We start from the raw sequence: 107214 nt of genomic DNA on the forward strand, positions 1-107214 counted from the left end.
TACATTTGATTGTTGATGCACATGGCAATCCTATTGATTTCATGATTACCGATGGAACCACACATGATGTTAAAGTTGCGCCTGATTTAATATCAACATTAGATTTAAAAGAGACAAAAGTGGTATGCGCAGATAAAGGCTATGATTCAGAACCACTGCGTGAACAGATCAGGAAAACAGGGACTAAAGCGAATATACCAAAGAAAACGAATAGCCAATCGAACAATGACCATATGGACTGGTATTTATATAAAATCAGGCATTTAGTTGAAAATATGTTTTGTAGATTAAAGCAATTTAGAGGAATAGCTACTCGATATGACAAGCTCAAAAGAAATTATCAAAGTTCTGTTGCCTTAGCCTGTATATTTTTATGTCTACCTTTATAGGGTTAATTATGAACAGTAAGTGTCAACAGACCCTAATAAAAATGATAAATATTCCCTCTCCTTTTAGGAGATGAGCAGCACTGCTGCGCAAGGGAGAGGTGATTTTAAAAAAAACCTCCTCCTAACCTCCTCCCAGAGGGAGGAGGAACTTCCAAATTTATAAATCAGTCTTATTCATCAACTCTAAATAATCCTGAAAACAATCCTGATGCTCTAACTCAAAGCCTATCTTTTCCATTCTTGTGGCATACAGCTTTTTACCCGTCACCCTGTCACTTTCCACTTTCAATATAAATAAACCCATCTGCTGCTGGAACCATTGCAGGACTTCATGCAAAAGTTGTGGCTCATTATTGGTCAAAATATATGAAGAATCAGGATGTTCCACGTGAATCATCTGAACTAGAAAACGTGATAAATCTTCAATATGAATCCGATTTGACCAGTGCAGATTTGGATAGCTGGTCATCGATGCTGCCATTTTCTGCATACGTGCCACAGAAGTCCCATAAATCCCACTTGGGCGGATAATGGTGCATTGTTCAGGATAAGCGGCGAGATACGCCTGTTCCATGTGATGCAGAATTTCACCTTGAGCATCATTCGGATGAATTTCAGTTTCATCATCCACGCTTTCACCTGCATTCTGTCCATAAACCCGGGTTGATGAAACCACCACAATTCTTTTTACCGGATGGGATTTCAAGGCAGTAATGATTGGCTGAACCGAATCCAGATAAATGTGCTGATAGGCTTCGACACCACTCTGTTTGGGACTGAGTAACACATAGACCCAATCAATCGAAGCGACTGCACTTAAATCTAGAGTATGCACATCCTGAATCAGATGAGTTGCGAATAAATCTGTTTTGGGACTTTGGCTAATTGTGCTAATTTGATGACCTTGCTCAAATAATTGTTTAGCTACCCGCTCGGATGTTTTACCATAACCAATAAATAAAATATGCATTCGACACCGAATCACAGACCTGGTTGAGGGGACATGGCTGCAGTCCATCAGTTACAAGGCGTTGGCAATGCCGCCGCTGCTTTACTCGAAAAACTAAATATCTTTAATACTGATGATTTGCTTTTTCATCTACCACGTGACTATGAAGACCGTAGCACGATCATTCCCATGAATCAATTAACGGTGGGACGCAGCTATTTGCTGGAAGGTATCGTGAAAGGGGTCGATTTCCCACCCGGTAAACGCAAGTCCATGGCGGTGTTACTGGATGATGATTCTGGCAAAGTCACTTTGCGTTTTTATCATATTTATAAAGGCATTACCGATCGCTGCAAGCTCGGTAACCGTTTAAGAGTCTTTGGTGAAGTGCGAGTCGGTGCCCGTGGTCTGGAAATGTATCATCCAGAGCTGCAAGTGATTACTGAACATACGCCTCTGCCTCATACCCAACTCACCTCGATCTATCCGGCAACCGAAGGACTGACTCAGCCCAAGCTGCGGGAATATATTAAACAGGCACTAGAACTGCACAGTGATGATTTGCCTGAACTGTTGCCACAAAAATTTAGCAATGGTTATGGCCTGAAGCAGGCACTGGAATATATTCATCATCCGCCATTGGACGCCAATATGTTGCAGCTCACTCAAGGCTCACATCCGGCACAGCAGCGTCTGATTTTTGAGGAACTGGTGGCACATCAAATCAGTTTGCTGACCCGGCGTGCTTTTATTCAGCAGATTGAAGCCCCTTCATTTTCCCCGAGTAAAACCTATGCCAAACAGCTTCTGGCTGGTTTGCCTTTTGAAATGACCGGTGCGCAAAAACGCGTATCCAAGGAAATTGCCAAAGACCTGAAACAGAATAAACCGATGCTACGTCTGGTGCAGGGTGATGTGGGTGCAGGAAAAACCTTGGTTGCCGGCGTAGCAGCCTGTCATGCCCTAGAAGAAGGCTGGCAAGTCGCGCTGATGGCGCCAACTGAAATTCTGGCCGAACAGCATTACCTCAACTTCAAGCGCTGGTTCGAACCACTCGGTTTAAATGTCGCCTGGCTTTCCGGCAAGCAGAAAGGTAAAGCGCGTACTACAGCAGAGCAAGTGATCCGTGATGGTAGCGCGCATCTGGTGGTGGGCACACATGCCCTGTTTCAGGAAAATGTCGAGTTTGCCAAACTGGGCTTAGTGATTATTGATGAGCAGCATCGTTTTGGGGTCGATCAACGCTTAGCCTTGAGAAATAAAGGCTTGGATGGTATGTCACCGCATCAACTGGTCATGACCGCGACCCCGATTCCACGCACGCTTGCTATGTCGGCGTATGGCGATCTGGATACGTCAATTATTGATGAATTGCCACCGGGTCGTACTCCGATCCAGACTGTGACCATTCCGCTGGATCGTCGCGAAGAGGTTCTGCAACGGATTGCCACGAATTGTGCTGAAGGTAAACAGGCTTATTGGGTCTGTACTTTGGTAGAACAGTCTGAAACGCTGGATGCCCAAGCTGCAGAAGCAACCTTTGCCGAGATCAAGGAACGCTTCCCTGAACTGAATATCGGTCTGGTACATGGCAAAATGAAAGCCGATGAAAAACAGGCAGTCATGCAGGAATTCAAAGACAATAAACTGCAGCTACTCATTGCTACAACTGTGATCGAAGTCGGTGTTGATGTCCCGAATGCTTCGATTATGGTGATTGAAAATGCCGAACGGCTTGGCCTGTCACAACTACATCAGCTGCGTGGTCGGGTGGGTCGTGGTGCCAAAGCCAGTTTCTGTGCCCTGCTCTATAAAAATCCATTGTCACAAAATGGTCAGGAACGTCTGCGTATCATGCGCGAAACCAATGATGGCTTTATCATTGCCGAGAAAGACCTGGAATTACGTGGTCCGGGTGAATTGTTAGGAACCAAACAGACCGGTGATATGGGTTTCCGTGTAGCCAAACTGGCACGTGATGATCACTTGCTGAATCAGGCGCATTATGTCGCCCAGCAGATGTTAAAAGATTATCCGAAACAGGCGGATGCATTATTAAAACGCTGGCTACCTGAGGCTCCACGCTATGCCTATGTTTAAGCTGTTACAACAGGGTAAACTCTGGCTGAATCGTTTACACCCTTGTCAGCTGTGCCAGACAGATTATCAAAACCTGCATTCTGTCTGTCAGGATTGCTGGCAACAGTTACCTTGGGCACATCAGACTATTCAGCGTCAGGAAATGCAGTTTCAGGTGGCTTGTGACTATGCCTACCCGATGGATCGCCTGATTCAATTATTTAAATATGAGCAGAAGCTGCATCTGGAACCATTATTGGCAGGTGCATTACTAACCTTAAAATTTCCTAAAGTCAGTGCAGTGGTTCCTATGCCGATTTCAACCGAACGACTGGTTGAACGTGGCTATAATCAATCTTTGTTGCTGGCCAAGCATGTAGCTAAACACTTGCAAGTTCCCGTCTGGCAACCAGTTGAACGACTCAAGCAACATTCACAAAAAGGCTTAAGCCGTCTGGAACGTATCGAAGATATTGAAGCCCAGTTCAGGGTCACTATCTCTTCAAAAGTCCGTTATCGTAAGGTTTTAATTATCGATGATGTGGTTACAACTGGCAGCTCGATTCGAGCTTTGAGCCAGCAACTGGAAAAACTGGGCTGTCAGCAGATTTATGCCGCCTGTCTGGCGGGAGCCAAACTTTAAATCAGGCTTGGGCCAGTAAGTTCTTTTTAACCCAAGGTATGACAATTTCTGTAGTTAAAGGTGCAAGTTTCACATCTTTCTGATCCAGATCCACCCATTTCATCTCGGCAATCTCAGCTTCAATATGTGGTTCGCCATCTAACTGCACCAGATAAACATAACTAACCAGTTGATGATCCGGTTCATTGGCAGTTTGAGTTTCAAAACACCCGATAAATTGCTGAATCTCAGCCTGACAACCAATTTCTTCCTTAATTTCACGTAGCAGGGTGCGTTCAGGTGCTTCATCCGGTTCCAGCTTGCCACCCACTTGCATAAAACAGTCAGTATTTTTCTTACGAACCACCAGCAGCTGCTGATCTGAATTCAAAATAATGGCAGCTGCGACGGTAATAATTTTCATGAATTCGGAACGATCAAGTGGAAAACACTTATTTTACGAGATCTTCCTGATCGACCATACCCCATTTTGCTTCAGGCGGCTGGTAGTCTTGAAATTTCTGTAAAATTTCTTCGAAGTCATCACTCACGATCAGGGATTCAGTAAAACGTGGCTTGGTAAAACCCTTGTCCGTGGTCATCTGAATAAATTTCAGCAAATCATCATAAAAGCCATCGACATTGAGAAAAGCACAAGGTTTTTTATGAATCCCGAGCTGAGCCCAAGTCCATTGCTCAAAAATTTCCTCGAGCGTTCCCGCCCCACCCGGAATGGCAATAAAACCATCGGAGAGTTCTGACATTTTGGTCTTACGCTCATGCATATTATCGACCACATACAGCTTGGTAATATGTGGATGTGCCAGTTCGCGATTCACTAGGGGTCTTGGAATGACACCAATGACCTCGCCCCCTGCAGCTAAGGCACTATCCGCTACAATGCCCATCAATCCGGAACGACCACCACCATAAATCAGTGTTTGCTGTCTTTTTGCCAGGGTTTGGCCTACCTTTTCGGCAATTTGTTTATAACCAGGTTCAGAACCTAGCGCTGAGCCACAGAAAATTGCGATAGAATTCATCATTTTCACCATTGCATTGCCGGTATATAGTACGCAGGCAGCGCCTGAGAGTTTTTTTTCAAAAATAACTGCACAATCAGTGTTTTTATTCAATTCCTTGTCTAAAATACACGCATTTAGATTAACATACTGCGCAAGGGAGAAAAGACAGCATGCTTGAAGCCTTTTACGCCACAGAGCGCGGTAGCCTAGAAGATGCCACCATCAATGGTGATTTCGACCTGCATCCGGAACTGGTTTGGATAGATTTAATTGCGCCTTCACAGGAAGAACAGCAATGGATTCTGGATGCCTATGAGCAAAACCTGCCCACCTTAAAATCTCTGGAAGATATTTCTTCGAGTGCCCGATTTTACCGTGATGATGACGGTATTTTGCACATCAGTACCTATTTCTTAACGAAAAATAAAAATTATCAAGTCGAAAGTGAACATGAGGATGATGCCAGCATCCTCGCAACGGTTCAGACAGTCGCTTTCATTTTGCATAAAGACCGGCTCTTTACCCTGCGTGGTGAAAAGCTGGTAGCTTTCCGGGCCTTTCGTGCCCGTGCGCGTCGCAATGATTATGATATTGACTATAAAGATCCAACCTGGATTCTGCTGGGTTTGCTCGAGGCCAAACTGGATGAGTTGGCCGATATTCTGGAAGACGTACATAAGGATCTGGAAAAATACTCAACCGAAGTGCTGAATAACCGGCATCGTGAACAGATCCTGGATCTGGACGACATGATTACCCGTCTGGCTCAACTGGAAGATATGCTCGGAAAAGCTCAGCTGTGTCTGATCGATTTACGACGGGTACTTACCTTCCTGTCACGTCCACGAGCCTTAGGCAGTCATATTTATGATGCAGATATTCGAGAACTCAGTGAAGACGTCCGCTCACTGGTCGAGCATGATGCCTTCCTGTTCCAAAAAGTCCGATTCTTGCTGGATACCACGTCCGGATTCATTAACACTGAACAGAATGATACGATCCGTCGCTTCTCGATTTTACCGAGTATGCTCGCGCCCCCCATGCTGATTGCCAGTATTTACGGGATGAACACTGATGTCTTGCCCTTCGCTCAAGGTTCGATGAGCTTTGTGATGGTGAACATTATTATTATGGGCTTCCTGATAGGGCCTCTTATTTACTTTAGATGGAAGAAGTGGATTTGAGCGAGCTTTAAAGCACTGCTTTTAAAGCGAAGTGCAAGAAACGCTCCTCATCTGATTCATGCTTATTTGAAAAACAATAAAAAAGCACCTTTCGGTGCTTTTTATTTACTGAATGATCTGTAAATCATCCTGCAAATGACAGGCCTGAATGATCTTCATCATTTTCTCAGGAACCGCTTTAAACTGTAGCCCTCGTGCTTGCGGAGTTTGGCGCAACCAGCGCACCAGAACGGCCAAAGCCAAAGTACTACCCTGCTCAAGTCCAGCCAAATTAACTACCACAGGAAACTTGCCCTGTGAGTGAATAACACGCAGACCATCTAGGTAATAGTTCTGCGCATTGTCAGCGTCAATCTTGCCTGAAACCTGCAGTTCCTGATTATTGAATTGAATCACAGCTCACCTATCTTATTTTTTCTTGTCAATCGCCGCTTCTGCATCTGGCTTGAAGTTAGCAATGGCTTTATCCAAGTTACCACCATTACGTTTTACTGTAGCCGCAAACTGGTTACGGAACTGCAGGCCTAGGTTAATACCAGAAACATTGATGTTACGGATTTTCCATTGTGAACCTTTATCAACCAGCTGGAAGGCAACCGGAATTTTCTCGCCTTTGTTATTAAAGTCGATGGTCACTACAGGATTTTTGCTGTTAGTCGCCTTATAAGGACGAACGCTGTAAGTCTGGTTACTGAACTTAGAGAAAGCCGTACCATAATTTTCAATCAGGGTTTCACGGAAGTTCTTTTCAAACTGTGCACGCTGCGCCGCAGTACTATACTGATTGGTCGCATAAGTCCCCATCACAATCCGGGTAAACGATTGTGAATCGATATACGGGTCAAGATTCTGACGAACAATCGTTTTCACAAGCGCAGGATTATTTTGCAATTTGGCATGATCGGTTTTAAGACGATCAATCAAATTGTCTGCAACTCTTTTAATAAAAGCAGGTGGGGCTTCAGACGGTGCAGCAAACACTGTACAAGCAACCATTGTTGAAAGAATGCTTGCAGCAAGCGTTTGTTTTACTAAAGTCTTCACTCAAATCTCCTCAATCTGTTATTCAACAAATGCAGGTTCTGCATCTGTTGTTTCTGAAAATGCAGCTTCTTCTGAGGCACTTTCCTGACTATCTGACGATTTTCCGGCACCACCGGTAATAAATTTCGTCACTAAATCTTCAATTTCCATGGTGCCTTGAGTGTTCGCAATCTGCTCACCACGTTTCAAGTAAGTCAGACCGCCACCTGGAATAATTTTCAGATACTTTTCACCCAATAAACCATTTGTTGCTACCATAATGTAAGCATCTTCATCAATATTGGTGATGGATTTCATGTTATCTAATAGTTGTTTTTCCATTGTTTTTTGTTGCGCAGGATCGGCTGCGGTATAGTCTGAACTATAACGTAACTCTTCCAATGCTTCCTGCTGAACCTGCTTGAGCTGCTCGGCATTAAAAGAAGTCAGAGAGCCATCCAGCGTCATATGGACAGTGGCTAAACGGGTCACCGGATCCAGCGTAATTTTATCAACCTGACCGACTTTCACCCCACTTAAAGCAACTTTAGCGCGTGGCTTGATGCCATTTACATTTTCAAAAGTCGCTGTCATCTGATAGCTATCAGAAATATTGGTGCCTACCAAACCGCTGACACGCATCGCCAAAAAAAACAGGGCGATACCGAAAAGAATGACAAAAACACCAACGGCCAGCTCACTAGTACGTGATTTCATTAAATACCTCCGAACATGACCGCAGTCAACACGAAATCAAAACCTAATACGCACAGCGAAGAATAGACAACCGTACGTGTTGTAGAAGTTGCGATACCTTCTGATGTTGGTTCACAGGCATAACCCTGATAAACCGCGATCCAGGTACAAATTAATGCGAAAACAAAACTCTTGATAATGGTGCCATTCAGGACATCTTTATAGAATCGCACGGTACTTTCCATGCCACTCCAATATGCGCCTTCATCTGCACCTAGAAAATCAACACCCACCATTTTTCCGCCCATAATCCCGACCGCAGCAAAGATCACAGAGAGCATGGGCAAGCTAAAAATACCGGCCCAAAGGCGTGGTGAAATCACCCGTTTTAAGGGATCAACCCCGATCATTTCCATACTGGACAATTGCTCGGTCGCTTTCATCAGACCAATTTCGGCAGTTAAGGCAGAACCGGCACGACCCGCAAACAGTAATGCAGCAACCACAGGTGCCAATTCACGCAACAGGGTTAAAGCCACTGCAGTACCAAGCATCGCTTCACTACCGAATGTCGACAGAATGGTATACATCTGCAAACCGAGTACCGAACCAATAAACAGGCCAGATACCGCAATGATCAAGAGGGACAGCACCCCGACCCGATACATCTGATAAACAAACAGCTTTACTCCAAGCCAGGTCGGCATGGAAAAGAGAATCTGCAACAGCATCAGTGTTGCAACACCAATCCCCTGAACACGTTCAATAACGCGTCTACCTAAGGCAGCAATGGCATTCATGAACGTACCTCATCACTTAAATAAGCCTGATGACTAAACTGATAATCTACCGGGCCTTCAACCGAACCGGTTAGGAACTGCTGCACAAAAGCTGAAGGATGATTTTTCAATTCATCTGCTGTGCCCTCACCCTGAATTTTGCCTTCTGCGACCACATAGATGTAATCAGCAATCGATAAAGTCTCTGCCACATCATGTGAAACAATAATGGTCGTTAAATCCAATGCTTCACGTAGAGAGCGGATCAGTCGGGTCAAAACCCCCATCACAATCGGATCCTGCCCGGCAAAAGGCTCATCGTACATGATCAGCTCCGGGTCCAGTGCAATCGCCCGAGCCAAAGCCACCCGGCGATTCATCCCGCCAGACAGCTCTGAAGGCATCATTTGCTCTGCCCCACGTAGTCCTACTGACTCGAGTTTCAAAGCCACAATTTCAGCAATCAGATGTTCAGGCAATTTGGTATGCGCACGAATCGGAAAGGCAACATTTTCATAGACGCTCATGTCGGTAAACAGAGCGCCACTTTGGAACAGCATCCCCATACGTGCACGTGCGGAAAAAAGCTCGGAACGGGACATCTTGGCAATATCTTTACCGTCCAGTAAAACCTGACCCTGTTCAGGCGTCAGTTGCCCACCGATCAATCTTAATAAAGTGGTTTTACCAGTTCCGGAAGGTCCCATAATGGCGGTAATCTGCCCACGACGAATGTTTAAACTGACATCGTCATAAATTACACGCTCACCCCGCTTGAAACTCAAATTCTTGACTTCAATCAAAGACTGAGGATCCTGCGCTGTTTGATTTTTCATAGCTGAGTTTATTCCTGCATTTTTTCAGCATGCATATGACAAAAGAACGAAGTTCAACATGTTAGCATTTGAAAATGAAGGGTCAAGTTCATGGAAAACATAATGCTCCATGCCTGGCCATATATTTCTAGTAATCAAAAATTTTATTTCGACGCGATTTTAACAGACTATGATCCATTTAAAAAACGATATACATAATAAATCAGATTGCACAAAAGCAAAGTTACCGCAATGTAGGACATGTACCCCTCAATAATATGAAAGGCTATAAAAAGACACCTTCAGATTACGGATCATCATAAACCTAGAAAAAGTTAATGAATTAGGCATTTTATGCTGAAAAAACAAAAAATCAATGCATAAAAAAAACCAGCACTCAGGCTGGTTTTTTTTCAGACGTTATTCAATTAGTCATTGAATTTACGACGTGGACGATCTTCACCGAATGAGCGCTCGCCACGTGGCTTGTCATCAAAGTTGCGACGCGCTGGACGGTCACCAAAGTCACGTTTTGGACGGTCATCACCGAATGAACGTGCTGGACGATCACCGAAATCACGTTTAGGACGGTCACCGAAACCACCTTCACGACGTGGAGCAGGACGATCACCAAAATCACGTTTAGGACGGTCACCGAAAGAACCTTCACGACGTGGTTTGTAATCTACACGGTTACCGCGGTTGTCATCATTACCTTCGAAACGAGGACGGTCACCAAAGTCACGACGTGGACGATCATTGTTAAACTCGCGACGTGGACGGTCTTCATTGAAGTCACGACGTGGACGATCACCGAAACCGCCTTCACGACGTGGACGATCGCTGTTGAAGTCACGACGTGGACGATCTTCGCCACCGAACGCAGGACGTTCGCCACGAGGTTTGTCATCGAAGCTACGACGTGGACGGTCATCACCACCTTCACGACGTTTGAAATTGCTCTCGCCTTCGAAACGACGACCACCACCGAAGCCACGACCGCCATCACGACGACCGCCACGACCACGACCAGCGCCATCACGGCTACCGCGTGCAGGAGGTGGAGATGGCTCAAGACCTTCAATTTCAGATACATTTAGACGAGCTTCAAGGAAGTCTTCTAGTGCACGGATTTTACCGCGTTCACGATAAGTCGCTAAAGTAATTGCTTTACCGGTACGGCCCGCACGACCTGTACGACCGATACGGTGTACATAGTCTTCGTTCTTCATAGGAAGACCAAAGTTGATCACGTGAGAAATTGTCGGTACGTCTAGACCACGTGCTGCAACGTCAGTTGCAACCAGGATTTTTGCACGACCTTCACGGATGCTGCGCAGACGACGGTTACGAACGGTTTGTGGCATCGCACCATGTAGAGCAACAACGGACAAACCTGCTTCAGCAAGTTCTTCAGCCAGCATATCTGTATCTTCTTGAGTAGAAGCAAAGACCACTGCCTGATCAACGTCTTCTTCGTTTAACCAGTGAGTAAGAAGTTTTTTCTTGTGCTCAAAGCCATCAGTCCAGTGTAAAGTCTGGGTAATGTCAGTATTGGTAGAATGACCAGTTTCAATTGCAATACGCTCTGGCTCATTCATCATGCGTTCAGCAAGGGTAATGATACGTGGAGCGAAAGTTGCAGAGAACATCAGTGTTTGTTTACGGTTTGCAGCCAAGTCACCGATTGCTTCCAGGTCTTCAGAGAAGCCAAGATCCAGCATACGATCAGCTTCGTCGACGATCAGCGAGTCAACTTTGTCAAGTTTGATTTGACGACGGTTAACAAGGTCAAGTAAACGGCCTGGAGTTGCTACCACAACCTGTGCACCTTTTAACTGCTGGATTTGTTTACCAAATGGCATACCACCCATAATTGCAGCAATACGAACACCTTTCATGTGACGTACGAATGCGATCGCGTCTTGGCATACTTGTTGTGCCAATTCACGAGTTGGTGAAATCACCAGAATAGTTGGTTGAGTCACCGCTTTCATACGTTCTTTAAATGGTACGAAAGTATCTTGGTTAGCAAGTGCGTTCAAAGTTGGGAGAAGGAACGCAGCGGTTTTACCCGAACCTGTCTGGCTAGAGACTAAAAGGTCTTTACCTTCTAGTGCAGCAGGGATAGATTGTTCTTGTACAGGAGTCGGAGTAGTAAAACCTAAGCCTTGAAGGGCTTGTTGTAACGATTCATGCAAAGAAAATTCAGCAAAAGTTTTGCTCATAGAGTATTCCACCCGGAAACTGGGTGCTCCATTAAAAATAAAGTCAAATGGACATCGACAAAAAGCGGTACAGCAATTAAACGCTGAAAAGAGATGATTCAGCGGCGATCCGAGTAACGACGATGTGATATAACGCACGCATGATTACGGCATAACCTGAAGGAATCGCTTTAGCGATTGGGGCGCGAGATATCGTCCTCTCTTTGGACCGCACGCGCATACACAATGATAAGAAGAGAAATGTTCAGGTAACGAACAGAAATTAAGTGCGTGCGCAGATTATAGCAGGATTATTTATAAAGTCATCCGCTTTTCAGATTATTTTGTTTAACTGCTAATTTCTTCATCAATTTCTAAGACTTAAACAAGAAAAGAAATGTAATTAATTATCCGCCCGGTCAATTTTCTTTTTATCAAAGTTGTGAATCATCTAAATATTAGGATATTTATCTCGTAATTATTTTAAAAAATAAAAAAGGCATCCCGAGAGATACCTTTTTGATATTCGATTTACGGCGTTAAACCCGATTATTTCACTGCGTCACCCCAAGCAGGAACAACTGCTTGCATAAGAGGTTTCAGCATTTTCATTGAACAAGCCAAAACTTGACCATTTTCCATAGAATCGCTACCACCACGCGCATCAACCACAGTACCGCCCGCTTCTTTCACGATTAACTCGCCTGCTGCAATATCCCAAGGTTTCAAGCCAAGCTCGAAGTAACCATCAAGACGACCAGCAGCTATATAAGCCAGATCCAAGGCAGCTGAACCACCACGACGGAATTGTGCACCTGCTTCAGTCACATTGAGCAATGCATCAAAATGATTCTTGGCATAAGAGACTACTTCACCATTACGTTTAGTACGGTAAGCATGACCAACTGCCAGGAAAGTATTGTTCAGACTGTCTTTAACATTTACACGGATACGGCGCTGGTTCAGCATCGCACCACGACCACGGCTCGCAGAGAATAGCTCATCTTTCACAGGGTCATAAATAACACCGTGCTGAGTTACACCTTTGTGCTGAACTGCGATAGAGATACAGAAATGCGGAAAACCGTTGATAAAGTTTAGTGTGCCATCAAGCGGATCGATCACCCAACACCAATCAGCGTCGTGACCTTTACCTTCTTGCAGACCAAATTCTTCACCAAGGAAACTGTGATTTTTATAGCTTTTACGTAGAGTATCGATGGTCAACTGTTCCAGATAACGATCTACACGCGTTACCGGACCATCAATGCCTTTTTCTTCGACTTGCAGATCGAGTTTATGACGATTTTGATGCGCTTTTAAAAGCTCTTGACCAACTAATTGAGCCGCACGCGCAGCCATCACCACCATAGGTTCCATTGAACACCCACTACAAATTTGAAGATACTGATAAAGAATAATGCATAAAAGCCCGCATATTTTAGCAAATATCCGGGCTTTTTGGGAAAAAATGTGTCGAAACTTTTTAAGAGTTTATAACAGGACGCTTTGACCTAGCTTTGACCAGGCTTCATTGATTGATTTTTCAATGCCTTGGCTATCAAGTCCTGCCTGTTGCAACATTTGACTATGTGTTGCTTGTGCCATAAAGCTATCCGCTAAACCTAGATTCAGGATTGGTTTAACAATTTGAGCTTCAGCCAGATACTCATTCACTGCACTTCCTGCGCCGCCCATGACTGCATGTTCTTCAACAGTAACAAACAGGCTGGTTGAATGGGCCAGCTGGTTTAACATTTTGGTATCCAGTGGTTTGATGAAACGCATATTTACCACGCGTACACCCACATCATGCTTGCTGGCAAATACTTGAGCAGCTTCAACTGCAGCTTGAACTCGACTACCGAATGCTAGAATCGAAACATATTCATCATATTGTTCGTTCAGACTGAGCAACAATTCTGCCTGACCGATCTGCATCTCGGTCATGGTTTTCTGGATTTCCACACCCAGTCCATTCCCGCGCGGATAACGCACTGCTGCCGGACCATGATACAGATAAGCCGTATGCAACATCTGACGGCATTCATTCTCATCTTTTGGTGCCATGATCACCAGATTCGGAATGGTACGCATATAGGCATAATCATAGGCGCCGGCATGCGTTGGACCATCTTCACCAACCAGACCGGCACGATCGATCCCAAACGTCACATCCAGATTTTGCAGCGCTACATCATGCACCAACTGGTCATATCCCCGTTGCAGGAAAGTTGAATAAATTGCGACGACCGGTTTTAAACCTTCACAAGCCATACCAGCGGCAAGCGTCACTGCATGTTGTTCTGCAATGGCCACATCAAAGAAACGTTCAGGGTATTCTTTGGCAAACTGCACCATGCCTGAACCTTCACACATCGCCGGAGTAATCGCCAATAGGCGTTTATCCTGTGCTGCTTCATCACATAACCATTGTCCAAATACATCGGAATATTTGGGTGCTGGATTAGGGGCTGCAACTGCATTGAGTTTGCTAATCGCGTGGTATTTAATCTGGTCACATTCTGCTGGCGCAAAGCCCTTACCTTTTTTGGTATAGATATGGATCAGGCGTGGACCGGTACGTTTTTTCAAGGCTTTAAAAACGTGTACCAGCTGTTTAACATCATGGCCATCATAAGGACCAAAATAATCAAAACCAATGGCTTTAAAGAGGTTATCAGCAGCATCAGTTGCAGCCTGATGTAAACGCGAGTTATATAGCCATTCCGGATGCGGCTGTACATAAGCCTCACCATCTTCAGTCACATTGACGAATTCGCCACGCTCCCAGATTGCAGCGAGATGCTTGGCAAAACCACCAGTACTACATGAAATCGACATATCATTGTCGTTCAGGACCACCATCAAGTCAGCCTGATGTGCCACAGCATCGTTCATAGCTTCAAAGGCCATACCTGCTGTCATGGCACCATCACCAATGATTGATACAACTTCGCACGGATTGTTCTGATAACGGCGTGCCAGAGCCATGCCGAGGCCAGCAGAAATTGCGGTAGATGAATGCCCTACCCCAAAAGTATCAAATTCGGATTCTTCACGCGCCGGAAATGCGGCCAGACCATCTTTTGCACGGATTGTAGTGAGCTGCTCACGACGTCCGGTCAACGCCTTATGCGGATAAGCCTGATGACCCACATCCCAGATCAGGCGATCATGTGGCGTATTAAAGCAGTAATGTAAAGCGACAGTAAGCTCAATCACACCCAGATTGGCCCCAAAGTGTCCACCACTCTGACCCGCAGCATACAAAATGAATTGACGTAACTCATCCGCCACTTGTGTGAGCTGGCTTTGCTCGAGTGCACGCAGTTGCTCAGGATGATCGATCGCATCAAGCAACGGTGTTACAGGGCGTTGAGTTGGTATTTCTGTATACAGCATATATGGCAAAGCCTTCTAAAGCCTGGCAAAATCTTAAGCTAGGTCAATGGGGAATAACCGATCATATAGTTGAATTGTAGCAGCTTCAATTCAGCTACGCTTCTAGCGATGCAATATTAAACAGCGATCTCGTCGGGGTGAAAAATTTGCAGGCTACGATTATCCTGAATAATCTTACTATTTATCAACTATTATCGTTCGCTTTCTACAAAAAAGAAAATGTTCTTCATAAATTCAGCTGAGCAATTCTACTAATGTTTAAGCATTACGCTATACTTTAGCTACTTTATTAGGATTTTACGGGTTCAGCTGTGCCTATCGAATTTGTCGCAACTTCAAGATTACCGACCGCTCATGGTGAATTTAAAATTACTGTTTTTCAAGACCCTAAGACTGGCGAAGAACATGTCGCGCTTTCCAAAGACCTCGAAGAACCAAGTGATGAACCTGTGCTGGTCCGTGTACATTCTGAATGTTTAACCGGTGATGCCTTTGCTTCATTAAAATGCGACTGTGGCCCTCAACTCCAGGCAACACAAAAACTGATTAATGAAGTGGGTCGCGGTGTCATTCTTTATTTACGTCAGGAAGGACGCGGAATTGGCCTGACCAATAAAATCCGTGCATATGCCTTGCAAGACCAAGGCCATGATACGGTCGATGCCAATCTGATGCTGAATTTACCGGCAGATGCACGTCAATATGATATGTGCAGCATCATGCTGGATCACTTAGGTGTAAAAGCCGTCCGCCTGATCACCAATAATCCTTTAAAAATTGATGCATTGAAAGAGCAAGGCATTAATGTAGTGGACCGTGTACCACTCACTGTGGGTCTGAATCCATTCAATGAGCAATACCTCAAAACCAAGCATGAGCGTATGGCGCATATGTATCAGAAGGAAGATTTTTAAAAGAATCTCCCCCTGCCCCTCTTTTTCAAAGAGGGGAAATTTCCTTTTATATAAGTATAGGGAAGCCTCCCTTTTTTAAAGGGAGGTTTGGAGGGATTTATAAGATCCTAAGAGGGATTCTTAAATCGTCATCGAGAAAATCCGGTTCTCTGGCATACGACGCTTTAAACGTAAATCAAAAGCCATGCAAATATTGCGTACAAATGGTTTCCCTTTCTCCAAAATCGTGACTGAAGAGTCTTCAATTTTGATTAGCTGATCCTGCTGCATTTCCTCAAGCTGCTTTAGCACTTCATCAATTTCAGCAAACTGTATGTCTCCACTTTCCCATGAAGTAGTAAAACTACACATCAGATTCAGGATATGTTTACGAATGATCAGGTCTTCCTGAGTCAGGATATGCCCTTTTACCACTGGAATCTGATTCCGCTCTAGCAGTTCATAATATTCTTCAATGGTTTTCACATTCTGTGCGAAGCTATACCAGCTATCACTAATCGAAGAGATTCCGAGTCCGATCATCACCTGAGTTTTAGACGCGGTATAACCCATAAAATTGCGGTGCAAAGTTCCGGATTGAAAGGATTGGTACATGCTGTCTTTCTCTAACGCAAAATGATCCATACCAATTTCATGATAACCATGCGCCAAGAGCTTTTTCTTACCCTCTTCATAGCACTGACGCTTGATTTCATCTTTCGGTACATCCGCATCTTTAAAACCGCGCTGGCCATTCCCTTTAACCCAAGGCACATGCGCATAGCTATATAAAGCCAGACGGTCTGGTAATAATGAATTGGTCTGATCGATGGTATTCAAGACATCCTCCAAACTTTGAAATGGCAGACCAAAAACCAGATCATGCGAAATCGATTCATAACCAATTTCTCGCGCCCATTCGGTGACCTGTTTGACATTGTCATAAGGCTGAATCCGGTGAATGGCTTTTTGTACGGTTTCATTATAATCCTGCACGCCATAACTGACCCGACGAAAACCCAGGTCATGCAAGCCTTGCAAATGCTCACGCGTGGTATTGTTTGGATGACCTTCGAAGCTGAATTCATGCTCTGCTGCAATCTTGGCTTTGGACAAAATACCTTGAATCAGCTGGGTTAAATGTTCAATGGAAAAGAACGTCGGTGTCCCACCACCAAGATGAATTTCTTTGATGATGGGTTTTTCTTCTAATAACTCACAATACAGCTCCCATTCTTTCAGCACAGCTTGTATATAAGGCTGCTCGACTTCATGACGTTTGGTCACCCGTTTATGACAGCCACAAAAGGTACATAAACTTTCACAAAATGGCAGATGGATATACAGGCTGATGCCTTCAGTCGCATTCGACTCCTGAAAAGAACGTTTTAGTGTCTGCTTCCAAAGCTCTAGTGAAAATCCTGACTCTTCCCAATAAGGGACGGTTGGATAACTGGTGTAGCGAGGACCGGGGACATTATATTTTTGAATGAGAGAATTTGCCTGCACAGTCATGAATGCCTACCACCTTATCAGTCAGGTTAATGCGCTGCATAGAGCGCTGTTAAGGTTATTGTGCGGAGCTCAAAAAAAGAATTCAACCTAGTAGCCTGGTCGGATTTAATGCACTACACATCCTTCTAAAACATTAGGTTGAATGTTGTTACAAATGGTGAGCATCTAGAAAAACACCTTAATTTTTAGGCCATTTTATGCTTTGATGTCATCAGTCTTTTTATTTCCCTATGAGGGTTCTGATGCAGCATCCTACCTCTGCAGATATTCAACGCGTTCGCGATTTTCTCCTCGACCTGCAAGCCCGGATTTGTGCCGCGCTGGAACAGCAGGAACGTGCCGGTGGCGGCACGGCTGAATTCGTGATTGATGACTGGGAACGTCCTGAAGGTGGCGGTGGCCGCTCACGCGTGCTGCAAAATGGTACGGTAATTGAAAAAGGCGGTGTGATGTTCTCTCACATCAATATTTCCAAACTGCCCGCTTCCGCCACTGAACGTCATCCGAATATAGCCGGAGCTAAAGCCCAAGCCATGGGTGTATCTTTAGTCATCCATCCCAAAAATCCGAACGTCCCGACCTCACATGCCAATGTACGTTTATTTGTAGCGGAAAAAGAAGGTCAGGATCCGGTCTGGTGGTTTGGTGGCGGTTTTGACCTCACCCCTTTCTATCCAAATGATGAAGATGTGCTTTCATGGCACCAGACCGCATATGACCTGTGTGCACCTTTTGGCGAAGAGGTTTATCCGGAACATAAAAAATGGTGTGATGATTATTTCTATCTAAAACATCGTGATGAGCAGCGCGGTGTCGGCGGCCTATTCTTTGATGACCTGAATCAATGGGATTTTGAAACCTGTTTCCAATATATGCAGGCCGTAGGCAATGGCTATTTAGAGGCCATTCTGCCAATTTTCCAGCGCAATCAGAACAAGCCATATACTGAAGCACAACGTGATTTCCAGCTGTATCGTCGTGGCCGTTATGTGGAATACAATCTGGTATATGACCGTGGCACACTGTTTGGTCTGCAGACGGGTGGCCGGATTGAATCAATTCTAGTCAGCCTGCCACCTCTTACCGGTTGGTTATACCGCCCGGAATGGGCTGAAGGATCGCCAGAAAAACGTTTAACCGATTACTACCTTAAACCACATGACTGGTTAACAGAATTAAAAACAAAATAAAGCAATCAAAATATTTAAATACAAATTGCCCTCAGATGAAGGGCTTTTTTAATGGATAAATCCTCTATACTGCAACTCAGAAAGATATTTCAGGATCTACTCCTTGATCTTAACTCTGATAAAGATAAATTCTGCTAGGTAAAAATAACAATGTTTAAGCTTCACCTTAATCCTGCTACGTTGGCCTTTTGGCTATTTCTGGCGCTTGGTATTAGTGCGATTAGTACCGCTGTCATCAGTCATAACCTGATTCTAGATGTAGTTGCCATTTCTGTGAGTGTCCTCACGATTGCCGGAACCTTATTTAGTATGGTCTTGCTCTTTGTCGAACATATTATTGAGATCTGTAGTTCCTAAACCTTTAATCTTTAGCCTGCTTTTCACTGCTGACAGGCTTTAGCCCTCCTGCATTTTCACGTATATTAATGGCCATTTCCGCACATGGACATGGTGAAATGAGCAAGCAATTTGCCGTCATTGGCAACCCCATCGAACAATCACGCTCTCCTGAACTGCATCAGGCTTTCGCTGCCAAAACCGGGGTCGATCTGACCTATACCAAACGCCTTGCCCCACTGGATGGTTTCACAGCCAATATCCAGGAATTTTTTGCTCAAGGCGGTATTGGCATGAATGTGACTGTGCCCTTCAAGGAACAGGCCTTTGCCCAGTGCCAGGTCCTTACCGAACATGCCAAAATCGCCAAAGCCGTGAATACCCTATGGATGAAAGATGGCATTCTGCATGGCGACAATACTGATGGACAAGGCTTAGTCGAGGCTATTCGTGCTCTTGACTGGACTCTGGAAAATACCGATATCCTAATTATTGGTGCTGGTGGCGCGACCCGCGGCGTGATCTATCCATTGGTACAGGCTGGTGTGAAGAAGATTATCATTGCTAACCGTACTTTGTCACGTGCAGAACAACTGGTTGCCGATCTAAAAGACGCTGTGCCTCAAGCAGAGTTACAAGCCATTGCCTTAACTGATTTAGCTGGTGAGTTTGATATCGTGATTAATGCGACTTCTGCCAGTCTTAGCGGTGATGCGCTGGTACTACCTGAAGCCCTACAGTTTAAACATGCCTATGAAATGGCCTATGGCAAACCGTCCACGTTCTTAGATCAAGCCAAAGCCCGTGGCGTCCCTACTTCTGAAGGTTTCGGCATGCTAGTCGGTCAGGCCATTGAATCTTTTTATATCTGGAACGGAGTAAAACCTGAGCTGAAAGATTTTCTTTAATTCTGAATATTTTTGAGATGAACGGGTTAGCCATTAATCCGTTCGCTCTTTTCCTTTCATTAAAAATAATAAAATTAAATTGGATTTAATGACATGATTTATCCAATGATTAGACCCTAACATTCGTGTACAATTCATACAAAAATACCCCTAGACAATCTCCCTAAATATTGATTAAAGTCCAGACAGATAAGCATTTTTCAATATAAGTGCCTTATTTAAAGATGGAGAGTTCCGTTATTTAATCTTTAAACTTGTCTGATCTTCTCGATTCGCTTTTCTGACATTTTTATTTGTTGTCTTTATCAATGTTTTTTTATCCTCAATGTGAATAATCATAGAATCGATAAAGATAATCCAAAACTATTTTAATCAGGATTAAACGCATGCCAGCATATAAAGCTCCTTTACGTGATATTCGCTTCTTAATGAATGAAGTGCTTGATTACCCTGCACATTACCAAAAACTGTCAAATGGCGAATATGCCGATGCAGATACGGTAGACATGATTCTAGAAGGTGCGGCAGATTTCTGTGAAAATGTACTTTCTCCACTGAACCAGACCGGCGATGCAGAAGGCTGTCATTTTGAAAATGGCGAAGTACGCACACCTAAAGGCTTCAAGGAAGCTTATGATCAGTTCGTACAAGGTGGCTGGCAAGGTCTGTCTTATCCTGAAGAATTTGGCGGTCAAAACCTGCCGATGTCTTTAAACCTGATCAAATCAGAAATGATGGGTACGGCAAACTGGTCTTTCCAGATGTATCCAGGTTTGAGCGTGGGCTGTATCAATACCATCATCCAGTATGGTACTGACGAGCAGAAAAACACCTATCTACCGCATCTGGTTGCAGGTACCTGGTCAGGAACCATGTGTCTGACTGAGCCACAATGTGGTACCGACCTGGGTCAGGTAAAAACTAAAGCAGAACCGCAAGCTGATGGTACTTATGCGATTTCTGGTACCAAAATCTTCATTTCTGCGGGTGAACACGATTTAACTGAAAATATCGTGCACATCGTTTTGGCACGCCTTCCAGATGCGCCACAAGGCACCAAAGGCATTTCCCTGTTCATCGTACCGAAATTTATTGCCACTGAAGATGGCGGTATTGGTGAACGCAATGCGGTGAACTGTGGTTCGATTGAACACAAAATGGGGATCCGTGCCTCTGCAACAGCGGTACTAAACTTTGACAATGCAGTAGGTTATTTAATTGGCGAGCCAAACAAAGGCTTGCATGCCATGTTTACCTTCATGAATACCGCGCGTATTGGTACCGCAATCCAAGGTATCTGTCATGCAGAACTATCGTTCCAGGGTGCATTGCCATATGCCAAAGAACGTATGTCGATGCGTGCCCTGTCTGGTAAAAAAGATCCAGAAAAAGTGGCGGATGCGATTATCCACCATGCTGATGTACGCCGTATGCTGTTGACCCAGAAAGCGATTGCTGAAGGTGGTCGTGCCATGATCTATCATGCTGCACAAATCGCAGATAACATGAATGATGCTCTGCTGCGTGGTGATACTGCTGAATTTGAACAGCAGGATGATCACTTAGGTTTCTATACCCCTATTCTGAAAGGCTTCCTGACTGAAATGGGTTATGAAGCAGCGAACCACGGTATGCAAGTATTTGGTGGTCATGGTTACATCAAAGAATGGGGCATGGAGCAAATCGTTCGTGATTCACGTATCTCTACCCTGTACGAAGGAACGACTGGCGTTCAGGCGCTTGACCTGATTGGTCGTAAAGTTCTGCTGACCTCTAAAGGTAAAGTGATCCGTGATTATACCGCTGAAATTCTGAAATTCTGTGGTCAGCATGCACGTAATAAATACATGCGCCGTTTTGCCTGGGACCTGACCAAGCTATGTGCACAGTGGAATGCACTCACTGTACGCATCATGTTGGCAGCACGTAAAGACCGTGACATCGTATCCTCTGCTTCTGTGGACTTCCTGATGTTCTCAGGCTATGTAATGATGGCTTACTTCTGGGCACAACAAGCTGCAGTGGCTTCAGCGAAACTGGTTGCTGGTGATGGTGCAGAAGTTCCAGAGTTCTACAAAGCGAAAATTAAAACTGCTGATTTCTACTTTGAGCGTTTATTGCCACGTGCCCAAGGCCATGCTGAAGCAATGGTGAATCCATCCAAAACCATGACTTCACTGGCAGCAGAACACTTCAGCTTTGATTACTAAGTCAAAAGTTTAGGTTTTAGCTTTAAAAAGAGCGCTACGGCGCTCTTTTTCATATGTCAAAATGATGAGTTGATACAAAGAAAAATCTGCTGCGTACACAAACTACACAAATTTATATCTATAATTTTCAGACGTCTATTAAATAATCCATATAATTTACTTGAATATCTATAAATACAGGGTATGATGGCGATAACTAGAAAAATTCTTGTTTTGGTTAGTCTTCTTTTAAGTATCGCAGTTTTAGTCATAAACCTTCGTTTTAAAGATCAATAAGCTCCATCCTTTTTATTTTTCAAAGTTACAGCTAGTCATCTGAAATTTTGACTATAAATCCATAAGATTCAATAGGTTATATTATGTCTAACACAGTTACCGGTACAGTAAAGTGGTTCAACGAAACTAAAGGTTTTGGCTTCATTCAACAAGACAATGGTCCAGACGTTTTCGCTCACTTCAGCGAAATCCAAGGTTCAGGTTTCAAAACTTTAGCTGAAGGCCAAAAGGTTTCTTTCAGCGTAGCTCAAGGCCAAAAAGGTCCTACAGCGACTAACATCACTGCAATCTAATATTGCGAAGATGAAAAAAAGCACTCATTAGAGTGCTTTTTTGTACCTTAAATTGGCTAATTTTAGTTTCTAGATCAATTAATTAAATTTTAAAGATAATTAAAAATATTCGCTTTTCATTCATCATCTTGTCCCAAATCTCTTCATCTGATTTTAGTCATGTTAAAACATGAAGAAACTGAGAAGAATTTTGATGATTTTAAAATCAAAAATTGCACATAAAAATATAGAAGTTTTAATAGAAATTGTTATTTATTAATTACTTAAATACAAAATTAAAAAAATCCTGAAATTTACAAAAGTGTTGTCTATGGCTCCATCTTCCCTACATCACTGACTCCTATGATGAAATCATTGAATAAATATGAGTATGATCATGAAAAAATTAGTTTTTTCTTTAATGATTGGCTTGATTGCAACAACAGCTACCATGTCTGCAATGGCGGCGCCTGGACCGGATCATCGTCATCCAACGCCATCAGCGCATCATTTTGATAAGAAACCAATGCCGCATTAGAGGTGGTTTCCATAAAGCACCTCCTAAAGCGCATTTTAACCAGCATGATCGTCATGATAAATTTGGCAAGAAAGACCATAAAGGCTTCTTCAACAAAAACCATCACAATGGCCCGCATCACAAGTTACCGCCTAAGTATCGTTAATCCGAATGGCTTAAATGCATAGTGGACAGAGAAGAAAAAGCCCGATGTAACTCATCGGGCTTTTTCTTTTTAAACTTGATTAATTATTCGGATAGATTAGGCAATTAAAGAAATTCTTCCAGCACAGAGTTTAAAAAGATGTGACCTTGCTCAGTACATGCCAGACGTTCTGTATCTTCTACCATTAATTGACGTTGGCGCAATGAAGTCAGCAATTCATCCAGTGTATCCAGACTATAGCCTGTTCGTTCAAGATAAAGCTTCGCTTCCACACCCTCATTTAAACGTAAGGCATTCATCATAAATTCAAACGGCATATCTGCCGCTTCGATGCGCTTAAACTGCAAATGTTCTGCTGGCACTTTGGCTAAATAGTCTTTGGGCAAACGGGTTTTCTGGAAACGGTAAACACCATCCGGTTGAGTCACTTTGCCATGCGCCCCTGCTCCAATGGCCAGATAATCACCAAATTGCCAGTAATTCAGGTTATGTGCCGAGGGTAATTCTTTACGCCAGGCAGAGACTTCATAATTGATAAAGCCATTGGCTTTTAAATAGGCCTCGCCCTGTTCCTGAATCTCTTCCAGTACTTCATCGACCGGTAAAATCGGCTGAGTACGGAAAAACACAGTATTCGGCTCAATAGTTAACTGATACCAGGAAATATGCGTAGCACCATTCTCGACTGCCAGTTTCAGGTCATTGAGTGCCTGCTCTAGTGTCTGTTCAGGTAAGCCATGCATCAAATCCACATTAATCCGTTGAAAACCAGCATCACGCGCCAGGCCAATCGCCGAGATCGCATCTTCATTGCTATGGATTCGTCCCAGCTTTTTTAAGTGTTCGGTATTAAAACTTTGCACGCCAATCGACAGACGATTAATACCAGCTGCTAAATAGCCAGCAAATGGATCATGCTCCACCGTACCTGGATTGGCTTCCAGTGTGATTTCACAATTCTCTTCAAAAGGAATCAGTGCTTTCAGTTCGGTAAACAGCCACTGATAACCTGCAGCAGAGATCAGTGATGGCGTTCCCCCACCGATAAATACACTATGAATCGAACGGCCTTGGGCAAAATCAACCTGAGTTTTAAAGTCCTCTACCAGCGCATGCAGATATTCCCGCTCCAGCTCGAGAGACAATTCCCCATCAGGCACGGCATGCGAGTTAAAGTCACAATACGGACATTTACGTACGCACCACGGCATATGGATATACAGGGATAAGGGAATAAGTGCAAGATTCAATTCAGCCAAAGAACTACTCAAAAACAACTACAAGATCTAGCGTAATTTTAACATGACTCGGCAACAACACTGCTAAAATTAAAATCGCCATCACCTAATGCTTAAAAATTTAAATAGAATTAGATAGTTAAAATTATGAAAATATCCTCCCAGCTCCTTATTTTATTGCCTTTGGTCTTTGCAATCGGGGTCTTGCTGACCTTACAGACGGCTATTAATACCCAATTAAAAGAATATTTATATTCTCCTATTCAAGCTGCATTTTTTTCCTTTTTGATTGGTACAATAGTACTTGCCGGCATCGTGCTGTTTCAGTCACATCCCAAACCAGGCTTACAGGAGCTGATGGCAATTCCCTGGTATCTCTGGTTAGGTGGTTTTTTGGGTGTTTATGCGATCAGCATGAGCATTTATGCTGCACCTAAAATGGGCTTCCTGACACTGACCGGAATGATTATTTTTGGTCAGATGGTGATGTCCATGATCGTCGATCAGTTTGGTCTGCTGGGCAATGAAAAAATGCCGGTGAACTGGCAACGTCTTTTAGGTGGCGTGGTGATTTTTATTGGTGTGCTTCTCACTTTACAACGCTAAACCTTATCTCTAAGCACATGATCACTAATGAGTAATTTTTGTGTCGAATGTTTTGACAGCCACAACCCGTCGTTATGAATTAAAACAGCTGTTCCATCTGATGTTGCCCATTCTGGTCACACAATTCTCCCAGGCAGGTTTGGGCCTGATTGATACCATTATGGCCGGGCGTCTCTCACCAACTGATCTGGCAGCGATTGCGGTCGGTGTCGGTCTTTGGATTCCAGTCATGCTACTCTTCAGTGGCATCATGATCGCCACCACGCCTCTAGTCGCTGAAGCTAAAGGTGCACGTACACCTGAGAAAATTGCCACAATTGCGCGACAATCATTATGGGTCGCATTCATCCTTGGGGTGATTGCGGGTCTGGTTTTACAAGTTTTGCCCCTCTCTTTACCTTTACTAGGTGTCCCAGAAAGCTTGCAACCTAAGGCTGGTCTGTTCCTACATGCCATCGGCTTTGGTATGCCTGCTGTGACCATGTATGCGGCTTTACGTGGTTATTCTGAAGCCATTGGTTATCCACGTCCGGTCACTGCTATTAGCCTCATGGCACTACTGCTTTTGGTTCCATTAAACTTCATTTTTATGTATGGAGTTGGCCCTATTCCGGCACTGGGCAGTGCCGGTTGTGGTTTTGCCACAGCAATTCTGCAATGGTTAATGTTACTCAGCTTGGCGCTGTATATTTTTAAAAATCGGGTTTATCAAAGTAGTCAGCCATTTAGTCACTGGGAAAAGCTGAACGGATATTGGCTGAAACGGATTTTAAAGCTGGGCTTTCCGATCGGACTGGCAATTTTCTTTGAAGTGAGTATTTTTAGTACCGCAGCGATAGTCTTGAGCCCATTGGGTGAAACCATTGTGGCCGCTCACCAGATTGCTATTTCTGTTACCTCACAGCTGTTCATGATTCCGATGTCTCTCGCCATTGCACTAACCATTCGGGTGGGAACTTATTATGGTGAACAGAACTGGGATGCCATGCGTAGAGTACAAGGCTTAGGTCTGATGACCGCGACGATTTTGGCTCTGCTCATCATGTTATTACTCTGGGTGTTCCGTAGTGAAATCGTAGCGCTCTATACCTCTGACCCGATGGTGACCCAGATTGCGCTTTATCTGGTGCTCTTTGCTGTGGCTTATCAGCTGATGGATGCCTGGCAGATCAGTGCTGCAGGTTGCCTGCGCGGCATGCAGGATACCAAAGGCCCGATGTGGATCACCATGATTGCCTATTGGGTGATTGCCTTCCCGGTGGGGGTTTATTTGTCCCGGTTTGGAGATATGGGGGCGGCAGGCGTCTGGGTCGGACTGATTGTCGGTCTCAGTGTGGCTTGTGTCCTGCTGCTGGCACGGCTTTATGGTAATAATAAACGTTTAAGCCAGCATGCCTAATCCTCTTATTATTTAAAAAGATGCATTGAATTAATGATTTAACGCATCTTTTAATCCCTGTGGAATTTCCGACTCATCCGCCACTTCCTTAATCACCACTTGCCCGACAATGACATCTGTTCCATTAAAGGTCATGGTCGGTGCACCATAAAGTTCATAGCCTTCATTGAGTGCCTTGGTCACACGGGCACAAAAATTCACATCATCTTTACCAGTAAAATATCGATAGACTTTCATTGAAATTTCTTGATCTTGAGATGCCATTATTTTAAGCCTTTCATCATGGAAAGGAACTCAAAAATCATGCTTTGCTCTCTCCAGAATAATTAAATAATTGATTCAAAAACTGCCGTACAGACACCAAGATGGTTTAAAAATTGCATAAATCAAGTGAACAATATCAAGTAAATATGAATACTTTGAGAAGCTTTGCAACATAACATCTACAATTAAATATAGGCAATTTATAGTTTGTCACCTATGATCAAATACACCCATAAAAATGGTGATTTTGAGGAATCTCGCATGGCAAAAACGGCTCGAACGCCTGGTCGCCGCTTTATGAAATTGGCTGGAATGACCGCAAGTATTGCAAGTAAAACCCTATCCAATTCGATTAAAAATTTAACTGCGGATGAAGAGCAGAAAAATACTGCACGCAGTAAATTATTTCAGGATATTGGAGTACAGATTGCTGATACCTTGGGGGAAATGAAAGGTGCGGTGATGAAAGTCGGCCAGATTGCCTCACAATATAAAGATATTTTCCCGCCTGAAGTTGCTCGAGCCATCTCCAAATTGCAGCGTCAGGCTCCACCGATGCCATTTAAAGAGATTCAGTCTCAGGTCGAAAAAGAATTGGGAAAATCTTTGCAGGACCTATTCCAGCAGTTTGATGAGCAGCCTTTTGCTGCAGCCTCAATCGGACAGGTACATAAAGCGACGCTACCCGATGGCCAGCAGGTTGTGGTCAAGGTGCAATATCCGGGAGTGGAAGAAGCCTGTGAAAGTGACCTGAAACAGGTTCGTCTGGCCTTGCGTTTGATGGGTGTACTAAAAATTGACCGCAAATTGCAGGATCAGCTATTCAAGGAAATCCAGCATAGTCTGGACAATGAACTCAATTATGAAATTGAAGCTCAGAATCTGGAAGTGGCACGTGCCTTTCATGAATCGCTCGATCACCAAATTGTGATTCCGAAAGTATTTAGTGAATATTCTTCCCGCCATATTCTGACCCTAAGCTTGGAACAGGGTGAAAGTATGGAAACAGCCAGCCAATGGCCGCTAGAAACCCGTAATGCCCTAGGCCGCCGTTTATTCCGTGCGATTGGTCAGGAAATTTTCTATCTGAAACGTTTCCATTGTGATCCGCATCCAGGGAACTTTGCCTTCCGTGAAGATGGCTCGGTGATTATTTACGATTACGGCGGTGTTAAAACGCTTTCTACCGAGATCATTACTCATTTCAAAGAGTTGATCCATGCAGCCCGTGACAAGGATATTTCGACCATTGAACAGCAACTGGATGCCTTGCATACCCTGACAGAAACCGGAAAATTCCCGGCCGATCTGTATGAACAATGGCTAGAAGTGCTGATGCGTCCTTTAACCACTAATTATGATTTTGCTAAAAACTCAGCACATCATGATGGAATGGAATTGCTCAAACCTTCTCTGAAATATTGGGATGTATTCAAACCGTCGCCAGATACCCTGATGGTGAACCGTACTATTTCCGGACAATACTGGAACTTGATTCATTTGAAAGTACATGATGATTTGAGTGATGTATTTGAAGAAATCGTGCCAAGTCGCAGTTAAGTTGAAGTAATAAGCTTACAAGCTGTAACCCTACTTCACTTGAAATATCAAATGTTACATTATAACATTACTCTTAAATTACAAGAGGAATATTACGATGCGTCCAGACATTCATCCCGAATATCGAGAAGTTTTATTTCATGACACCAATGCTGATGCCTACTTCGTGATTGGCAGCACCATGACTTCTAGCCAGACCAAGGAATATGAAGGTAAGACCTATCCTTATGTCACCCTGGATATTTCGAGTGCTTCACATCCGTTTTATACCGGTGAGCAACGTCAAACCAGTAATGAAGGTCGCGTAGCGAGCTTTAACAAACGTTTTGCCCGTTTTAAACGTGGTTAAACTTAAAACCTCCGATTTTTACTCTCAATTTAAATCGCGGTTTATGTCAGGAAATTACCTCCAATTTCCTGACTTTTTTATGCCTGCGCTAAAGCCAGCTGAGTTAAATAGAAGCCCACACCCAGCATCAATACTCCGACAATCACACTAGAGATCACATAACTGAGGGCAATCGTGACTGCACCCTGCTTAAGCAGCTGAAAGGTTTCTAGTCCAAAACTGGAAAAAGTCGTAAAGCCGCCCAAGATGCCTACCATCAAAAATAGCCGTGCTTCAGTTTGCAGGAAACTATATTTCTGGCTAAAGGCAAAGAAAATTCCGGCACACAGACAGCCTATAATATTGATCCACCAAGTCGGCCACGGAAATAGCATCTGTGGCTTGGCAATCAACATTCCTGCTCCATAACGCAGTGTTGCCCCGATTGCCCCGCCCATTGCCACCAAAAGCCAGTTCATGTCTACTCCGTCTTTATTCGATCTTAAACCTTTTCTCAGCCACCATGTGGGACGAGAATAATGAATAACATCATGCACCTAAAATTGCAGAATGAACATGGACCTTTGCCAAAAAATTGGTATATTCGACGCCATTCAAATTGATTTAAGTTAGAGGGAATCCACATGGCTCAGGAATTACTGGCTCAATTGGCTGCGGGCGAAGCTAAATTTGCAGATGTGATTGCATATATCGATGCGCACTATGCTCATACACCTACTGCTTTTAAAAATGGCCAACAGGCTAATGCTGCCACTGAAAACCAAGGCAGTGCCAAAGTATTTTCATTTGCCAAACTGAATGGTCTGGATCAGGCACAAACCTTGAGCCTGTTTGCAGAACACTATGCGGCTGTACTGGCCACACCAGAAGCAACGGATCATCAGAATATCCGCCAGTTCATGCAAAATGGCTGGGATGGCATTGCCTTTGAAGGTGAAGCACTGGTTGCCAAATAAGCATGTCTTTAAAATAAAAAACCGCCTATTTCTGGCGGTTTTTTATATCAAAATAACAGAACAAGATGACATTCATATTTAAGATTAAAATTATTTTTTGGAAGAAGTAGTTCACTTTAAAAATGAAAAACTATAAGGCTAAAAATAAATTAAATATCAATAAAGCCTGGTCACCCTGAAGCACTCCAAGCGACCCTTTCAGAAAGCCATAAGTTTTCCAGTGTTAACCTTTACCCACTTTCTCAATCCACTTGATTGAGCTGACCCGAAACACTTCACAAGCGCCATCACCGGTATCGGTTGGAGTTAAAGAGGATTTCCAGACGAGGTCTTTATCACGTACTTCCACCAGTTCCCCTTGCAAACGCACCAAGTCACCCCGTTTTACCTGTTTAATTGCTTTGGCAATTTGTGGATTGGCAGGGATGATGTGCATATTGGATACCATCTGTTTAGCCTGTTCAATAGGCACTGGCACGCGATCCATTTTCCAGTTCAGGTAACGGTTATACTGGTTGACTGTAATGTGCCGGGCAATTTCAGGTTGTGCAAACAGCCCCCAACTCACCGCATAATCGATCGGAGAGAACTTGGCCTGCTCATCGTCGGTATAAATTTTTGATCCCAGAATGCGGAAATCACCTTTAAACGGCTGCAAGACTGAAATAGATTGGTCTTTAGCCATCGGTGGCAGTCCTTTGGCAACATTATGGTCTACAGAAGTGTGACCATAAAGCGGTAGTAAAAGACTGGCCGCCAAAGCATAGTATCGAAGATGTTTGAACATAATTCTGTCTTTATTCCATCAAATCTTTTCAAGAATATCTTGCTTGATAGTACGATTTTTTTAATGAATAAATAGTTGAAATTAGTAACAAGTTGATCAATTTTGGTGAGCGGAGGGCTTTAGCTAATCTGATTATTTTCGGTTAATCTAAGCCTGTCTAAAAATAATTTGAATTCGACCATGCTGTATAAATTCTATCAACAACATATTTTTCCACATTTGCTAAATCAGGTCATGCAGACCCCATCCCTGATGGATTTACGCCGCGAATTATTATTGCCTATTACAGGTGAAGTCCTGGAAATTGGCTTCGGTACAGGATTAAATCTGCCTTTTTATCAGGCCGTCGATAAAGTCTATGCGCTGGAACCTAACCCGGACATTTTTAAACTAGCTCAGCAGCGTATCAGTCAAAGCCCTTTTGCGGTCGAACAGATTCAGGCCCGTGCAGAAGCCCTGCCTTTTGCAGAGAATAGTTTGGAAAATATCGTATCAACCTGGACCTTATGCAGTATTCCGGATCTGCATCAAAGTCTGCATGAAATTTATCGGGTTTTGATGCCGGGTGGTCAATTTCATCTGGTTGAGCATGTATTAAACCGAGAGCATCTCAACATTCAGCGCTTACAGCATTTACTCACCCCGATCCAGAAAAAAGTAGCAGATGGCTGTCATCTTAACCGGGATATTGAAACCGCTCTTTTAGAGGTTGGGTTTGAACTGGATGAAGTTCATTATATCGATGCAGAAGGTATTCCAAAGATTGGCCAGCGTATGCTGTTAGCTAGAGCGCATAAACCGCTTTAATCCAGCACTTTTAAATCAGTTATTCTAAACAGGCGGCATTGGGCTGATTTTGGATTGCTTTTTCCAACCTGAAATTCTTGCTGGCTGGTCGCTAATTTGACCTGTACCCAGTCACCTTGCAGCCAGATCCGCTGATCTGCTTTTAAACGGCGAACCTTATTGGCAACAGCTTCGCTGGCGGCAATCACACTCAGGTTCAGCAAATGAGGTTGAATGTTCGCAGGATTGGCTTGTGCGTCTGTAGCGGTCATATTAAAACAACGCCTGTCCTGCTCAAGCTTGAATGGTTTAAATACAGCACTGGATATTTCCGGTACTGCTAGTAACAGATCAATATTACTGACATAGGCCAGATCATTAAAACTTCCCACCACCGGACTGGCTGGATGAATGGTACGGCGCTCAGGCCCATAATACTGTTTAGCCAGTACGCGATATTCAGCCTGATGCGGCTCAATCGATTCTACCTGAAAATTTTTGAGTACCCCGGCCTGCTCCAGATTCGGGATCGCCCGAAAGTATTCCGACCAGATCCATAGTCCAAGCGCAAACAGTGCTGCGGCAATAATCAGTTTATCCATAGTGTAGCGTTGAAGCTCGCTGTCCTTCAGTCTTCAAAATCAATCCGGATGGTCTCAAAACGTACCCGCCCTTCCTGAATGGCTTGAGCAATTGCCATCTGGCCTTTGGTCAGACGTGCACCACCACTTTTAATATCAATCAAAACCACTTCAATATCTTCAGCCAGTCCCTCACCGTCACGAAAATCGGTATAACCATCAAAGACTACATAATCCACCGGATCGCCTAAAAATTTGGCATCACTAGGTAGATATTGAAACTCTGGCATGATCGGTGCCAACTGCTCGGCCATTTTGCCTTTGAGTACCGCGCGACTGGTATTTACACTGCGTTTTTGTGCAGCGACTAAAGCTTGCTGATGTTCCAGCTCCAGCTCGGCAATATATTGTTCATATTCTGCTTTAATTCGACCATTTCGCGTCTGGCCCAGAATCAGGGTAGTTAAAACCACTCCAATACAGGCACCAATCAGCATAGCCATTCCAATGGACATTCAATCTTCCTAATCTGCTTTATTTTGCTGCCTACCTTCGACTGAAGTTGAAAGGGTCTGCCATCCAGTAAGCCTGCAAAGAATGATATGCTAGGCGGGAGCAGAATTAAATCATCCCGGGTCATGAAAACTATTTTAATTGCAAATCAGAAAGGTGGCTGTGGTAAAACCATTACTGCGATTAGCCTGACAGCTGCCCTGGCACAAAAGGGTTATAAAGTTGCTCTGGCCGATGCGGACAGCCAGAAATCGACCTTGCAATGGTTGAAACATCGCCCAAAAGATGCCGCACCGATTCAGAGTCTGGACTGGCGAAATGCCAAATCGATTGGGGATGCGCCTAAAAATCTGGAATATCTGATTATCGATGCACCCGGAGCGCTGACTGAAGATCATGCCGAACAGCTAATTAGTGAAGCGGATGCCATCATTATCCCGCTGCAGCCTTCTTTTTTTGATATTGATTCTACGCGCCGTTTTCTCAAACATTTGCAGGATATTAAACGTATCCGTAAAGGCAAGGTTGAAATTCTGCTCCTCGCTAACCGCACCAAACCTAATGCAGCCAGTAATCAGGACATTCAGCAATTCTTTAATAAAATTGATCAGCAACCGGTTACCTGGATTTCTGAACGGGCACCCTATAGCCGACTGGCGATGCAAGGCCTGTCTATTTTTGATAAACAGCAGAAGATGTACCGGGAATTACAGGATCAATGGCAACCTTTATTGAATGCCATTATTGACGATCCAAGCCAATGGTTCTAGTTCTGTTATTTTTAGCCTCTTCTTTTTATTCTTGGGAAAATAATCGTACTACTTCCTGCACTATCGTTTTCGATCGCTTTTTTTTCAGTTAATATGCCTGACACGACCTAAAAAAATGAGCTTCTAAATTCAGTGCAACAGTACGCGCCTACACTACAAAAAGTCTTATTATTTGGACTATTTTTCATTCTGATTTTTTTGAGTTTTCACATACTCAAGTATTTCATCATTCCTGTAGTTTGGGCAGCCATTATTGCGTACATGACTTGGCCGCTGTATCAGTCGATCTTAAGAATGAGTGGCAATCGGCCGACGCTGAGCGCGACTATAATGATTCTGGGTGTAATTCTGGTATTTGGTCTGCCTTTTATCTTTGCCATTTTTATGCTGCAACACGAAGGCCGGAATCTGTATTTTGAATTACAAAAACAGGTATTCTCAGGTCATCTTAGTGTTCCTGATTTTATTCGCGGCCTGCCACTTGTGGGTAAGGAAATTACCCGTACCCTGAATGAGATTAATGCCGATCCAAATAGCATTGCACAAACCATTTCAGTCTGGATTCAGGGTCATCTGAATTACGGTAAAGTTGTGCTGAATGAAATCAGTAAAAACGTCTTCAAGCTGTGTTTTGCCGTGCTGTCGTTATTCTTCTTTTATCGTGATGGCCATACCATTCTGAATCAGGTGCGTAAAGCCTTTGAAATGGTAGTCGGTCCACGTATTCATCATTATCTGGCTACAATTTCGGATACTACACGTGCGGTGGTCTATGGCGTAGGTTTAACGGCGATTGCCCAGTCTTTACTGGCAGGTATCAGCTACTTTGTGGCTGGCGTACCGAACCCGATGGTACTGACCATTATCACCTTTATCTTTGCTTTAATTCCTTTTGGCCCTCCTGTTGCTTATGGTGCAGTTTCGCTATGGCTGTTCTCGCAAGGTCAAACCATTGAAGCCGTAGGAGTCATGATCTGGGGTGTCTGTATTGTGAGTACGGCAGATAATGTGATTCGTCCACTGGTCATTTCAGGTGCAACACAAATTCCATTCCTGCTGATCATGTTTGGTGTCTTAGGTGGCATTGCCAGTTTCGGTCTGGTCGGTGTCTTTATTGGACCGGTGATTCTGGCCGTACTACTGGCCATCTGGCGTGAATGGTTGCATGAAAGCAACTTGAATGAACCTTTGATGATGCCTAAAGCCACTATGGCGCATGAGGTTGAACCGAAGAAAAAATTCCGTCTGCGCCGCAACAAGACACCGAAATCACAAGACTGACTGGCTTAAACAAATTAAAACATTTAAGTACCGATTTTCCATAGTGCTTTTGGTCTTGCTCTGTTTCAATAGATTCCGAAAAGCAGAATAAAGATCAAGGTGTGATAATTATGTCTTCATTGTTTAAACTTACAGCTTTGTGCGCAGTCAGTGCCGCACTTTTTACCGGTTGCGCTTCAACCTCTACTTCGACTGAAAATGTTAAAACCGTGACCCTGAATGCAGTCTCTGCACAGGGCGTCGGTGAATCGATTGGTACCGTATTATTGAGTGACAGCCCGGCGGGCCTGGTGATTCGTACTAACCTGAAACAGCTTCCTGCGGGTGAGCGTGGTTTCCACATTCATGAAAATGGTTCATGTGCACCGGGTGAAAAAGATGGCAAACCAGGTGCTGCACTTGCTGCCGGCAGTCACTACAACCCGAATCAGGCACCTCATCATGGCACACCCATGACGGGTCATCTGGGTGACTTACCAGCCCTTAAAGTAAACACTGATGGTACAGCACGTGTGACTCTGCTTGCGCCACGCCTGAAACTGGCAGATGTTCAGGGTCGTGCCATCATGGTCCATGCAGGCGGTGATAACTATTCAGATGAACCGCAGCCATTAGGCGGTGGCGGTGAACGTATTGCATGTGGCGTAATCTGATTTATTACAGATTATTAGCATTCAAAAACGGGCTTCTTGCCCGTTTTTTAGTAGATATTTCTTTTGAAATTGGCGCTTAAATTGCATTCAAAACCGGCAGTCAAATACCACGGATCATATTCTTGTGAATAGCTCAGATTCCATGTTGCATCCTCTTCATCACATACTTAAAAAAGCCCTGTTACCTTTTCAGTCCAGTGCCTTGATGACTTACTGTTTGCAGATGTTTATTGTGCTTTCAGGAACGACTTTTGGTCTAAAACTTCTCGGCTATGAGACTTTGATTGTTCCGGTTACTTTAGGGGCAATTGCTACTGCCCTGACCGATTTTGATGACCGTTTAAGTTTAAGGCTACGCAATCTGGGGCTGGTCATGCTGCTGTTTTTTGCAGTCAGTAGCATGCTGGAATTTCTGCATCCCTATAAAATCTGGTTTGCACTCTGGCTATCACTTTCTAGTGCCGTATTTATCTTGATGGGGGCTTTAGGACAGCGTTATGCCACCATTTCTTTTGGCACTGTATTGCTGTCCATTTACACCATGTTTGGCTTGGGAGAATATGCGCACTGGTACGAACAGCCGCTGTATTTTGTAGTTGGTGTGCTGTGGTATGGCCTGACTTCTATCCTATTTTATCTGATTCGTCCAACTTTACAGGTTCAGGAAAATCTGTCCATCAACCTGCAACAGATGGCCGAACTGCTATCGACCAAAGCCAAATTATTTGATCCCGATAATCAGAATAATGTCGAACCGCTGCTTTATGAACTTTCCTTAAAAAATACCCAAGTCATTGAAAGCTTTAACCGCACCAAAGATTCTTTACTGACCCGACTCAAAGCCTCGCGCCCAAATCATAAAACTATTTACTGGCTGAATCTTTATTTTCTGACTCAGGATATTCATGAGCAGGCAACTGCCAACTATCTGCATTACGAGCAGATTCACCAGCATTTTAGCCGTACCGATCTGATTTTTCGCATTCAGAAAAATATTCACTTGCAGGCGCTTGCCTGCCAGCAGTTGGCTGCTTGCGTATTGCGTAATGAAACTTATCAACTTCCTGAACAGCATCAACTGGCACTCAAAGCATTAGAAGCCTCCATGAGGGACTGGATTGCCCAGCATCCACAGAATATTGAGGTAAAAAACTTACAGCTCATTCTGAGCAATCTGCTGAGTGTGCATGAACAGCTGCAACATTTGCAGGATGGACAAGCCATTTACCGTCCAGATTATCCAAAGTATTTTGATGATTCCAGCCTGTTTGATGATGATCTGCGTGGACCTGCGGATTTCTGGCTGAAATTAAAACCCCATTTGGGACCGCAATCGGCGCTGTTTCGTCATGCGGTGCGGATCGCTTTGGTCTTTCTGGTCGGCTATGCAATTTCTCTATTGCCCTTTGCCAAAAATGGCTACTGGATATTGCTGACCAGTCTGTTTGTATGCCAGATCAGTTATTTCGCTACCAAAAGCCGTTTAAAACTGCGAACTTTGGGTACATTGCTCGGCGTCATTCTAGGAATTCCAATCCTGTATTTTGTACCAAGTATTGAAGGCCAGTTGCTGCTTACGGTGATTTTTGGTGTCGGCTTTTTCTATTTGCGCTCCAAGAAATATGCTATGGCTACATTAATGGCGACCCTAGTAGTACTGCTGATTTTTAATCTGAAAGGCGCAGGCTATGCTGTCATTCTGCCGAGAATTATCGATACCCTAATTGGCTGTCTAATTGCCTGGCTGGCGGTCAGTTGTATCTGGCCGGATTGGAATTTCCGTAATATTTCCAGCAATATCAAAAAATCCTCCCAAGCGACGCTGAACTATTTACTGGCTATTCTGGAGCAATATCAGCATGGCAAAAATAACAGCATTGCTTATCGGACAGCACGTCGTTTGGCCCACAATGCCCAGATTGACCTTTCCAATATGATTTCCAGTCTGAGTACCGAACCGAATCCAGACCCGGTGCTGATTCGCAATGCCTTCCGTTATCTGGTTTATAGTCACAGTCAGCTCAGTTATATTTCCGCATTGGGTAGCCATCGTAAACAGGTATCTGATCCGCAAATTCTGCAACTGCTCTCTGCCTGTCAGCAGACCTTAACCTCTGCCCTATCAAATCCTGAAAATGTACCGCAGCAGGACATTCAAGGCCAATTGGCAGAAATCCGGCAACTGAGTCAGCAGGAACATATTTCCACCCACCTGCTGCTGGTACTTAAACAGATCAGTCTGTTACTGGAAACCTTGCCTGAATTATTGTCTCTAAGACAGCAATTACTGGCAGTTGAAATCAAATAACCAAGCGGAGCACTAGGATATAAGTATTTAAAATAATTCATTTTATTCTATAAATTTCATTTTGCTTAAATCGGCAGATTGGGTACACTCAAGCCTGATTGAATAGAACATAGAAGAGTGAGTGCGCGTGAATATTAAAACTTTACGTCTGGTTGGATTGCTTGAAGGTATTTCATTTCTGCTGCTGTTATTTATTGCGATGCCGGTTAAGTACATGATGGATAACCCGATTCTGGTGAAATATATCGGTATGGGTCACGGCGTTCTTTTCGTGCTTTTTCTTGTGGTGTTATTTGCAGTCTGCGAAAAACAGAAATGGTCTCTGAGTATGTTTATACTGGGTTTGATCGCGTCGATTCTGCCGTTTGGACCATTTATCTTTGATATGAAATTAAAGAAGTTGGAGCAGCCGGCTGAAGCTTAACTTTTAAATTCTAATCATTATTAAATCAATCATGGATGTTTTCTCTCCTTTTAGGAGATGAGTAGCACTGCTGCGCAAAGGTAAGGTTATTTTATTAATATTTCCCTCTCTCTCCCATAGGGAGAGAGAACATTCAATACTTTTATTTGAGGCACATAAAGTAAATAGCTTCATTCGATTAAATATTTAAGAGAAAGGAATTCTTTTAAAACTCCCCTCGCCCTTTTCTTTCCAACATCACCTGTTTCAGCTGCATACGTGGCAAGCTAAACCACAGCGCAATTAAAATAAACGAGGCACCGCAATAAGCCCAAAGATCAAAAGCTTCATAAGCAATTCTAACCACTTCAATCACGATAAAGAAACTCAGCATCATCAAGATGGATACTGTTGCCGCAACCGTGCCTTTAGACACTTCAGAAGACATTAGGGCAAAACGGTACAATACCGAAAAGCTGATCCCCTCTCCCAGACTGATGCAAGTGGTACCGATAATCAGACAATGCAGAAAATAGTCTGGAATCAACATTCCCACTAACAGCAAAATGGTTCCGAACAGCATCAATGGCACACCTAGCATTACTGTTTTACCGAGCGGTATCTTGTCGATAATTTTCAGTAGAATGATATTGCCCAGAATCAGGCCACCCAATACCGGAAACTGAGCCAAGCCATATTGCATGCTACTCAAGCCTAATTCTTCAACCAGAATCACGGGAGATAATGCAATCCATAGCATCAAGGGCAAGCTCACCAGTGGCAATGCCATGGTCATGATCACAAAGCGTTTATTTTTCAGAACCTGCTTAAAGTCATCGACAATATAGCTAAGTGGCTGTTTCGGAATACTGATATTGGGATTTGGCATTTTCGCTTTCAGTCCAAACCAGCTCACAAATGCCAGACAAGCGATGCCGATAAAGCCCCAATGCCATGAGACATGATCAATCATAAAAGCACCAACCACTGGCCCTAAAAGTGGTGCCAGCAAGGAGACATTGGCCATAAGCGCCATCACTTTAATAGCATCGCGTTCTTCAAAACTTTCCTGAATCGCGGCATAACCCACAGCAGCAATAAAGGACAAACCAAAACCTTGTAAAAAGCGCAGGAACAGAAAGCTTTGAATATTCGGTGTAAGTAAAATCGCCAGACAGCAGATTACAAAAAATGCTACGCCACCCAGCAGGACTTTTTTACGGCCTAAACGGTCCGATAAGGGTCCTAAAATTGCAGCAACAAATGCCCCACCTAATAGGAAAAAGGACATGGAAGATGGTGCCCAAGAGCTGCTCACACCAAAATCACGGGTAATGGCTAACATGGCCGGCTGGATCAGGTCATTACAGATATAGACGGAGAATTCAAACAGCACCAGCGCCAGAGGAAACATTAGTGTGGCACGGGTCAGTTTGTGGGTTTGGACGTTTTGCATGGGAGTTGTTATTGCCAGTCTGTCCGTTAATAGCAGACCGAACTTTATCTAAAATAGAGAAGAATAATTTTAGCAGATTTATTTACTCTTTGAATTTCAGAACGCTTACTTTAATGCTGTTATTTCTTTAGTTTGAAACTTGATTTCAGGATTAGATTCGAATTTAAGCCATTTATTTCTCATCCAATATTCAACTTTATCTTTACCTAAAATTGCTAATAAATTATTGAGTAATGAAAATTTAGCAAACATATCAAAATAGTAGATTTTTATCCTTACATTTCGATCTATCTCATCATTCAGACTAAACAAATCAATAATATAATCTTTATCTGAATAATCTAGAGAGTGACCCCAAATATTAATACTTATATTGAGTTTACTTTCAACTTCCATAATATTTTGTCTTTCTAACTTCTTTGCAGTCGGATCAGTATTTCCAAAATCTTTTTCAAAATAATCTATCCTTCTTTTATGAGTTTTAACTTTTTCTTTATATCTATCTAGAAATAAATAATCTGTCTCTTTAAAAAGTTTTTGATGATATTTCGTAAACCCATAAGCTTTTATCTTCTTTAATGATTCATCTTTTAAATCAGATACACCCAAAACGATATTTTGCTGTTGGCCATGACTTCCATGTAAATACTCAACTTTAACCGAATTGTGAATACGCTGATAAGTATTCGTATAATTAAAGGAGTAAATTAAATTTGGTTGAATCCAGCAATTTTTCTCTGGTTCAAATAATGAATTGGACTGTACATAAATTTCAAATTTAGCTTTAGGCTTCAATTCATCAATAATAAGTTCTAAATATAAATTAAATATTTTTATAAAATCATCTAATTGTAGTTGGATAAAATCTAAAAATAAGGATGAGTTGAATCCATTTTTTATTTCTCTACCATTACAAAAAATTGTATTAACATTAGTTCTTTTCCGTCCCTTATTATCTTGCAAGCTATTTCCTTCTTTATAAAATTCATTTATCTCATAATCATAAAATTCATTTGAAGAAAAATTAAAAAAATCAAGTATATTTTTATCTTTTGTTCTAATTTTTATATCATTATCATCATCAAAATACTTATATAACTCTTCTGAGTTATAAATATTTTCTATATCGGCTATACAACGTGCAGCTACAATTAAGACATACTCAATTTTTTGCTCAAAATCAATCCAAGTCTTAATTTCCTGCACATGACTTTTGAAGTATTGATACCAAGAATTTTCTTTAAGCATTTTTTGAATAGTAGTCAATTGATCTTTTTTTAGAAAAATATTTTCTATTAAATAGTATTCCTTTGTTTTAGCTATAAACCAATTTTCACGGAACTTTGAGAAAAGCTCATCAAAATTCATTGAATTACTTTTAGAGGTTTCTATTGCAGACATTACATCCATAAAATGATCATACTTTGTCGGCAAATAGTGGGATAGATCAAAACCATTACCAACAATTAAAATATTCATTTTTATAGAATCCTAAAGAACAAAAAAGCGCATCCTGAAGATACGCTTTTAACGAAGTTTTGTTTAAAGATCAAACATTATTATGGACAGACTGCCTTCTGGAAAGTTTTGGTATTTGAACCGCGTACACACTGATAGAGCTTTTCAGTATTGTGCATTTTCCAGTTCTTCTCTTCTTTTCTAAAATGATAAATGGTCTGAATCGATCTCACCGAGTCATCCATCAAACCTGTTTCAGTTACTTTTACCTGTCCAACCGTCGGTGACTCAACACGATTAAAGAACTGACGTATCTCGACTGTTGCCAGTTCTTCACGCAGATCAGGCCTCATTTTAAGTACCTGATCCAAAGGTGTATCTGAAGAAGACTGCACTTTTGCAATCACTTTCTGGGTGGTTGTACAACCTGATGTCATCACACCCAGACCTAAAATTGTAACCGCCAATAACCGTAACATATTGTTTAACCCAGATTATCTTTATTATGCAGAAATTATCATGCCGGGCTTTTCAGCTTAACGCTATTTAGACTCTGTAAGTCCAGTTACAAAGCAATAAAAAAAGCGCACCTTTCGATGCGCTTTTGTAAATCTATTCTGATTAAAGATCGAATAGTTTGCCTGGGTTCATGATGCCATTTGGATCGAACACTTTTTTCAAGGCTTTCATGTATTCGATTTCTTCAGCTGAACGGGTGTATTCAAGATAAGGTTTCTTGGTCATACCTACGCCATGTTCCGCAGAGATTGAACCGTCGTATTTTTTCACAGTATCAAATACGTACTTGTTCACGACTTGGCATTTTGCAAAGAATTCATCTTTGGTCAGGTCAGCCGGTTTCAGGATGTTCAAGTGCAGGTTACCGTCACCGATATGACCGAACCAGCAGATTTCGAAGTCTGGGTAGTTTTCATTCACGATCGCATCGATTTCTTTAATGAATGCCGGTACGTGAGTGATCAGTACAGAGATATCGTTTTTATACGGAATGAATGGAGCGATTGACTCAGAAATATCTTCACGCAGACGCCATAAGCTATGTACTTGCTCAAGACTTTGGCTCATTACGCCATCCAGCACCCAACCCTGTTCCATACAGTGCTCGAAGATTTCCATCGCCTTGTCCATAATCGGCTCAAACGGCGCTTCAAACTCAAGCAATACATAGAAGGGACATTCAGTTTCAAATGGACGCTGTACGTGACCATTGGCCAATACTTTTTGCATCGCCAGCTCACCGAAGAACTCAAATGCAGTCAGGTCGATTTTTGCCTGGAAGGCATGTAATACTGGCATGATCGCATCAAAATCAGGTACACCCAGTACCAGCACTTGCAGGTCTTGTGGCTGACGTTCCAGCTTGATTTCTGCTTCAGTGACTAAACCTAAAGTACCTTCACCACCGATGAACAGGTGTTGTAGTGCATAACCCGTTGCGTTCTTAATCATGCCTTTGTTTAGACGCAGTACATCACCTTTACCAGTCACCACAGTCAGGCCAAGCACCCAGTTACGGGTCATGCCGTATTTGATCACTTTAATCCCGCCGGCATTGGTGCCGATGTTCCCGCCGATCTGGCTTGAACCAGAAGAGGCAAAATCAACCGGATAGTACATGCCCTGCTCTTCAGCATAGTTTTGCAGCTGTTCAGTCACCACACCTGCCTGTACGCGCACCATACGGTCTGCCGGGAAGAATTCCAGAATCTGGTTCATCTTATCCATGCTCACCACAATCTCGCCATTCGCAGCGACAGCGCCTGCAGAAAGACCTGTACGACCACCTGATGGAGTCACTGCAACATTGAACTGATTCGCGAGCTTCACAATTGCTTGAACCTGTTCAGTTGAAGATGGGAAAACGATGACCGATGGGTTTGGATCAAAGTGTTTGGTATGATCACGACCCCAATTCTGGAGGCTGTCCGCATCAGTTTTAATACGGTTTTCACCCACAATTGCAGTCAATTGGGTCAATAACTCTGGGGTTAAAGCGACTGGAGCATTCATCGTTTGCAGACCTAGCATGAATTAAACAAGAGAGACCTCGCCGGTTTATTTGTATATTTTTCAGGCATTAAAACCTGTATACAAAGCAGGCGAAACATGATGATTAAAGCACCAAAACTGGCATCTTAAACAGCATGGCGCAATATTATAAGCTATTTTTAGGGCTTTCCCTTAAAAAATGACAATTTTGACAATATACCTTTGAAAATGATAGTTTAATTCAACCAGTTCTATCATTTTCACTACTATCACTTGCAAAAATAGCTGATATTGTAGTCATCAAGGAAATGTATAACCGCCCCATTCCTGTGCTATTATACGGCGACTAAATTTGGCCTTTGTAGCGGAGCCGTAATGAGCCAACATCTATCTCTACCTAAAGATAAAATCCGTTTTCTATTGTTAGAAGGCGTTCACCAGAACGCAATCGACACATTGAATGCAGCTGGATATACCAATATCGACTATCGCAAAACAGCGCTTGAGGGTGAAGCACTGAAAGAAGCGATTAAAGATGCACACTTCATTGGTATCCGTTCCCGTACTCAGCTTACTGAAGAAGTGTTTGAAGCTGCGAACAAACTGATCGCGGTAGGTTGTTTCTGTATCGGTACTAACCAGGTGAATCTGGATGCAGCAATGCGTCGCGGTATTCCGGTATTCAACGCACCATATTCAAATACACGTTCGGTTGCTGAACTTGTACTTGCTGAAGCGATTCTTCTGCTTCGCCGTGTACCTGAAAAATCTACAGATACACATGCAGGCGGCTGGAACAAATCTGCTGTAGGTTCGTTCGAAACTCGTGGTAAGACTTTAGGTATCGTTGGTTACGGTTCAATTGGTTCACAACTTTCTGTTCTTGCTGAAAGCCTGGGTATGAAAGTGATCTATTTCGACACAGTGACTAAATTACCACTCGGTAATGCACGTCAGGTCGGCACAATGGGCGAACTTCTTGCAAATGCTGATGTTGTTTCTATTCACGTTCCTGATGTTCCGTCTACACGTAACTTCATGACTAAAGAACAATTCGCGCAAATGAAAGAAGGCTCTATCTTCATCAATGCAGCACGTGGTACATGTGTGGTGATCGAAGATCTGGCTGAAGCATTGAAATCTGGCCATCTTGCGGGTGCTGCGGTTGACGTATTCCCTAAAGAGCCTAAAGCAAATGGTGAAGAATTTGTTTCTCCATTACGTAACATTCCAAATGTGATCCTGACTCCACACGTGGGCGGTTCTACTATGGAAGCTCAGGCGAACATCGGTCTGGAAGTTGCTGAGAAATTTGTGGCTTATTCAGATAAAGGTATGACGCTTTCTGCGGTGAACTTCCCAGAAATCGCGCTTCCATTAACTGAAGGCAAACACCGTCTGCTTCACATCCACAAAAACATTCCGGGTGTGCTGTCTAAGATCAACAACCTGTTTGCTGAACACGGCATCAACATCTCTGGTCAGACTTTAATGACCAAAGGCGATGTGGGTTACCTGGTGATGGATGTAGACGCAACTGCATCTCAAGAAGCACTCGATACTTTACACAACCTTGAAGGTACAATCCGCGTTCGCGTATTGTTCTAATTCAGGTTTTTAAAAAGCCACAGTCTTCGGGCTGTGGTTTTTTTATTGCTTAAAGGTTTTTATTTTTAAGCCTACTCAGCTGATGCTGCTCTTCCGCTCTTCGAGAAATCGAAACAAATTTAGTCATGCCAAATCTTAAAATTGCACCTATGGTGCAAGCGCCGCTGATTCTGCTGATCGCGATGATCAGCATGCAGAGCAGCGGCTCCTTTGCCAAATATCTGTTTGGCCAGTTCCCGATCCTGACCGTTTCTGCCATGCGCCTGCTATTGGGTGCATTGATTCTGGCGCTCATTTTTAAAGTCTGGCAGATCAATTTCCGCCAGGTCAGATGGCCAGCCATTATCAGCTATGGCTTGGCATTAGCTGGCATGAACATGCTGTTTTATCTGGCGATTGACCGATTGCCGATTGGGATCGCGGTCTCTTTTGAATTTATTGGTCCCTTAAGTGTTGCCCTGTTTTATGCCCGGCAGAAATTTGATTTTGTCTGGGTGGGATTGGCCATTCTGGGGCTGGTTCTGTTGTTTCCCTTTGATCAGGCTGCACAACCGCTTGATCCGATTGGCATCCTGTTTGCCTTAGGCGCGGGTTCCTGCTGGGCACTGTATATCGTGGCCGGACAAAAACCTTCGGGTGTATCAGGGAATCATACCGTGTGTCTGGGCATGTTCGTCGGCATGCTGGTGCTGATGCCGATTGCACTGTTCGCGGGAATGCCTGCTCATGTGTTTGAGCCAAGCAGCCTCATGTATTTTGTTATTTTGGCTGCACTTGCCAGTGCCTTACCCTTTACTTTGGAAATGATTGCACTGCGTAATTTAACCGCATTGAGTTTTGGCACTCTAATGAGCCTGGAACCTGCGGTTGCAGCACTCTCCGGTTTTGTATTCTTAGGCGAGACTTTATTGTGGACACAATGGCTGGCACTGGCCACCATTATCAGTGCGTCGATTGGCTGTACGGTGATGACACAAAGAAGAAAGCACTAAATAAAAAAGGCGCTCAAGCGCCTTTTTTAAATGACCTATTTAATTTTAGCGTGGCGTTGCATCCTTAATAGCTGTATTTAATGCTGTAGCTGCTGTCACATTATAGCCATCACATGCCGAAGCAAGATGGTCATACAGGTAATCTGTCCATTTGAGCATTAGAGGAGTAGCACCCTCTTCCCTTAAATTGTCCAAGGCAGCTTTTCTTGCTTGAGCAATATAATCGGCATGATCAATATGCTCTCCATGTTCCGAGAAAGTACTGGAATAAATTTCACCCTGATATTCGATCGCCCCAAAGTATTTATAATATTGCTGCGCATCGTCTTTATATTCGGCTTTTTTAAATTTCAGGTTAGCCATCGTGCCATCTAAAATGGTTTTCGCCATCTCTTGAACAGACTCTCCTGTCTGCCATTCAGACAGTGTACGATAGCCAGTTTTGATATCCGGATCAAATTCAATAAATTCTTCCTCAGGATGTTCCGCCAGAATACGGAAACATTTAGATCCGTTCGGGAAAGTACGCGCCTTCTGTAAACCGACAAAATTGGTAGCAAATTGATTGTAATATTTACGTTCAGCATCCGTGGTATCAGTATTAAAGAAAACTCTGGTCTCGGTATCGTCATACATCTTCACGACAGCAATATTGGTACGTTCAGTTAAGGCTTTACCTGACAGGTCGTACCACTCCAGGTGTCGATGATTACCGATGTTATTTTCCGGAATAGTGACGGGACGACTGGTAAATTGTTCAGAAGTATTTTCCAGTACTTTTTCCAGTTTATAACCTAATGCTGTACGGGCACGATCTGCAGGGAATACGCCTTTCTCTGTAACATAAATTGGGAAGGTCATATCTTCATCAAGATCATATTCAGTATCAACAGCCCGGTTATCATCTGCATATAAGATGCCGTCAGTAATTTTATTTTTATGACTGGCCAATAGAAGCTTTTCCGACTCCATATCTGAAGCATCAATATTCGGCAGGTTGAACTGATAGGTATAGAATTCAGAAATCGTATCTGATGTTCCATCACCATTATCCGGAGTTCCAGGATTGCTCGGATTACCAGGATTGGTTGGGGTTGGTTGACCTGCGACTGGCTCGTTATTATCAGAATCAGAGCCACCACATGCAGTCAGCATAAGGCTCAAGACAGCACAAGAGAGTAATCTTAATTTCATTATTATCTACCTTATTATTTTTTCATCGTTTTATTTTTCATTGTTATTTTAAAGTTGACCCAAATCATGAGGTCTAAGTCATTTTAATAAATATAAAATTAAGATCAAATTAAAAATTGATTAATTTGTAACCACAATCTCATCAACAATTAACGTTGAATTTAATTTTTTCGGTGGGGGACGAAATCAAAAATTTAAATTCACTGATCAAAATTCTGCTTCGCATTCACAAAATATTCGTCTGCCCTACTCATCAAAAATTAACCAGTTTGGTATACTTCCGCTTTCTTCTATATCTCGATTATACCCTTCTGGTATAAGTAGTTTCTCCCATGCCAAACGTCCAACTTCTTGCTGTGTTGTACATGGTTCTTTCCATGACTTCATACCAGATCAGTGCATCCTTCGCCAAGCAACTTTTCCTGGTGCTTGACCCGATCACTGTCACTATTTTAAGACTCTGTTTTGCCGCTATTATTGTCTGTGTCATGTTCCGTTCCTGGAAAGTTATCCGACGTTTACAATTCCTGAAATGGCGGGATCTGCTCTGCTATAGTGCTTCTCTAGGCGTAATGAATATCCTGTTCTATATGTCGCTCGGGAAACTTCCTCAAGGCATTGCAGTCGGATTGGAATTTATTGGCCCGCTAGGACTGGCCTTAATTTCGATTCAGGACCGTAAGGACTATGTCTGGGTGCTATTGGCAATTTTAGGTATCGTGTTGATGGTGCCTTGGGGGGAAGCCAATAGCAGTAACTTTGACCTGTTTGGTGCAGCCTGCGCCCTAGGGGCTGGCCTCTGCTGGGCGCTGTATATCTATTTTGGGCAACGCGTAGTACAGCAAAATATCAGGATGCATGCACTGACGATTGCCATCAGTATTTCAGCCCTGTGTTTACTACCAATCGGCCTATATAACAACACCTCTGCTTTGATTGATACTCAATATTGGGGCAAGGCCATTACTATTGCAGTGCTGGCAACAGCCATTCCTTATGCGCTGGATTTAAAAGCGCTTCAGCACTTGAATAAAACCAGTTATGGTACGCTTTCCAGTCTGTCTCCAGCTCTGGCGGCACTGATAGGTTTTATTTTGCTGGGTGAAAAAATTACGCTACTTCAAACCGTCGCACTGGTTTGTATTATGCTGGCTTCAGTTGGCGTGACCATGCGGGAAGCACGACAGCAATATAAAACCCGGAAAATAGAAAGCTGAATAAATAAAAAAAGATGGCACTCTGGCCATCTTTTTTTGTCATGAAAATTTGAATTTAAATAAATTTAAATATTAGCTTTTAACCAGCATGTCTTTTTTCATTTCTTTATAACGCTGATATTCAGTTTTGTACTGATCCGCTAGAGCCTGCTTTTGTTCATCTCCCAGAATTTTCCCGGCCTGCTGGAAGAAAGCATGCTCTTCTTCTTTCAAATGATGATGAACCTTATCTGACAGTCTCTTGGCAATTGCAATCCAGCTTGGGCTACTAAATTCAGTTTCAGTCAGTTCCTCAATCATTTCATCCATCTCATGATGTTCTGCCAAGGCGTGACGGGTAATGTTCAGGCCGGGATCTGTCATCATCAAGGGAATATAAAAGTAACGGTCTTCTGCGGTTTCATGCGCAAACAGTTCATTCTTCAGCTGCTTGAACAACTCACGACGTTCTGGCGAATCCCCCGAAGTTTGCAGTAATTTTTCTGCCAGATCACGCTGGATTTCATGACTTTCCCTTAATGCTTCAAAAATGGTGGTCATGTAATTTTTCTCCTGTTTTTGTCATGCCTTTGCTCCAGCATAGAGTGAAACCGGCAAATGGTCAGGAATATTTATAAGGCGAATTTGTATAAAAAACTTTAATATTGAGAATAGTTTACATCTATTTTTAGGCTAAAAACATCTGATAAGCCATACGGCAAATCAGCAAACTGACCAGGATCAGAAACAGAGTTCGGATAAAACCACTGCCATATTTAAAGGCCAGCTTAACACCCAACAGCGAACCGCAAATATTGGCAGCTGCCATCATGGCACCCACCAGAAATAGCACATGACCTGTAGGAATAAAGAAACTCAGTGCCGCGAGATTAGTAGTGAAATTGGCAATTTTCGATAAAGCTGAGGCATGCAAGAAATCCACGCTCAGATAACGGATAAAGAAAAAGATAAAGAAACTGCCCGTGCCTGGGCCAAAAATTCCGTCATAGAAACCGATAGCCAGGCTACCTAATGCTGCCAGTATCAGCATCTTTTTATTCAGCTTTTGCTCGACATGTACCCGTCCGAATTGCTTTTTCATGAAGGTATAAATCGCAATCACGATCAGCATGATCAGCACAAAAGGCTTGAGAATATCCACCGGAATCAAGGTGACACTGGCTGCTCCAATAAATGAGCTAATAAAGCTGCACAGCGCAATTACACCAAGTAAAACCCATGGCAGCTTGACCTGTCTAAGATAGGAAAAGGCTGCCGAGCCTGTACCGAAAATAGAGGCTAGCTTGTTAGTGCCAAATACTGTGGCAGGTTGCAGCTGCGGCAGACTGCTCATAATCGCCGGGATCTGGATCAGACCACCCCCACCGACGGCAGCGTCAATCGCTCCGGCCATAAAGGCAAAAAGCACCAGACTGAGGATAATCTCAATGTCCATTGTTATTCAACGCGCCTAGAGATTAAGAACACGTTTGGGTACTAGACGTTTTTTATCTGTGATTTCAGCCAGGCCTAAGCATTTCTCGCCATCAAAAACCAGCACCTGTGGCTCTGCCGAATGGTCGATATTACTTTCCATACCCCGGCTAAAATATTCTGCACGGCCTTCCGGTGCCTGAATCTGCGGGAAATACTGTACCGGTGCATAAGCTGGCAGTAATAGTGCTTCACGTTCTGCCTCAGTTAAGCTTTCCAGATATTCAATGGTATAGCTTGGAATAAGGTCAAAATGACCGGTTTGAATCCGGTGCAGATAAGTCAGATGACCATAGGTACCGAGAGCTTTGGCAATATCTTCGCCGAGTACCCGGATATAAGTGCCTTTGGAACAAGTTACATCCAGCGTAATGCTATTTTCAGTAAAAGATAAAAGCTCAATTGCATAAATGGTAATTGGACGTGCTTCACGTTCGATTTCAATACCCTTACGTGCCAACTCATACAGCGGACGACCTTCTTTTTTCAGAGCCGAATACATCGGTGGCACTTGCTGGATCTCACCAACAAACTTGGCAATTGTCTCCTGAATCAACTCTTCATTCAGTTCAGGCACTGGTTTTTCCAGCAGAATCTCTCCTTCGACATCACCTGTGGTGGTGCTATGTCCTAGAAAAACTGTGGTCTGGTAACGCTTGGTTGAATCCAGCAGATAATGCGAAAACTTGGTCGCCTCACCTAGACAGATCGGTAAAAGACCGGAGGCCAAGGGATCTAGTGCACCAGTATGTCCAGCTTTTTGCGCACGATATAACCAGCGTACTTTTTGCAATGCAGCATTCGAGCTGATGCCTAGAGGCTTATTTAATAGAAATACACCGCTGATATGACGACGCTGAATTTTAGGAGATGAAGCTTTCATGGCAAAAAGTCAGACATTTTATAAATTGGCGCAATGGTAAAACCCCTGCCAATTATTTACAACTTTTCTACAGCATATAAGGTGCAATATCTCCTATCCTGCCGAATGCAAAATTTAAAATAATCCGATAATTAAAATAAAGGTGCATAGGATATGCAGAAATATAAACTATGGATCGTGATTGCGCTCATCGTATTGTGCTTGATTACCCTGATTCTATGGCTTGCGCCCAGGGATGAAGCACAGGCACGTGTCTCGGGCCCGCAATCCACCAATGAAAGCAGCGCTCAACAGGCAGCAGCACTGGCCAATGGCCCCGTAAATAACATATTCCTGAGTCCAAGCCAGCAGGATACGGAAATTAATTGCCAGATGCAGATGGATGCCAGCAATCGCCTGATTGTCAATGAACAGACCCGTAACTGTTTTGAATATTTTATTACCCAATATGGGGAAAAAACCCTCGAACAAATCCAGCGAGATTTTAAGGCCTATATTCAGCAAAATTATCAGGATCCTGCACTCTCACAAGTTCTGGATCTTTGGAACCGTTATATCCAGTATCGTCAAGGTTTGGGAGAACTGACTCCACCTGCAGGTCTGGATCAAGAAGATCCAGCTTACTACCGCAGTATCTATGCCAGCACCCAGAACCTGCGTAAACGCTTTTTCTCTGATTATGAAATTGAAGGACTGTTTGGCACTGAAGATACCTATCATGAATATACCTTAGACCGGATGGCAGTCATGGCGGATAAAAAGCTGAGCGAAGCAGAAAAAGCCCAGAAGCTAAAAGAACTGTTTGCGCAGTTACCGCAGGACTGGCAAGAAAATCTGGAGCAACTGAATAAACTGGAAGATCTGCGTAAACTCACCGCTGATATTAAAGCCCGAGGTGGTTCTGCGGAAGAAATCCGTCAGATGCGCCTGAATCTGGTCGGTCCTGAAGCAACCCAACGTCTGGAAAAACTTGATGATGAACGTGCGAATTGGAAATCCAGTGTGACGCGTTACTTGGGCGAGCGCGATAACATCCTAAAAAGTGGCCTGAGTGAAAATGCCAAACAGCAGGCAGTTGATCAGTTGCGTCAGAAACATTTCCAGCGCCCTGAAGAACGGCTTCGTGTAGGTACATTTGAACAGGTACATGATCAGGGTGGGACCCTACCCTTTGCCAATTAATTTTCAGCTAAAATTGCTCATTGACGCCGTAGCTACACAGTACTGCTACGGCGTCGAATATCTTCTCTTATTCCCTTTTTTTTGTCTCATCTCTTATATAAAAACAGTAACGCTGACCCTCTATTTTGAGAGTTTAACAGAGCCATTTCTCTCTGAAAGCCTTGATTTTCTTGGGCTGATTACTTTTTTTAACATTGTTATTTGTTTCTAACTATTTCAACCTAAACATTCATCAATCTTATATTTCAAGGAGTTAACAATAAAATACATACGTATATAAATTGCAAATTTATGGACTCATAAATGCTCATCGGGCATGGCCCGAAATGACATGGAATTGGCTCATCAGCATGAAAAAATGCTTCTGCTTCAAAATAATAATTTTTGCGCGTGATTGAAGATTAGGTCTGCACGATCGAGACATCCAACTTCAATATTTATCGTGCATCAATACTCCCGAGCAATGATTGCTTTTTATAACAATAAAATGAACAAAGGAACGGTTATGCGTACTTTTATTAAAACAACACAGATGCTGGCGCTTTCCTTGGCAGCAGGCCTCGGTTTTGGCTTTTCAACACAAACCCAGGCGGCAGCAAGTGCAGTTCAGGTCACTGAAAAAGCCAAATCAGACTATGCCAAAACCAAATATCCTATTCTGATGGTGCATGGCTGGCTAGGCTGGCAACGCATAGGTACTGATACCATTGGCTTAGATTACTGGTATCAGATTCTGCCGGATATGGCTCGTAATGGTTCGACCGTGTTTGCCGCCCAATTGTCGCCTGCCAATACCACGACCCACCGCGGTGAACAGCTCATTCATCAGGTCGATGAAGTGCTGGCAATTACAGGGAAGGAAAAAATCAATCTCATCGGTCACTCCCATGGTGGCCCGACTGTACTCTATGTGGCAGCGACTCGACCGCAGCAGATTGCATCCATTACGGGGGTTGCAGGCACCTATCATGGCTCTAAAGTGGCCGATGATATTCAGAACAATACTCTTACCCGCACTGCTTTTAATGTTCTCGGTGATTATATTATTGGGCCACTGATCGCACTGGGACAGTTCAAACCTGAACTGGAAATTGATTTCGATGCATCCATGAAATCCCTGACCCAAACTGGCTCCAGCTCTTTTAATGCCAGCGTGGCCAAACAGATGGTGCAGGATGGTGTCTTAGCCTCCACAGAAAACTGTAATAAGAACCTGAAATCAAAAGACCGTAACGGTATCTATTATTATTCTTGGACCGGTGTGGCTCAAGCGACCAATGCACTGGATATCGATACCATCCTGATGCAGCTTGGCCCTTTATCTTATGGCAATAAAGACAATGATGGCATGGTTGCCCGTTGTAGTGCATTTATTGGTAAGGTGATTAATGACCAGTACAAACTGAACCATACCGATCTGGCCAATATGATGTTTGGTCTTAAAGGCCTGTTTGCTCCAGATCCGGTGGCGATGTACCGTCAACATGCCAATCGTTTAAAACTTCAGAATCTATAATTTTCATCGCCCTTATATCTACGGATATAAGGGCTTTTCGTTATTTTCACTTGAAAAAAACTAGGGAGATAAAAAACTCAAAACGCTTAATGGGTCGGTTTTTCAGCTGGCTATTCCCCACATTATGGCGAGGATCGCCTTAACACAACAACAAGAATGAGGAAATAATGATGAAATATGAAGTATTAACGGTAGGTCTGCTCATGGCAGCGACCTGTTTCACGGCCCATGCCTCCACCCAGGCCAGTCAGGTGACGGCGAAAGCCAGTTCACAATATGCCAAAACCAAATATCCGATTGTATTTTCACATGGTATGGCGGGTTTCATTCGGGTTGGCACTGACCAGTTTGGACTGGACTATTGGTATCAGATTTTACCTGATCTGGCCCGTAATGGTGCGAATGTTTGGGCAACGCGAGTCTCCCCTTTTAACTCATCTGAAATTCGCGGTGAACAACTTTTGGAGCAGGTCAAGGAAATTGCCGCAATTACCGGAGCAGATAAAGTTAATCTGATCGGACACTCACATGGTGGCCCAACAATTCGTTATGTGGCCGGTTCAGAACCTAAACTGGTGGCTTCATTAACTACAGTAGGTGCACCGCACAAAGGTTCACCGGTTGCAGACCTGATTCTAAAAGCTGAAGGGACTGCTATTGAAGCGCCACTGGTCGGCACAATAAATCTGGTTTCTAAAGCCATTACCTGGGCTCAAGGCCTGGACCCAAACTCTTATCCGCATGATTCACTTGCGGGTGGCAGCAGTTTAACGGCATTGGGCTCTGCGAACTTTAATCAGAGATATCCCATTGGTATGCCGACTACCACCTGTGGTGAAGGTGCATATCAACAAAAAGGTATCTACAACTATTCATTCACAGGTGTAGGCCAAGTTACCAACCCGCTCGATCCTGATTCAGCACTCAAAGTTACAGCCCTGCTCATTGATGGCGGCAAGGAAAATGATGGTCTGGTCTCCCGCTGTAGTGCCAAATTCGGTAAAACCATTCGGGATAACTACAACTGGAACCACCTGGACGAAGTGAACCAGTTACTCGGGTTAAAAAATGTCTTTGCTCCAGACCCAGTCGATGTTTATCGCCAGCATGCCAACCGCTTAAAACTGCAAGGTTTATAGAGCTACACAAGCCTCTATTCATCCAGAGGCTTTTTCCATCTTATTTTTCGCTAAATTTTTTCTTAAAATTTACTTGTTAATCATGATTAAACTGCATATAAAATATTCATCAAATATAAAAAGAACTGTGAAATAAAATAAATGCAGATACCTTCTATAGAAATCAAAAACAGATTTAAAAGAACCTGCCCCTGTTGCAAACGAAAAGTGATTAATCCTTTTCAATTTAAAAAATATGAGCCTTATTATTGTCCCTCTTGTCATCGACATATTATCGCAAATGTATGGATCAGTATTTTACTGGCTATCACACAATGTTTTATTTGCATTCAACTTTTTAATGCAGGATTCCAGTCTTGGGGATATTTTGTATTATTCCTGATGTTTATTCATAAAATTTTCTTGGATATTTTGGATGCCATGATCTTGCCTTTGCAGGAACATTTCGAATAAATCCAGATAAAAGCAAACATAAAAAAATGCGCCCAAAGGCGCATTTTTTTGCTTAAAAGCAAGGCTAAAATTAACCTTGTTTACGAGCTGGCAATTTTTCACGAATACGTGCAGCTTTACCAGACAATTCGCGTAGGTAGTAAAGTTTAGCACGACGAACGTCACCACGACGTTTCACTTCGATTTTAGCAACGATTGGAGAGTGAGTTTGGAATACACGCTCAACGCCAACACCGCTAGAAATTTTACGTACTGTGAACGCAGAGTTCAGACCACGGTTTTTCTTAGCAATGACAACGCCTTCGAACGCTTGTAGACGTTCACGGTCGCCTTCTTTTACTTTTACTTGGACAACTACTGTGTCACCTGGTGCAAAAGCTGGGATGTCTTGTTTAAGCTGAGCATTTTCAACAGCTTGTACTAAAGGATGCTTACCGCTCATGGGGTATCTCCAATATGTGCGAGTCAGAAGAGGTCTGATCATCGCTGGGTATAGAGGCTAAATCGCATAGACCCGATTGACTTTCCCTTTATGCTTGACCGCTTCAATGCATAAAGAGCCTATTTTAAATATTTAAACAACATTGCTTAAATACAGATTTGGACAACAGGATTAGTTGTTGCCACTTTTTAAATCTTTTAGCCATTTCTTTTGCTGCTTGGTCAGTTCAACTTTTTCTACCAACTCAGGCCGGCGTTCCAAAGTGCGCTGATATCGCTGCAAAAACCGCCATTTCTCAATATTGGCATGATGTCCCGATTTCAAGATGTCCGGTACATCCATCCCTTCAAAATGGTCTGGCTTGGTATATTGTGGGCAGTCTAGAAGGCCATCCACAAATGAGTCTTGCACGTGTGATTGTTCATCTGACATTGCACCCGGAAGTCTCCGGATAATACTGTCCAATAAAACCATCGCAGGGAGCTCGCCACCCGATAATACGTAATCTCCAATCGACCATTCCTGATCAACATATTTCTGGATCAAACGTTCATCGACACCTTCATAACGTCCACACAGTACAATCAGTCCGTCATATTTAACGAAGTCCTGTACCGCAGGTTCATTTAAGGTTTTTCCTTGTGGTGACATATACACCACAGGAACGTTAACTGCACCCGCTTGCGCTGCAAGCTCTTTGGCACGATGAATTGCTTTCGCTAATGGCTCAGCCATCATCACCATACCGGGACCACCACCAAATGGACGTTCATCCACCCGTTTGTAATTCCCTTCAGCAAATTCTCGTGGATTAATACAATGAATTTGCATCAAATCACGTTTTGCTGCGCGCCCGCTAATACCGTAGGCTGTAATCGCTTCAAACATTTCAGGAAAAAGCGTAATGACTGCAAAGAACACCGCAGACTCCTCATTTTCCTGCTGTGTTAACCCTTTTTAAGGATTAATAATCTACGCCCCAATTTACGTAGATACGACCAGCTTCGAGATCAACCCGCTGTACCACATCTTTATGCCATGGAATCATTCGCTCTTCGCCATCGACGCTGTCAGCAGTAGCGCGAACTACCATTACGTCATTGGCACCTGTTTCAAACATTTCATGGATTTGACCGAGATTCACTTCCTGTTCTTCTTCATCCAGACCTAATACAGTTAGACCTTTCAAATCAGACCAGTAATACTCATCCACGCCTGGTTGAGGCAGTTGCGATTTAGAAATCCAGACATTAGCACCCACCAGGCCGTCTGCTGCGGTACGATCACTCACACCTTTTAGCGAAACAACCAAGCCCTTGCCATGTGGTTTCCAACGTTTTACATCGACAATTTGCCAACCTGCTTTGGTCTCAATGTACCAAGGAAGGTAGTCAAATATGTTGCTCATAGGTTCTGTATTGGAATAGACCCAGAGCCACCCATTTAATCCATATGCTGAACGTAACTGTCCAATCTGAATACGATCTTCGGGAACATTCTGTGTTGGTGTCATGGGCTACCTGCTACCTTAAAATTAAGCAGCAGCTGCAGCTTTCTTAGCTTGAGCAGCTAAAGAAGCAACACGTTCAGAAGGTTGAGCACCTTGAGAAACCCAGTGAGCAAAACGGTCAGCATCTAAACGAAGTTTTTCTGCTTTACCTTGAGCTGTAGGGTTGAAGAAACCGATACGTTCGATGAAACGACCGTCACGTGCATTACGGCTATCAGTCACAATGATTTGATAGAACGGACGTTTTTTAGCACCACCGCGTGCAAGACGAATAACAACCATGATAGAACCTTATAGTTTTTACGGATTATTCATGTACCGACCACCGGAACACTTCAAACCCCTTTCATAGAGGGCAATATTTTACGCGAAGTTTGCCCTGAATGAAAGATCAAAAGTTAGTTATCCACAATTTCGAATTTGGTTAGCGTCCGTCCCAGTTTGATGTGGCAGATGGAGTACATGCTGTTGATGATTTTTCCCAACATTTATTACCAGAACTATCTAAAACAATCGCACCATTTCCAGTTTGAGAGGTATTGTTTTTAGGAGTAGCTGTTAGCTGCCAACTTGTGGAGGTAACAGATAAAATCAAATCATAAAGTGGGGCACCTCCTTTAGGAGTTACATTACTACCATATACTGTATTAAGAGTTGCACTGGTAAAACTTCCATTTGTCACTTTAAACTTAGTAAGATTATTTGCTATTACCATCATTTCAGCTTGAGCGTCTGCACGATGTGTTCTTACTTTATAATTTTGATAAGAAGGATAAGCAATAGCTGCCAATATTCCTATTATAGCTATGACAATCATTATTTCAATTAAAGTAAATCCTTTTTTATAAAACATTACCAATCCTCACCTGTTTCACATTTCTCATAGCCTGTGATATTGGATTTTTGCTTACAACGTACACCTGTGCTGGTGAGTAAAAAATTGAAGTTTTGAGAATCACTACTAACTGCTTTAATTGCCCACGCATTCCCCAATGCACTATCCGCAGTCAAAAGAGGATTACCATTTCCATGATCTACAATCATTAGTGTATAAGTAGGATTAAGAACCAGTGTCTGAGTTCCAGAAGTAAAATTTGTTCCACCTGTATATAAATAGCTCGCATTGAATCCTTTATAACTAAAATTACGGGCCTTGAATCTTTGTAATTGTTCAGATAGTTTCCCCATCTCCTGTTGAGCTTGCGCAGCAACACCTTTACGAATGAAATATTGGTAAGAAGGAATAGCGATTGCTGCAATAATTGCAACTATCACTACAACGACCATCAGTTCAATTAGGGTAAAACCCTGATTGAATTTAAATACCTTAAAGGCTGAGCTCTTGTTCTTTTGCATTATATCATTCCATTTTCGCGTAGCGTTCAAACCAACGATTTGGTATAAAACGAATTGATCCACCAGCGGAAATAAACTTTTGACCAGCTTTACAATCTGTACCTGTACAGGGACTACAATTTTCTCCTACACATATATCATCAGGATCTGGCACTACAATTGATTTGATATTACTACCGTCTACTGAGCCAACATTTAGGCCAATAATACCTGCGCCTAAATTGTATTTATAATTTGCATTTTCTGGACATACTCCTGTTGGCAGACATAGACGCTGAGTAAAACTATGTCCTTTTACCCCAGCACCACAACTTGAAGATGTACCATTATTTGAAGCATCATACATAGTGACATATAAGCTTCCCTCCATTGCAATCAAAGGAGATAATCCTTTGACTATACTAGCATCAGCCTCACTACCATCAAATTTTGTATCAAATCGATAATACCAACCGCCCCAACCAGTAGTTGAATTCGCAGTTGCACCTTTTACTAAAGTATCTTCAGTATCATTACGTACAACAGTGCTAATTAATTTTAATTTTGTAGTTGATGCTTCATCATCAACATCTGCTAAAGTCCTTGCATCTAAATTTGTATTCGGGAAAAACTTACCATCAGGATGAATATCATAATCATAAACTGCATATACACCATCATACTGTAAACCTAATGGATCCGTTTTCCCTGTTGTTGTTGGAGAATCTACAGTTCCTAACAATGGAGAACTTTTATTCCCCGAAACGAATGTTGCAATAACAACATGTGCACCTTCTTTCTTATGGGCACTATGGTGAGCTGTAAAAACAGGTGCCATATAGAAACGAGGGCTTGTCCCTGCAGTAGATAGATTATCTTCAATATGTAGGTCAAGTATCTTGTTAACTTGAGAGTTAAAATTGTCCTTTGTTCCATTAAAATCTACACGGAAACCTTGACCTGCTAAATCGCCAAAATATAAATGATCTACGATGCCATCATTGTTACGATCAATTGTCTTAATATCACTTGCAATACTGTATTTTAGATCACTATGACTTACATGCTCTACATCTGCTTGCCCATCATCGGAATTCGCATACCATAATAAATCCCCATTATCGGCATCGAACATATAGACACCAGAACCTTTTTTATTATCTTGGACATAATTATAGTGTTCATAACCAGCATAGCCTGTCCGAATACCATGAGCATATAGTCCGTCACCATTTTCTCCACCTGCGTCATACCCACCACCTACAAACATAACAAGTTTACGTTCACCTTTCCAATTTACGTAATCAAGTTTTGGCTTAGACCAACTTTGTGCCATATTCTCAATTGCAGAGAATGACTTACCTGCAGGGTTATCTTTAGAATAGACTTTTCCGCTTGAAGGATCGATATGGAATTTGAGTTTTGGATTATCGATATCTGTTAAGTCTAATGAGTAGTAACTTCGACCTCCCATACGCATACCACCATATACCCACTGTTTTCCATCAAAATTTTCATTTTCAGCAGGGGTTTTACCTAGAATTGCACGTGAAGCACCTTTAACGGTTAAAGTGCCATCATTATCAGTAACATATACTGTATGAGCTGTCCATTCACCATCTATTCCATAATACAAAGCATTTTTACCACCAGATAAATTACCAGCATTTTCCTTGAAAGTTTCTGATTGTTTTTCAATCATTTCTTTTGGAACAAAACTGAACTTTTCATTTCCTGTGTCAGCATCTACAACTGTTAAAAGACCTTGTGTTGTACCAAACATAATATAATCTTTACGGCTAGTTGTACTGATGTGCACTTTATTTGTTGTGGTATTTTTTTCAGCAACTGCTTTACCCTCTTGAGTCAGCAAAACAGGTAAAGAGTGATAGATACTACCCATTTGACGTAAATTTTCTTCCGCACTTGCTCCCGATAAGTCTGTACCATTAGTTTCTGTTGAATCTGAAATATTGATTCCAAGAAGCGCCATCAGACTACGGATACGATCCGAATCATCAGTTTTGGTTTTTTCATTAGTAGTATAATCGTAACTAATTTGCTTTAAATTAAAATCGCGACTTACCTGCTCACCCTCATCTGCAGTTCCATCAAAATCATATTCTGTTAAAAGTTTACGTCCCGCTTTTTTTACAGGTTCATTTTTAGAATTTACACCATTGACTAAACCCAAGATAAGTTGACTTAAAATCCCACCCTTTTTAAAAATAGGAGTATTTTCAGGATAGTTAATATTTTCTTTTGCCCATATATCTGCTAAATCTTGCAGTTTGCTTTTTTTAACAACTGTATATGCATTACCACCTGAATCATTCGAATAAATACCACCATTTACGACATAATATTTTTTAAGATTACCAAACCAGAGTTGTCGATTGTCTGCCGGATCTGCCTTTGGCTCAAATTGGGGTGAATATGCATAAGGTTGAATAATTTCAGGATTTAAAGCATCCATTGGAATGGTTGAAGATCCTGTGCTCATTGAAGGAATATCTTTTTGGATCTCATCAATAAACTTATTGATACTATCTACAACACTTTGAGAATTTGTACCTACATACCATTTACCGCCACCGATTGTTCCCCAGTCTTTAGCATCTTTAACGTCGTTACTACCTTCTGAGCTAAAACCTGAACCAAACCCAACGACAGCTGTTTTAATCTTTAAACCCAAAGGATTTTTTGACGTATCAATTAGTGTTTGCGCATAATTGCCTATACAAGACCAAGCATTTCGTGAATCTTTATAAGGTGTTCTCTTGCCTAATTGACTATTTGCACAGCTAAATAAAGTTCCCTTATCTCCTAAACTTGCTGTCATTAGTTCATAAGCTGTACCACTTTTACCATCACTACCTGGTGCTGTACCACCTGGCTCGGGCTCACCATCCGTTAAAAAATAAATCCCCTGCCCACTACACTCTCTTTTATTTGCAGCAGCTTCTGTATTGCCTAATTGGGCCTCTATTGAATCCGGTAGTTTATATACATTTCCATCTTTACTTGCTTCTACCGAGCTATCAAATCCTGAATATGCACCCCTACTAGGTTTTGGCCCCCAATAATAATGACCTGCATAATTTCCTTCTGTGCCAGATCCATTTTGCAAATAACCGTTTGAATAATTGTAACCAGCAGTCCAACGCGAGGACCAACTTGTACATAAATTTTGTGAATTCCACTCTTGGCAACTTAAATAATAATTATCATTAGGGTCAACAAAATACATTTGCACATTTGTTGTAATATTACTTTTAGTCGATGTCCCCATTAGATATGCAGCAGCTTCAGCATAAGCATAAGGTGTAGGAGTACCGCCGTTAGCTCTTAAGCCATTAATTTCTGTAATTAAATCATCTCGGTGCGTTTTTTTAACTTCCACTTGTTCTGTTTTGTAGTAAATACGACAGCTTTCATTCTCTCTAGTAGGACAACTTCTATTATTGCTACTATATCCTTTGCCGCTTACAATATCCTGTGTGGTTTCATCCGCCCACTTTTTACATGTAAGATCTAAATTCCACTCAATACAAGCACCATACTTTCGATTTCCTGAAGTCCCATATCGATAAGCATAAACTTTTTCTACATCTTCACTTCTTGTACCTGTTACTTCACCTAAGGGTTTAGCTGGAATCCGAATATAGCCGTTATCACCTGCAAATGTTGCCAACCCCATAACAATTTTATCTGCAACACGTGGTGTTGTCTGAGTGCCTTGTAACACATCACGCAAACCCTGCTTCAAAATAGACATCCTACTCGGGTTAGAATCACTTGTGGATCCACTCCCACCCATTGTCCACGCCATACTCCCTGATGTATCTAACATCAACATCAGGGTGGCCGTACCCGTACTATTCTCTGGAATTTTATAAATTTCTAAATCGGCCGCATAATTTGATGTACTTGTACAAATTAGAGTTGTTATTGCAGCCGTAATAACACTGACTTTAAATTTTTTTGACACATCTATAATGTTCATTTTTTTATCCAATACATCATCGTGATGAATCTTTTTTAAATGTAATTTCTTCATGATCTCTCCCCTATGATGTACGTACTGGCTTCATTGTGTATTCCATCTCTTGTGTGCTATATGGAACATTAATATTGGCCAGACAATCGGTAACTGTTTCATTTTCAACTACCTTATCTTCAAAACTTGTATATTCTGATAAACAAGTATTTACATCAGAACTAGAACTATCGCTTAACTTGGGAATAAGAGAGGTTGCAGTTATTACAACTTTTTGAATACCTGTACTTTTTGAAGTTTCTTTATCATCGCCTTCCATGAGATGTTCCCAATCTCGATCACTCGAAGCTGCACGGATACTTACTTGAGTGATTACAGCATTACGTCCACTTAAAAAATCTCCTAAACGATTAACCTGACAGAAACCATTTTTCCCCATTTCAGTATTCTTGATGGTCGAGCCTTCCCAATAAATAACACTGGCAATACGACTTCCCACAAAGTTATCTGGAGTTTCACCACGAATACAAAAAACAAGTTCTTTACCTTTATTTTCAGGTCTTAACGTATAGTTCAGCATGCCATCACCTATACGCATGTTTGTAAAAGCAAGCTCATCATCAGTTTTATTTTCTAAAGTAAAAAATACTGAATCACTGGTTTGTTTAAGCAGCACTTCTGCTTGAGCATTTGTTGAAATTTTCAAAGAATTGATACTTCCTCGTATAGCCCAAGTCCCAACTAATGTCAGAAGAACTAGCATCACTAACACTACAATTAAGACTGCTCCTGATTGAGTATTTCTAGGATTCCTATTCATCACTACACCCCTACTCAATACCAAAGCCATTGCGAATAGCAATTGTTTGGGTCACGACACTACGTAAATATAAATTATTCTTATTATCTGGGTTAAGAATTGCACTTGTATTTAAAACATTATATGGTTGATCTGCATCAAAAAACTCATTATTTCCTACTGTGTCTGTAGAACGAACTAATAAACCGATTTGTATAGAGACAATTTGTGGTTTTTCACCAGTTAATGTTCGATAATCCTCAATATCCATATAACTAAAACAATCCAGGCGTGAATCTGCTTCAATATTCTCTATTACATCCTCTTCTTCACCATTTTCCTTTGGAACTTTTTTAATTATTGTAATTGCATCACAATCCGCATTGGCACCATCATATGCTACCCCTAAACGCACACTAAAATGATCAACTCGTGGAATAATAATTTCCCCATTCCCACTTAAACCACTTAATGTCGTATTTGTTTTAGCAGTATCTTCCGTATAACGAGTTGCCTTACAGGCCAATGCCAGTGGTTTGTTTGGATCATTACGATTCGTATCTTTTCGTAAAAAATAGCGTTCTACCACATAATCACTTACAGTTAAGCCTGTACCCTCACAATCAAATTGATTAGGTGTACTGACCTTATATTGAATAACCAATTGATCACTTGTTTGATCTTTTAAATTAGATTCACCAATCCCACCACGACTTAATAAATTATCATTAATTGTAAAATTTAAATTTCCATCAGCATCTTTATTATTAGAAATATTTGCTGGTGATAAAACGACTCCTCCATATAAAACATCATCTTTGATATATGGTTGAGAGGAATTTAAATTAGCCAATCGAATAGAATTAATAACAGAACCCAATCCAAATAAAGCTGAACTTTGTAAATTCATCATAGCCTGTTGCACAGTTATGCTACGCTGACTGGTTAAAAACAACTGTAAGGCAATAGCACTAATTAATAGCCCTAATACAAGTGATATCATCAATTCAATTAATGTAAAACCAGTCTGTTTAGTATAGATTTTCATATTAAAATGCCTCCATAACTAAACATTTAGCATCTACAATGTAAGCGCCAGTAGTTGCATCAACACAATTGCTAAGATCTGATGCTGTAATACTTGTTTTTCCCCATGCAACATATATACAATTCAAAGTACTTTTTACACAATTTTCAATAATTACTGTTTGCCCATTGTCCGAAGCCTTAGCCAAAATTTCTGTAGAATCATGTTGTGCCATACTAGTGGAATTACATTTAGGAATTCCTAGACTTTTAGGTGTTGTAATATCATTAGTACCAATACAGGTATCTATCGAAATAGCATTGTTAATTGCATTTTTATAATCGGATAAGGCTGTCCGATTTATCCTCATGCGCTCAGCCAAATCTCGTGCATTATTCATTGCAACTGTATGTTCAGTTGCTTCTTGGGCAGCATCCATTGCTCTTAATTGTAAAGCCGAGAATCCCAACACTCCCAGAGCAAGTATAAATAAAGCTACCAATACCTCTATTAAACCAACGCCCTTTTGATTAGTACTATTTATCATCAACATACACCCGTTGTTATACTATCTACTGTGCCAGTTTTCGAAACAAAAATAGTTTTGCTTGTTTTAATTTTCGAATTACATAAAGTAAATTCTAGAGGCACAATTTGAGGGATTTTTCTTGGATTATCATCTGGATCTGTATTACATGGGGTTGAGGTGGCAGGTGGAACTGGAGTACAAACTGGGTTGTCTATAAGTTTTTCACGCTGCTTTGCTGTTCCTAATCCGGTGAAAACAACATCAATTGCATCACTTGTTAAATCAATATCATCATCTGGAGAGGTCCAAGAAAATGTAGTTGCTGTATTCGCAGGACAGATAACTTTTGTCTCACTCGTATCTGGATCTACCCCTGTAGGACAAGTCAACTTAATCGTAATATTTTTCCGCAATGAAATCGCTTGCCCTCTTGCCTCTCCAAAAACCAAAGCAAAATCTCGAGCAGTAGTATCCAATTTTCTTTTTGCAACTAAATCACCAAAAGAAGGCGCAGCGATCGTTGCAATAATCCCTAGTACTGCAATCGTCACCATGAGCTCAATTAACGTAAAACCTTTATTCTTTTGCACACTCTTCCCCAGCTCCAAAACTTTCCCCTATTAAAAATAATATCTATAAATTTTACAAAACCTACACAGAGTAGATAAAAGGCATAAAAAAACAGATAACTGTCATATTATAGCTATCTGCTTATTTTTTAATAAAAAATAAATTGTTAAATAGTTAACAATTTAAGCCTGTGTTACAGGAATACGTAACTCTTTTGGCAGACTGAATGTAATATTCTCTTCTCGCCCATCCAGCTCTTTGGGTGCCTGTGCACCCCAATCCTGTAAACGCTGAATCACCTGCTTAATTAAAATTTCCGGGGCGGAAGCACCTGCGGTTACCCCAATTTTAGAAATATTGGTAAACCATTCCTGCTTGAGCTCATCTGCATTATCAACCAGATAGGCTGCTTTACCCATACGTTCCGCCAGTTCGCGCAAGCGATTTGAATTCGATGAATTCGGTGATCCTACAACCAGCACGACATCACAACGTGCAGCTAAATCACGTACTGCATCCTGACGGTTTTGTGTCGCATAGCAAATATCATCTTTGCGTGGACCTTGAATATTCGGAAATTTTTTGCGAAGCGCATCAATGACTTTCGCTGTATCGTCAATCGACAAAGTCGTTTGGGTCACAAAAGCGACTTTCTCAGGATTGCGAACTGTTAAAGCAGCAACATCTTCTTCATCTTCGACCAGATAAATGTCACCACCATTATTTTTATCATATTGCCCCATGGTGCCTTCAACTTCTGGGTGGCCCTCATGACCAATTAGAATCGCTTCTACTCCCTCACGGGCATATTTAGTCACTTCAATATGTACTTTAGTGACCAATGGACAGGTCGCATCAAAAACTTTTAAACCTCGGCGTTCGGCTTCCTGCTGCACAGCCTTAGACACCCCATGTGCACTAAAAATCACGATATTGTCATCCGGAACTTCATCTAGCTCATCGACAAAGATTGCACCACGTTGACGTAAGTCATCTACAACAAACTTGTTATGGACCACTTCATGACGCACATAAATAGGTGGATTAAAGCATTCTAGGGCACGGTTCACGATCGCAATGGCACGATCCACACCGGCACAGAAACCACGCGGGTTAGCTAAAACAATTTCCATAGAAATCCTCAATACTCACTCAATTTATGGCGCTACAATTGAAATAAATGTAAAACAATCGACGTACAACTATTTAGTTTAAAGCCGGTCTACTCTAAAATAGAGAAGATATTTTATCATATCAGGAAAAATATCATGTCGGGTCTCTTGTTTGTCGTTTCTGCAGCGTCTGGAACGGGCAAAACATCCCTCGTTAAAGCATTACTTGAACGCGTCAACAATCTTCATGTTTCTGTTTCTCATACGACACGCGGTCAACGACCTGGCGAACTCGATGGCGTACATTATCATTTCTCGACTAAAGAAGACTTTTTAAACCTGGTCGAAGAAGGTGGTTTTATTGAATATGCCGAAGTCTTTGGTAATTATTACGGTACAGCACAAGCGACTGTAAAAGAACAACTTGCTAAAGGTCATGATGTATTGCTTGAAATTGACTGGCAAGGTGCACAACAAGTCCGTCGACTTTTTCCTGAATCTAAACAGATTTTCATTCTTCCGCCAAGCCAGTTTGATTTGCGTCAGCGTCTTTCCAACCGTGGTACAGACTCTGTTGAAGTGATTGAACACCGTCTTAGCTGTGCAGTCGAAGATATGCAGCAGTACGTCAACTTTGATTATGTCATTATCAATGATGACTTTAATAAGGCATTACATGATCTTGAATCTGTGATTATCGCCAATCGTCTGGTCCTTTCCCAGCAAGCGATCCGCCATGAAAAACTGATCCAGGCTCTAATTACTCCAAGCGAACAGTGATTAAAACTTGAGTCTCCAGACAAAGCATTTTATACTGTGCAGTCTGTTGAAATTTACTATTCAAAACGAGAATTCTTATGGCACGCGTAACCGTTGAAGATTGTTTAGACCATGTAGACAACCGCTTTGAGCTTGTACTAGTGGCAAGCAAACGCGCGCGTCAATTGGCACGTCAAGGCATTGAACCAACTGTGGAGTGGGACAATGATAAACCGACTGTAGTTGCTTTACGTGAAATCGCTGCAGGTCATGTATCAAAAGATATTTTGAAACAACGTGATCAAGATTATCAAACTTCAAGTTTAGATCTTGCTCTTTCTGCAAATAATCTAAATTTAGATGGTTTTTCTTTCCAATAAGAATAAACCATTCCAAAAAGCCTAGTTTTAAACTAGGCTTTTTTTGTTCTGTGGCTTTTATATTTTGCGCAGAACGGTTATAACATAAGGGTTAGCTCTAAAGTCAGTGTAAATTTTTCACTTGTTGATAAGAAAAAACTGACCCACTTTATGTTATACATTTCATACGAGCTTTCTCTGTTTTATTTGTTAAAAAATCCAGTTTTAAAGGTGTTTTATGCCAGGCCCACAGGTCAGTGAAGCTAAGCAACAGTTAAAAATCATCATCGACGCGTACTTAAGTGAAAGCGATGTCGAACGTGTGCTTGCGGCCTGTGATTATGCCGATATTGCCCATGATGGCATTACCCGTAAAAGTGGTGAACCTTATATTCTGCACCCTATCGCGGTGAGCTGTATTCTGGCCCATATGCGTCTGGATACTGAAACCTTAATGGCAGCGCTGCTGCATGATGTCATTGAAGATACCGACTTCAATAAAGATGACATTACTGAAAAATTTGGCAGCACGGTTGCAGAGCTGGTTGATGGGGTCACCAAGCTCAGCCATTCTAGTGATAAGGAATATAATAAAGCAGCCTCTTTCCGAAAAATCCTGCAAGCGACTCTACAGGATCCACGTGTCATTATTGTGAAACTGGCAGATCGCTATCACAACATGACTACGCTGGAAGCATTACGCCCGGATAAACGTGCCCGTATTGCGCGTGAGACCTTTGAAATTTTCGTTCCAATGGCACGCTTGGTCGGCATGAACGAAATGGCTGATAATCTGGAACATCTGTGTTATCAGAATCTGGATCTGGATATGTACAACGATGTTCAGGCTGCCCTTCTGGAGACCAAGCCTAAACGCTGTGAATATCAGGCCAAGTGGGAACAGAAACTTAACGAACTACTACAGCAATATGCGATTGAAGGTCGAGTTAAAAAGAAAAATAATAATATCGAACTATTACGCCATTTTGTAAAAAATGATATTGATCTGCAGGAACTTACGCATAGCCACGCATTTGAAATTATCTTACAGAGCATTGCCGACTGCGATCGCCTAGCCGATATCCTGACTGAGAGTTTTACGGTTCAAAATTATCAGGACAATATTCGTCGCCCCCTTCCGGGCGGCAACCAGTCTTTAACCATGCGCTTAAAAGGCGAAAAGACTACCCTGTCGCTGACTATTCAAACTGAACTAATGCGCAAAGCTGCACGCTTTGGTGTTGTTCTTGGTGAAAATGCCCCTCAGGCCTGCCGCTCTGCTATTCAGGCATCTATGCAAAATCTGAACGTATTGGTTGATGGCGAATGTGCCAAAACCACGTTCAGCGAATTACTGGATTATCTGCATCAGGAAAAAATTTGGGTTTATACCCCTCATGGTCATTTGCATGAGTTGCCGCAAGGTGCGACTGCTGTAGATTTTGCCTATGCCGCCAGCCTGTTCCTCGGTAACCATGCTATTGGCGCCAAAATTAATGGTGAAACCAAGCCGCTTTCTACGCCATTATTGAGTGGTCAGGTCGTTGAAGTCATCACTGATGTTCTTGCAACCCCAAACCCAGATTGGCTCAGCTTTATTAATACCCAAAAAGCCCGTCGTGCGATTCAGAATATCCTGCGCGATCAGGACATTGATGAACAGCGCCTTGTGGGTCAACAGGCCCTCAACCGTGCCTTAAAACTTTTCCAGTGTTCTATTCGTGATCTGACCGAAGCTGACTGGAAAAATGTACTGGAATGGCGTCATGTTCCGACTAAAGAGCAACTATTTGAACAGATTGCTGTAGGTGACTTATTACCACAACTGGTTGCCAACCATTTATTTGCACATGACCAGCATCAAAATGCGAATAGTTCAGGTCGTCTTATTCAAGGTACAGAAGGTGTAGATGTTAAATACGCCCATTGCTGCAACCCGGTACTTGGTGATCCAATTCAAGGTCATCTGACTCGTCGTGGCTTAATTGTGCATCGTGCCCGTTGCCATAATTTATTGCAGGAACAACATATGCATCCTGAAAATATTATGCCTCTACAATGGACGATCGAAGATCTGGATGATGTCAGCTTTACTGCCTATCTCTGTATTGATCAAGCCATGGACGATGAACAGATTTCTGATCTGATTTATCAATGTCGTAAAGGCCATACAGGTGTAGAGATGGTGCGTAATTATGATGGCAAAACTTATGTAAATATTGTGGTGCATAACCGTAAACAGATTGCCAAGATTATTCGTGATTTACGCATGCATTTTGGTTTTCCACGTATTACCCGCTTAGAACAGCCGCTCAATATTGCTGAAACCTCTAAAGCCAGTTAATCATTTAAAACGATAATGCTTTTGTCAGTTGAATTGATCTAATATGATGTATGTTGATGATAAAAGGAGAAATTGATGTCCCGCCAAGTGATCCATACTGAAAATGCCCCAGCTGCCATAGGCACCTATTCACAAGCAATTCTAGTCGGGGATACGCTTTATTTATCCGGCCAGATTGGTCTGGATCCATATAGTATGGAACTGGTTGAAGGCATCGAAGCTCAGATTCGCCGTGTGTTTGATAACCTGAAAGCGGTTTGTGAAGCAGCGGGTGGCTCATTAGCTGATATTGCAAAGCTAAATATCTTCTTAACCGACCTTTCTCATTTTCAGCTCGTCAACCAGATTATGGGTGAATACTTTGCTCAACCTTATCCAGCGCGTGCTGCCTTAGGTGTTGCAAGTTTACCTAAAGGCGCTTTAGTTGAGATGGATGGTATAGTCGTTATCAATCAATAATTTATAAAAATCACCAAATCTCCAGCCTGCAATATTTAATTCTAAATTATAAATCGCTCTTGCGCAGAAATCCGAGTAGCACTCGGATTTCCGCTCAGGTGGTATTTTTTTATCTGAATCATCAATCATTATAAAAAGCATTTTCAAATGATTTTTATTGACAAACGATAACAATTATCAATAATATCTCTTATCTTATTTATTCACTGTGGTTGTATCCTATGTACGTTTGTCTATGCCGTGGCATTACAGATCAAGACATTAAAGATGCTATTGCAAATGGCGCCGAAAGTTACCGTGATGTACGCGAAATGCTTGATCTAGGGACGTGTTGTGGTCGTTGTGCTCCTGAAGCCCGTATGATCATCAGTGATGAAATTTCCCAGATTGCTGCCCGGCTAGCGGTTGCTGCCTAAAGCGGATAACGATAATTATAAAATCAATGGTCTCGTATCATTACTCCTCCCCCGCCTCTGACTCTGGCGGGTTTTTATTGCTGTATATTTCACCTGAAGCTTTTTGATTGCGATTTTCATTTGCAGTTCAATAAATTACTCGCCATTGCTCGCTCGATTGATTTAAGATAAGTTAATCAAAAACCCATAGCGATAAATGGGTCAACAGGCTATATGGAGTGATACGATGAAAGGCAATCGTGATGTAATTAATCAGCTGAACCAGGTGTTGTATCACCACCTTACAGCGATTAACCAGTATTTCCTGCATTCACGCATGTTTAATGACTGGGGCATTGAACAACTCGGCTCGGCTGAATATAAAGAGTCGATTCGTCAAATGAAACATGCTGACAAAATTATTGAACGTATTTTATTTTTAGAAGGGCTGCCAAACTTACAACACTTGGGCAAATTGTATATTGGTCAGCATACTCAAGAAGTACTGCACTGTGATGTACGCAAAGTAAAAGAAAATATTGAAGTCATTCAGCAGGCTGTAGCTTTGGCAGAAACACAGATGGATTATGTGACTCGTGACTTAGTGCGAGAAATTCTGGAAAAGGAAGAGGAATATCTGGACTGGACCACAACTCAGCTAGATCTCATCAAAAGTATTGGTATTGAAAACTATATTCAAAGCCAGCTTTGATTTCTTAAAGACATAAAAAAGCCATCATGATGATGGCTTTTTTATTGAGCTGAAACTATTTCGGCATATCTTTAATAACTTCATCATAGTTCAGTTCAGTTTTTTGAATCGTATTCAAACGCCAGAGCTGGTGATGTGCCTCTTTAATATAACCATTATAGGCCAGTAAACGAATATATTTTAGCAAGTTGTATTTGGTTGGATAACTCACCACCAATTTTTCATGTTGATGGATTTCGTCCTGACTCATCTTGGTATAAGGATCTACCCGGATCCAGTCAATACGATGATTAAATTCCGTCAATAAGAAAATTGGTTTTTGATTGGTGATTTTTTCGGGTTGCTGTTCATAGCGAATGCTCTGACCGAGTTTTGGCACAGCAGTATCATAATCCCGGTAAATGACTGCAATTAAAATAACACCTGTAATGAAGATTAATTTCATCAACCATGCTGGCATGACAAGCTGCTTAACCATATCAGCTCGCTGCGCTAGTACTGTACCGATAATAAAACCCACTGGTAACAAGAAATAGGCATAATGCTGTGGAAACTCAAACATGGCATGTGTCAAAAAAGCCCCAATCATCAAAATTCCGATGACAGATTCTGGCGTATTCACCCAACGTTGTAACTGATAGCCCAAATAACCAAAGTATGCCAAGAAAGGCAGACCGATGATCAGTCCATTCCAGAGCAAAAAGTCCAGAATAAAATTATGTGCACTACGAACCCAGACCGGGCCTTGCACGGTATCACTAATCGAGACAAAAGCCACACTGGTCTGATACCAACCATAGCCAAACCATGGCTGCGCCTGAATGGCTGCCAGCATCTGCTGCCAGATTGCGAGGCGTGACATATCGCCGGTGGCACGCGCTACCACATCCCTGCTTTGTATGACGTCCGTATCCATTGCCTGTGCAGCCAACTGACTGAGTAATGGAAAAGCCACAATACAGGAAATAAAGAAGAGGAACCAAGCAATACTGTAATACCATTTCAGGCGAATAATGCCTTTATATTGATAGAACGCCAGATACAACATGATCGCGATCGCAGCCACCCATGCAGTACGTGACTGACTTAGAGCTACCCCCATAATAATGACTGCAGCGCAGGCAAATAGCCATTTGGTCTGAATTTTTTTCTTTTCATATAAGTAAAGGCAGCTCATCAATGCCATGACTAAAAAAGTTGCCATATTATTCGGCTGGGCGAAGTTCGCATAAGGCCGCTGGTTGCCACTAATATTTACCATACCTGGCAATATTGAATCCAGATTTGTCCATTGGCAAAGTGCGATCATGCCTGTAACCGTACCTGAAGCCAAAAACACATAGCTAAGATTGGTAAAAGTTTCTTCCCGGTTATAGTTTCCTGTAGAAAAGTTATAGCCAAGTACACTTGCCAGCCAAAAGCTAAAAACAAAAATAAAGCCCATCATGGCGGTGCTAAAGAAAAATACTTGGCCTGCTAACAACTGGATCAAAGGAACACACGTCAGTGCTAATAAAGGCAAACCAATAGTAGGTAATTTAATTTTTTCTTTTAAGAAAAAAGCTGTAAGGGCAAATAATGCAAAAAAAGCATACAGCTCACCCGTGTAAGTAACCCATGGACGGTAATGTACGGGTATGAGCCATGCGAGGGAGATAAAGATACCGGCTAGAAGCAAGAGGAAGAATTTCATGGAAATATCAGACGGTAGAAGTTGGGCACATGATATACAAAAAGCATATGGATAGATAATCTACTTTTTGAAATATGTTCTAAGACTTAATTAATCCCAAGGACGTAAATTAACAATTTTTACGATATCACCTTTAGCATCAACTAACACCACTTGGTCTTGCTGCTTTGCCCGCAGTGGAATATACGCTTGACTATTTGGGTATTTTTTTAAGATTTCATCTACATCTGCACGGGAATTAAATTGGTTTAATTCTTGAAGTGAGTGTGCATTTCTTAATGCCACAGTCTGTACTTGCTGATAACTCACATAGCGTGAGGGTTGCATACTTAAAGTCAACCCAGAAAATATCGCATTAGATAAATCCTCTTGACGTTGTGTATTGTCTTTGGATAATTCAATCGCCGCCACTTGAGCAAAAAACTGTGGTGGCGTTGTAAACTCGTTCTGTTTCGGGATAGTTTCAGCAATGTACAGGTCATTGTTTTGGATTAATTCGAAACGATCTACACTATGTACAATCCATACCGGCCGTGCATCATATAAACTAAATACCCCCCACCCCAAAGCTGCCAACTGTAATATAACCAAGAAACTTAAATCAAATTTAAGACTTGACTTGTTCGGTCTGTACACCAAAAAGGTTATACAAGGTCCTATAACTATCACCGTCAACAGTATTAACAACGCAATAGACCAAAAGCCCACAGCTTGTGCCAATGGTGCAGCATAACTTCCGCAGTAAAACATCGCAATGATACAAGTAAAGATCACTAAACTCAGTAGCATATGCCATAATGTTGCTTTGAGCTTAACTTTAAACATAGCACCTCTTTTTTTGCATAAAAAAAGCCGATATTTATCGGCTTTTTTAATTCAAACTAAATTATTTACATTCAGAAGGAACATACTTTGCTGGCATAGTTCCACGCACTACTGCAGCTGTTAAGCCACGTGACACACCAGTGGCAGTACCTGCTGAGCCACAAGCCCATTGCAAAGTCTCCCCATTACTAACTGTACTTGCACTAAGTGGAGCAGCCGTGGTACCACCAGCAGCAACAATATAAGGTACCAATTTAATAGTTTTTCCCTGAGCTTCAGTCGGAAGACTAGCATCAGTAGATGAAGTAATCACAATAGCACCTGTATTACGAGTACCGACGACACTTGCAACATATTTACTTGTTACCGGAGAAGCAGCAAGACTAGTGACGGCACCATTCACGCCAACAATACCACCACTTTGAAAAGCTTCACTAATTTCAGCTTTAGCAGCAGAACCGACACTTAACATTTCTGTAACTTTGGCACGTACAGTATAGTTTTGATAAGCAGGAATCGCTACTGCAGCCAAAATACCGATAATTGCGACAACAATCATTAATTCAATAAGGGTAAAACCCTTTTGTACTGTATTCATAACATTCTCCACAAATGTTTTTTGTTTATTTATAAGCTTAAAGAAATAGCTCATTTAGCTTAATTTTATAGTTAGCACTAAGTGTGCCAAGTTTTATTATAATAAAATTGAGATAAAAAACAGCAGTTTAAAAAAATATTTTTATTTTTGTAATTATTATGTTTTATTTTGTGTAACTAACTGACAAAAAATGTCAGTTAGTTGACTAAAATCACCCCAGAATAATCGGTTTATTCACTAATTCATTATCTTTATCTTCTATTTGACGATCATAGTACTGATCTAAGACCTGTCCAATCTGCTTCACCCCTTCAATCACGCCTTGTTTAAACTGCTTTTGCTTTAATAATTGAACAATATGCTGACAAATCTGATCCCAAACTTGTTGAGTTGTCGCCTGTTTGATTCCTCTATCAATCACAATTTCAACCTTGTGCTCGCAGAGGTTCAGATAAAGTAGTACACCACTATTGTATTCGGTATCCCAGACACCGAGCTCGGCAAAAAGTTGTCGAGCTCTACACAAAGTATCCTGATAATAGGCTGATCGTGCGGATAAGCATCCCTCGATTACGACCTGAATCTCTCCTACATGACCATGCTCTGCTTCTTCAATAGCTAGTGCAATGGCATGTTGATCCTGCTTGGAGAAAAACCGCTTGGTTGCAGGCATATAAAAGAAGTGCTTAAGCCAACGTTTAAAACTTGGTTGAGCATGTTCTTCCAGTTTAGGCTGTGTGACAATATCTGTTGTATCTGTAGTTGTTACCATGAGCCTGATGCTCCTCCCCCACCAAAACCACCGCCGCCGCCGCCGAAGCCGCCGCCTCCAAAACCACCACGTCCACTACCACCGCCACGACCTCCACCTGCCATAAAGGCATGCAGGATCAACTGAGCAAGTGAGGTCACGAGTAAAAAGAAAACTCCAGCACCAATTAATAGGCTAGCGACCAATCCCATGCCATTGACTAACCCGGCTGCAGTTCCAGCCACTGCAGCAGTGGCTGCACTCAACTTTCTGCCAAAGATCATGGAACCAATAACACCAGCGACGATAATAAAAATAACCGAACCAAAAGTCGCTTGAGATGCTTGCTGCGCTTTATAAGCCTGCTGCTGACGCTCTTTAAGCTCAGCCGCTGCTTGAGCTGCAATTTCTGGATCCAGATTTAGAATACGCTCTATTTCTGCCAGCCCAGCATCTATCCCTTGTGCATACTGACCCTGCTTAAACAAAGGTGTAATTTTGTTATTAATAATCCGTCCAGCCACAATATCCGGCAGAACGCCTTCTAACCCATATCCAGTTAAAATCTGGATACGATGATCATTTACTGCAATGGTCATTAACAGACCATTATCATGTTCTTTTGATCCCAGTTGCCAGCGATCTGCCACACGCATGGAATAGTCAAAAATATCTTCCTGACCCGTGGTAGGTACAATCACTACGCCGATCTGAGCCTTACCAGCCTCATAGAGATTAATGATTCGTTGACTAAGTTGCTGTTTTTCTGCTGCCGTTAATAAATTTGCCTGATCAATGACTGGCTCATTCATGCTGGGCAAGTCGCGCTGAACCTGACCTTCTGCCATATCATTGGCAATTTGGGGCTGCGGTGCTGTAGCTGTAGGTTCCACATTTTGATCTGAAGTATTCGTTTTAGGCTGCAAAATTTCACGTGCAACAATGACTTCTTCTGTATCAGTTGCCGTTGCTGTTTCACTCCAGGCAGGATTCATCAGGCTCATAATGAGGCTGAGAAATATACCTATATAAAGTTTTACAGCGCTCGTATGCATCATTACAGCCACCTTATTAGCAGATTACCCAAGATCAAGCTTAGTCAAATGAAACCTTAGGTGCCTGTTGCGCACTTTGCTCTGCACTAAAATTTGGCTTGGTATCCATCCCAATAACTTTGGCTGTCATCACCTGCGGGAACTGACGTGCATAAGAGTTAAAATCTTGTACAGTCGTAATATAACGGTTACGCGCTACCGCAATACGGTTTTCAGTACCTTCAAGTTGTACCTGCAGATCGCGGAACTGCTCGTTGGCTTTCAAATCAGGATAATTTTCGGTCACCGCCAGTAAACGTGACAAAGCACTGGTCATTTGTGCCTGAGCTTCCTGATAACGCTGGAACAGTTCAGGATCTTCCAGCACTTCACGATCGACTTTCAAACCTGCAACATTAGCGCGTGCCTGAGTCACTTCAGTCAATACCTGCTCTTCATGCGCCGCATAGCCTTTGACAATATTCACCAAATTCGGCACCAAGTCAGCACGACGCTGGTACTGGTTTTGTACTTCGGACCATGCTGCAGTTACAGCCTCATCCTTAACTTGTAAGGTGTTATAGCCACAACCTGTAAGCGTCAGGGTACTGGCTAACATCAGAGCAATGAAAGATTTTTTTAATACAGGGATCATCTTTTATCCTCAATTCTTTATTGATATTTATTTAATTAATTTGATTTTAAACATATTTTTCCTAGTTTTTGTTAATTTTTATAATTTTTTACTTTTATCGTTTTTATTCCTTCTGTTCTGCTTCAGAGCTACGAATTAATATTGGATATATTGATAAGTTTAAATCCATATTTATTATAACTACTTAGAACTAAGCTGAATAAATTAGTAAAATGAAAAAAAATAAAAAACCCGCCGTAGCGGGTTTTTTAAATAGAGGATTAAATTAGATTAAATATCAAGGTAATCGAGAATACCTTCTGCAGCCTGACGACCTTCCCAGATCGCAGTCACCACCAGGTCAGAACCACGGACCATGTCACCACCGGCAAAGATTTTTGGATTTGAAGTCTGGAATTTATATTGCTGCTGCTCGGCTGCAAGTACGCGACCTGAACCATCCAGGTTAATTTCTACATCAGTAAACCAGTCTGCTGGGCTGGTACGGAAACCAAATGCCAGCAATACTGCATCTGCAGGTAGAATTTCTTCTGAACCTGGAATTGGTTCTGGGCTACGGCGTCCACGGCTGTCTGGTTGACCCAGTTGAGTCGTTACCACTTTTACGCCAGTCACTTTACCATTTTCACCCACGATTTCGATAGGTTGACGGTTGAACTGGAATTCCACACCTTCTTCACGCGCATTTTTTACTTCACGACGTGAACCCGGCATGTTCGCTTCATCACGACGATAAGCACAAACCACTGACTCAGCACCTTGACGGATTGAAGTACGGTTACAGTCCATCGCGGTATCACCACCACCCAAGACAATCACTTTTTTGCCTTCAACACTGATGTATTCGGATGGATCTTTTTCCCACCCCTGGCAACGGTTCACGTTAGCAATCAGGAAATCCAGTGCATCATATACACCATCCAGATCTTCACCAGCAAAGCCACCTTTCATATAAGTGTATGTTCCCATACCCATAAAGACAGCATCATAGTCAGCGAGTAACTGGTCGATAGTAACATCGGTACCAATTTCAGTATTCAGACGGAATTCAACCCCCATACCGGTAAAGATTTCACGACGGCGTTTCATCACGTCTTTTTCCATCTTGAATTCTGGGATACCGAAAGTCAGCAGACCACCAATTTCAGGACGTTTATCAAATACAACTGGCTTCACACCATTACGTACCAGAATATCAGCACAACCTAGACCTGCAGGACCTGCCCCAATAATAGCCACTTTCTTATCAGTCCATTTCACATGAGACATGTCTGGACGCCAGCCTAGAGCGAAAGCGGTGTCATTGATATATTTTTCAGCATTACCAATGGTGACTGCACCAAAACCATCATTTAAGGTACAGGCACCTTCACACAGACGGTCCTGAGGACAAACACGACCACAGACTTCTGGCAAAGTATTGGTCTGGTGACAAAGTTCTGCTGCCTGGAAAATACGGCCTTCTGCCAGTAACTTCAACCAGTTTGGGATGTAGTTATGAACCGGACATTTCCATTCACAGTACGGGTTACCACAACCTAGACAACGATGTGACTGATTTGCAGCCACTTCTGTTGTGAAAGGTTTATAAATTTCCACAAATTCTGCTTTGCGGACGTCAATCTCTTTTTTCTCTGGATCTTGGCGTGCGACATCCAGGAATTGAAAGTCATTATTTAGGCGCTCTGCCATCTCTCTCTCCGTGGGTAGACCCAAGGCTTTATTCGCATTACCTTAGGTCTGCCTATATCTGCAGTAGTGGAATTATTGTGGATCAGCTTGAGTTGTTTTCAACAAGGTCAACAAGTTAGCTGCTTTTGGTTTTACCAGCCAGAACTTACGACTATAGAAATCAAACTCATGGCGGATCTTGTACGCCCAAGCACTACCTGTTTCTGCAATATGTTCATCTAAAATGCGAAGCAAAAAGGTCTGATGTTCTTCCATCGCTTCAGTTGAGATACGGTTCAGTTCAATCAACTCATGGTTGTAATGATCTACAAAATCATTGTCCAGGTCCAATACATAAGCAAAACCACCGGTCATACCTGCACCGAAGTTATGACCTACTTTACCTAGGACAGTCACAATACCGCCAGTCATATATTCACAGCAGTGATCGCCTGCACCCTCAATCACGGCGAAGGCACCAGAGTTACGAACTGCAAAACGCTCACCTGCAGTACCTGCAGCAAACAATTTACCACCAGTCGCACCATACAGACAGGTATTACCAATGATTGCAGTATTTTGAGTCTGGAACGGAGAACCTTTTGGCGGGAAAATCGAGATACGGCCACCTGCCATACCTTTACCCACGTAGTCGTTCGCATCACCTTCCAGTTTGAGATGCAGACCACCGGCATTCCAGACACCGAGTGACTGACCCGCTGTACCAGTCAGATTTACTTTAACTGGATGTGCTTCCATACTCAGGTTGCCATAACGTTTGGCAATTTCACCTGACAGACGCGCACCAATTGAACGGTCACAGTTACCTACGGTAAAGCTGTATTCACCACCTGTTCCTGCTTCGATCGCTGGCAGAATTTCTTCTACCATTTTCTCAGCCAAAATACCTTTATCAAATGGTTCATTACCCTGTACTTCACAGTACTGTGCTTTGCCTTCTGCTGCTGGATGTGACTCTAGCAGTTTGCTCAGGTCAAGGTGAGCATGTTTGTCAGTTTCACCTGGCAGGATTTCCAGCAAGTCGGTACGACCAATCAGGTCTTTCAGGCTAGATACGCCAAGTGCCGCCAACCATTCGCGAGTTTCTTCAGCAATGAAAGTGAAGAAATTGATCAGCATTTGAGGTTCGCCGATGTAGTGCTCTTGGCGCAGATGATCCTGCTGAGTCGCAACACCGGTCGCACAGTTATTCAAGTGACAGATACGCAGGTATTTACAACCTAAGGCAATCATTGGTGTTGAACCGAAGCCGAAGCTTTCTGCACCCAAGATCGCAGCTTTTACTACATCAAGACCAGTTTTTAAACCACCATCAGTTTGAACGCGTACTTTGCCACGTAAGTCATTTACACGAAGTGCTTGATGCGCTTCGCTTAAGCCTAACTCCCATGGAGAACCCGCATGGTGAATCGAAGACAATGGAGATGCTGCTGTACCACCGTCATAACCAGAAATGGTAATAAAATCGGCATACGCTTTCGCAACACCTGCTGCAATCGTACCTACACCCGGTTCAGATACCAGTTTCACCGATACCATCGCTTGCGGATTGACCTGTTTCAAGTCAAAGATCAACTGAGATAAATCTTCGATCGAATAGATATCATGGTGTGGTGGTGGTGAAATCAGAGTCACACCTGGAACAGAATAACGTAAACGGGCAATCAAACCATTCACTTTACCACCAGGTAACTGACCACCTTCACCTGGTTTTGCACCTTGAGCTACCTTAATTTGCAGTACTTCTGCTGAAGTTAAGTACGCTGGGGTTACACCAAAACGACCGGATGCAATTTGTTTGATTTTCGAGTTACGAATCGTGCCATAACGCGCTGGATCTTCACCGCCCTCACCAGAGTTAGAACGACCACCGATGGTGTTCATGGCAATCGCAATCGCTTCGTGTGCTTCAGGAGATAGTGCACCCAAAGACATACCCGCAGAGTCAAAGCGAGGCAGGATATCTTCTACAGACTCAACCTGATCCACTGGAATTGAGTTGTCAGTTTTCAGCTTGAATAAGTCACGGATGGTTGCAATCGGACGATTATTTACCAGCTCTGCATATTCTTTAAAGTCCGCATAATTACCAGAACGTACTGCTTTATGCAATGAGTTAATCACATCTGGGTTAAACGCATGGTATTCCTTGCCGAAGACAAATTTCAGCATACCACCCTGATCGATTGGCTTACGGTTTTTCCATGCCAAATCTGCCAATTGCTTCTGGTCATTCTCAAGGTCAGCAAAAGTTGCACCCTGAATACGGCTCGGAACACCTACGAAGCATTTGTCCACAACTTCATTAGATAGGCCGACTGCTTCAAACAGCTGACCGCCACGGTAAGAAGCTACAGTTGAAATACCCATCTTAGACAGGACTTTCAGCAGGCCTTTTTCAATCCCCTTACGGAAATTGTTTTGTGCATAGACTGGATCACCCAGCAATTCACCTTTAGCAACCAGATCATTGATCACGTCATATGCTAAGTATGGATAAATTGCTGTCGCACCAAAGCCAAGCAGAACGGCAAATTGATGTGGATCACGTGCAAAACCGGTTTCAACAATCAGGTTCGCATCAGTACGCAGACCAGTATTGATCAGATGATGATGTACTGCACCAGTGACCATCACAGCATTGGCTGGCAAGTAACCTTCACGGATTTTCTTGTCTGAAAGTACCAATAAAGTTTTGCCGTCACGAATCGCTTGCGCTGATTCTTCGCAAATACGAGCAATTGCAGCTTCTAAGCCTTCAGTTTCAGCATAGTTCAGATCAATATCCGCAATCTCATAACCTGTACGACCTAGCGTACGGATCTGATGCATTTTTGAATTAGACAAGACCGGACTTGAAATAATCAGACGGTCTGCATGTTCTGGACCCTGTTCGAAAACGTTTTGTTCACGACCTAAACAGGTTTCTAGTGACATTACAATCGATTCACGTAATGGATCGATTGGCGGATTCGTTACCTGAGCGAACTGCTGACGGAAATAGTCTGATACATGACGTACCTGACGTGACAGAACCGCCATCGGGGTATCATCACCCATAGAACCCACAGCTTCCTGACCGCTTTCAGCGATTGGACGCAGCAACTGGTCACGTTCCTCGAAAGTCACCATGAACATTTTCTGTGCCGCTTTCAGGTTGTCACCTTTCAAGCCTCGCTCACATAGATATTCTTCCAGCTCAGGGCTACCTTGTAGACGTACAGCATTTTCACGTAACCATTCACGGTACGGACGCATACGTTTCAGGTGATTATTCACATCCTGAGTATCTAATACTTTACCGGTATAAGTATCGATCACCAGCATTTGACCTGGACCTACACGTCCTTTAGAAATGACATCTTCAGGTTCATAGCCCCATACACCGATTTCTGAAGCCAGTGTAATGTAGCCATTTTTAGTGATGACCCAACGTGCCGGACGCAAGCCGTTACGATCTAGCATACAGATTGCATGACGACCGTCTTGGATAACTAAACCAGCAGGGCCATCCCATGCTTCCATATGTTTAGAGTTGAACTCATAGAATGCACGTAAATCAGCATCCAGAGTTTCAACGTTCTGCCAAGCAGGTGGAACCAGCATACGTAGCGCACGGAACAAATCCATACCACCACCCACTAGAATTTCCAGCATGTTATCCAGACTAGATGAATCTGAACCAGTACGGTTTACGATTGGATTCAGCTCAGTCAGACCTGGCAGTAATGGGTTTTCAAATTTAGGCGTACGCGCCATTGCCCAGTTACGGTTAGCCGTAATAGTGTTGATCTCACCATTGTGCGCCAGGTAACGGAATGGCTGAGCCAGTGGCCAGCGTGGCAATGTATTGGTAGAGAAACGTTGATGGAAGACCACGATATGTGATGCCAGACGCTCATCAGCCAAGTCAGTATAGAAGTCAGCAATCGCTGCTGGCATCATCAGACCTTTATAGCTGATTACAGTTGAGCATAAGGTCGTCACATAGAAGTATGGATCACTGGTTAACTGCTGTTCAGCACGACGACGCGCAAGGAACAATTTACGGTTGAATTCAACTTCAGTCACACCGATTGGGCAGTTCACGATGACCTGCTCAAAAGCCGGCAAAGACTGCATTGCAATCTCACCGAGCGCATCATTATTCGTCGGTACAACACGCCATGCGATAACGCGACAGCCTTCTTCTTCAATTTCTTTCGTCAGGACTTGTTTTGCATGTGCGGCTAATGCTGGATCCAGATTCAGGAATACTGTACCCACAGCAAAAATCTCACTTAAGGTAATGTCACTTAAGCGTTTGGCCTCTTCACGGAAGAATTCTTTAGGCATTGCCAGCAATAGACCACAACCATCACCGGTCTTGCCATCAGCAGCAATACCGCCACGGTGGGTCATACAACTTAGACTATGAATTGCGGTCTTGACCAGATCATGACTGGCATCACCCTGCATATGGGCGATCAAACCGAAACCACAGTTATCTTTAAACTCATCCGGTTGGTATAAACCTTGAGCGGGAGCTACATTATTAGGCGATGGCATGTGCATAGCGTACCCTTCTTTTCACTAAGCCCGATAGGCTATTAAACAATCTAAATTCTGCTGTGCGTGACTGTCTGATTTACTCGGCAAGCTAAGCAGCTTTATAGAGCAAAATATCATTGAGTATCTTTTCAACATAATCCTTTTTCAGACGGAATGCATGAAAAATAACATTCATTTTGCTGATGGATAAGATAAAAATAAGCAACAAAGATGACAATTACGCCTATTCATCGAATCATTTTCGCGCCAAAACAGGGAGATTAATTCAATTCATGCACCAATAAAGCAAATTTCATGCCAACTTAAGGAGCAAAAATCAAAACAACACAAATGACAAAGATTTAGCCTACAAAAGGAAAATTATGATTATTTATGGTGCGTATTTTTTGCACCAAAAGCGCACATTTATAATAAAGATAAAGTGTCCGTGCGCTATTTTAGACCGGCCTAGTTAAATGGATCACTAATCTCGTTTTCTTGAGGTCGAGAATTGCCATTTGATGAGCGCGGACTTCCTTCGACATGACTTTGAGATTTCTGTACATCCACTACATTACCTTCCTGATCACGTCGAACAATCGTGGTACTCGTGGTGCTTTCTTTAGGGGTGACCACAGGTGCTGAAGGTTGAGCTTTCGGTCTTATCTGTACGGATTCATCGCCTTTCGGTAAAGGTACATTTTTCAACTGAATTTCATAAAGTTTTTGATTACTTGCCAGTTCTTCCGAACCCATACTGTTGACTAGACTGGCATATTGTTGCATGGCCACAACTTTAGGCTGGACGGATTTAGGCAGATTCAGATTGAGCACTGATAAAGCCTGTTGAGCTTCTGCTGCGGTTTTATACAGACCATATAACAATACATATTGTTCAGGCTGGTTCTCACCCGAAAGCCTTAAATAAACAAAAGGCTTACGATCCTGCTGCTTTTTCAGGAAGGTTTTTAGAATGGCTTCATTACCTACACGAAATAGCTCAATCGCATGCTGTTTCTTTACTTCACCAATATATTTGGTTCCGCGGAATTCAGGCTCATGACTAACATTGACAACAATCCGAGTATTGAGAGCAAGAGGCTTAACCTCATCAGAAAGTGCACCAAGATGGGTCATTGAGGCCACTTTTTCTGGTTGAATCTGTAATTCAACTTCCGTTTCCGGCTTCTTCTCTACTTCTACCACTTCATCTGTATCGGTAATAGCCCAAAAAACCAAGGCAGCAAATAGACAGCATACGCCACAGACCAGCCAGAAATAATGCTGAATCTTTTGCCAAGGGGTACGTAATGCTGTCATAAAAATTTAAACCTATGCCTGATGAGCTAAAATCGCCTGTTGCATCAACTCGACATCAAAGTCTCGAGTAATGACCGCTTTTCCAAGTTGCTGCAATAATACAAGACGAAGCTGCCCATTTAAAACTTTCTTGTCGTGAGCCATGTAAGCCAAGAAATCGTCAAGTGGGATTTTAGGACAAACAATAGGTAATTGCGCACGAGAAATGATTTTTTTTGTACGCTCAAGGTCTTCTAATGAAATCCAGCCCATGCGATGGGATAAATCTGCTGCCATCACCATACCGGTTGCTACCGCTTCTCCGTGCAGCCATTCACCATAACCCAGATAAGACTCAATCGCATGACCGAATGTATGACCGAGATTAAGTAAAGCACGCTCACCCTGCTCTTTTTCATCATTGGCTACAATACGAGCTTTATGTGCACAAGAACGATAAACCGCTTCGGCCAGCAATTGCTCATCACGGGCAATAAGACCTTCCATATTGGCTTCTAACCAGACCAGAAAATCTTCATCTCCGAGTAAGGCATATTTAATCACTTCAGCCAAACCGGCAGATAGCTCACGATCTGGCAGCGTAGATAGCTGCGACATATCTGCCAGCACCACTTGTGGCTGCTGGAAAGCACCAATCATGTTTTTACCCAGTGGATGATTAATACCGGTTTTACCTCCTACACTAGAATCCACTTGAGAAAGTAACGTTGTTGGCACCTGAATAAAATATACTCCGCGCTGGAAACAGGCAGAAGCAAAACCAGCCATATCTCCAATAACACCGCCACCGAGTGCCAGAACCGTACTGTCTCGGTTAAAGCCTGCCTCAAGCAATGCATCAAAAATTAAGTTTAGATGCTCAATATTTTTGTATTTCTCACCATCCGGCAAAATACAGGTCGCCACAGTTTTACCCAAATTTTCTAATGCAGCCTTATAGCGATCCAGATAGAGTGGTGCCACCGTATCATTACTGACAACCATCACCTTTTTGCCATGAATATAAGGCTCAAGCAATTCCTGAGGATTCAAGTTACTGCCAATAAAAATGGGGTAACGGCGTTCACCGAGTTCGACATATAAGGTTTTCATGAGGGGATAACCACTTTTTCAACTGAACTTATTTTTTTGGAAGGATGAGATTCAGAATACGCTGCGCCAGATCTCGTGCAGCTCCCTGATTGGTCTCAATGATGTAATGTGCGACTTCCCGGTACAATGGATCCCGTACTGCAAGCAGATCTCTGAGTTTCTGTTCAGGATTTTCGACTTGTAACAAGGGACGGTTTTTGTCGCGATAGGTTCGCTGAAGCTGAATTTCAACTGGAGTGTAAAGATAAACAACGATGCCTCGCTGCTTTAAATAATCCCGATTAGGAGCCTGAGTAATTGCGCCACCACCAGTCGCAAGCACCAGCTGTGGACGTGAGGTTAACTCATCAATGACAACAGTTTCACGATGACGAAAACCCTTTTCACCCTCTTTTTCGAAGATCCAGGGAATTGTAGCTCCTGTTTTCCGCTCAATTTCATGATCGCTGTCCAGAAATTCTCGTCCTAACAGTTCTGCTAAATGTCGTCCTACTGTTGTTTTACCGGCCCCCATCGGCCCTACCAAATAGATATTTGGCAGGGTTTCAAACTCTTTGCTTGGCAAGGAGTCACCTATTCATTTTGTTAAATTCAAAATATATTAATGATTTCTTGAAACACTGTCATTAACAATTCGAGGTGTAACAAAAATCAGTAACTCACGTTTGTTGTCCGCTTTTACATCTTTACGGAATAAACGGCCTAAATAAGGTAGATCGCCCAGGAAAGGCACCTTAGTTTGTGCATTTCGAGTTTCTTGCTCAAAAATACCCCCTAACACTACTGTTTCACCATTATCAACCAGCACATTAGTATTGATCTGGTTTTTATTTATCGTTAACTGTCCAGTGGGTGTCGGATTTCCTGGTGAGTCACTGGTAATATTCAACTCCATCTGTACCTTGCCATCTGGGGTAATACTTGGTGTAACGTCCAGACTTAAAGTTGCATCAATAAATTCAGTAGTTGAAACTGCATTCGCACCACCACCTTCTGCGGACTGATAAGGAATTTGGGAACCAGAGGCAACGGTTGCTTTTTGCTTATCAGCAGTGAGCACTTTTGGTGTAGAAATTACTTCACCATAACCATCTGCCTGTAGCGCAGAAAGTTCAAGATCCAGCATAAAATCAGAAAGGCTAATTAAGCCAAAAGCAATACGGCTTGCACCTTGACTAGTGACACCTAAATCCACATTTAGGTTATCTGGGCGTTGAATATCATAGGTAAATCCGCCTAAATCACTTTCTTGAGGATCTCTCAAATCCCATAGGGTAGTATCACTCCCCCCCACAAGAAGGTGATTATTATTGGTAATCCCTTGAGACAGGATTCCCCATTTCACACCCATTTCTTTAGTAAAGTCAGTGGTTGCACGAACGATACGTGCCTCAACCATTACCTGTTTCACTTGTACATCAAGTAGATCCACCATATTCCGGATTTTATCGATAAAAGGCTGGGTATCATTCACAATAATGGTATTGGTACGAGCATCAATAGAGATAGAACCACGTGAACTTAGTAAACTTTCTCTATCATCACCGTTACTTGTGCTATTCGAGCTCCCTGATCCTGATGCACTCTTATTTTGAGTAATCAGTTTTTCAATATCTGCTGCTTTTGCATAACTGAGCTGCATATATTCAGTTTGAATTGGTGCAAGCTTAACACTCTGTGCTAGTGCTTTCGCTTCTTCTTCTTCGGCCTTAATTAGTTCTGCCACTGGTGCAATCCAGATCACATTACCATTACGACGCTTATCCAGATTTTTGGTTTTTAACACGATATCTAAAGCCTGATCCCAAGGCACTTCTTTGAGGCGTAAGGTAATATTACCCTGTACGCTATCTGCAGCAACCATATTGATATCGGTAAAATCGGCTAATAATTGTAGAACTCGACGAACTTCAATATCTTGGAAATCGAGGGAAATTTTCTTGCCTGTATAAGCGACTGATTTAGGACGTAATGGACCCTTAACTTCTGGACGCTTCAAACTAATCGTCAGCTTATTATCCGTCTGGAAAGCCATATATTCATAACTTTCTGCAGACTGAATAGTAATTACACCTGAACCATTTTGATTGACTGCATCTACGGTTGAAACAGGCGTGGCAAAATCATTCACATTCAAACGTCGGGTCAAATGTGCCGGAATCTTGGAGCCCAGAGTCCGCACAATCACTTTGGTTCCCTGCTGCTGTACATCGACTGGTGTGTTCTGACCTGCCAGATCAATTACCACCAGTCCTTCACCTTGCGCACCCCGCTGGAAACCAATATTAGTAATCCCCTGAGCGACCTGCTGTTGTACAGGCTGAGCAATAGCGACTGGAGTGGCAGAATTAATTTTTAAAATAAAGGTATTGCCTTCCACACGCGTCGTAAATGCACCTGCATTAGCAAGATTCACTGTCAAACGAGAACGCTGTGCATCCGAGCTAACATCCACTGAACTGGCTTCAGCAGTTGCGACTGGAATACTAGACTGTTTTAGATTTTGTTGTGCCTCATTAAAATCCAGAATCAGGCGTGATGGAGATTCAAGCTGATAAGCTTGAGGCTGAGGTGGCAGACCGTTAAACATCACCCGGATTTCAGTTCCCTGTCCAGGAATCTGCATTGGCACCACATTGGTCATTGAAACTTGCGCACTCGCTGCTTGCATCACAGCAATCGCGACAGCCCCCATAGAAAACTGACGAAACACATGATTCATTGTATTAGCATCCCCAAAAATAAATTCTTTAATACTCTTATTCATTTTTATTCCTTAAAACTTATGGCGCTGGCCCAATCAAAACCAGACTTCGTGGACGTTCCACATATCCCTCACGGCCATCTGGAATAATCTCAATCAAGTCAATCTGTGTCGGCGTAATTCTCGTTACACGACCGTGATTAAGTCCCATATAGCTGCCACGTTGTATCCGTTCAATTTCCCCATCAGGCGTTTGAATCAAAGCCAGAATCTGCCCCGCCTGATTCCGCATACTGCCTTTCATGCTTAAAGTTTCCAGTGGATAACTCTCTAAAGGCTGTAATTGGCGTGACAAGTTTGGATAAACCCGCTTACCTGCCATAATTTTCAATTCGGCTGCTAAAGAGCTTGGCAGGAAAGGACTTTTCAGCTGATGAGCTGCATAATTAAACATTTCTGTCGGAATAAAATCCGGCGCCGGTTCAATTGGTAATGGTGGTTGATTACGAATATTGGCCATTTCCTGATTGACTGCATCAATTCTTGATTCGCAACCCACCAATAAAAATCCGAGCGTTAAAGCTGAAGTAATTTTAATGATATTCATTACTGAGCTCCCTGCGTATCAGTTGTAGCTGAAGTAGATGAAGCATCTGCATTGCCTACATAACGGTAGGTTTTCGCTTTCACTACATAATCAATAACAGGAATTTCAGATTTCTTTTCTTTATTTTCAGTTCCTGTAATGGTGAAATCATGCAGTGTAACGATGCGCGAAAGCCCTGCAATACTGCTCACAAAAGAACCAAAGGCATGATAATCCCCAGTGGCTTCAATCGCGATTGGCTGTTCAATAAAGAATTCCTGCTTGATTTCAGGTTCAAGACGAATATTCTTGAATTTCAGTCCAGAGTTCACTCCACTCAGGTTAATATCTTCCACCAGACCTGGAATTTCAGTTTCTTTCGGCAATTGTTCCAATTGCTGATTAAAACGTGCTTCCATCTCCTGCAACTGAATCTGATACTGCTGTAAATTACGCAGCTTGGATTCCTTTTCCCGGAATTCATTTAACAGGTTTTGTTCTTGAGCACTGGCTTGTGAAATTGCTTCTATCTTGCCGCGAATAAACCCGAAATACCCCAGCATAAAAACCAGAATAACAATAAAGATCCAGCAGGTAATTTTGACTGATAATGGCCAGCTACCATAATTATTTGGATCTAGTGTATTGAATTGTTGAAAGAATTTCTCAACTGTCATTTTTTTTCTAGGAACAGCCACTACGTCTTGGCTTAATTCATCGAATCCGTCATTACTCATGATGATGCCTCCGCTGTAGTTGTGGCTGGTGTTTGTCCTTCTTTAAGTGTTGGCTCAGCAATTTGATCCAGATCAACCGTGACCGTAAAGCTGCCATAAGATTCTTCTACTCGAGGAATCACTGAGGATGGCGCTTTATCTTTTGGCTCTTCAGCAACCAGAAAAGCATTCATAAATGCATTACGATACCAGGTGGAAGCTTCCAGATTACGTAGCAATTCAGCCACTGTATTCGGACTTTCCGCCTTACCTTCAATGGTGAATTTATCGCCGGTACGCTGGAATTTGGTAATGTACATATTGCTTGGTGTAACCCGTACAATTTCATCAATCAGGTGAACTGCGATCGGCCGTTGAGTCTGTAAACCCTGAATCAGCTTCATACGTTCAACAATTGCATTACGCTGGTCTTGTAAACCATCCAATGCTTTCAGCTGTACATCCAGATTCTGGTTAGTACTGACCACCAGCTGATTGGCCTGTTCCTGATCCTGAAGTTTTTGATCGTAATAGAACCAGGTTGAACCTGCTGCTGCCAATCCTAGAAAAAGTGCCCCTGCGCAAATCGCTACAAATTCATTATTTCTTTTAATTCTTAGCTCATCGCGCCAAGGGAGTAAGTTAATCTTTGCCATTAATCAAAACTCCTCAATGCCAAACCACATGCAACCATGAGTGAGGACGCGTCATTTTCAATTTTTTTAATATCAATTTGAGAAGAAAAGCCCATTTGCAGGAATGGATTGGCAATTGTGACCCGGTAGCCGAGTTTTTGCTGTAATAGTTTTGCCAGACCTGGAATATTGGCATTCCCCCCTGCCAATAAAATATGGTCAATCTCGTTAAACTGAGATGAAGAGAAGAAGAACTGTAATGAACGCGCTGCCTGTTGCACCACGGCATCCAGGAAAGGCTCCAGCACTTCGATGTCATAATCATCGGGTAAGGCACGGGTTTTTTTAGCACGCCCTGCTTCCTCAAAAGACAATCCATAACGGTTCTGGATTTCCTGGGTCAGCTGCTTACCACCAAAAACCTGCTCACGAGTATAAATGATCTTGTTATTCTGCATGACGGATAAAGTCGTCATACTATGACCAATATCCAGGATCCCGACAGTATTTACTCCCATCGGCAAGGTATCCGAAAACACCTTGAATGCATTTTCTAATGCAAAACTTTCGACATCTGCAATTTTTGGATTGAGGTTGGCAATTTGCAGTACTTCAGAACGCGCTTCAACATTTTCGATTCGGGTCGCTACTAACAGGACATTGACCCGGTTCGGATTGGTTAAACGGTCTGGCAGAACTTCAAAGTCCAGACTGGCTTCATCAAGTGGGAAAGGAATATATTGTTCGGCATCTTCACGAATCTGAATTTCACGTTCATCATCCGACATATCGGCATCCATTTCGATGATCTTGGTGATGACCATAGAAGTTGGAATCGCAAAGGCTGACTGACTGGACTGGGTATTGGCCAAATTAATCGCACGCCCCAACGCATCACCCACCGCTTCTGGATTTAAAATATTTTTTTCAACGACACTACTTTCTGGTAATGGGACTAAAGCATAACTTTCTACCCAGTACCGACCGTTCTTTACAGAGAGCTCTAAAACTTTAACAGAAGTCGAACTAATATCGACTCCTATTAACCCCTTATTTGGCTTACGATATAACCTGCGCACAATACAATTCCTATTATTTTTTTATCCCCAATAAAAACAAACTCACCAATCTGTGCCGGCCTATAATTTTATACAGATACAATAACTCATCTAACAATATGTATATCTAAAGGATATACTGACCGGTAATTAGTTTGCCATTAGCTCTTATTAAAACTTACTTGTTATGAAAAAGCTATCTTGTTCAGGCCTTGTTCATCCATTTTTTTTGATCATTATCATTATTTTGATCTCAATTCCGATGGGTTTCTATGGCATGTATCTCTATATTGCCCCATCTTTGCCTGAAATGTCTACGCTTAAAAAGGCACCTTTATTAAAGCCTTTACAAGTTTTTAGCTCAGATAATGAGCTCATTGCAGAGTATGGTGGCAAGCTTTCTGTTCCTGTGAATTATGAACAGATTCCGAAAGAATTTATTCACGCCTTCCTCGCTGCAGAAGATTCTAGTTTCTTCGAACACAGCGGGATCAGCTTTAAAGGCTTAGGACGTGCAGTCAGTGAAACTATTACCGGCTCTGATGTACAGACTGGCGGTTCGACCATTACCATGCAGGTCGCCAAAAACTACTATTTAAGTCCCGAACGTACTTTAAAGCGTAAGCTGACTGAAATTTTCCTGGCACGTAAAATAGAACAGAATTTAAGTAAAGAAGAAATTCTGACTTTATATGTCAATAAAATTTTCTTGGGGAAAAATGCTTACGGCATTGCGGCAGCAGCGAAAATCTATTACAACAAAAGTTTAGATGAGCTTTCGATTGCGCAAATGGCAATGATTGCTGGCCTACCTAAAGCACCTTCTCGTTATAATCCGGTGGCCAACCCTAAACGTGCATTAGAACGCCGTAACTGGATTTTAGGTCGCATGCTGCAATTGGGGTATCTGAATCAAAGCCAATATCAGGAAGCCATTGCTGAACCGATTAACCTGGATATGCCTGACCGCAGTACGCGTAACAAATTTCCCTACGTCGGTGAAATGGTTCGCTCCGAACTGGTAGAAAATTTTGGTGAACAGGCCATAGATTCAGGTTATAAAGTCTACACGACGATCCATAGTGAACGTCAGGCTTATGCTGAACAGGCGGTACAGGACGGTTTAGAAGCTTATGATCGTCGTCATGGCTGGCGAGGTGCCGAAGCTCATGATCAGCCCCTGCAAAATTTCCGTGTCTATGCCAATACTTATCCTGCTGAAGTGACCAAGGTCAATAATAATAGCTTTGAAGCGTTGATGCAGGATGGTACAACCGTAACTGTGCCTTGGTCAGGCATGTCCTGGGCCCGTCCTTATCGTAGTGCAGATAGTGTAGGTGCTGCACCAAGCAGAGCATCACAGATTGTCAAAGTTAAAGATATTGTTCGTTTAAGACCTAACGAGAATAAAAGTTCTTGGGCACTGGTACAAACGCCTCAGGTACAGGGCCAATTAATTGCATTGAACCCGAATAATGGTGCGATTGAAGCCATTGTGGGTGGTTATAATTTTTATCAATCCAAATTTAACCGTGCGACTCAAGGCTGGCGTCAGCCGGGTTCAACTATTAAACCCTTCGTTTACGCTCTGGCTTTAGAACGTGGTATGACTCCACACACTATGGTCAATGATGCACCGATTACTATTGGTAAATGGAGTCCGCGTAATTCGGATGGCCGTTATTTAGGGATGATTCCTTTACGTCGTGCTTTATATCTGTCACGTAACACAGTCTCAGTTCGTCTATTACAAACCGTTGGTATTGAGCGTACACGTCAGTTATTTATGGATTTTGGCTTGCAGGATAACCAGATTCCACGTAACTACACCATTGCTTTAGGTACACCTCAGGTTTTACCAATCCAAATGGCCACTGGTTATGCTACGTTCGCCAATGGCGGTTATCGGATTCAGCCACATTTTATTACGCGTATCGAAGATGCCTATGGTAAGACTATTTTTGAGGCTAAGCCTGAATATGCTTGTATCTCGTGTATTAATGCTCAGGAAGAAAGTCCTCAACCAACAGGCGCACTCACTCCTGATGATGAAGCAATTGAAATCAATAACAAAACCTTAGCACAGAAACCAGAGACACCAAAAATCTCGGCTGAAGACAGTAATTACCGTCAGGCAGAACGTATTCTAAAATCTAGCTCTGCTTATGATATGGCCAATATCTTGCGTGATGTGATTCAACATGGTACGGGGCGTGCTGCTTTAAGAATTGGTCGTAGCGATATTGGGGGTAAAACCGGTACCACCAATGATGCCAAAGATGCCTGGTTTGCAGGTTTTAATGGCAAACTGGTCACCGTTGCCTGGGTCGGTTTTGATCAGCCGAAGAGTTTAGGTCGACGTGAATACGGTGGCGTAGCAGCCTTGCCAATTTGGACCGACTTTATGGGGAATGCCTTAAAAGGCACACCAGAAGCTTGGGTTCGCCTAGATCGTAATGCTAAAGCACCAATTAACCGTAATAAAGTAGTGCAAGGTGAGCAGGAACAGTATGATCCGTCTTCTCCACCTTTAGCGACGCCTCTATATCGCCCTGCCCCGGTTGTAGCACCTAAACGACAAAGCAATGATTTTGAAGATTTGCCTGATCAGGAAATTCGCATACCGGATGATGAAAGAGTGGCACCAAGAGACCAGCCACTACAGCCAAATCGGGTGGTGGATCCTTTGGAAAACTTGATTGAAGAAATTGAATAATCTGAACCAATAAAAAATCCCTCATTATTGAGGGATTTTTTATTTCTAAATGCCCGATTTACTTCTTCTGAAATACATAAATCTGGAATTGGGCCATTAAATCGAATTGATCCTGCTGCTCAAGTGCCAGACGGCGTTCAGGTTTAGCTTTATAAGCATAGGGAGTCATAGCAATCAGGTTTTTTAAATCCGCTTGGGTCAAAGTCAATGGCGCATCAATCACCTGTTCAGTTACCAGATTAAATGCATCCTGCAACTGTTCGACAAATTTATGTGGTTCATGCGCTTTCACTTCCTCAAATAAGGCTTCCCGCATCGCATACAAATGTTGTGGTGCAGGTGTCACTACCATCAAATAAGATTTTGGCTTTAATACCCGCAAGATTTCCTGTTTCGGAATTGGGCTAAATAAACTGGTACACAGATCAATGGATTGATCCAGTACCGGCAAGGTTGCCCCTGTCCCTACCACCCAGGTAATTTCTTTATTCAGTTTAGCTGCAACCTGAACTGCATTTTTGGCAATATCTACGCCGACACATTGCATAACTTCAGCCTGCATGGCATTGGTGTAATAGCCTTCACCACAACCAATATCGAGCAGATTTTCAATCCGCAGCTCACGGATTTTCTTGACCACAGCCTGTTGCAAAGGCGCATAATGGCCTGCACTCAGAAATGCACGGCGTGCCTGCACAGATTCAGGCGTATCGCCCGGATTTTTACTATGTTTATGCTGCACCACATGCAGGTTCACATAACCCTGCTTGGCCACATCATAGCTATGCTGATTGTCACAGCGCCATGTACGTTCATTTAAGCGCAACTGCTCACGACAAACAGGACACATCAGTAGGTTCATTTTTTAATTTCTCCAAAACAAAAAAGCCGGCATGCGCCGACTTTTTCAAATGCATTTCTTAGCGTAATTTTAAGGTCATTAGACCCAAAACTACCAGCATAATCGTAATAATCCAGAAACGGATGACGACTTGAGTTTCACGCCAACCTTTCTTTTCATAATGGTGATGCAAAGGTGCCATCAGGAATACCCGTTTATTACGCATTCTTAATGAACCGATTTGCAGGAAGACTGAAATCGCTTCCACCAGGAATACACCTGCCATAATCGCAAACACGATTTCCTGACGTACCATTACGGCAATCGTACCCAGCATCGCACCTAAAGATAACGCACCCACATCACCCATAAACACTTGAGCTGGATGAGCGTTATACCAGAGGAATGCCAGACCGGCACCAATCATCGCAGCACAGATGACTACCAGTTCAGAAGAATATTTCACATAAGGAATATGTAAGTAGTTAGCGAAACGTACATCGCCTGCCAGATAAGCAAACACCCCTAAACCGGCTGCAACCAGGACAATTGGCATGATCGCCAGACCATCCAGACCATCGGTCAGGTTCACGGCATTGGATGCGCCATTAATCACGAAGTAAGTGAAAATAATGAAGCCAATTCCCAGCGGAATCACAGACAATGGAATGGTGTGATCCTTAAAGAATGGAATCAACACATCCAGCATGTTGGCAGTCACAACCGGATTCGGTTGCTGCTGTGCGATCACATACAGTGCAATACCAGCACCCAAAGAACCCACTGATGTCCAGAAGAATTTCTTGCGTGCAGGTAGACCGGCATTGTCTTTATAACGGATTTTAATCCAGTCATCCGCCCAACCAACGGCACCAAAAATCACCATCACCGAGAGCACGATCCAGACATAAGGATTCGTCAGGTCCGCCCACAGTAAGGTGGAGATCCCGATTGAGAGCAGGATTAGTACCCCACCCATGGTCGGTGTACCCATTTTCTTGGCATGATTCTCAGGAGCAAACGAACTTACTGCCTGACCATATTTTAGTGCCTGCAATTTGCGAATCATGATCGGACCCAAGACCAAACCGATAGTCATAGCAGTCAAAACGCTGAGCAAAGCACGTAAAGTTAAATAACGAACCACCTGAAACGTGCTATCAAAGCCCGCCAGCTGGTCAAATAGCCATAACAGCATTTAGAGTTTCTCCATCAATGCAGCCATTAATGTTTCCATATGGGTAAAACGCGACCCTTTAAATAGAAAAGACATTGGCTGGGGATGATGTGTTTCAATCAAATCAATTAAAAATGGTAAAGCCTGCTCCTGATTGAGGAAAGCCTGCATCTTCTTACCATATTGCGTACCACGTGCACCTTCTTGTGCAGCTGGAGCAAATTCACCCACAGCCACCACAAAATTAATGCCTTTGACCGATACCAGATCCCGACCAAGTTTATAATGCTCGATCGCGGCAGATGAACCCAGTTCACCGATATCACCGGTCACCATCACTCGAATACCCTGCTGCTGCGCTAAAACTTCAGCCGCTGCACGCATCGAGCTTGGATTGGCATTGTAGGTATCATCAATAAATAAAAAATCTTTGTGTGGAATAAAGTTCAAACGACCTTTGGCACCAACAGCCTGTTCAAGGCCAGCCACGATATCATCCAGACTAATACCAATCGCCAAAGAGAAAGCCACTGCTGCAGTTGCGTTCTGCACATTGTGTTCACCAGCAAATGGCAGATTTACAGTTATAGTGCCTTGTGGTGTATTTAACGTGAAAGTCGCAGATTGCGGATGTAGTTCTACGTCAGTTGCATAGACATCACCGCCCTGACCAAAACTTAGAGTCTTCTCGGTTTTGACGGCTGCACGAATCTGCTCGGCATAATCATCCGCTGCAGGCACAATCGAAGTTTCAGAAATATGTGAGTAGATTTCAGATTTAGCGCGACAAATCCCATCACGGCCACCAAACTCACCTAAGTGTGCAGTACCGATATTAATGATACCGGCCACATGAGGCTGTACCAGATTGGAAGTGTAATCAATTTCACCTTGATGGCTCGCACCCAGCTCCATCACCGCATACTGATGTTCAGCACGCAGTTCCAGCAACATCATTGGGACACCCAAATCATTATTCAGGTTACCGCGAGTGACTAAAGTCGGTGCCAGACGTGACAGGATACTGCCCAGCATTTCCTTGGTCGTGGTTTTACCGCTACTGCCAGTCAAAGCAATGACTTTAAGCTGTGAGTTTTGTTGACGACGATAAGCGCCAAGATGACCCAGTGCCAGACGAGTGTCTTCAACTACTAGCTGGCAAATATCTGCGTCAACAGGTTGGCTGACAATCGCGATTCCACAGCCCTTCTCAGCCACTTGAGCAATAAAGTCATGCGCATCAAAACGCTCACCCTTAAGTGCCAGAAAAGCGTCACCTGCTTCGGCATGACGGGAATCAGTTAAAATCCGCTTAATCTGGCCTTCAGGTTTTTTATCATTCAGCCAATAACCCTGAGTGGCTTGCTGTAACTGTTCAATTGTCCATGGCTCTAGAGGCACGGTACTTGTTGTTGAAGTATGCATGTAAAATCCTAATGCGCTGGAAATGCTAAATCACGGTTGTGATGCTGGGCATCAATCGCGGCCTGTACCTCGACCACATCATCAAACCAATGTCGCACCCCATCAATCTCCTGATAATTTTCGTGTCCTTTACCGGCAATCACCACAATGTCACCTGGCTGTGCCTGGTCGACTACAAAGCGGATTGCTTCACGACGGTCATGAGTTTCATGATAGGTTTTGCCTGAAAAATCGATACCCTGCTTCATGTCAGCGAAAATCTGGTTTGGATCTTCAGTACGTGGATTGTCCGAAGTCAGCACTGCAATATCAGCACCTTCGAGGGCCGCTTGAGTCATCAGCGGGCGTTTGCCACGATCACGGTCACCGCCACAACCAAAAGCAACCCAGAGTTTTTGACTGACATGGCGCTTCAGCGTAAGCAAGACCTGAGTGAGGGCATCTGGAGTATGTGCATAATCCACAACAAATAAACGCTCATCATCACGAATGACCTGCATACGGCCTGGGGCACCTTTCAGCTCGGGCACAGTTGCGATTAAATCGGCTAATGCAAAACCGGCTTGCTCTGCCACAACCAGGCTGGCAACCAGATTTTCGATATTAAAATGACCCAGCAAAGGACTATGCACAGTAAATGTATCTTGTGCAGTGATCAGTTTGAATTCAGCACCGGAAATACTGTACTGGATATCCTGAACCTGATAATCAGCTGCTTGCGACAAAGAATAAGTCAGAATTTTCGGCTGATTCGGATTGGCTTTTGCAGTATTCAGCATCACCTCTGCATGTGCGTCATCAATATTGATGACTGCAACTTTCAGAGATTCAAAGCTGAATAAACGCGATTTTGCTTCTGCATAAGCTTCCAGCGTACCGTGATAGTCGAGATGGTCACGACTTAAATTACTATAAGCCGCAATTTCAATCGCACAACCATTCAAACGGCCCTGCTCCAGACCATGCGAACTCGCTTCAATGGAAGCAAATTCCGCACCTGCCTGTGCATAGGCATGCAAGGCATTTTGCAATTGCAGGGCATCCAGTGTGGTATGAGAAGAGGCTTCCAGATTCGGCAAAATACCATTCCCTGTAGTCCCCATAACTGCACAGGCTTTGCCTTGCAGCATCAGCAACTCAGCAACCAGACGGGAAATCGTGGTTTTACCATTGGTGCCGGTCACGGCCAGAATACGGGTAGCCTTAACTGGCTGAGTCGCTTGCAGATAGCGCTTCTGCCATTCGCCCATCAAGTGACGGACATTGGGTACTACCAAAGCTGGAGTAACACCCAGCTCTTGTTCTGAAATCACTGCTAACGCGCCTAATGACAGGGCTTTCTTGGCATATTCTGCGGTTTTTTCAGGTTGAGACAAGCTGGTCAGAGCAATAAAAATTTGCCCCAGTTTAACTTTGCGACTGTCCAGTTCGAAACCCTGAAAGGATTGTCGCATCCATTCAGCAGGTTCTTGAACGGCGTAGAGATCTTGAAATGTAATGGACATTGATCACCTATTTACTGGACTTTGGGAGATTCTAAAGGTTTGTCCAACGGGACATTTAGCAGGCGTAAAGATTCCTGCATCACACGGGCAAAGACAGGTGCAGATACCATACCACCATAATAAGACCCTTGTGGATTTTCCACGACCACCACCATAGCAATACGCGGATCACTCACGGGTGCTACACCGGCAAATAAGGCACGGTATTCACTGGTTGAATAGCCTTTACGGTCGGCACGCAATTTATGCGCAGTACCCGTTTTACCTGCAACACGATAACCAGGTACGGTTGCACGGGTTGCTGTACCACCAGGCAAAGTTGCTGTTTCCATCATTAGCAGAACCTGTTCTGCGATTTGTGGATCAATCATCTGCTCGCCTTGTGGCTGTTCTTCTAACTTATATAGACTTAAAGGCACTTTCACACCTTTGTTCGCCAGCATGGCATAGGCATCAGCCAATTGCAGCACAGTCGCATTCAGACCATAACCATAGGCCATGGTTGCTACTTCAGACACATTCCATTTACTTGGCGGCAGAATCAAACCAGAACTTTCACCCGGAAATTTCACTGCGGAACGCTGACCAAAACCCAGACGTTTATAGAAAGTCGGTAAAGTTTCATACGGCAGTGACAAAGCTAATTTAGCTACACCGACGTTTGATGATTTCTGGATAATCCCACCCAATGTCAACTGACCATAGTTATGCGTATCACGAATAGTGTGGTTTCCGACCCGCATACTACCTGGACTCGTATTAATGACCGAATTGGCCGTATATTTCCCGCTCTCTAGAGCCATCGCCACAGTTAGCGGCTTCATGGTTGAACCCGGCTCGAAGGAATCGACAGCGCCACGGTTACGCATTGCGTCTTTATTTAATAAGCCATTCTTGTCATTCGGGTTATAAGAGGGCCAAGAAGACATTGCCAGAATTTCACCGGTTTTGACGTCGACTGCAATCGCTGTTGCGGAGCGGGCATTATTGGCGACGCCTGCTGCAGTGAGTTCACGATACATAATGTACTGTAAACGTGAGTCGATACTCAGGGTAATGTTTTCACCTGGCTCAACTTCTTTAATCACTTCCGGTTCTTTAACGCGGTTGCCTTTTTTGTCACGGATAATCTGCTGTTCACCATCCTGACCGGCAAGACGGGTATTCAGCTGCATCTCCAGACCTTCGATCCCAATTCCCTCACTATTGGTCAGACCAATAATCTGGGAATTTGGCTGGGGCTGAGGATAATAGCGCTTATAGTTTTTCTCGGTATACACACCTTGGAAATTACGCTTCATGATCAGTTCCGCCTGTTGTGGCGGCACTTCTTTTTTCAGGATCAGATAACGTGAACGTGGACGCTCTTCCATCTTTTTGCGCAATTCAGCACGATCCATACCCACTGCATCAGCCAGCTCATCCAGATTCAGGTTTTTATCTGGGAGTTGACGTTTCAGTTTACGGCTATTCGGCTCTTTCTGTAGTGCCAGCATGGTTTCATCATAGAGTTTTTTATTATCAAAATAGTCACGTGGGTCAATCACGATTTTCATAATCGGCGTACTGATCGCCAGCGGAATACCATTACGATCATAAATTACGCCACGCATGGCCTTGATGGTATTGGTTCGCAGAATATTGGCATTGGCTTTATTTTGCAGAAAATCCTTATTAATAATCTGCACATAGAAAGCTCGGCCGATCAGTGTCACAAAACACAGCAGCACCACGGCCCACATGATGTAAAAACGGTTGATATAAACATTTAAGGCATTTTTCTCGGTGACGGACTGCTTTTTACGTACCGGTTGCTTCTTTCTCTTGTCTACCATGTTCGAGCGCTAGCCTTATTTTTTCTCATCTGAAGGTTGTGGTAAGGAAATCACGACACTCTGTGAAATCGGAGGTGAATACATCCTTAACTGGGTCACTGCACGGGTACCAATCTGCGCGGTCGCACCGAAAGTCTGCTGTTCAATCAGCAAACGTCCCCACTCTGCATTCAGGTCATCCCGTTCACGCAGATAGGCACTCAGTTTGCGGTTATCCTGACGGTATTCAAAGACCTGGAAGACGACAAATACCGCACTGATAAAGACCATCAATATCAATATGAGGTAAACAATGACTTTTTTCAGCCATAACTTTTCTGTTTTTTTATCAACCACTTCAGTTTTCATGATGTGCCTATTAAGCTAAACGTTCTGCCACGCGCAGCCATGCGCTACGTGAACGAGGATTGGCTTTAACTTCCTCATCACTTGCCTTGACCCGGGCGATTTTCTTTAAACGTCGCGTATCCTTTTGTTGTTGCGGCATTCCCCAGCCTGAATCTTCTTCAAGCGTTGATTCTTTTTGAATAAACTGTTTAATCAACCGGTCTTCTAATGAATGAAAGCTGATCACAGCCAAACGTCCCTCTGGTTTTAAAATTTCAACCGCTTGAGGGAGGAAAGTTTCAATATCTTCTAATTCTTTATTAATAGCAATACGAATTGCCTGGAAAGTTCGGGTGGCAGCATGTTTATTTTTTTCCCATTTTGGATGGGCAACTTTCACAATTTCCGCCAGTTTGGCTGTGGTATCAATATATCCGGCAGCCTTGATCGCTTTGGCTATACGACGACTATAACGCTCTTCCCCATACTGAAAAATCACATTGGCCAGTGCTTCTTCTTCAATATCCACCAGCCATTCTGCTGCAGTCGGACCTTGCGAGTTGTCCATACGCATATCCAGCGGACCATCTTTCATAAAGCTAAAACCGCGTTCTGCCTGATCCAGCTGCGGTGAAGACACCCCTAAGTCAGCCATCACACCATCTACACTTTCAATCCCCTGCTCAGCTAATGCCTGTTTTAAATCAGCGAAGCTGGCATGGATAATATTAAAACGTGAATCTTCCTGTTCCAGTTCTGCGGCAACAGCCAATGCTTGCGGGTCTTTATCGAAAGCGTAGACGCGTGCATTTTCATCCAATTTGGAAAGCAATAAACGTGTATGCCCACCGCGGCCAAAGGTTCCATCCACATAAATTCCCGTATTGCGACCAGCCAGTAAGGCATCAATCGTTTCGTGAAGTAATACAGAAATATGTGACATAAAAACTCAATCAATAGGGCGAAAAATTTAACTGCACATTATCACTCTGTTTAGCTAAAGCTCCAAACGACTTTTTGTAGATAAATATTAATTTCTATAGAGAAAACCGTTTTTATTTTTCGACAGCCGATAAAAAAGCCTCCATCGAGGAAGCTTTTTTATATTTTAAATTTATTTTCTAATCAACAGATTAACGCTTCGAGTTATAGATCTGGTCGAAGATTGCGCCATTCACAAAGTGAGTTTTCTGTGCATTGGCCCAGCCACCGAATACTTCATCAATGGTAAAGGTTTTAATTTTTGGGAACTGTGATGAATATTTGGCTAATACTTTCTCATTACGTGGACGGTAGAAATGTCGTGCTGCCATGTCCTGACCAAGTGGAGAGTAAAGATAGTTGATATAACCTTTAGCTAACCATTTATTGCCATTTTTATCTACGGTACGATCTACGATGGCTACAGAGGGTTCAGTCAGAATGGTCAAAGATGGATAAACGATATCAAACTTATTTTTACCGAGAGTTTTTTGTGTTACTAGGGCTTCATTTTCCCAAGTTAACAACACATCACCAATATTACGTTCAGCAAATGTGGTCATCGATGCACGTGCAGCAGAGTCCATCACTTTGACGTTTTTATAAAGCTTGCCGACAAATTCTTGGGCTTTGGCTTTGCTACCACCCGGCTGTTTCTCTGCATAACCCCAAGCTGACAGATAGACCCAACGTGGCAAACCACCAGTTTTCGGATTTGGTGTAATAATTTCTACACCCGGTTTAGTCAGATCTTTCCAGTCTTTAATTCCTTTAGGGTTACCCTTACGCACCATGAAGACAATCGTTGAAGTATAAGGTGCAGAATTATGCGGGAACTCTTTTTGCCAGCCTGGCTGAATCTGACCAGATCTTACGATCTCTTCAATATCGTTTGCCAATGCCAAGGTAACCACATCACCTTTTAAACCGTCGACCACAGAACGGGCCTGTTTACCTGAACCGCCGTGTGACTGTTTAAAGTTCACATCAATACCGGTTCGTTTTTTCCAGTAGGCACCAAAAGATTTGTTGAATTCGTCATAGAATTCACGGGTTGCATCATAAGAAACGTTCAGGAATTCACGATCCGCGGCTTGGCTCGCAGTTGCAGTAAATGTCAGACCTGTTGCCAATAAGGCAGCACTAACCAGTGATTTTAATTGAGTTTTCATAAGAGCATCGGGAGATTATCTTCATTAGATATAACTATATGAAATAAAATTATTTTTCGCAATTGAGCAAACAAAGTGCATACAGGATAATATTTAGTTATTTTTTGTTTTAATTTCATGTTTTATATAATAAAAATATCTAGATTAAAGGCTTATTCTATTTTTATAGCATTTTATGCTTTAGATATAAAAAAAACGGATAATAAATTATCCGCTTTCTACTTATGATTCAGTAATTAGAATTATTTACGGTTTTCCGCAGAGATCTGATCGTAGATCGCTCCATTCACAAAATGGGTTTTCTGCGCTTTTGCCCAGCCGCCAAAGACTTTATCAATGGTAAAAGTCTGGATTTTTGGGAATTGCGCCGCATATTTTGCTGCTGCTTTGGCATTACGTGGACGGAAGTAGTATTTCGCTGCCAGCTCCTGCCCTTTTGGTGAATATAAATAGTTTAAATAACCTTTGGCCAAATTACGGTTGCCATTTTTATCTACGGTCTTGTCGACAATCGCCACTGAAGGCTCAGCCAGAATGGAAATCGAAGGATAGACAATTTCATACTTATCTTTACCCAGTCCTTGCGTAGCCAATAACGCTTCATTTTCCCAAGAGAGTAATACATCGCCGATCCCGCGTTCAGCAAAGGTCGTTAAGGAACCACGCGCACCTGAATCCAGTACTTTGACATTGGCATAGAGTTTTTTCACCAGTTCTTTGGCTTTGGCATCATTACCACCCGGCTGTTTCAAGGCATAACCCCAAGCCGACAAATAAATCCAGCGCGGTGCACCCCCAGTTTTTGGGTTTGGCGTAATAATTTCAACGCCTGGTTTGGTTAGGTCATTCCAGTCTTTAATCTGTTTTGGATTGCCTTTACGAACCAGAAATACAATCGTAGAGGTATAAGGAGCCGAATTACTTGGGAACTCTTTCTGCCAGCCCTTTTCAATTAAGCCTGCATTGACAATTTCTTCGATGTCATTGGCCAGTGCCAAAGTGACTACATCAGCCTGCAAACCATCCACCACAGAGCGTGCCTGTTTGCCTGAACCACCATGCGACTGTTTGAAATTGACCGCTTGCCCAGTTTTCTGTTTCCAAAACTTGCCAAACTCTTTGTTATATTCCTGATAGAATTCACGGGTCGGATCATAGGAAACATTGAGAAAGTCTTTAGCAGCATAGCCAGGAATGGCACTTCCGCCAAGTAATACTAAAATAGTAGAAGTTATTATCTTTTTCATGATGGGCACTCATTGCTAATTTACTCAGCACTATATAAACAAAAAAATTACTTAACAATCATGTGTTTATAATATTTTATCCAATCATATTCTATTTTTGATATATATGCTCACAATTCATTTCGGATACATTTTCCCCTAAAAATTTAATATCCTGCTACAATATAAGACAGTTCTTCACGATCTCTACACAGTTATCTGTTACAAATAGGCAACTTAAATGTGGAAATTCTGAGATTTAGTAATTTTCCACAGAGAAATATTAGTTTTTTGTAAAAAATGTGACTTGGTTCTACTTTTTTATATCTGAATGTGATTAGATTGTAGCCAGTATTATAACAACATTTTTAACAAAACAAGATTAACCAGAGCCAAGGAGGAAGTTTGGATATGAAATTTAAAATATTCACAGCCAGTATCCTAAGTCTTATCATGCTGTTCTCGATTCAACTTGGCCATGCCGTAGTTGTAAAAACAGAGCTACCTAAAGCCTCTGTAAGTGCAATTGAAGTGAAAACCTCACCAATTGAAAAAGCAATTCAGCAACATAAAGCTGATAAAAATGCTTTTCATACCGAGGATGAACTTAAAGCGTTGACTGCGTTCAAATCAAATCCGACCCAAAGCTTTTTTGCAGCTCAAAACCTGCGCTTTACCCGTTTTGTGCAAAGTATTTTTTCTCCGAGCAATTCATAAGACTTAGTTTTAGTTCTCCACATTCGTTATATTTTGCTCATCCTGAAAAGCCGCATCATTCAATGTTGAATAAAGCATTAAGTGATGTGGCTTTTTCGTTATAATAGCTGCAATTTTATATTTAAGATTAGATCCGGTTATGACTGTTCGTACTCGTATTGCACCTTCTCCTACCGGTTTCCCGCATGTGGGAACTGCCTATATTGCCCTGTTCAACCTGTGTTTTGCCAAACAGCACGGTGGCGAATTCATTCTTCGTATTGAAGATACGGATCAGCTGCGTTCTACTCCTGAATCTGAAAAAATGATTCTGGACTCCCTACGCTGGTTAGGCCTGAACTGGTCAGAAGGCCCAGATGTCGGTGGTCCACATGCACCGTACCGTCAGTCAGAACGAATGAGCATCTATAAAAAATACGCAGAAGAACTGGTAGATAAAGGTCATGCTTTCTACTGTTTTGCAACAGCGCAAGAACTGGATGAAATGCGTGCTGAACAGCAGGCTCGTGGTGAAACTCCACGCTACGATGGCCGCGGTCTAAAACTGTCTAAAGAAGAAGTGGCACGTCGTCTGGCAGCTGGTGAACCGCACGTGATCCGTATGAAAGTGCCGACTGAAGGGGTATGTACCTTTAATGACATGCTCCGTGGTGAAGTAGAAATTCCATGGGCGCAAGTCGATATGCAAATTCTGCTGAAAACTGATGGTCTGCCAACTTATCATCTGGCAAACGTGGTTGATGACCATCTGATGCAAATTACTCATGTAATTCGTGGTGAAGAATGGATTCCATCTGCACCAAAACATCAGTTGCTGTACAAATACTTTGGTTGGGACATGCCAGTCCTGTGCCATATGCCGCTACTGCGTAACCCGGACAAATCAAAACTGTCTAAACGTAAGAACCCGACCTCAATTAACTACTACAAAGATATCGGCGTATTGCCAGAAGCATTGCTGAACTATCTGGGCCGTATGGGCTGGTCAATGCCAGATGAGCGTGAAAAATTCACTTTGGCTGAAATGATTGAACACTTTGACATTAACCGTGTCTCTCTGGGTGGCCCAATCTTTGATGTTGAGAAACTCAACTGGTTAAATGGCCAATGGATTAAAGCTCTCTCTCCTGCTGAACTGTTAGATACCTTACTGGCTTGGAAAGCAGACCGTGCCAAACTGGAAGAAATCGCTGCTGCAATTCAACCACGGATCAATCTGCTGTCTGAAGCAGTGAACTGGTCAGCGCACTATTTCAACCATTTCCCGACTTTGACTAAAGAACAGTTCGAAAGCAAAAAACTTTCTGAAGAACAAGTGCGTCAAAGCCTGCAATTTGCGATCTGGCGTCTGGAAAGTCTGTTCACCTGGAACAATGACACTGTCAGCCAAACGCTGATGGATTTGGCGAATCAGATGGGCATTAAATTACGTGACTTTATGCCAGCGTTCTTTATTGCCATTGCCGGTTCAACCGCTTCTACCCCAGTCATGCAGACCATGGTTACCATTGGTCCGGATCTGACTTTTGCCCGCCTGCGCCATGCACTGGAAGTTGTGGGTGGTCCTAGCAAGAAAGAAGTAAAAGCTTGGGAAAAACTGAATGAGAGTCTGAAACTGCCGAAAAATGAAGCAGTTGATCAAGCTTAATTTATTTTTTAGTTGACGGCTGAGCGTTATATCCATAATATAGCGCTCACACAGACTGGGGTCATAGCTCAGTTGGTAGAGCGCTACAATGGCATTGTAGAGGTCAGGAGTTCGATCCTCCTTGACTCCACCAAATAAGTCTTGCTTTACCTGTGTATTTGCCTCATTTGTCCCTATCGTCTAGAGGCCTAGGACATCGCCCTTTCACGGCGGTAACCGGGGTTCGAATCCCCGTAGGGACGCCATATTCAAGATGGCAACATCTTAATAAAAAACCCAAGCATTGTGACTTGGGTTTTTTATTGTCTGTCTGTTTTATATTGGCGGTATTTCGGTTTTTGCGTATCTTCCGATAAAATAATCAGTAATTTAGAATTTTGGAGTAGTAATGCAATATCGTTGCCCTAAATGTCAAAGCCCAAAAATCATGCCCGTTGCTCAGCCAGGTCAACCGGCGGCGCGCCCAGTCGTGCCTAAAAGCCTGATCATGCTGGTGCCTGCCCTGTTTGTATTATTGCTGCTGGTCATCATTAGCATCGCGATGTGGATTTTTGGAGATGGTGCAGGTACGACTTTACAGACCGCTACTGTGATCGTGTTTATTATCTGTCTGATCGCAGGCTTCATGTTCTATAAAGATTTGCCTGATTTTAAAATTTCCATGCAGGCTTTCATGCAAAGCCAAAAGAAATGGAAATGCCGTGAATGCAATCATGAGTGGGAAATCTGATTTCTAGAGTTCACTCATTTTCAAAGCCGAAAAATCTTGCATGTTTATGCAAGATTTTTTATTAGGGTCTGTTGACACTTACTGTTCATAATTAACCCTATAAAGGTAGCCATAAAAATATACAGGCTAAAGCAACAGAACTTTGATAATTTCTTTTCAGCTTGTCATATCGAGTAGCTATT

At 42.7% G+C, this 107214-nt stretch carries 100 protein-coding genes, 2 tRNA genes and 2 pseudogenes; 39 read left to right on the forward strand and 65 right to left on the reverse strand.

The window, feature by feature from the left end; all coding sequences use genetic code 11:
* Positions 1–389: pseudogene (locus FTV34_RS07540) on the forward strand (IS5-like element ISAba31 family transposase); the annotation flags it as partial.
* 157 nt (positions 390–546) lie between these two features.
* Here FTV34_RS07540 and FTV34_RS07545 read toward each other — a convergent pair.
* Positions 547–1359, reverse strand: a complete 813-nt coding sequence (locus FTV34_RS07545) for an NAD(P)H-binding protein (protein WP_180069708.1) — start codon at positions 1357–1359, stop codon at positions 547–549.
* 33 nt (positions 1360–1392) lie between these two features.
* Here FTV34_RS07545 and recG point away from each other — a divergent pair, with 33 nt between their 5' ends.
* Positions 1393–3438, forward strand: coding sequence for an ATP-dependent DNA helicase RecG (recG, locus tag FTV34_RS07550; RefSeq protein ID WP_180069711.1), 2046 nt, complete (start codon positions 1393–1395; stop codon positions 3436–3438).
* A complete protein-coding gene (locus tag FTV34_RS07555) occupies positions 3425–4060 on the forward strand; it encodes a ComF family protein (protein WP_180069714.1) in 636 nt (211 codons plus the stop codon). Before recG ends, FTV34_RS07555 begins: the two co-directional genes overlap by 14 nt.
* A 1-nt stretch (position 4061) precedes the next feature.
* Here FTV34_RS07555 and FTV34_RS07560 read toward each other — a convergent pair whose 3' ends face one another.
* Together FTV34_RS07560 and FTV34_RS07565 are read right to left on the reverse strand one after the other, a co-directional pair.
* Entirely contained in the window at positions 4062–4463 is a 402-nt protein-coding gene (locus FTV34_RS07560; RefSeq protein ID WP_166135917.1) for an NUDIX domain-containing protein, read from the reverse strand.
* Positions 4464–4491: 28 nt separating this feature from the next.
* On the reverse strand, positions 4492–5082 hold the full coding sequence (locus FTV34_RS07565; protein ID WP_034701503.1) for a TIGR00730 family Rossman fold protein: 591 nt from the start codon (positions 5080–5082) through the stop codon (positions 4492–4494).
* Positions 5083–5234: 152 nt separating this feature from the next.
* On the opposite strand from FTV34_RS07565, the gene FTV34_RS07570 reads away from it, so the two are divergent.
* Complete coding sequence (locus FTV34_RS07570) at positions 5235–6248, forward strand: CorA family divalent cation transporter (protein WP_159122636.1); 1014 nt, start codon at positions 5235–5237, stop codon at positions 6246–6248.
* A gap of 105 nt (positions 6249–6353) precedes the next feature.
* Here the strand turns inward: FTV34_RS07570 and FTV34_RS07575 are convergent, their stop codons facing one another.
* From FTV34_RS07575 to dxs, 8 genes are all read right to left on the reverse strand, one after another.
* On the reverse strand, positions 6354–6644 hold the full coding sequence (locus FTV34_RS07575) for a lipid asymmetry maintenance protein MlaB (RefSeq protein ID WP_159122637.1): 291 nt from the start codon (positions 6642–6644) through the stop codon (positions 6354–6356).
* A gap of 12 nt (positions 6645–6656) precedes the next feature.
* Positions 6657–7292, reverse strand: coding sequence for an ABC transporter substrate-binding protein (locus FTV34_RS07580; RefSeq protein ID WP_180069716.1), 636 nt, complete (start codon positions 7290–7292; stop codon positions 6657–6659).
* An 18-nt stretch (positions 7293–7310) separates the two neighbouring features.
* On the reverse strand, positions 7311–7988 hold the full coding sequence (locus tag FTV34_RS07585; RefSeq protein ID WP_004786968.1) for an outer membrane lipid asymmetry maintenance protein MlaD: 678 nt from the start codon (positions 7986–7988) through the stop codon (positions 7311–7313).
* A complete protein-coding gene (gene mlaE / locus FTV34_RS07590) occupies positions 7988–8767 on the reverse strand; it encodes a lipid asymmetry maintenance ABC transporter permease subunit MlaE (RefSeq protein WP_004786970.1) in 780 nt (259 codons plus the stop codon). The genes FTV34_RS07585 and mlaE overlap by 1 nt, the downstream gene beginning before the upstream one ends.
* Positions 8764–9582 carry an ABC transporter ATP-binding protein gene (locus FTV34_RS07595; protein ID WP_125278978.1) on the reverse strand — a complete coding sequence of 273 codons (819 nt, stop codon included), beginning with the start codon at positions 9580–9582 and terminating at the stop codon, positions 8764–8766. Before FTV34_RS07595 ends, mlaE begins: the two co-directional genes overlap by 4 nt.
* A gap of 407 nt (positions 9583–9989) precedes the next feature.
* A complete protein-coding gene (locus FTV34_RS07600) occupies positions 9990–11789 on the reverse strand; it encodes a DEAD/DEAH box helicase (protein WP_166135904.1) in 1800 nt (599 codons plus the stop codon).
* 528 nt (positions 11790–12317) lie between these two features.
* Positions 12318–13148, reverse strand: a complete 831-nt coding sequence (locus tag FTV34_RS07605) for an inositol monophosphatase family protein (RefSeq protein WP_180069719.1) — start codon at positions 13146–13148, stop codon at positions 12318–12320.
* A 114-nt stretch (positions 13149–13262) separates the two neighbouring features.
* The gene (gene dxs / locus FTV34_RS07610) at positions 13263–15173 is read right to left on the reverse strand and encodes a 1-deoxy-D-xylulose-5-phosphate synthase (RefSeq protein ID WP_180069722.1); all 1911 of its coding nucleotides are present in this window, start codon (positions 15171–15173) and stop codon (positions 13263–13265) included.
* 311 nt (positions 15174–15484) lie between these two features.
* Here dxs and ribA point away from each other — a divergent pair, with 311 nt between their 5' ends.
* The gene (gene ribA / locus FTV34_RS07615) at positions 15485–16087 is read left to right on the forward strand and encodes a GTP cyclohydrolase II (RefSeq protein WP_180069725.1); all 603 of its coding nucleotides are present in this window, start codon (positions 15485–15487) and stop codon (positions 16085–16087) included.
* A gap of 120 nt (positions 16088–16207) precedes the next feature.
* On the opposite strand, the gene hemN is transcribed toward ribA, so the two are convergent.
* Complete coding sequence (gene hemN, locus FTV34_RS07620) at positions 16208–17581, reverse strand: oxygen-independent coproporphyrinogen III oxidase (RefSeq protein ID WP_180069728.1); 1374 nt, start codon at positions 17579–17581, stop codon at positions 16208–16210.
* A gap of 242 nt (positions 17582–17823) precedes the next feature.
* Between hemN and hemF the strand changes: the two genes are divergently transcribed.
* From hemF to FTV34_RS07645, 5 genes are all read left to right on the forward strand, one after another.
* Positions 17824–18771 (forward strand): oxygen-dependent coproporphyrinogen oxidase, encoded by a 948-nt coding sequence (gene hemF, locus FTV34_RS07625; protein WP_180069730.1) that lies wholly within the window; start codon positions 17824–17826, stop codon positions 18769–18771.
* Positions 18772–18921: 150 nt separating this feature from the next.
* On the forward strand, positions 18922–19128 hold the full coding sequence (locus FTV34_RS07630) for a hypothetical protein (protein ID WP_180069759.1): 207 nt from the start codon (positions 18922–18924) through the stop codon (positions 19126–19128).
* A 98-nt stretch (positions 19129–19226) separates the two neighbouring features.
* The gene (aroE, locus tag FTV34_RS07635; protein ID WP_180069761.1) at positions 19227–20015 is read left to right on the forward strand and encodes a shikimate dehydrogenase; all 789 of its coding nucleotides are present in this window, start codon (positions 19227–19229) and stop codon (positions 20013–20015) included.
* A gap of 386 nt (positions 20016–20401) precedes the next feature.
* The gene (locus tag FTV34_RS07640) at positions 20402–22225 is read left to right on the forward strand and encodes an acyl-CoA dehydrogenase C-terminal domain-containing protein (protein WP_166135889.1); all 1824 of its coding nucleotides are present in this window, start codon (positions 20402–20404) and stop codon (positions 22223–22225) included.
* 359 nt (positions 22226–22584) lie between these two features.
* Positions 22585–22794, forward strand: coding sequence for a cold-shock protein (locus FTV34_RS07645; protein ID WP_004786992.1), 210 nt, complete (start codon positions 22585–22587; stop codon positions 22792–22794).
* Between the two features lie 425 nt (positions 22795–23219).
* Here the strand turns inward: FTV34_RS07645 and FTV34_RS07650 are convergent, their stop codons facing one another.
* Positions 23220–23429, reverse strand: a complete 210-nt coding sequence (locus FTV34_RS07650; protein WP_180069763.1) for a hypothetical protein — start codon at positions 23427–23429, stop codon at positions 23220–23222.
* 131 nt (positions 23430–23560) lie between these two features.
* The gene (gene hemW / locus FTV34_RS07655) at positions 23561–24715 is read right to left on the reverse strand and encodes a radical SAM family heme chaperone HemW (protein WP_180069778.1); all 1155 of its coding nucleotides are present in this window, start codon (positions 24713–24715) and stop codon (positions 23561–23563) included.
* A 126-nt stretch (positions 24716–24841) separates the two neighbouring features.
* Between hemW and FTV34_RS07660 the strand changes: the two genes are divergently transcribed.
* Together FTV34_RS07660 and FTV34_RS07665 are read left to right on the forward strand one after the other, a co-directional pair.
* Complete coding sequence (locus FTV34_RS07660) at positions 24842–25300, forward strand: DMT family transporter (RefSeq protein WP_004786999.1); 459 nt, start codon at positions 24842–24844, stop codon at positions 25298–25300.
* A gap of 40 nt (positions 25301–25340) precedes the next feature.
* On the forward strand, positions 25341–26699 hold the full coding sequence (locus FTV34_RS07665; protein ID WP_159122649.1) for an MATE family efflux transporter: 1359 nt from the start codon (positions 25341–25343) through the stop codon (positions 26697–26699).
* Positions 26700–26729: 30 nt separating this feature from the next.
* Here FTV34_RS07665 and FTV34_RS07670 read toward each other — a convergent pair whose 3' ends face one another.
* Positions 26730–26936, reverse strand: coding sequence for a DUF1737 domain-containing protein (locus FTV34_RS07670; RefSeq protein ID WP_180069889.1), 207 nt, complete (start codon positions 26934–26936; stop codon positions 26730–26732).
* 288 nt (positions 26937–27224) lie between these two features.
* Between FTV34_RS07670 and FTV34_RS07675 the strand changes: the two genes are divergently transcribed.
* Both FTV34_RS07675 and FTV34_RS07680 read left to right on the forward strand, forming a co-directional pair.
* Positions 27225–28523: an AarF/ABC1/UbiB kinase family protein gene (locus tag FTV34_RS07675; RefSeq protein ID WP_180069780.1), complete on the forward strand. Its 1299-nt coding sequence runs from the start codon at positions 27225–27227 to the stop codon at positions 28521–28523.
* Positions 28524–28620: 97 nt separating this feature from the next.
* Positions 28621–28872, forward strand: coding sequence for a type B 50S ribosomal protein L31 (locus FTV34_RS07680; protein ID WP_004787006.1), 252 nt, complete (start codon positions 28621–28623; stop codon positions 28870–28872).
* Between the two features lie 77 nt (positions 28873–28949).
* Here the strand turns inward: FTV34_RS07680 and crcB are convergent, their stop codons facing one another.
* On the reverse strand, positions 28950–29330 hold the full coding sequence (crcB, locus tag FTV34_RS07685; RefSeq protein WP_180069784.1) for a fluoride efflux transporter CrcB: 381 nt from the start codon (positions 29328–29330) through the stop codon (positions 28950–28952).
* Positions 29331–29495: 165 nt separating this feature from the next.
* On the opposite strand from crcB, the gene FTV34_RS07690 reads away from it, so the two are divergent.
* A complete protein-coding gene (locus FTV34_RS07690; protein ID WP_180032186.1) occupies positions 29496–29828 on the forward strand; it encodes a HopJ type III effector protein in 333 nt (110 codons plus the stop codon).
* 223 nt (positions 29829–30051) lie between these two features.
* Here FTV34_RS07690 and FTV34_RS07695 read toward each other — a convergent pair whose 3' ends face one another.
* Positions 30052–30615: a hypothetical protein gene (locus FTV34_RS07695; protein WP_004787012.1), complete on the reverse strand. Its 564-nt coding sequence runs from the start codon at positions 30613–30615 to the stop codon at positions 30052–30054.
* A 180-nt stretch (positions 30616–30795) separates the two neighbouring features.
* Between FTV34_RS07695 and FTV34_RS07700 the strand changes: the two genes are divergently transcribed.
* On the forward strand, positions 30796–31422 hold the full coding sequence (locus FTV34_RS07700) for a class I SAM-dependent methyltransferase (RefSeq protein ID WP_180069787.1): 627 nt from the start codon (positions 30796–30798) through the stop codon (positions 31420–31422).
* On the opposite strand, the gene FTV34_RS07705 is transcribed toward FTV34_RS07700, so the two are convergent.
* Positions 31419–32003, reverse strand: coding sequence for a hypothetical protein (locus FTV34_RS07705; protein WP_180069790.1), 585 nt, complete (start codon positions 32001–32003; stop codon positions 31419–31421). The genes FTV34_RS07700 and FTV34_RS07705 overlap by 4 nt on opposite strands.
* A gap of 26 nt (positions 32004–32029) precedes the next feature.
* On the reverse strand, positions 32030–32497 hold the full coding sequence (locus FTV34_RS07710) for a Holliday junction resolvase-like protein (protein ID WP_004787020.1): 468 nt from the start codon (positions 32495–32497) through the stop codon (positions 32030–32032).
* A 123-nt stretch (positions 32498–32620) separates the two neighbouring features.
* Between FTV34_RS07710 and FTV34_RS07715 the strand changes: the two genes are divergently transcribed.
* The 5 genes from FTV34_RS07715 (at position 32621) to FTV34_RS07735 (ending at position 37931) form a co-directional block, all read left to right on the forward strand.
* On the forward strand, positions 32621–33265 hold the full coding sequence (locus tag FTV34_RS07715; RefSeq protein ID WP_179992145.1) for a ParA family protein: 645 nt from the start codon (positions 32621–32623) through the stop codon (positions 33263–33265).
* Between the two features lie 132 nt (positions 33266–33397).
* A complete protein-coding gene (locus tag FTV34_RS07720; protein WP_180069793.1) occupies positions 33398–34546 on the forward strand; it encodes an AI-2E family transporter in 1149 nt (382 codons plus the stop codon).
* A 110-nt stretch (positions 34547–34656) separates the two neighbouring features.
* Positions 34657–35199: a superoxide dismutase family protein gene (sodC, locus tag FTV34_RS07725; protein WP_180003255.1), complete on the forward strand. Its 543-nt coding sequence runs from the start codon at positions 34657–34659 to the stop codon at positions 35197–35199.
* A 142-nt stretch (positions 35200–35341) separates the two neighbouring features.
* A complete protein-coding gene (gene yccS, locus FTV34_RS07730) occupies positions 35342–37507 on the forward strand; it encodes a YccS family putative transporter (protein ID WP_180069890.1) in 2166 nt (721 codons plus the stop codon).
* Positions 37508–37634: 127 nt separating this feature from the next.
* Positions 37635–37931, forward strand: a complete 297-nt coding sequence (locus FTV34_RS07735) for a DUF3817 domain-containing protein (RefSeq protein ID WP_004787034.1) — start codon at positions 37635–37637, stop codon at positions 37929–37931.
* A gap of 205 nt (positions 37932–38136) precedes the next feature.
* On the opposite strand, the gene FTV34_RS07740 is transcribed toward FTV34_RS07735, so the two are convergent.
* From FTV34_RS07740 to FTV34_RS07755, 4 genes are all read right to left on the reverse strand, one after another.
* Positions 38137–39366, reverse strand: a complete 1230-nt coding sequence (locus FTV34_RS07740; RefSeq protein WP_180069795.1) for an MFS transporter — start codon at positions 39364–39366, stop codon at positions 38137–38139.
* A 105-nt stretch (positions 39367–39471) separates the two neighbouring features.
* Positions 39472–40845 carry an AbiH family protein gene (locus tag FTV34_RS07745; RefSeq protein ID WP_180069798.1) on the reverse strand — a complete coding sequence of 458 codons (1374 nt, stop codon included), beginning with the start codon at positions 40843–40845 and terminating at the stop codon, positions 39472–39474.
* 80 nt (positions 40846–40925) lie between these two features.
* Positions 40926–41303 carry a hypothetical protein gene (locus tag FTV34_RS07750; RefSeq protein WP_004787040.1) on the reverse strand — a complete coding sequence of 126 codons (378 nt, stop codon included), beginning with the start codon at positions 41301–41303 and terminating at the stop codon, positions 40926–40928.
* Positions 41304–41445: 142 nt separating this feature from the next.
* Positions 41446–42855 carry an FAD-binding oxidoreductase gene (locus tag FTV34_RS07755; RefSeq protein WP_034704522.1) on the reverse strand — a complete coding sequence of 470 codons (1410 nt, stop codon included), beginning with the start codon at positions 42853–42855 and terminating at the stop codon, positions 41446–41448.
* A 354-nt stretch (positions 42856–43209) separates the two neighbouring features.
* Between FTV34_RS07755 and serA the strand changes: the two genes are divergently transcribed.
* The gene (gene serA, locus FTV34_RS07760) at positions 43210–44442 is read left to right on the forward strand and encodes a phosphoglycerate dehydrogenase (protein ID WP_005233651.1); all 1233 of its coding nucleotides are present in this window, start codon (positions 43210–43212) and stop codon (positions 44440–44442) included.
* 125 nt (positions 44443–44567) lie between these two features.
* The gene (locus tag FTV34_RS07765; RefSeq protein WP_180069801.1) at positions 44568–45434 is read left to right on the forward strand and encodes a DMT family transporter; all 867 of its coding nucleotides are present in this window, start codon (positions 44568–44570) and stop codon (positions 45432–45434) included.
* Positions 45435–45479: 45 nt separating this feature from the next.
* On the opposite strand, the gene FTV34_RS07770 is transcribed toward FTV34_RS07765, so the two are convergent.
* The gene (locus FTV34_RS07770) at positions 45480–46628 is read right to left on the reverse strand and encodes a hypothetical protein (RefSeq protein WP_180069804.1); all 1149 of its coding nucleotides are present in this window, start codon (positions 46626–46628) and stop codon (positions 45480–45482) included.
* Positions 46629–46960: 332 nt separating this feature from the next.
* On the opposite strand from FTV34_RS07770, the gene FTV34_RS07775 reads away from it, so the two are divergent.
* Complete coding sequence (locus tag FTV34_RS07775) at positions 46961–47845, forward strand: DMT family transporter (protein WP_180069807.1); 885 nt, start codon at positions 46961–46963, stop codon at positions 47843–47845.
* 72 nt (positions 47846–47917) lie between these two features.
* Here FTV34_RS07775 and FTV34_RS07780 read toward each other — a convergent pair whose 3' ends face one another.
* The 3 genes from FTV34_RS07780 to truB all read right to left on the reverse strand — a co-directional run bounded on the left by FTV34_RS07780 (position 47918) and on the right by truB (position 50201).
* Positions 47918–48385, reverse strand: coding sequence for a hemerythrin domain-containing protein (locus FTV34_RS07780; protein ID WP_005233643.1), 468 nt, complete (start codon positions 48383–48385; stop codon positions 47918–47920).
* Positions 48386–48512: 127 nt separating this feature from the next.
* Positions 48513–49280 (reverse strand): TSUP family transporter, encoded by a 768-nt coding sequence (locus tag FTV34_RS07785; protein WP_180011167.1) that lies wholly within the window; start codon positions 49278–49280, stop codon positions 48513–48515.
* A gap of 15 nt (positions 49281–49295) precedes the next feature.
* A complete protein-coding gene (gene truB, locus FTV34_RS07790) occupies positions 49296–50201 on the reverse strand; it encodes a tRNA pseudouridine(55) synthase TruB (RefSeq protein WP_180069810.1) in 906 nt (301 codons plus the stop codon).
* A 153-nt stretch (positions 50202–50354) separates the two neighbouring features.
* Between truB and FTV34_RS07795 the strand changes: the two genes are divergently transcribed.
* The 3 genes from FTV34_RS07795 (at position 50355) to FTV34_RS07805 (ending at position 54038) form a co-directional block, all read left to right on the forward strand.
* A complete protein-coding gene (locus FTV34_RS07795; protein ID WP_180069813.1) occupies positions 50355–51383 on the forward strand; it encodes a lipase secretion chaperone in 1029 nt (342 codons plus the stop codon).
* A gap of 505 nt (positions 51384–51888) precedes the next feature.
* Positions 51889–52899 (forward strand): triacylglycerol lipase, encoded by a 1011-nt coding sequence (locus FTV34_RS07800; RefSeq protein ID WP_179992159.1) that lies wholly within the window; start codon positions 51889–51891, stop codon positions 52897–52899.
* A 170-nt stretch (positions 52900–53069) separates the two neighbouring features.
* Positions 53070–54038 carry a triacylglycerol lipase gene (locus tag FTV34_RS07805; RefSeq protein ID WP_180069816.1) on the forward strand — a complete coding sequence of 323 codons (969 nt, stop codon included), beginning with the start codon at positions 53070–53072 and terminating at the stop codon, positions 54036–54038.
* Positions 54039–54561: 523 nt separating this feature from the next.
* Here the strand turns inward: FTV34_RS07805 and rplS are convergent.
* The 12 genes from rplS to ispH form a co-directional block, all read right to left on the reverse strand.
* Positions 54562–54933: a 50S ribosomal protein L19 gene (gene rplS, locus FTV34_RS07810; RefSeq protein ID WP_004787066.1), complete on the reverse strand. Its 372-nt coding sequence runs from the start codon at positions 54931–54933 to the stop codon at positions 54562–54564.
* Between the two features lie 171 nt (positions 54934–55104).
* Complete coding sequence (gene trmD / locus FTV34_RS07815; protein WP_179992160.1) at positions 55105–55854, reverse strand: tRNA (guanosine(37)-N1)-methyltransferase TrmD; 750 nt, start codon at positions 55852–55854, stop codon at positions 55105–55107.
* A gap of 43 nt (positions 55855–55897) precedes the next feature.
* On the reverse strand, positions 55898–56446 hold the full coding sequence (gene rimM / locus FTV34_RS07820) for a ribosome maturation factor RimM (RefSeq protein ID WP_004787070.1): 549 nt from the start codon (positions 56444–56446) through the stop codon (positions 55898–55900).
* A 21-nt stretch (positions 56447–56467) separates the two neighbouring features.
* Positions 56468–56725, reverse strand: a complete 258-nt coding sequence (gene rpsP, locus FTV34_RS07825) for a 30S ribosomal protein S16 (RefSeq protein WP_004826436.1) — start codon at positions 56723–56725, stop codon at positions 56468–56470.
* Between the two features lie 142 nt (positions 56726–56867).
* On the reverse strand, positions 56868–57296 hold the full coding sequence (locus FTV34_RS07830; protein WP_180069819.1) for a type IV pilin protein: 429 nt from the start codon (positions 57294–57296) through the stop codon (positions 56868–56870).
* Positions 57296–57799 carry a type IV pilin protein gene (locus FTV34_RS07835; protein ID WP_180069822.1) on the reverse strand — a complete coding sequence of 168 codons (504 nt, stop codon included), beginning with the start codon at positions 57797–57799 and terminating at the stop codon, positions 57296–57298. Before FTV34_RS07835 ends, FTV34_RS07830 begins: the two co-directional genes overlap by 1 nt.
* Positions 57800–57803: 4 nt before the next feature.
* Positions 57804–61838 carry a hypothetical protein gene (locus tag FTV34_RS07840; RefSeq protein WP_180069826.1) on the reverse strand — a complete coding sequence of 1345 codons (4035 nt, stop codon included), beginning with the start codon at positions 61836–61838 and terminating at the stop codon, positions 57804–57806.
* 10 nt (positions 61839–61848) lie between these two features.
* Positions 61849–62598 carry a PilX N-terminal domain-containing pilus assembly protein gene (locus FTV34_RS07845; RefSeq protein ID WP_180069829.1) on the reverse strand — a complete coding sequence of 250 codons (750 nt, stop codon included), beginning with the start codon at positions 62596–62598 and terminating at the stop codon, positions 61849–61851.
* Between the two features lie 10 nt (positions 62599–62608).
* Complete coding sequence (locus FTV34_RS07850) at positions 62609–63625, reverse strand: PilW family protein (protein WP_180069833.1); 1017 nt, start codon at positions 63623–63625, stop codon at positions 62609–62611.
* A gap of 1 nt (position 63626) precedes the next feature.
* Positions 63627–64157, reverse strand: coding sequence for a type IV pilus modification protein PilV (gene pilV / locus FTV34_RS07855; RefSeq protein WP_180069836.1), 531 nt, complete (start codon positions 64155–64157; stop codon positions 63627–63629).
* On the reverse strand, positions 64151–64723 hold the full coding sequence (locus tag FTV34_RS07860) for a prepilin-type N-terminal cleavage/methylation domain-containing protein (RefSeq protein ID WP_180069839.1): 573 nt from the start codon (positions 64721–64723) through the stop codon (positions 64151–64153). The genes pilV and FTV34_RS07860 overlap by 7 nt, the downstream gene beginning before the upstream one ends.
* A gap of 162 nt (positions 64724–64885) precedes the next feature.
* Positions 64886–65836, reverse strand: coding sequence for a 4-hydroxy-3-methylbut-2-enyl diphosphate reductase (ispH, locus tag FTV34_RS07865; RefSeq protein ID WP_104425648.1), 951 nt, complete (start codon positions 65834–65836; stop codon positions 64886–64888).
* Between the two features lie 135 nt (positions 65837–65971).
* On the opposite strand from ispH, the gene gmk reads away from it, so the two are divergent.
* The 6 genes from gmk (at position 65972) to bfr (ending at position 70843) form a co-directional block, all read left to right on the forward strand.
* Positions 65972–66595, forward strand: a complete 624-nt coding sequence (gene gmk, locus FTV34_RS07870) for a guanylate kinase (RefSeq protein ID WP_180069842.1) — start codon at positions 65972–65974, stop codon at positions 66593–66595.
* Between the two features lie 77 nt (positions 66596–66672).
* A complete protein-coding gene (rpoZ, locus tag FTV34_RS07875; RefSeq protein WP_004650579.1) occupies positions 66673–66954 on the forward strand; it encodes a DNA-directed RNA polymerase subunit omega in 282 nt (93 codons plus the stop codon).
* Positions 66955–67171: 217 nt separating this feature from the next.
* Complete coding sequence (locus FTV34_RS07880; protein WP_180069844.1) at positions 67172–69277, forward strand: bifunctional (p)ppGpp synthetase/guanosine-3',5'-bis(diphosphate) 3'-pyrophosphohydrolase; 2106 nt, start codon at positions 67172–67174, stop codon at positions 69275–69277.
* A gap of 75 nt (positions 69278–69352) precedes the next feature.
* Positions 69353–69736 (forward strand): RidA family protein, encoded by a 384-nt coding sequence (locus FTV34_RS07885; protein WP_005233608.1) that lies wholly within the window; start codon positions 69353–69355, stop codon positions 69734–69736.
* A gap of 221 nt (positions 69737–69957) precedes the next feature.
* Positions 69958–70152 (forward strand): bacterioferritin-associated ferredoxin, encoded by a 195-nt coding sequence (locus FTV34_RS07890; RefSeq protein WP_004787097.1) that lies wholly within the window; start codon positions 69958–69960, stop codon positions 70150–70152.
* 226 nt (positions 70153–70378) lie between these two features.
* Positions 70379–70843 (forward strand): bacterioferritin, encoded by a 465-nt coding sequence (gene bfr, locus FTV34_RS07895; RefSeq protein WP_180069848.1) that lies wholly within the window; start codon positions 70379–70381, stop codon positions 70841–70843.
* A gap of 55 nt (positions 70844–70898) precedes the next feature.
* On the opposite strand, the gene FTV34_RS07900 is transcribed toward bfr, so the two are convergent.
* From FTV34_RS07900 to FTV34_RS07975, 16 genes are all read right to left on the reverse strand, one after another.
* Positions 70899–72536: a PglL family O-oligosaccharyltransferase gene (locus tag FTV34_RS07900; RefSeq protein WP_180069851.1), complete on the reverse strand. Its 1638-nt coding sequence runs from the start codon at positions 72534–72536 to the stop codon at positions 70899–70901.
* 90 nt (positions 72537–72626) lie between these two features.
* Complete coding sequence (gene tfpZ, locus FTV34_RS07905; RefSeq protein WP_180069856.1) at positions 72627–73361, reverse strand: TfpX/TfpZ family type IV pilin accessory protein; 735 nt, start codon at positions 73359–73361, stop codon at positions 72627–72629.
* 61 nt (positions 73362–73422) lie between these two features.
* Entirely contained in the window at positions 73423–73959 is a 537-nt protein-coding gene (locus FTV34_RS07910; RefSeq protein ID WP_180069859.1) for a pilin, read from the reverse strand.
* A gap of 211 nt (positions 73960–74170) precedes the next feature.
* Positions 74171–74731: a TPM domain-containing protein gene (locus FTV34_RS07915; RefSeq protein WP_180069862.1), complete on the reverse strand. Its 561-nt coding sequence runs from the start codon at positions 74729–74731 to the stop codon at positions 74171–74173.
* On the reverse strand, positions 74725–75714 hold the full coding sequence (locus FTV34_RS07920) for a YgcG family protein (RefSeq protein ID WP_257226139.1): 990 nt from the start codon (positions 75712–75714) through the stop codon (positions 74725–74727). The genes FTV34_RS07915 and FTV34_RS07920 overlap by 7 nt, the downstream gene beginning before the upstream one ends.
* Before the next feature lie 91 nt (positions 75715–75805).
* On the reverse strand, positions 75806–76396 hold the full coding sequence (locus tag FTV34_RS07925; protein WP_180069891.1) for a LemA family protein: 591 nt from the start codon (positions 76394–76396) through the stop codon (positions 75806–75808).
* A gap of 273 nt (positions 76397–76669) precedes the next feature.
* The gene (locus tag FTV34_RS07930; RefSeq protein WP_180025542.1) at positions 76670–78091 is read right to left on the reverse strand and encodes an FAD-dependent oxidoreductase; all 1422 of its coding nucleotides are present in this window, start codon (positions 78089–78091) and stop codon (positions 76670–76672) included.
* Between the two features lie 72 nt (positions 78092–78163).
* Complete coding sequence (gltB, locus tag FTV34_RS07935; protein WP_180069892.1) at positions 78164–82639, reverse strand: glutamate synthase large subunit; 4476 nt, start codon at positions 82637–82639, stop codon at positions 78164–78166.
* Positions 82640–83089: 450 nt separating this feature from the next.
* A complete protein-coding gene (locus FTV34_RS07940) occupies positions 83090–83941 on the reverse strand; it encodes a hypothetical protein (RefSeq protein WP_180069868.1) in 852 nt (283 codons plus the stop codon).
* Positions 83942–83953: 12 nt separating this feature from the next.
* Positions 83954–85033 carry a 3-dehydroquinate synthase gene (aroB, locus tag FTV34_RS07945; RefSeq protein WP_180069871.1) on the reverse strand — a complete coding sequence of 360 codons (1080 nt, stop codon included), beginning with the start codon at positions 85031–85033 and terminating at the stop codon, positions 83954–83956.
* 28 nt (positions 85034–85061) lie between these two features.
* Entirely contained in the window at positions 85062–85598 is a 537-nt protein-coding gene (aroK, locus tag FTV34_RS07950) for a shikimate kinase AroK (protein WP_005233593.1), read from the reverse strand.
* A gap of 36 nt (positions 85599–85634) precedes the next feature.
* Entirely contained in the window at positions 85635–87800 is a 2166-nt protein-coding gene (gene pilQ, locus FTV34_RS07955) for a type IV pilus secretin PilQ family protein (RefSeq protein ID WP_180069874.1), read from the reverse strand.
* A gap of 16 nt (positions 87801–87816) precedes the next feature.
* Positions 87817–88344, reverse strand: a complete 528-nt coding sequence (locus FTV34_RS07960; RefSeq protein ID WP_034169727.1) for a pilus assembly protein PilP — start codon at positions 88342–88344, stop codon at positions 87817–87819.
* Entirely contained in the window at positions 88344–89060 is a 717-nt protein-coding gene (locus FTV34_RS07965) for a type 4a pilus biogenesis protein PilO (protein WP_034702183.1), read from the reverse strand. The genes FTV34_RS07960 and FTV34_RS07965 overlap by 1 nt, the downstream gene beginning before the upstream one ends.
* Complete coding sequence (locus FTV34_RS07970) at positions 89057–89695, reverse strand: PilN domain-containing protein (protein ID WP_005233586.1); 639 nt, start codon at positions 89693–89695, stop codon at positions 89057–89059. The genes FTV34_RS07965 and FTV34_RS07970 overlap by 4 nt, the downstream gene beginning before the upstream one ends.
* On the reverse strand, positions 89695–90753 hold the full coding sequence (locus FTV34_RS07975) for a pilus assembly protein PilM (RefSeq protein WP_180069878.1): 1059 nt from the start codon (positions 90751–90753) through the stop codon (positions 89695–89697). The genes FTV34_RS07970 and FTV34_RS07975 overlap by 1 nt, the downstream gene beginning before the upstream one ends.
* A 166-nt stretch (positions 90754–90919) precedes the next feature.
* Here FTV34_RS07975 and ponA point away from each other — a divergent pair, with 166 nt between their 5' ends.
* Positions 90920–93448, forward strand: coding sequence for a penicillin-binding protein PBP1a (ponA, locus tag FTV34_RS07980; protein WP_180069880.1), 2529 nt, complete (start codon positions 90920–90922; stop codon positions 93446–93448).
* Positions 93449–93506: 58 nt separating this feature from the next.
* Here the strand turns inward: ponA and FTV34_RS07985 are convergent, their stop codons facing one another.
* The 9 genes from FTV34_RS07985 to FTV34_RS08025 all read right to left on the reverse strand — a co-directional run bounded on the left by FTV34_RS07985 (position 93507) and on the right by FTV34_RS08025 (position 103958).
* A complete protein-coding gene (locus FTV34_RS07985) occupies positions 93507–94310 on the reverse strand; it encodes a putative RNA methyltransferase (RefSeq protein ID WP_180069882.1) in 804 nt (267 codons plus the stop codon).
* A gap of 58 nt (positions 94311–94368) precedes the next feature.
* Positions 94369–95487, reverse strand: a complete 1119-nt coding sequence (mraY, locus tag FTV34_RS07990; protein WP_180016598.1) for a phospho-N-acetylmuramoyl-pentapeptide-transferase — start codon at positions 95485–95487, stop codon at positions 94369–94371.
* A complete protein-coding gene (gene murF, locus FTV34_RS07995) occupies positions 95488–96891 on the reverse strand; it encodes a UDP-N-acetylmuramoyl-tripeptide--D-alanyl-D-alanine ligase (RefSeq protein WP_180069883.1) in 1404 nt (467 codons plus the stop codon). It lies immediately after the preceding gene.
* An 8-nt stretch (positions 96892–96899) separates the two neighbouring features.
* Positions 96900–98396, reverse strand: coding sequence for a UDP-N-acetylmuramoyl-L-alanyl-D-glutamate--2,6-diaminopimelate ligase (locus tag FTV34_RS08000; protein WP_180069884.1), 1497 nt, complete (start codon positions 98394–98396; stop codon positions 96900–96902).
* Between the two features lie 11 nt (positions 98397–98407).
* Positions 98408–100231 carry a penicillin-binding protein PBP3 gene (gene ftsI, locus FTV34_RS08005; protein WP_180002752.1) on the reverse strand — a complete coding sequence of 608 codons (1824 nt, stop codon included), beginning with the start codon at positions 100229–100231 and terminating at the stop codon, positions 98408–98410.
* 15 nt (positions 100232–100246) lie between these two features.
* Positions 100247–100579: a cell division protein FtsL gene (gene ftsL, locus FTV34_RS08010; RefSeq protein ID WP_180069885.1), complete on the reverse strand. Its 333-nt coding sequence runs from the start codon at positions 100577–100579 to the stop codon at positions 100247–100249.
* A gap of 10 nt (positions 100580–100589) precedes the next feature.
* On the reverse strand, positions 100590–101501 hold the full coding sequence (gene rsmH / locus FTV34_RS08015) for a 16S rRNA (cytosine(1402)-N(4))-methyltransferase RsmH (protein ID WP_180069886.1): 912 nt from the start codon (positions 101499–101501) through the stop codon (positions 100590–100592).
* Positions 101502–101691: 190 nt separating this feature from the next.
* Positions 101692–102711, reverse strand: coding sequence for a sulfate ABC transporter substrate-binding protein (locus tag FTV34_RS08020; protein WP_004787154.1), 1020 nt, complete (start codon positions 102709–102711; stop codon positions 101692–101694).
* Between the two features lie 242 nt (positions 102712–102953).
* A complete protein-coding gene (locus tag FTV34_RS08025) occupies positions 102954–103958 on the reverse strand; it encodes a sulfate ABC transporter substrate-binding protein (protein WP_180069887.1) in 1005 nt (334 codons plus the stop codon).
* A gap of 390 nt (positions 103959–104348) precedes the next feature.
* On the opposite strand from FTV34_RS08025, the gene FTV34_RS08030 reads away from it, so the two are divergent.
* The 5 genes from FTV34_RS08030 (at position 104349) to FTV34_RS08050 (ending at position 107032) form a co-directional block, all read left to right on the forward strand.
* Positions 104349–104654 (forward strand): hypothetical protein, encoded by a 306-nt coding sequence (locus tag FTV34_RS08030; protein WP_180013405.1) that lies wholly within the window; start codon positions 104349–104351, stop codon positions 104652–104654.
* Positions 104655–104793: 139 nt separating this feature from the next.
* On the forward strand, positions 104794–106302 hold the full coding sequence (gene gltX, locus FTV34_RS08035; protein ID WP_180069888.1) for a glutamate--tRNA ligase: 1509 nt from the start codon (positions 104794–104796) through the stop codon (positions 106300–106302).
* 57 nt (positions 106303–106359) lie between these two features.
* Positions 106360–106435 (forward strand) — tRNA-Ala (locus tag FTV34_RS08040).
* A gap of 36 nt (positions 106436–106471) precedes the next feature.
* Positions 106472–106547, forward strand: a tRNA-Glu gene (locus FTV34_RS08045).
* A 143-nt stretch (positions 106548–106690) separates the two neighbouring features.
* Complete coding sequence (locus tag FTV34_RS08050) at positions 106691–107032, forward strand: hypothetical protein (RefSeq protein ID WP_004787163.1); 342 nt, start codon at positions 106691–106693, stop codon at positions 107030–107032.
* 78 nt (positions 107033–107110) lie between these two features.
* Here FTV34_RS08050 and FTV34_RS08055 read toward each other — a convergent pair.
* A pseudogene (locus tag FTV34_RS08055) lies at positions 107111–107214 on the reverse strand (IS5/IS1182 family transposase); the annotation flags it as partial.

Origin of the sequence: Acinetobacter sp. YH16038, assembly GCF_013417275.1 — a bacterium.
In the GTDB taxonomy this organism is placed as follows: Bacteria; Pseudomonadota; Gammaproteobacteria; order Pseudomonadales; family Moraxellaceae; genus Acinetobacter.

Bases quoted from the DNA above. Each gene is read 5' to 3' on its own strand.
- FTV34_RS07545 (WP_180069708.1), bottom strand. From the start codon at position 1,359: ATGCATATTTTATTTATTGGTTATGGTAAAACATCCGAGCGGGTAGCT.
- recG (WP_180069711.1), top strand. From the start codon at position 1,393: ATGGCTGCAGTCCATCAGTTACAAGGCGTTGGCAATGCCGCCGCTGCT.
- FTV34_RS07555 (WP_180069714.1), top strand. From the start codon at position 3,425: ATGCCTATGTTTAAGCTGTTACAACAGGGTAAACTCTGGCTGAATCGT.
- FTV34_RS07560 (WP_166135917.1), bottom strand. From the start codon at position 4,463: ATGAAAATTATTACCGTCGCAGCTGCCATTATTTTGAATTCAGATCAG.
- FTV34_RS07565 (WP_034701503.1), bottom strand. From the start codon at position 5,082: ATGAATTCTATCGCAATTTTCTGTGGCTCAGCGCTAGGTTCTGAACCT.
- FTV34_RS07570 (WP_159122636.1), top strand. From the start codon at position 5,235: ATGCTTGAAGCCTTTTACGCCACAGAGCGCGGTAGCCTAGAAGATGCC.
- FTV34_RS07585 (WP_004786968.1), bottom strand. From the start codon at position 7,988: ATGAAATCACGTACTAGTGAGCTGGCCGTTGGTGTTTTTGTCATTCTT.
- mlaE (WP_004786970.1), bottom strand. From the start codon at position 8,767: ATGAATGCCATTGCTGCCTTAGGTAGACGCGTTATTGAACGTGTTCAG.
- FTV34_RS07595 (WP_125278978.1), bottom strand. From the start codon at position 9,582: ATGAAAAATCAAACAGCGCAGGATCCTCAGTCTTTGATTGAAGTCAAG.
- FTV34_RS07600 (WP_166135904.1), bottom strand. From the start codon at position 11,789: ATGAGCAAAACTTTTGCTGAATTTTCTTTGCATGAATCGTTACAACAA.
- FTV34_RS07605 (WP_180069719.1), bottom strand. From the start codon at position 13,148: ATGGAACCTATGGTGGTGATGGCTGCGCGTGCGGCTCAATTAGTTGGT.
- dxs (WP_180069722.1), bottom strand. From the start codon at position 15,173: ATGCTGTATACAGAAATACCAACTCAACGCCCTGTAACACCGTTGCTT.
- hemN (WP_180069728.1), bottom strand. From the start codon at position 17,581: ATGACTGTGCAGGCAAATTCTCTCATTCAAAAATATAATGTCCCCGGT.
- hemF (WP_180069730.1), top strand. From the start codon at position 17,824: ATGCAGCATCCTACCTCTGCAGATATTCAACGCGTTCGCGATTTTCTC.
- FTV34_RS07630 (WP_180069759.1), top strand. From the start codon at position 18,922: ATGTTTAAGCTTCACCTTAATCCTGCTACGTTGGCCTTTTGGCTATTT.
- aroE (WP_180069761.1), top strand. From the start codon at position 19,227: ATGAGCAAGCAATTTGCCGTCATTGGCAACCCCATCGAACAATCACGC.
- FTV34_RS07640 (WP_166135889.1), top strand. From the start codon at position 20,402: ATGCCAGCATATAAAGCTCCTTTACGTGATATTCGCTTCTTAATGAAT.
- FTV34_RS07645 (WP_004786992.1), top strand. From the start codon at position 22,585: ATGTCTAACACAGTTACCGGTACAGTAAAGTGGTTCAACGAAACTAAA.
- FTV34_RS07650 (WP_180069763.1), bottom strand. From the start codon at position 23,429: ATGCGGGCCATTGTGATGGTTTTTGTTGAAGAAGCCTTTATGGTCTTT.
- FTV34_RS07660 (WP_004786999.1), top strand. From the start codon at position 24,842: ATGAAAATATCCTCCCAGCTCCTTATTTTATTGCCTTTGGTCTTTGCA.
- FTV34_RS07670 (WP_180069889.1), bottom strand. From the start codon at position 26,936: ATGAAAGTCTATCGATATTTTACTGGTAAAGATGATGTGAATTTTTGT.
- FTV34_RS07675 (WP_180069780.1), top strand. From the start codon at position 27,225: ATGGCAAAAACGGCTCGAACGCCTGGTCGCCGCTTTATGAAATTGGCT.
- FTV34_RS07680 (WP_004787006.1), top strand. From the start codon at position 28,621: ATGCGTCCAGACATTCATCCCGAATATCGAGAAGTTTTATTTCATGAC.
- crcB (WP_180069784.1), bottom strand. From the start codon at position 29,330: ATGAACTGGCTTTTGGTGGCAATGGGCGGGGCAATCGGGGCAACACTG.
- FTV34_RS07690 (WP_180032186.1), top strand. From the start codon at position 29,496: ATGGCTCAGGAATTACTGGCTCAATTGGCTGCGGGCGAAGCTAAATTT.
- FTV34_RS07695 (WP_004787012.1), bottom strand. From the start codon at position 30,615: ATGTTCAAACATCTTCGATACTATGCTTTGGCGGCCAGTCTTTTACTA.
- FTV34_RS07700 (WP_180069787.1), top strand. From the start codon at position 30,796: ATGCTGTATAAATTCTATCAACAACATATTTTTCCACATTTGCTAAAT.
- FTV34_RS07705 (WP_180069790.1), bottom strand. From the start codon at position 32,003: ATGGATAAACTGATTATTGCCGCAGCACTGTTTGCGCTTGGACTATGG.
- FTV34_RS07710 (WP_004787020.1), bottom strand. From the start codon at position 32,497: ATGTCCATTGGAATGGCTATGCTGATTGGTGCCTGTATTGGAGTGGTT.
- FTV34_RS07715 (WP_179992145.1), top strand. From the start codon at position 32,621: ATGAAAACTATTTTAATTGCAAATCAGAAAGGTGGCTGTGGTAAAACC.
- sodC (WP_180003255.1), top strand. From the start codon at position 34,657: ATGTCTTCATTGTTTAAACTTACAGCTTTGTGCGCAGTCAGTGCCGCA.
- yccS (WP_180069890.1), top strand. From the start codon at position 35,342: ATGTTGCATCCTCTTCATCACATACTTAAAAAAGCCCTGTTACCTTTT.
- FTV34_RS07740 (WP_180069795.1), bottom strand. From the start codon at position 39,366: ATGCAAAACGTCCAAACCCACAAACTGACCCGTGCCACACTAATGTTT.
- FTV34_RS07745 (WP_180069798.1), bottom strand. From the start codon at position 40,845: ATGAATATTTTAATTGTTGGTAATGGTTTTGATCTATCCCACTATTTG.
- FTV34_RS07750 (WP_004787040.1), bottom strand. From the start codon at position 41,303: ATGTTACGGTTATTGGCGGTTACAATTTTAGGTCTGGGTGTGATGACA.
- FTV34_RS07755 (WP_034704522.1), bottom strand. From the start codon at position 42,855: ATGAATGCTCCAGTCGCTTTAACCCCAGAGTTATTGACCCAATTGACT.
- serA (WP_005233651.1), top strand. From the start codon at position 43,210: ATGAGCCAACATCTATCTCTACCTAAAGATAAAATCCGTTTTCTATTG.
- FTV34_RS07765 (WP_180069801.1), top strand. From the start codon at position 44,568: ATGCCAAATCTTAAAATTGCACCTATGGTGCAAGCGCCGCTGATTCTG.
- FTV34_RS07770 (WP_180069804.1), bottom strand. From the start codon at position 46,628: ATGAAATTAAGATTACTCTCTTGTGCTGTCTTGAGCCTTATGCTGACT.
- FTV34_RS07775 (WP_180069807.1), top strand. From the start codon at position 46,961: ATGCCAAACGTCCAACTTCTTGCTGTGTTGTACATGGTTCTTTCCATG.
- FTV34_RS07780 (WP_005233643.1), bottom strand. From the start codon at position 48,385: ATGACCACCATTTTTGAAGCATTAAGGGAAAGTCATGAAATCCAGCGT.
- FTV34_RS07785 (WP_180011167.1), bottom strand. From the start codon at position 49,280: ATGGACATTGAGATTATCCTCAGTCTGGTGCTTTTTGCCTTTATGGCC.
- truB (WP_180069810.1), bottom strand. From the start codon at position 50,201: ATGAAAGCTTCATCTCCTAAAATTCAGCGTCGTCATATCAGCGGTGTA.
- FTV34_RS07795 (WP_180069813.1), top strand. From the start codon at position 50,355: ATGCAGAAATATAAACTATGGATCGTGATTGCGCTCATCGTATTGTGC.
- FTV34_RS07800 (WP_179992159.1), top strand. From the start codon at position 51,889: ATGCGTACTTTTATTAAAACAACACAGATGCTGGCGCTTTCCTTGGCA.
- FTV34_RS07805 (WP_180069816.1), top strand. From the start codon at position 53,070: ATGAAATATGAAGTATTAACGGTAGGTCTGCTCATGGCAGCGACCTGT.
- rplS (WP_004787066.1), bottom strand. From the start codon at position 54,933: ATGAGCGGTAAGCATCCTTTAGTACAAGCTGTTGAAAATGCTCAGCTT.
- rimM (WP_004787070.1), bottom strand. From the start codon at position 56,446: ATGACACCAACACAGAATGTTCCCGAAGATCGTATTCAGATTGGACAG.
- rpsP (WP_004826436.1), bottom strand. From the start codon at position 56,725: ATGGTTGTTATTCGTCTTGCACGCGGTGGTGCTAAAAAACGTCCGTTC.
- FTV34_RS07830 (WP_180069819.1), bottom strand. From the start codon at position 57,296: ATGTTTTATAAAAAAGGATTTACTTTAATTGAAATAATGATTGTCATA.
- FTV34_RS07835 (WP_180069822.1), bottom strand. From the start codon at position 57,799: ATGCAAAAGAACAAGAGCTCAGCCTTTAAGGTATTTAAATTCAATCAG.
- FTV34_RS07840 (WP_180069826.1), bottom strand. From the start codon at position 61,838: ATGAAGAAATTACATTTAAAAAAGATTCATCACGATGATGTATTGGAT.
- FTV34_RS07845 (WP_180069829.1), bottom strand. From the start codon at position 62,598: ATGAATAGGAATCCTAGAAATACTCAATCAGGAGCAGTCTTAATTGTA.
- FTV34_RS07850 (WP_180069833.1), bottom strand. From the start codon at position 63,625: ATGAAAATCTATACTAAACAGACTGGTTTTACATTAATTGAATTGATG.
- pilV (WP_180069836.1), bottom strand. From the start codon at position 64,157: ATGTTGATGATAAATAGTACTAATCAAAAGGGCGTTGGTTTAATAGAG.
- ispH (WP_104425648.1), bottom strand. From the start codon at position 65,836: ATGGAAATTGTTTTAGCTAACCCGCGTGGTTTCTGTGCCGGTGTGGAT.
- gmk (WP_180069842.1), top strand. From the start codon at position 65,972: ATGTCGGGTCTCTTGTTTGTCGTTTCTGCAGCGTCTGGAACGGGCAAA.
- rpoZ (WP_004650579.1), top strand. From the start codon at position 66,673: ATGGCACGCGTAACCGTTGAAGATTGTTTAGACCATGTAGACAACCGC.
- FTV34_RS07880 (WP_180069844.1), top strand. From the start codon at position 67,172: ATGCCAGGCCCACAGGTCAGTGAAGCTAAGCAACAGTTAAAAATCATC.
- FTV34_RS07885 (WP_005233608.1), top strand. From the start codon at position 69,353: ATGTCCCGCCAAGTGATCCATACTGAAAATGCCCCAGCTGCCATAGGC.
- FTV34_RS07890 (WP_004787097.1), top strand. From the start codon at position 69,958: ATGTACGTTTGTCTATGCCGTGGCATTACAGATCAAGACATTAAAGAT.
- bfr (WP_180069848.1), top strand. From the start codon at position 70,379: ATGAAAGGCAATCGTGATGTAATTAATCAGCTGAACCAGGTGTTGTAT.
- FTV34_RS07900 (WP_180069851.1), bottom strand. From the start codon at position 72,536: ATGAAATTCTTCCTCTTGCTTCTAGCCGGTATCTTTATCTCCCTCGCA.
- tfpZ (WP_180069856.1), bottom strand. From the start codon at position 73,361: ATGTTTAAAGTTAAGCTCAAAGCAACATTATGGCATATGCTACTGAGT.
- FTV34_RS07910 (WP_180069859.1), bottom strand. From the start codon at position 73,959: ATGAATACAGTACAAAAGGGTTTTACCCTTATTGAATTAATGATTGTT.
- FTV34_RS07915 (WP_180069862.1), bottom strand. From the start codon at position 74,731: ATGGTAACAACTACAGATACAACAGATATTGTCACACAGCCTAAACTG.
- FTV34_RS07920 (WP_257226139.1), bottom strand. From the start codon at position 75,714: ATGAGCCTGATGAATCCTGCCTGGAGTGAAACAGCAACGGCAACTGAT.
- FTV34_RS07930 (WP_180025542.1), bottom strand. From the start codon at position 78,091: ATGGCAGAGCGCCTAAATAATGACTTTCAATTCCTGGATGTCGCACGC.
- gltB (WP_180069892.1), bottom strand. From the start codon at position 82,639: ATGCCATCGCCTAATAATGTAGCTCCCGCTCAAGGTTTATACCAACCG.
- FTV34_RS07940 (WP_180069868.1), bottom strand. From the start codon at position 83,941: ATGACAGCATTACGTACCCCTTGGCAAAAGATTCAGCATTATTTCTGG.
- aroB (WP_180069871.1), bottom strand. From the start codon at position 85,033: ATGAAAACCTTATATGTCGAACTCGGTGAACGCCGTTACCCCATTTTT.
- pilQ (WP_180069874.1), bottom strand. From the start codon at position 87,800: ATGAATAAGAGTATTAAAGAATTTATTTTTGGGGATGCTAATACAATG.
- FTV34_RS07960 (WP_034169727.1), bottom strand. From the start codon at position 88,344: ATGAATATCATTAAAATTACTTCAGCTTTAACGCTCGGATTTTTATTG.
- FTV34_RS07965 (WP_034702183.1), bottom strand. From the start codon at position 89,060: ATGAGTAATGACGGATTCGATGAATTAAGCCAAGACGTAGTGGCTGTT.
- FTV34_RS07970 (WP_005233586.1), bottom strand. From the start codon at position 89,695: ATGGCAAAGATTAACTTACTCCCTTGGCGCGATGAGCTAAGAATTAAA.
- ponA (WP_180069880.1), top strand. From the start codon at position 90,920: ATGAAAAAGCTATCTTGTTCAGGCCTTGTTCATCCATTTTTTTTGATC.
- FTV34_RS07985 (WP_180069882.1), bottom strand. From the start codon at position 94,310: ATGAACCTACTGATGTGTCCTGTTTGTCGTGAGCAGTTGCGCTTAAAT.
- mraY (WP_180016598.1), bottom strand. From the start codon at position 95,487: ATGCTGTTATGGCTATTTGACCAGCTGGCGGGCTTTGATAGCACGTTT.
- murF (WP_180069883.1), bottom strand. From the start codon at position 96,891: ATGCATACTTCAACAACAAGTACCGTGCCTCTAGAGCCATGGACAATT.
- FTV34_RS08000 (WP_180069884.1), bottom strand. From the start codon at position 98,396: ATGTCCATTACATTTCAAGATCTCTACGCCGTTCAAGAACCTGCTGAA.
- ftsI (WP_180002752.1), bottom strand. From the start codon at position 100,231: ATGGTAGACAAGAGAAAGAAGCAACCGGTACGTAAAAAGCAGTCCGTC.
- ftsL (WP_180069885.1), bottom strand. From the start codon at position 100,579: ATGAAAACTGAAGTGGTTGATAAAAAAACAGAAAAGTTATGGCTGAAA.
- rsmH (WP_180069886.1), bottom strand. From the start codon at position 101,501: ATGTCACATATTTCTGTATTACTTCACGAAACGATTGATGCCTTACTG.
- FTV34_RS08020 (WP_004787154.1), bottom strand. From the start codon at position 102,711: ATGAAAACTCAATTAAAATCACTGGTTAGTGCTGCCTTATTGGCAACA.
- FTV34_RS08025 (WP_180069887.1), bottom strand. From the start codon at position 103,958: ATGAAAAAGATAATAACTTCTACTATTTTAGTATTACTTGGCGGAAGT.
- FTV34_RS08030 (WP_180013405.1), top strand. From the start codon at position 104,349: ATGAAATTTAAAATATTCACAGCCAGTATCCTAAGTCTTATCATGCTG.
- gltX (WP_180069888.1), top strand. From the start codon at position 104,794: ATGACTGTTCGTACTCGTATTGCACCTTCTCCTACCGGTTTCCCGCAT.
- FTV34_RS08050 (WP_004787163.1), top strand. From the start codon at position 106,691: ATGCAATATCGTTGCCCTAAATGTCAAAGCCCAAAAATCATGCCCGTT.